This is a genomic window from Sulfurimonas lithotrophica (assembly GCF_009258225.1).
Lineage (GTDB): Bacteria > Campylobacterota > Campylobacteria > Campylobacterales > Sulfurimonadaceae > Sulfurimonas > Sulfurimonas lithotrophica.
Genome location: NZ_CP043617.1, coordinates 115,344 through 230,686 on the forward strand (window position 1 = coordinate 115,344; position 115,343 = coordinate 230,686).

114 protein-coding genes, 5 tRNA genes, 1 other RNA gene and 2 pseudogenes (2 of these 122 cut by a window edge) are annotated in these 115,343 nt (G+C 32.6%); 71 read left to right on the forward strand and 51 right to left on the reverse strand.

All coding sequences use genetic code 11. The features are described 5' to 3' along the window. The 12 genes in view from FJR48_RS00555 to FJR48_RS12135 are tightly spaced (at most 47 nt apart) and all read right to left on the reverse strand, a layout consistent with a single transcriptional unit that may run on beyond the window. Window positions 1-643 carry the 5' portion of a nicotinate-nucleotide--dimethylbenzimidazole phosphoribosyltransferase gene (locus FJR48_RS00555; protein ID WP_152306235.1) on the reverse strand. 416 nt of this gene lie to the left of the window's left edge, so only the first 643 of its 1,059 coding nucleotides appear in the window; its start codon is at window positions 641-643; the stop codon falls past the left edge of the window. Between the two features lies 1 nt (window position 644). Further along, window positions 645-2,027 carry a cobyric acid synthase gene (locus tag FJR48_RS00560; protein ID WP_152306236.1) on the reverse strand — a complete coding sequence of 461 codons (1,383 nt, stop codon included), beginning with the start codon at window positions 2,025-2,027 and terminating at the stop codon, window positions 645-647. Further along, the gene (locus FJR48_RS00565) at window positions 2,024-3,013 is read right to left on the reverse strand and encodes a virulence RhuM family protein (protein ID WP_152306237.1); all 990 of its coding nucleotides are present in this window, start codon (window positions 3,011-3,013) and stop codon (window positions 2,024-2,026) included. Before FJR48_RS00565 ends, FJR48_RS00560 begins: the two co-directional genes overlap by 4 nt. Further along, entirely contained in the window at window positions 3,010-3,864 is an 855-nt protein-coding gene (locus tag FJR48_RS00570; protein WP_152306238.1) for a hypothetical protein, read from the reverse strand. The genes FJR48_RS00565 and FJR48_RS00570 overlap by 4 nt, the downstream gene beginning before the upstream one ends. Then, window positions 3,857-5,347: an ATP-binding protein gene (locus tag FJR48_RS00575; RefSeq protein WP_152306239.1), complete on the reverse strand. Its 1,491-nt coding sequence runs from the start codon at window positions 5,345-5,347 to the stop codon at window positions 3,857-3,859. The genes FJR48_RS00570 and FJR48_RS00575 overlap by 8 nt, the downstream gene beginning before the upstream one ends. Window positions 5,348-5,358: 11 nt before the next feature. Beyond that, a complete protein-coding gene (locus tag FJR48_RS00580; protein WP_152306240.1) occupies window positions 5,359-6,207 on the reverse strand; it encodes a metallophosphoesterase family protein in 849 nt (282 codons plus the stop codon). A 9-nt stretch (window positions 6,208-6,216) separates the two neighbouring features. After that, window positions 6,217-6,666 (reverse strand): hypothetical protein, encoded by a 450-nt coding sequence (locus tag FJR48_RS00585; protein WP_152306241.1) that lies wholly within the window; start codon window positions 6,664-6,666, stop codon window positions 6,217-6,219. Beyond that, entirely contained in the window at window positions 6,663-7,628 is a 966-nt protein-coding gene (locus FJR48_RS00590; protein ID WP_152306242.1) for a FecCD family ABC transporter permease, read from the reverse strand. Before FJR48_RS00590 ends, FJR48_RS00585 begins: the two co-directional genes overlap by 4 nt. Further along, window positions 7,621-8,310, reverse strand: a complete 690-nt coding sequence (locus FJR48_RS00595; protein WP_152306243.1) for an ABC transporter ATP-binding protein — start codon at window positions 8,308-8,310, stop codon at window positions 7,621-7,623. Before FJR48_RS00595 ends, FJR48_RS00590 begins: the two co-directional genes overlap by 8 nt. Next, a complete protein-coding gene (locus FJR48_RS00600; RefSeq protein ID WP_152306244.1) occupies window positions 8,303-9,112 on the reverse strand; it encodes an ABC transporter substrate-binding protein in 810 nt (269 codons plus the stop codon). Before FJR48_RS00600 ends, FJR48_RS00595 begins: the two co-directional genes overlap by 8 nt. Before the next feature lie 13 nt (window positions 9,113-9,125). Then, window positions 9,126-10,982, reverse strand: a complete 1,857-nt coding sequence (locus tag FJR48_RS00605; protein ID WP_152306245.1) for a TonB-dependent receptor plug domain-containing protein — start codon at window positions 10,980-10,982, stop codon at window positions 9,126-9,128. A 47-nt stretch (window positions 10,983-11,029) separates the two neighbouring features. Next, the gene (locus FJR48_RS12135) at window positions 11,030-11,182 is read right to left on the reverse strand and encodes a hypothetical protein (protein ID WP_188108588.1); all 153 of its coding nucleotides are present in this window, start codon (window positions 11,180-11,182) and stop codon (window positions 11,030-11,032) included. Between the two features lie 176 nt (window positions 11,183-11,358). On the opposite strand from FJR48_RS12135, the gene FJR48_RS00610 reads away from it, so the two are divergent. Together FJR48_RS00610 and rimI are read left to right on the forward strand one after the other, a co-directional pair. After that, window positions 11,359-12,339 carry a DUF2156 domain-containing protein gene (locus FJR48_RS00610; RefSeq protein WP_152306246.1) on the forward strand — a complete coding sequence of 327 codons (981 nt, stop codon included), beginning with the start codon at window positions 11,359-11,361 and terminating at the stop codon, window positions 12,337-12,339. A gap of 26 nt (window positions 12,340-12,365) precedes the next feature. Then, on the forward strand, window positions 12,366-12,779 hold the full coding sequence (rimI, locus tag FJR48_RS00615) for a ribosomal protein S18-alanine N-acetyltransferase (RefSeq protein ID WP_188108589.1): 414 nt from the start codon (window positions 12,366-12,368) through the stop codon (window positions 12,777-12,779). A 36-nt stretch (window positions 12,780-12,815) separates the two neighbouring features. Here rimI and FJR48_RS00620 read toward each other — a convergent pair whose 3' ends face one another. Then, a complete protein-coding gene (locus tag FJR48_RS00620) occupies window positions 12,816-13,751 on the reverse strand; it encodes a glutaminase (RefSeq protein WP_152306248.1) in 936 nt (311 codons plus the stop codon). Window positions 13,752-13,941: 190 nt separating this feature from the next. Here FJR48_RS00620 and FJR48_RS00625 point away from each other — a divergent pair, with 190 nt between their 5' ends. The 8 genes from FJR48_RS00625 (at window position 13,942) to FJR48_RS00655 (ending at window position 20,047) form a co-directional block, all read left to right on the forward strand. Beyond that, on the forward strand, window positions 13,942-15,267 hold the full coding sequence (locus tag FJR48_RS00625; protein ID WP_152306249.1) for an NFACT family protein: 1,326 nt from the start codon (window positions 13,942-13,944) through the stop codon (window positions 15,265-15,267). 19 nt (window positions 15,268-15,286) lie between these two features. Next, complete coding sequence (locus FJR48_RS00630) at window positions 15,287-15,601, forward strand: hypothetical protein (protein ID WP_152306250.1); 315 nt, start codon at window positions 15,287-15,289, stop codon at window positions 15,599-15,601. 43 nt (window positions 15,602-15,644) lie between these two features. Then, a complete protein-coding gene (locus FJR48_RS00635; RefSeq protein ID WP_188108590.1) occupies window positions 15,645-16,397 on the forward strand; it encodes a phosphatidate cytidylyltransferase in 753 nt (250 codons plus the stop codon). A gap of 1 nt (window position 16,398) precedes the next feature. Further along, on the forward strand, window positions 16,399-17,463 hold the full coding sequence (gene dxr / locus FJR48_RS00640; protein ID WP_152308342.1) for a 1-deoxy-D-xylulose-5-phosphate reductoisomerase: 1,065 nt from the start codon (window positions 16,399-16,401) through the stop codon (window positions 17,461-17,463). Continuing rightward, entirely contained in the window at window positions 17,464-17,589 is a 126-nt protein-coding gene (locus FJR48_RS12405) for a hypothetical protein (protein WP_277872378.1), read from the forward strand. Window position 17,590: 1 nt separating this feature from the next. Further along, window positions 17,591-18,571 carry a tRNA (adenosine(37)-N6)-threonylcarbamoyltransferase complex transferase subunit TsaD gene (gene tsaD, locus FJR48_RS00645; protein ID WP_152306252.1) on the forward strand — a complete coding sequence of 327 codons (981 nt, stop codon included), beginning with the start codon at window positions 17,591-17,593 and terminating at the stop codon, window positions 18,569-18,571. Between the two features lie 110 nt (window positions 18,572-18,681). After that, window positions 18,682-19,185: a thiol peroxidase gene (tpx, locus tag FJR48_RS00650; protein ID WP_152306253.1), complete on the forward strand. Its 504-nt coding sequence runs from the start codon at window positions 18,682-18,684 to the stop codon at window positions 19,183-19,185. A 190-nt stretch (window positions 19,186-19,375) separates the two neighbouring features. Next, window positions 19,376-20,047 carry a TIGR04219 family outer membrane beta-barrel protein gene (locus tag FJR48_RS00655; RefSeq protein ID WP_152306254.1) on the forward strand — a complete coding sequence of 224 codons (672 nt, stop codon included), beginning with the start codon at window positions 19,376-19,378 and terminating at the stop codon, window positions 20,045-20,047. Between the two features lie 15 nt (window positions 20,048-20,062). Here FJR48_RS00655 and FJR48_RS00660 read toward each other — a convergent pair whose 3' ends face one another. Genes FJR48_RS00660 through FJR48_RS00670 form a run of 3 tightly spaced genes read right to left on the reverse strand, consistent with a single transcriptional unit; the run spans window position 20,063 to window position 21,996 of the window. Beyond that, window positions 20,063-20,863, reverse strand: coding sequence for a UDP-N-acetylmuramate dehydrogenase (locus tag FJR48_RS00660; protein ID WP_152306255.1), 801 nt, complete (start codon window positions 20,861-20,863; stop codon window positions 20,063-20,065). Beyond that, window positions 20,863-21,129 carry a flagellar biosynthesis protein FliQ gene (fliQ, locus tag FJR48_RS00665; RefSeq protein WP_152306256.1) on the reverse strand — a complete coding sequence of 89 codons (267 nt, stop codon included), beginning with the start codon at window positions 21,127-21,129 and terminating at the stop codon, window positions 20,863-20,865. The genes FJR48_RS00660 and fliQ overlap by 1 nt, the downstream gene beginning before the upstream one ends. Window positions 21,130-21,132: 3 nt before the next feature. Next, window positions 21,133-21,996: a menaquinone biosynthesis family protein gene (locus tag FJR48_RS00670; RefSeq protein ID WP_152306257.1), complete on the reverse strand. Its 864-nt coding sequence runs from the start codon at window positions 21,994-21,996 to the stop codon at window positions 21,133-21,135. A gap of 140 nt (window positions 21,997-22,136) precedes the next feature. On the opposite strand from FJR48_RS00670, the gene FJR48_RS00675 reads away from it, so the two are divergent. The 11 genes from FJR48_RS00675 (at window position 22,137) to FJR48_RS00725 (ending at window position 33,576) form a co-directional block, all read left to right on the forward strand. Then, a complete protein-coding gene (locus tag FJR48_RS00675) occupies window positions 22,137-24,437 on the forward strand; it encodes a sensor domain-containing protein (protein WP_152306258.1) in 2,301 nt (766 codons plus the stop codon). 20 nt (window positions 24,438-24,457) lie between these two features. Further along, a complete protein-coding gene (locus FJR48_RS00680) occupies window positions 24,458-24,730 on the forward strand; it encodes a hypothetical protein (protein ID WP_152306259.1) in 273 nt (90 codons plus the stop codon). 60 nt (window positions 24,731-24,790) lie between these two features. Continuing rightward, the gene (locus tag FJR48_RS00685) at window positions 24,791-26,053 is read left to right on the forward strand and encodes a hypothetical protein (protein WP_152306260.1); all 1,263 of its coding nucleotides are present in this window, start codon (window positions 24,791-24,793) and stop codon (window positions 26,051-26,053) included. Between the two features lie 12 nt (window positions 26,054-26,065). Next, the gene (locus FJR48_RS00690; RefSeq protein WP_152306261.1) at window positions 26,066-26,941 is read left to right on the forward strand and encodes a metal ABC transporter substrate-binding protein; all 876 of its coding nucleotides are present in this window, start codon (window positions 26,066-26,068) and stop codon (window positions 26,939-26,941) included. Next, complete coding sequence (locus FJR48_RS00695) at window positions 26,938-27,672, forward strand: metal ABC transporter permease (RefSeq protein WP_152306262.1); 735 nt, start codon at window positions 26,938-26,940, stop codon at window positions 27,670-27,672. The genes FJR48_RS00690 and FJR48_RS00695 overlap by 4 nt, the downstream gene beginning before the upstream one ends. A gap of 96 nt (window positions 27,673-27,768) precedes the next feature. Next, the gene (recA, locus tag FJR48_RS00700; protein WP_152306263.1) at window positions 27,769-28,806 is read left to right on the forward strand and encodes a recombinase RecA; all 1,038 of its coding nucleotides are present in this window, start codon (window positions 27,769-27,771) and stop codon (window positions 28,804-28,806) included. 73 nt (window positions 28,807-28,879) lie between these two features. After that, complete coding sequence (gene eno / locus FJR48_RS00705; RefSeq protein WP_152306264.1) at window positions 28,880-30,145, forward strand: phosphopyruvate hydratase; 1,266 nt, start codon at window positions 28,880-28,882, stop codon at window positions 30,143-30,145. An 8-nt stretch (window positions 30,146-30,153) separates the two neighbouring features. Further along, on the forward strand, window positions 30,154-30,450 hold the full coding sequence (locus tag FJR48_RS00710; protein WP_152306265.1) for a hypothetical protein: 297 nt from the start codon (window positions 30,154-30,156) through the stop codon (window positions 30,448-30,450). Window positions 30,451-30,471: 21 nt separating this feature from the next. Then, window positions 30,472-31,110 (forward strand): AMIN domain-containing protein, encoded by a 639-nt coding sequence (locus FJR48_RS00715; RefSeq protein ID WP_152306266.1) that lies wholly within the window; start codon window positions 30,472-30,474, stop codon window positions 31,108-31,110. Between the two features lie 74 nt (window positions 31,111-31,184). Next, window positions 31,185-32,513 carry a magnesium transporter gene (mgtE, locus tag FJR48_RS00720; RefSeq protein WP_152306267.1) on the forward strand — a complete coding sequence of 443 codons (1,329 nt, stop codon included), beginning with the start codon at window positions 31,185-31,187 and terminating at the stop codon, window positions 32,511-32,513. Window positions 32,514-32,535: 22 nt separating this feature from the next. Further along, window positions 32,536-33,576 carry a CNNM domain-containing protein gene (locus tag FJR48_RS00725; protein ID WP_152306268.1) on the forward strand — a complete coding sequence of 347 codons (1,041 nt, stop codon included), beginning with the start codon at window positions 32,536-32,538 and terminating at the stop codon, window positions 33,574-33,576. A 2-nt stretch (window positions 33,577-33,578) separates the two neighbouring features. Here the strand turns inward: FJR48_RS00725 and FJR48_RS12410 are convergent, their stop codons facing one another. The 3 genes from FJR48_RS12410 to FJR48_RS00740 form a co-directional block, all read right to left on the reverse strand. Then, window positions 33,579-34,901: a methyl-accepting chemotaxis protein gene (locus FJR48_RS12410; RefSeq protein WP_152306269.1), complete on the reverse strand. Its 1,323-nt coding sequence runs from the start codon at window positions 34,899-34,901 to the stop codon at window positions 33,579-33,581. Further along, window positions 34,898-35,446: a PAS domain-containing protein gene (locus FJR48_RS00735; RefSeq protein ID WP_188108591.1), complete on the reverse strand. Its 549-nt coding sequence runs from the start codon at window positions 35,444-35,446 to the stop codon at window positions 34,898-34,900. Before FJR48_RS00735 ends, FJR48_RS12410 begins: the two co-directional genes overlap by 4 nt. A 132-nt stretch (window positions 35,447-35,578) precedes the next feature. Next, window positions 35,579-36,763 carry an NAD(P)/FAD-dependent oxidoreductase gene (locus FJR48_RS00740; protein WP_152306270.1) on the reverse strand — a complete coding sequence of 395 codons (1,185 nt, stop codon included), beginning with the start codon at window positions 36,761-36,763 and terminating at the stop codon, window positions 35,579-35,581. 92 nt (window positions 36,764-36,855) lie between these two features. Here FJR48_RS00740 and FJR48_RS00745 point away from each other — a divergent pair, with 92 nt between their 5' ends. Further along, window positions 36,856-37,752: a class I SAM-dependent methyltransferase gene (locus tag FJR48_RS00745; RefSeq protein WP_152306271.1), complete on the forward strand. Its 897-nt coding sequence runs from the start codon at window positions 36,856-36,858 to the stop codon at window positions 37,750-37,752. On the opposite strand, the gene asnB is transcribed toward FJR48_RS00745, so the two are convergent. Genes asnB through topA form a run of 8 tightly spaced genes read right to left on the reverse strand, consistent with a single transcriptional unit; the run spans window position 37,733 to window position 45,654 of the window. Then, on the reverse strand, window positions 37,733-39,529 hold the full coding sequence (gene asnB / locus FJR48_RS00750; protein WP_152306272.1) for an asparagine synthase (glutamine-hydrolyzing): 1,797 nt from the start codon (window positions 39,527-39,529) through the stop codon (window positions 37,733-37,735). The two genes, FJR48_RS00745 and asnB, sit on opposite strands and share 20 nt — an antisense overlap. Next, entirely contained in the window at window positions 39,529-40,110 is a 582-nt protein-coding gene (locus FJR48_RS00755; RefSeq protein ID WP_152306273.1) for a class I SAM-dependent methyltransferase, read from the reverse strand. The genes asnB and FJR48_RS00755 overlap by 1 nt, the downstream gene beginning before the upstream one ends. 17 nt (window positions 40,111-40,127) lie before the next feature. After that, a complete protein-coding gene (locus FJR48_RS00760; protein ID WP_152306274.1) occupies window positions 40,128-40,496 on the reverse strand; it encodes a hypothetical protein in 369 nt (122 codons plus the stop codon). Beyond that, window positions 40,496-40,882: an AMMECR1 domain-containing protein gene (locus tag FJR48_RS00765; protein ID WP_152306275.1), complete on the reverse strand. Its 387-nt coding sequence runs from the start codon at window positions 40,880-40,882 to the stop codon at window positions 40,496-40,498. Before FJR48_RS00765 ends, FJR48_RS00760 begins: the two co-directional genes overlap by 1 nt. A 34-nt stretch (window positions 40,883-40,916) precedes the next feature. Continuing rightward, window positions 40,917-42,071 (reverse strand): cation:proton antiporter, encoded by a 1,155-nt coding sequence (locus tag FJR48_RS00770; RefSeq protein ID WP_152306276.1) that lies wholly within the window; start codon window positions 42,069-42,071, stop codon window positions 40,917-40,919. A 10-nt stretch (window positions 42,072-42,081) separates the two neighbouring features. Beyond that, a complete protein-coding gene (locus FJR48_RS00775; protein ID WP_152306277.1) occupies window positions 42,082-42,927 on the reverse strand; it encodes a biotin synthase in 846 nt (281 codons plus the stop codon). Then, entirely contained in the window at window positions 42,917-43,429 is a 513-nt protein-coding gene (locus FJR48_RS00780) for a metallophosphoesterase family protein (RefSeq protein ID WP_152306278.1), read from the reverse strand. Before FJR48_RS00780 ends, FJR48_RS00775 begins: the two co-directional genes overlap by 11 nt. Further along, complete coding sequence (gene topA / locus FJR48_RS00785; RefSeq protein ID WP_152306279.1) at window positions 43,429-45,654, reverse strand: type I DNA topoisomerase; 2,226 nt, start codon at window positions 45,652-45,654, stop codon at window positions 43,429-43,431. The genes FJR48_RS00780 and topA overlap by 1 nt, the downstream gene beginning before the upstream one ends. Before the next feature lie 199 nt (window positions 45,655-45,853). On the opposite strand from topA, the gene FJR48_RS00790 reads away from it, so the two are divergent. The 4 genes and pseudogenes from FJR48_RS00790 to FJR48_RS12535 all read left to right on the forward strand — a co-directional run. Further along, a complete protein-coding gene (locus tag FJR48_RS00790; RefSeq protein WP_152306280.1) occupies window positions 45,854-47,017 on the forward strand; it encodes a flagellin N-terminal helical domain-containing protein in 1,164 nt (387 codons plus the stop codon). A 282-nt stretch (window positions 47,018-47,299) separates the two neighbouring features. Then, a complete protein-coding gene (locus FJR48_RS12525; protein WP_152306281.1) occupies window positions 47,300-48,475 on the forward strand; it encodes a flagellin N-terminal helical domain-containing protein in 1,176 nt (391 codons plus the stop codon). 244 nt (window positions 48,476-48,719) lie between these two features. Then, window positions 48,720-49,049: pseudogene (locus tag FJR48_RS12530) on the forward strand (flagellin N-terminal helical domain-containing protein); the annotation flags it as partial. Window positions 49,050-49,568: 519 nt separating this feature from the next. Beyond that, a pseudogene (locus FJR48_RS12535) lies at window positions 49,569-49,862 on the forward strand (flagellin); the annotation flags it as partial. 44 nt (window positions 49,863-49,906) lie between these two features. On the opposite strand, the gene FJR48_RS00805 reads toward FJR48_RS12535, so the two are convergent. Genes FJR48_RS00805 through FJR48_RS00825 form a run of 5 tightly spaced genes read right to left on the reverse strand, consistent with a single transcriptional unit; the run spans window position 49,907 to window position 55,264 of the window. Next, window positions 49,907-51,868, reverse strand: coding sequence for a motility associated factor glycosyltransferase family protein (locus tag FJR48_RS00805; protein ID WP_152306283.1), 1,962 nt, complete (start codon window positions 51,866-51,868; stop codon window positions 49,907-49,909). Beyond that, window positions 51,861-52,547 carry an acylneuraminate cytidylyltransferase family protein gene (locus tag FJR48_RS00810; RefSeq protein WP_152306284.1) on the reverse strand — a complete coding sequence of 229 codons (687 nt, stop codon included), beginning with the start codon at window positions 52,545-52,547 and terminating at the stop codon, window positions 51,861-51,863. The genes FJR48_RS00805 and FJR48_RS00810 overlap by 8 nt, the downstream gene beginning before the upstream one ends. Continuing rightward, window positions 52,544-53,674: a UDP-N-acetylglucosamine 2-epimerase gene (gene neuC, locus FJR48_RS00815; protein ID WP_152306285.1), complete on the reverse strand. Its 1,131-nt coding sequence runs from the start codon at window positions 53,672-53,674 to the stop codon at window positions 52,544-52,546. Before neuC ends, FJR48_RS00810 begins: the two co-directional genes overlap by 4 nt. After that, complete coding sequence (locus tag FJR48_RS00820) at window positions 53,667-54,707, reverse strand: N-acetylneuraminate synthase family protein (protein WP_152306286.1); 1,041 nt, start codon at window positions 54,705-54,707, stop codon at window positions 53,667-53,669. The genes neuC and FJR48_RS00820 overlap by 8 nt, the downstream gene beginning before the upstream one ends. Continuing rightward, complete coding sequence (locus FJR48_RS00825) at window positions 54,704-55,264, reverse strand: SIS domain-containing protein (protein WP_152306287.1); 561 nt, start codon at window positions 55,262-55,264, stop codon at window positions 54,704-54,706. The genes FJR48_RS00820 and FJR48_RS00825 overlap by 4 nt, the downstream gene beginning before the upstream one ends. A 63-nt stretch (window positions 55,265-55,327) precedes the next feature. On the opposite strand from FJR48_RS00825, the gene FJR48_RS00830 reads away from it, so the two are divergent. The 9 genes from FJR48_RS00830 (at window position 55,328) to FJR48_RS00870 (ending at window position 67,480) form a co-directional block, all read left to right on the forward strand. Continuing rightward, window positions 55,328-56,743, forward strand: a complete 1,416-nt coding sequence (locus tag FJR48_RS00830) for a CgeB family protein (protein ID WP_152306288.1) — start codon at window positions 55,328-55,330, stop codon at window positions 56,741-56,743. A gap of 76 nt (window positions 56,744-56,819) precedes the next feature. Beyond that, a complete protein-coding gene (locus FJR48_RS00835; protein WP_152306289.1) occupies window positions 56,820-58,199 on the forward strand; it encodes a CgeB family protein in 1,380 nt (459 codons plus the stop codon). Next, window positions 58,186-59,454, forward strand: coding sequence for a sulfotransferase domain-containing protein (locus FJR48_RS00840; protein WP_152306290.1), 1,269 nt, complete (start codon window positions 58,186-58,188; stop codon window positions 59,452-59,454). Before FJR48_RS00835 ends, FJR48_RS00840 begins: the two co-directional genes overlap by 14 nt. A gap of 76 nt (window positions 59,455-59,530) precedes the next feature. Further along, entirely contained in the window at window positions 59,531-60,922 is a 1,392-nt protein-coding gene (locus tag FJR48_RS00845; RefSeq protein WP_152306291.1) for a hypothetical protein, read from the forward strand. Further along, window positions 60,912-62,054, forward strand: a complete 1,143-nt coding sequence (locus FJR48_RS00850) for a glycosyltransferase family protein (protein ID WP_152306292.1) — start codon at window positions 60,912-60,914, stop codon at window positions 62,052-62,054. Before FJR48_RS00845 ends, FJR48_RS00850 begins: the two co-directional genes overlap by 11 nt. Further along, complete coding sequence (locus tag FJR48_RS00855) at window positions 62,041-63,069, forward strand: methyltransferase domain-containing protein (protein WP_152306293.1); 1,029 nt, start codon at window positions 62,041-62,043, stop codon at window positions 63,067-63,069. Before FJR48_RS00850 ends, FJR48_RS00855 begins: the two co-directional genes overlap by 14 nt. Beyond that, window positions 63,069-64,754 (forward strand): carbamoyltransferase C-terminal domain-containing protein, encoded by a 1,686-nt coding sequence (locus tag FJR48_RS00860; RefSeq protein ID WP_152306294.1) that lies wholly within the window; start codon window positions 63,069-63,071, stop codon window positions 64,752-64,754. Before FJR48_RS00855 ends, FJR48_RS00860 begins: the two co-directional genes overlap by 1 nt. Before the next feature lie 9 nt (window positions 64,755-64,763). Beyond that, window positions 64,764-65,867 (forward strand): SPASM domain-containing protein, encoded by a 1,104-nt coding sequence (locus FJR48_RS00865; protein WP_152306295.1) that lies wholly within the window; start codon window positions 64,764-64,766, stop codon window positions 65,865-65,867. Window positions 65,868-65,905: 38 nt separating this feature from the next. Beyond that, entirely contained in the window at window positions 65,906-67,480 is a 1,575-nt protein-coding gene (locus FJR48_RS00870) for a B12-binding domain-containing radical SAM protein (protein WP_152306296.1), read from the forward strand. On the opposite strand, the gene FJR48_RS00875 is transcribed toward FJR48_RS00870, so the two are convergent. Continuing rightward, a complete protein-coding gene (locus FJR48_RS00875) occupies window positions 67,467-68,378 on the reverse strand; it encodes an NAD-dependent epimerase/dehydratase family protein (protein ID WP_152306297.1) in 912 nt (303 codons plus the stop codon). The genes FJR48_RS00870 and FJR48_RS00875 overlap by 14 nt on opposite strands. Continuing rightward, on the reverse strand, window positions 68,365-69,477 hold the full coding sequence (locus FJR48_RS00880; RefSeq protein WP_152306298.1) for a DegT/DnrJ/EryC1/StrS family aminotransferase: 1,113 nt from the start codon (window positions 69,475-69,477) through the stop codon (window positions 68,365-68,367). Before FJR48_RS00880 ends, FJR48_RS00875 begins: the two co-directional genes overlap by 14 nt. Window positions 69,478-69,615: 138 nt before the next feature. On the opposite strand from FJR48_RS00880, the gene FJR48_RS00885 reads away from it, so the two are divergent. The 7 genes from FJR48_RS00885 to FJR48_RS00915 are packed head-to-tail and all read left to right on the forward strand — an operon-like array spanning window position 69,616 to window position 76,221. Next, on the forward strand, window positions 69,616-70,710 hold the full coding sequence (locus tag FJR48_RS00885) for a radical SAM protein (protein WP_152306299.1): 1,095 nt from the start codon (window positions 69,616-69,618) through the stop codon (window positions 70,708-70,710). A 9-nt stretch (window positions 70,711-70,719) separates the two neighbouring features. Continuing rightward, a complete protein-coding gene (locus FJR48_RS00890; RefSeq protein ID WP_152306300.1) occupies window positions 70,720-71,703 on the forward strand; it encodes an SDR family oxidoreductase in 984 nt (327 codons plus the stop codon). After that, window positions 71,691-72,488 carry a 1-deoxy-D-xylulose-5-phosphate synthase N-terminal domain-containing protein gene (locus tag FJR48_RS00895; protein WP_152306301.1) on the forward strand — a complete coding sequence of 266 codons (798 nt, stop codon included), beginning with the start codon at window positions 71,691-71,693 and terminating at the stop codon, window positions 72,486-72,488. Before FJR48_RS00890 ends, FJR48_RS00895 begins: the two co-directional genes overlap by 13 nt. Next, window positions 72,481-72,969, forward strand: coding sequence for a transketolase family protein (locus tag FJR48_RS00900; RefSeq protein ID WP_152306302.1), 489 nt, complete (start codon window positions 72,481-72,483; stop codon window positions 72,967-72,969). The genes FJR48_RS00895 and FJR48_RS00900 overlap by 8 nt, the downstream gene beginning before the upstream one ends. Window positions 72,970-72,979: 10 nt before the next feature. Next, complete coding sequence (locus FJR48_RS00905; protein ID WP_152306303.1) at window positions 72,980-74,089, forward strand: radical SAM/SPASM domain-containing protein; 1,110 nt, start codon at window positions 72,980-72,982, stop codon at window positions 74,087-74,089. 8 nt (window positions 74,090-74,097) lie between these two features. Beyond that, a complete protein-coding gene (locus tag FJR48_RS00910) occupies window positions 74,098-75,510 on the forward strand; it encodes a PfkB family carbohydrate kinase (RefSeq protein WP_152306304.1) in 1,413 nt (470 codons plus the stop codon). Beyond that, the gene (locus FJR48_RS00915) at window positions 75,511-76,221 is read left to right on the forward strand and encodes a nucleotidyltransferase family protein (protein ID WP_152306305.1); all 711 of its coding nucleotides are present in this window, start codon (window positions 75,511-75,513) and stop codon (window positions 76,219-76,221) included. It begins immediately after the preceding gene. Here the strand turns inward: FJR48_RS00915 and fliD are convergent. Continuing rightward, on the reverse strand, window positions 76,218-77,588 hold the full coding sequence (gene fliD / locus FJR48_RS00920; RefSeq protein WP_152306306.1) for a flagellar filament capping protein FliD: 1,371 nt from the start codon (window positions 77,586-77,588) through the stop codon (window positions 76,218-76,220). The genes FJR48_RS00915 and fliD overlap by 4 nt on opposite strands. Window positions 77,589-77,799: 211 nt before the next feature. On the opposite strand from fliD, the gene fliS reads away from it, so the two are divergent. Both fliS and FJR48_RS00930 read left to right on the forward strand, forming a co-directional pair. Continuing rightward, window positions 77,800-78,171, forward strand: a complete 372-nt coding sequence (gene fliS / locus FJR48_RS00925; protein WP_152308344.1) for a flagellar export chaperone FliS — start codon at window positions 77,800-77,802, stop codon at window positions 78,169-78,171. Continuing rightward, complete coding sequence (locus FJR48_RS00930; protein WP_152306307.1) at window positions 78,161-78,415, forward strand: hypothetical protein; 255 nt, start codon at window positions 78,161-78,163, stop codon at window positions 78,413-78,415. The genes fliS and FJR48_RS00930 overlap by 11 nt, the downstream gene beginning before the upstream one ends. A 1-nt stretch (window position 78,416) precedes the next feature. Here FJR48_RS00930 and FJR48_RS00935 read toward each other — a convergent pair whose 3' ends face one another. Together FJR48_RS00935 and FJR48_RS00940 are read right to left on the reverse strand one after the other, a co-directional pair. After that, window positions 78,417-79,106: an SDR family NAD(P)-dependent oxidoreductase gene (locus FJR48_RS00935; protein WP_152306308.1), complete on the reverse strand. Its 690-nt coding sequence runs from the start codon at window positions 79,104-79,106 to the stop codon at window positions 78,417-78,419. Next, entirely contained in the window at window positions 79,103-79,561 is a 459-nt protein-coding gene (locus FJR48_RS00940) for a hypothetical protein (RefSeq protein ID WP_152306309.1), read from the reverse strand. Before FJR48_RS00940 ends, FJR48_RS00935 begins: the two co-directional genes overlap by 4 nt. Before the next feature lie 59 nt (window positions 79,562-79,620). Here FJR48_RS00940 and FJR48_RS00945 point away from each other — a divergent pair, with 59 nt between their 5' ends. The 17 genes from FJR48_RS00945 (at window position 79,621) to FJR48_RS01025 (ending at window position 96,249) form a co-directional block, all read left to right on the forward strand. Beyond that, complete coding sequence (locus FJR48_RS00945; RefSeq protein WP_152306310.1) at window positions 79,621-79,956, forward strand: Hpt domain-containing protein; 336 nt, start codon at window positions 79,621-79,623, stop codon at window positions 79,954-79,956. A 39-nt stretch (window positions 79,957-79,995) separates the two neighbouring features. Further along, window positions 79,996-80,093: signal recognition particle sRNA small type (gene ffs / locus FJR48_RS00950), an RNA gene on the forward strand. Window positions 80,094-80,285: 192 nt separating this feature from the next. Beyond that, on the forward strand, window positions 80,286-82,040 hold the full coding sequence (locus FJR48_RS00955; RefSeq protein ID WP_152306311.1) for a carboxypeptidase-like regulatory domain-containing protein: 1,755 nt from the start codon (window positions 80,286-80,288) through the stop codon (window positions 82,038-82,040). A gap of 92 nt (window positions 82,041-82,132) precedes the next feature. Then, window positions 82,133-82,567, forward strand: a complete 435-nt coding sequence (gspG, locus tag FJR48_RS00960; protein ID WP_152306312.1) for a type II secretion system major pseudopilin GspG — start codon at window positions 82,133-82,135, stop codon at window positions 82,565-82,567. Between the two features lie 5 nt (window positions 82,568-82,572). Next, window positions 82,573-83,103, forward strand: coding sequence for a prepilin-type N-terminal cleavage/methylation domain-containing protein (locus FJR48_RS00965; RefSeq protein ID WP_152306313.1), 531 nt, complete (start codon window positions 82,573-82,575; stop codon window positions 83,101-83,103). Beyond that, window positions 83,100-84,314, forward strand: a complete 1,215-nt coding sequence (locus FJR48_RS00970; RefSeq protein ID WP_152306314.1) for a type II secretion system F family protein — start codon at window positions 83,100-83,102, stop codon at window positions 84,312-84,314. The genes FJR48_RS00965 and FJR48_RS00970 overlap by 4 nt, the downstream gene beginning before the upstream one ends. Beyond that, on the forward strand, window positions 84,314-85,237 hold the full coding sequence (locus FJR48_RS00975) for a hypothetical protein (protein ID WP_152306315.1): 924 nt from the start codon (window positions 84,314-84,316) through the stop codon (window positions 85,235-85,237). The genes FJR48_RS00970 and FJR48_RS00975 overlap by 1 nt, the downstream gene beginning before the upstream one ends. After that, on the forward strand, window positions 85,227-86,039 hold the full coding sequence (locus FJR48_RS00980; RefSeq protein WP_152306316.1) for a hypothetical protein: 813 nt from the start codon (window positions 85,227-85,229) through the stop codon (window positions 86,037-86,039). Before FJR48_RS00975 ends, FJR48_RS00980 begins: the two co-directional genes overlap by 11 nt. Continuing rightward, a complete protein-coding gene (locus FJR48_RS00985) occupies window positions 86,036-86,443 on the forward strand; it encodes a hypothetical protein (protein WP_152306317.1) in 408 nt (135 codons plus the stop codon). The genes FJR48_RS00980 and FJR48_RS00985 overlap by 4 nt, the downstream gene beginning before the upstream one ends. After that, window positions 86,437-86,967, forward strand: a complete 531-nt coding sequence (locus FJR48_RS00990; protein ID WP_152306318.1) for a hypothetical protein — start codon at window positions 86,437-86,439, stop codon at window positions 86,965-86,967. The genes FJR48_RS00985 and FJR48_RS00990 overlap by 7 nt, the downstream gene beginning before the upstream one ends. Continuing rightward, window positions 86,951-87,766, forward strand: coding sequence for a hypothetical protein (locus FJR48_RS00995; RefSeq protein ID WP_152306319.1), 816 nt, complete (start codon window positions 86,951-86,953; stop codon window positions 87,764-87,766). Before FJR48_RS00990 ends, FJR48_RS00995 begins: the two co-directional genes overlap by 17 nt. Next, on the forward strand, window positions 87,753-89,654 hold the full coding sequence (locus tag FJR48_RS01000; RefSeq protein ID WP_152306320.1) for a secretin N-terminal domain-containing protein: 1,902 nt from the start codon (window positions 87,753-87,755) through the stop codon (window positions 89,652-89,654). Before FJR48_RS00995 ends, FJR48_RS01000 begins: the two co-directional genes overlap by 14 nt. Further along, window positions 89,654-91,174 carry a GspE/PulE family protein gene (locus FJR48_RS01005; protein ID WP_241856079.1) on the forward strand — a complete coding sequence of 507 codons (1,521 nt, stop codon included), beginning with the start codon at window positions 89,654-89,656 and terminating at the stop codon, window positions 91,172-91,174. The genes FJR48_RS01000 and FJR48_RS01005 overlap by 1 nt, the downstream gene beginning before the upstream one ends. 32 nt (window positions 91,175-91,206) lie before the next feature. Further along, window positions 91,207-91,659, forward strand: coding sequence for a type IV pilus modification PilV family protein (locus tag FJR48_RS01010; protein WP_188108592.1), 453 nt, complete (start codon window positions 91,207-91,209; stop codon window positions 91,657-91,659). Further along, a complete protein-coding gene (locus tag FJR48_RS01015; RefSeq protein WP_188108593.1) occupies window positions 91,659-92,177 on the forward strand; it encodes a PulJ/GspJ family protein in 519 nt (172 codons plus the stop codon). Before FJR48_RS01010 ends, FJR48_RS01015 begins: the two co-directional genes overlap by 1 nt. Window positions 92,178-92,189: 12 nt before the next feature. Continuing rightward, window positions 92,190-94,595, forward strand: coding sequence for a hydrogenase small subunit (locus FJR48_RS01020; protein WP_152306323.1), 2,406 nt, complete (start codon window positions 92,190-92,192; stop codon window positions 94,593-94,595). Next, complete coding sequence (locus FJR48_RS01025) at window positions 94,582-96,249, forward strand: nickel-dependent hydrogenase large subunit (RefSeq protein ID WP_152306324.1); 1,668 nt, start codon at window positions 94,582-94,584, stop codon at window positions 96,247-96,249. Before FJR48_RS01020 ends, FJR48_RS01025 begins: the two co-directional genes overlap by 14 nt. On the opposite strand, the gene FJR48_RS01030 is transcribed toward FJR48_RS01025, so the two are convergent. After that, window positions 96,246-96,473, reverse strand: a complete 228-nt coding sequence (locus FJR48_RS01030; RefSeq protein ID WP_152306325.1) for a hypothetical protein — start codon at window positions 96,471-96,473, stop codon at window positions 96,246-96,248. The two genes, FJR48_RS01025 and FJR48_RS01030, sit on opposite strands and share 4 nt — an antisense overlap. Before the next feature lie 199 nt (window positions 96,474-96,672). On the opposite strand from FJR48_RS01030, the gene rpmI reads away from it, so the two are divergent. Then, window positions 96,673-96,864, forward strand: coding sequence for a 50S ribosomal protein L35 (gene rpmI / locus FJR48_RS01035; RefSeq protein WP_152306326.1), 192 nt, complete (start codon window positions 96,673-96,675; stop codon window positions 96,862-96,864). 97 nt (window positions 96,865-96,961) lie between these two features. Further along, window positions 96,962-97,321, forward strand: a complete 360-nt coding sequence (rplT, locus tag FJR48_RS01040) for a 50S ribosomal protein L20 (protein WP_152306327.1) — start codon at window positions 96,962-96,964, stop codon at window positions 97,319-97,321. A 23-nt stretch (window positions 97,322-97,344) separates the two neighbouring features. On the opposite strand, the gene FJR48_RS01045 is transcribed toward rplT, so the two are convergent. The 6 genes from FJR48_RS01045 to FJR48_RS01070 form a co-directional block, all read right to left on the reverse strand. After that, a complete protein-coding gene (locus tag FJR48_RS01045) occupies window positions 97,345-99,054 on the reverse strand; it encodes a response regulator (protein ID WP_152306328.1) in 1,710 nt (569 codons plus the stop codon). A 9-nt stretch (window positions 99,055-99,063) separates the two neighbouring features. Then, a complete protein-coding gene (locus FJR48_RS01050; RefSeq protein ID WP_152306329.1) occupies window positions 99,064-99,351 on the reverse strand; it encodes a hypothetical protein in 288 nt (95 codons plus the stop codon). Window positions 99,352-99,381: 30 nt separating this feature from the next. Continuing rightward, window positions 99,382-101,358 carry a methyl-accepting chemotaxis protein gene (locus FJR48_RS01055; protein WP_152306330.1) on the reverse strand — a complete coding sequence of 659 codons (1,977 nt, stop codon included), beginning with the start codon at window positions 101,356-101,358 and terminating at the stop codon, window positions 99,382-99,384. An 89-nt stretch (window positions 101,359-101,447) separates the two neighbouring features. Then, window positions 101,448-102,623, reverse strand: a complete 1,176-nt coding sequence (locus tag FJR48_RS01060; protein ID WP_152306331.1) for a replication-associated recombination protein A — start codon at window positions 102,621-102,623, stop codon at window positions 101,448-101,450. Next, a complete protein-coding gene (locus FJR48_RS01065; RefSeq protein WP_152306332.1) occupies window positions 102,607-103,401 on the reverse strand; it encodes a pseudouridine synthase in 795 nt (264 codons plus the stop codon). Before FJR48_RS01065 ends, FJR48_RS01060 begins: the two co-directional genes overlap by 17 nt. Beyond that, window positions 103,395-104,357, reverse strand: coding sequence for a KpsF/GutQ family sugar-phosphate isomerase (locus FJR48_RS01070; protein ID WP_152306333.1), 963 nt, complete (start codon window positions 104,355-104,357; stop codon window positions 103,395-103,397). The genes FJR48_RS01065 and FJR48_RS01070 overlap by 7 nt, the downstream gene beginning before the upstream one ends. Window positions 104,358-104,412: 55 nt before the next feature. Between FJR48_RS01070 and FJR48_RS01075 the strand changes: the two genes are divergently transcribed. From FJR48_RS01075 to FJR48_RS01085, 3 genes are read left to right on the forward strand one after another with little or no spacing between them, the layout of a single operon-like run. Beyond that, window positions 104,413-105,150 carry an ATP-binding protein gene (locus FJR48_RS01075; RefSeq protein WP_152306334.1) on the forward strand — a complete coding sequence of 246 codons (738 nt, stop codon included), beginning with the start codon at window positions 104,413-104,415 and terminating at the stop codon, window positions 105,148-105,150. A 1-nt stretch (window position 105,151) separates the two neighbouring features. Then, a complete protein-coding gene (locus FJR48_RS01080) occupies window positions 105,152-106,516 on the forward strand; it encodes an NAD(P)H-hydrate dehydratase (RefSeq protein ID WP_152306335.1) in 1,365 nt (454 codons plus the stop codon). A 48-nt stretch (window positions 106,517-106,564) separates the two neighbouring features. After that, window positions 106,565-107,344 carry a thiazole synthase gene (locus FJR48_RS01085; protein ID WP_152306336.1) on the forward strand — a complete coding sequence of 260 codons (780 nt, stop codon included), beginning with the start codon at window positions 106,565-106,567 and terminating at the stop codon, window positions 107,342-107,344. Window positions 107,345-107,352: 8 nt separating this feature from the next. Here the strand turns inward: FJR48_RS01085 and FJR48_RS01090 are convergent, their stop codons facing one another. The 3 genes from FJR48_RS01090 to FJR48_RS01100 are packed head-to-tail and all read right to left on the reverse strand — an operon-like array spanning window position 107,353 to window position 110,585. Next, window positions 107,353-108,966 (reverse strand): diguanylate cyclase, encoded by a 1,614-nt coding sequence (locus FJR48_RS01090; RefSeq protein WP_152306337.1) that lies wholly within the window; start codon window positions 108,964-108,966, stop codon window positions 107,353-107,355. Between the two features lie 3 nt (window positions 108,967-108,969). Further along, complete coding sequence (locus FJR48_RS01095) at window positions 108,970-109,245, reverse strand: hypothetical protein (RefSeq protein ID WP_152306338.1); 276 nt, start codon at window positions 109,243-109,245, stop codon at window positions 108,970-108,972. A gap of 2 nt (window positions 109,246-109,247) precedes the next feature. Then, on the reverse strand, window positions 109,248-110,585 hold the full coding sequence (locus FJR48_RS01100; RefSeq protein ID WP_152306339.1) for a sodium-dependent transporter: 1,338 nt from the start codon (window positions 110,583-110,585) through the stop codon (window positions 109,248-109,250). A gap of 143 nt (window positions 110,586-110,728) precedes the next feature. On the opposite strand from FJR48_RS01100, the gene FJR48_RS01105 reads away from it, so the two are divergent. The 5 genes from FJR48_RS01105 (at window position 110,729) to FJR48_RS01125 (ending at window position 111,243) form a co-directional block, all read left to right on the forward strand. Continuing rightward, window positions 110,729-110,806: transfer RNA gene (locus FJR48_RS01105), tRNA-Pro, on the forward strand. Between the two features lie 29 nt (window positions 110,807-110,835). Further along, window positions 110,836-110,912: transfer RNA gene (locus tag FJR48_RS01110), tRNA-His, on the forward strand. A 48-nt stretch (window positions 110,913-110,960) separates the two neighbouring features. After that, a tRNA-Arg gene (locus tag FJR48_RS01115) sits at window positions 110,961-111,037 on the forward strand. Window positions 111,038-111,052: 15 nt separating this feature from the next. Continuing rightward, window positions 111,053-111,129: transfer RNA gene (locus FJR48_RS01120), tRNA-Arg, on the forward strand. A gap of 29 nt (window positions 111,130-111,158) precedes the next feature. Further along, window positions 111,159-111,243, forward strand: a tRNA-Leu gene (locus FJR48_RS01125). A gap of 183 nt (window positions 111,244-111,426) precedes the next feature. On the opposite strand, the gene FJR48_RS01130 is transcribed toward FJR48_RS01125, so the two are convergent. The 4 genes in view from FJR48_RS01130 to FJR48_RS01145 are tightly spaced (each overlapping or abutting the next) and all read right to left on the reverse strand, a layout consistent with a single transcriptional unit that may run on beyond the window. Next, on the reverse strand, window positions 111,427-112,656 hold the full coding sequence (locus FJR48_RS01130; protein ID WP_152306340.1) for an adenine nucleotide alpha hydrolase family protein: 1,230 nt from the start codon (window positions 112,654-112,656) through the stop codon (window positions 111,427-111,429). Further along, window positions 112,653-113,480 (reverse strand): hypothetical protein, encoded by an 828-nt coding sequence (locus tag FJR48_RS01135; RefSeq protein ID WP_152306341.1) that lies wholly within the window; start codon window positions 113,478-113,480, stop codon window positions 112,653-112,655. The genes FJR48_RS01130 and FJR48_RS01135 overlap by 4 nt, the downstream gene beginning before the upstream one ends. Continuing rightward, on the reverse strand, window positions 113,473-114,309 hold the full coding sequence (locus tag FJR48_RS01140) for a hypothetical protein (protein ID WP_152306342.1): 837 nt from the start codon (window positions 114,307-114,309) through the stop codon (window positions 113,473-113,475). Before FJR48_RS01140 ends, FJR48_RS01135 begins: the two co-directional genes overlap by 8 nt. Continuing rightward, window positions 114,306-115,343, reverse strand: the 3' portion of a protein-coding gene (locus tag FJR48_RS01145) for a hypothetical protein (RefSeq protein ID WP_152306343.1). It continues 822 nt past the right edge of the window; 1,038 of the gene's 1,860 nt are visible here — the last part of the coding sequence; the start codon falls outside the window, past its right edge; it ends in the stop codon at window positions 114,306-114,308. The genes FJR48_RS01140 and FJR48_RS01145 overlap by 4 nt, the downstream gene beginning before the upstream one ends.

The following is a 115,343-nucleotide window of genomic DNA, read 5'->3' on the forward strand; positions in this document are numbered from 1 at the left end:
CACTTACAATTCCAAGCTTTTCAAAGTTGGGCATATCTGCATCTACAAGTGATAAAGCCTCATCTATGGTCTTTTGTCTTATGTCCTTTGGTACATCTTTAAAGCTTGATGAGAAACAGCCCTTTGCATCGTAGCCTAAAGCAAGCACGGATGCCGCGGCGGTCGTAGTTCCGCTTGGTGTGCTCTCACCCAAAATAAGGTAGTTTCCTTTTAACTCATAACTTTTTCCATAAGCCATACCCTTGGCAAATACCTCTTTTGCATCTATATTTGCACCTTTGTTTATAGCATCTGAGGGCTCAATGCCAAACTGATGCAAGATGGTGTTTTGAGGTTTGATATCAAGTCCCAAGTCAAGTATCTCAATAGTCTCATATGCATCCAAATTATGAGCCGCACGAGTTATGAGTGCAGGTGTAGGCACACCGCTAGGTGTCTCTGCGATTTCTGGCATAGAGTATAGTTTTTCATTTACTATAAACTCTGCATCGAGTGTAGGGGTATATGGGATTTTTCCTGGAATTCCAGCTTGTGTGATGCCTTCTATCTCGCAGGTTTTTGTAACTGATGCTGCAAGTAAGAAGTCGGCTTTTCCTCTTGGGAGTGAATCTAATTTATCTGTTAAAATATTTTTTGTTTGCAATTTAATGTAGCCTTTCTAAAATGTAATTTATATCTATATGTTTATCTATATGCGAAGTAAAATCTTCTATGCTTTTTCTCTTGTATCTTTTAAAATTGTACCCTTTATATTTTGGGTTGATTTTGTTAAAAATCTTGTACCTTATCTCGTCATTGTCAAAAAGACCATGGATAAATGTACCGTAACAGCTTTTCTTTTGTTTGTATATATCTTTGCATACACCGTTGTGTATCTCGTAACCCTTTATTTTTATATCAAAAATTTTATACTTTGATTTTTTAACGATTTTTTTCTTTTTAAACTCTACCGAGCCTTTAAAAATTCCAAGCCCTTTTGTCATAACTTTGTTTGTTTCAACAGCTTCATAATCAAATATATACTGGGACATCATCTCGTATCCGCCGCAGATGCCGATAACGGTCGTTTTAGTGTTTTTGATGTACTTGGCAAAGCCTTTTTTTCTAAGATAAATCAAGTCATCTACAACTCTTTTGCTTCCGGGTAAAATGATGGCATCGCAAGATGGAAGTTCGTTCACGTTTTGGATAAACACTAGTTCTATCTCTGCATCTGCCACAAGCGGCTCAAAATCGGTAAAGTTGGAGATATGCGGAAGTTTTATAACTCCCACTTTTAGTTTGGCTTTTTTGGTATCTTGCACATAACCCATTATGGACTGGCTGTCTTCAAAACCGAGATTAAAACTTTTGTACGGGACTACTCCCAATACTTTTAGTCCAAAATCTTTTTCTATGATTTTTATACCTTCATCGAAAAGTGAGGCATCTCCTCGAAACTTGTTGATAATAACGCCTATGACATTTTTACGAAGCTTCTTTGGCAGAAGATTATACACGCCCCAGATAGATGCAAATACTCCGCCGCGTTCAATATCCGCCACTAAAATAATTTTAGTGTTAAATTCGTCTGCAATGTAGATGTTTGATAAATCTTTTTCCATAAGGTTCAGTTCCACCGGACTCCCCGCACCCTCGGCTACGATGCACTCATACTTTTGGCTCAAGTTCTCAAAAGCTTTTTTTGCAACTGGTTTTAGGGTGTTAATATCTTTGTAGTAAGAGAGTACGTCTTTTTCTCCGACACTCTTACCGTTGATAATCAGATGCGCAGAGTTGTATGAGCCAGACTTTAAAAGTATGGGATTTATGTCGGGCGTGGTTTTTATGCCAATGGCTTCAGCTGCAAAATACTGAGGGATGGCAACTTCACCGCCTGCATCCGTAACCTGAGAGTTGTTTGAGACGTTTTGTGCTTTAAATGGTGCAACTGAGATGCCACGCTCATGGAGCAGGTATGTTATGGCAAAAGATAGAGTTGATTTGCCAGCGTCCGAGCTTGTTCCAAATATGCTTAGGTGGTTCATTTTTTCTTTAACTTCTTTGCTGTACTTTCAATAGTTTTTATAAAGTCTGTTTCAACTTTTGATAGTTCATTTTTGGTTTTTTCTCTATATTTTTCATACTCTAAACCAGCTTTATCTAATGCTTGTTTATGAGAGATATTTCCTTTGTCTTTTAGGATTTTAAAATCTGATAACTGTAGAAAATCATCAAGCTTTTTAATCCAGTCCTGCATATACATCTGTTTTCTATTTTTTGCTTGAAGTTCCGCAAATTCTAAATACATATTCACAATTCTGTTAAGTATCTCCAGCTCTTCTTTATTTAAATAATTTTTAGCAATGCTAGCTTCATTTTTTGTCGGTTTGCCTCCGCTAAATGAGGTCATACCCATATGAGATTTATTAGCATCTGCTCTTTTATAGATAATTTCAGCTGCAGTATTTCCATGAGCTGCCCAGTGCATTTTGTTTTGTATAGTTTGAAAGAAAAGTATCGAAGTTTCTGACTTTGGGTCATAGTCGATACTTGTAGCATAAATATCTAAAACTTTTCTCCAAAAAACTTTTTCACTGCTTCTTATATCTCGGATGCGGGCTAAAAGTTCGTCAAAATAGTCGTTTTGTGCTTGTTTTAGTCTCTCATCGTCCATCACAAAACCTTTGATGATGTATTCTTTTAATCTTGCAGTAGCCCATTGGCGAAACTTTGTTCCTTGAGGCGATTTTACTCTGTATCCTACTGAGATGATTACATCGAGGTTATAAAAATTTGTGTCATAATTTTTTCCATCACTTGCAGTTGTTCGGTAATTCCGAACAACTTGATTTTCTACAAGTTCCCCATCTTCAAATATATTTTTAATATGTTCACTTATAGTAGATTTTGATTTTTGAAACAGTTCGCAAAGTTGAGCTTGGGTCAGCCAAACTGTTTCATCTTCTAAGCGGGTTTGAATTTTGGTTTGTCCGTCTTCACTTTGGTATATAAGTATGTTTGAGTTTGTCATATTAGTTTTAACTCCTCTGAGATGTCTTTTATTAGTTTACTTAACGGGCGTTTGTTTATATCTTCATCTGTAATATATCCGCAAGTGATAAGACGAAGTAAATCTTCTTTGTTTTTAAATAAAGTTCCTTCATAGCGGTTGAAAAGTTCATCTATATAGCTTTCGTTATAAATAGCTGATTTTTGTATAAGTTCGACTACCATATCACGATGATGTTCATAAAATTCATCAAGTTTAAATGTTTTTTTGGAGTTAAGTGCTTTTTTGTCTGTTGTAAATAATCTTATCTTTATGCTTTCATGGTTATGTAAAAAATCAGCATTTAAAGGTTTAAAACAAAATTTTGTTTTTTGGTGGAAAGATTCAAGGTAAGGATGGATATGTGAATTGATTGAAAACTCTTCTCTTCCTTTAAGTGTTGAATTGCAAATATGACATGATGGAATAAGGTTATAGAATGATAATGCTAAGATAGGATATTTCTCTTTTGAATAAAAATGATCGAACTCAGGACGTGATATTTCTTTATCATTAATGACTGTAAATGTATAGTTCCTATTACAGTATGGGCATACATTGATATTTAATTTTTTTGCCAATATATATCCATGATATTCTATTTTATCTTTTGTTATAAAATTACTATATTCAGTTTTAATGTAATTAAACTCTTCTTTTTTTGTACTAGATAATGTATCAAACCATTTAGCAATCTCATGAAGTTTTTCTGGAGAAGCTTCAAGTATCTCTTTTATAGTATATTTTGATATAGATGGCAGAGGCTCTATTTTTTTTGTTAACTCTTTTACATGTTTATTTAGTGCTTTTGTATTTAAAGGTAGCTTAGTCATTTTGTTTTTTCTCTAGTTCTTCTATACGTTGTTTTAATAAATCTATTTCATCTATTTTTGAAAGTCGTTTGCTATCTAATATTTTTTGAAGCTGTCGTTTTAGTATTGGCTCACCAATAATATTAATATATTTTTGAGCATCTTCATTAGATTTAATTTTTTCACTTTCTACACCATCATTTAGAAAGTTAATTACATCATTAATTTTACTTTTTGCAAACTCCCCCATAAGACCGTCTTGCATAAAAAAACCATGAGATAAAAGGGTATGTATATTTGCTCCAAAAGTTTCTATATCAATATCAACTTGTTTGCCTTCTTTTAAAAAGATTACATTTTCTTTTGGTAAATCTGATAGTATAAATGGTGAGTGAGTTGATAAAATTAAACTTGTTTGAATATTTGAAAGTGCTAATTGAATCATGGTAATCAATTCATTGAGTAGTTTTCTTTGAAATAAAGGATGAAAGGCAGTTTCTATTTCATCTACAAAAATATTAAAGTTTTTTTCTGAATTTTTATAATAATGACGCATGATAATACCAAAGTATGAAATAAGTAGTTTTTGACCTGTACTTAGTTTTCCAAAACTTATATCTTTAGTTTCATCAAAAATTTCTATTTCGATATAAATTGTTAATGGATCTAAAATAATTAAATCATCTTCAAGTATTGATTCTATTTGATATGTATTTCCTATTAAGTTTTCAGATAAGATATCTTTTAATTCATTATAATCTTGTGCACTAAGTTGAATATTTTTAAAGCTTTGGTTTTGCAAGTTCTGCAAATTGTCATTTTGAACCTTTTCACCCATTGACCGATATCTTAAGATTGTGAAATGATTGAATTTTGGTAATTTTAATTTATCAATAATGGCTTGTCCATTTGGTAATTTGGATAAATAATAATAAAAAAATAAAGTGTTTAATTTCATATTAGCGTCAAAAGATACAGGTTCTATTTTACCAAATGCTCCCGGACCACTACTTTCATAATTTCTGGAAGGTTCAAGTGCAAAATATTGATGATATTCTCCTTTAACATTCCATATGTCTCGTTGTCCTGGTGCAAAATCAATTACTAAGTTAAATGTCTCTATATTATTATGTTCATCTTCAAAAACTTCTACATCAGTAATAATATTGAACTTTAAGTTAGATTCTAAATACAGTTTTTCATTGTCATGATAAATATAAATAAATTTTGATTTATCGAATTCTTTATATGTGTTTTTTAAAATAAAATCAATTACACTACTTTTTCCTGCTCCATTCTCTCCAACAATAGTAGTTATATTTATACTTTCTGGAAATATACTTACATAATTATCATTCTCTTCTATTTCTAGTTCACAGTTGTCTTTTAATTTATTTGCATCATCATATTCATCATGAAAAGTACACTTAAATCTAGGCGAAAAATTAAACCCTTGTTGGTGTATATTTTTATAGTCCTCAACCCACAGATAAACCAGCTCCATATTTTCCCTTATTATGATGTGTAGATTATCTTCTCGTTGATGTTGCTGCCAAGTATCTCAACATATCTCATAGGGTACATATTTATATCTAGTGGACGCTCAAATGCACGGGTTACTATAACTTTTGTTTGGTTGATTCTTGTAACTGAGTCTATGTGTTTGTGACCTGATAGAGTCAAGATAAGGTTAGGGTATTTAAAAAGTCTTTTTTGAACTTCCTCAGTATTTCCAAGTACATGTTTTTTAATATCTTCCTTATCCGTGCCTTTCCAGTAGTTTGTATATGGGTGGTGGTTTAATATAATTGTAGGTTTGCCGCTTTTTAGCGTTTTTTCTGCAAACTCAAGAGTTTCTTTAGTATAAAGACCGTTATAGTGATGTTCCACCGAACTGTCAAGTCCCAAAATTTGATACCCCTTGGTTTTTACAAGCCAATCCCTGCCATTTTTATAAAGTTTTTCATTTTGCAAAAAGATATTATCAAAGTCTTTTGATAGTACGCTTTTTAGGCTTGAAGTAGGTGATGATTCTTTATTTCCGCGTACAATGTAGTAAGGACAGTGAAGTTTCTCAACTATAAACTTGAACATGACTGCATCTTTGTTGTCTTTTATGTTATTGTTGTAGTTATCACCTCCGAACAAAACAAAATCCAAATCTTTGTATTCACGGTTTATAAATTCAACCATCAACTCCATAGCTTCAATGGAGCTAATATCCATAAAATCCATATGTGTGTCGGTAGCATGTATAAATTTTAGAGTATTGACATCTTGTGCTTTAAGCCCGGTTGGAATAATCGCAGATGCACCAAGAGCCAAAGAGCCTTGTATAAAACTTCTTCTTGATATATTTGACATTTTAAACCTTTATTTTTTTGTTTTAATTATACCCATAAGGTTGCAATCTTTCATAATCTTTTTCCAATCAACATCAAACTTGTCTTCTATATACTTTTTGATGTGTGGTACGTCACAGCCTGAGCAGTTTTGATGCATAGCATCTCCATAGGTACTAAGCTCGCCTTTTTTAGAATCTATTGAGCAGTAACTGTACTTTGTTTTATTCTCTATCTTTTCAATCCCCTTATCGTCAAAACGAAAATTCGGGCAGGCACAAAGGTAGCAGTTTAGTTCTTCTATGTCGTGGCATTTTTTATTTTCGGCATAAAGAGGACAGAAGTCTTTTTCCATCTCTACCATATTTTCAAACTCAAAGTACTCTATTATCTGCTCTTTGCTAAAGCCTTTAGAGAGTAGTTTATCCACTATCTTTTTATGTTTTTGTGCATGTTCTTCAAACCAAGATGCATAACTCATTTTGAACTCCTGCTGATGATGAGGTAGATGAAAAACGGTCCGCCTATAAGTGCCGTGACTATTCCTATTGGCAGTTCGCTTTGTGTCTGGATGACCCTTGTGATGGTATCACACATCACTAAAAAAAGTCCGCCAAAAACAGCCGTTTTAATGATGCGTTTTTTTATCGTAGTAGGGTAGAGTTTTGTAACTATGTGCGGTACTACAAGTCCTATAAAACCGATAGGTCCGCTGATGCTTACCAAAAATCCAATACTAAAAGACGATACTACAAGAAGTAAAAGCGTGATTTTTTTAGTATCAAGCCCTTTTAGTTGAGAACTCTCATCACTTACGTTTAAAAGTTCCAACTCATATCTGTAGATATAGATGCACCCAACAAGCACAAAAGATATAAATGCAAAAAGCATGGGATTCTGCCAGCCTATTATGGAGAGACTCCCCATGGTAAAGCGAAGTAGCATATCATTTTGTATAGTGTCGCCCAGATAAAACACTATCATCAAAGATGAAGTGTAAAAAAGTGAGAGTGCAATCCCTAGCAGTAAAAGGCTCTCTTGATGGCTGTTTTTTAAAAATCGCGAGAGATAAAGCAGTAAAAACACAGTAAATATTGCCCCCGCAAAACCAAATATACTAATACTGCTTATACCAAAAACAATCCCTATCAAACCGAGTTTTATAGCTATTCCCGCACCCAAAACCGCACCGCTTGAGATGCCCAGAGTATATGGTGTCATAAGCGGGTTTCTAAAAAGTGTTTGAAACAAAAGTCCGCTAAGGCTCAAGATGACACCTGCAAAAAATGCAAAAAACAATCTCGGCAAACGAAGGTTGTAAAATATGTCGCTGTGTAGAGTAGAGCCTTTAAAAACCTCGTTTATATCAAGTGTTACAGCACCGAAAAACGGAGATAGTAAAAATATAGAGACTAAAATAGTCCATAATATAAATCTAGTCATATTCATTTACCATCTCTTTAAAGTCTATCTCTTTGTTATGGAGTTTGACAGATGCATTCTTTATAAAAGCCACATCGATGCCAAGGGAAGATGCAAACTCCAAATCGTGTGTGATGACCAAGATATTATGCGAATTTTTTAGCTCCCTTATATGTGAAGCTATAAGCATAGTGTTTCTTGGGTCAAGATTGGCTGTCGGCTCGTCAAATATTATGGTTTTGCTTTGTTGGGTAAGAGCCTGAGCTATTTGTATAAGTTGCTGTTCACCCGAACTTAGTGACTTTACGGAGTGTTTTTTCAGATGTGAAAGCTTTAAAAATTCTAGATTTTTTTCTACAAGCAATCTGTCCTCTTTTGTATAGTCAAAAAAGCTTCTCTTATGTGCAAAACGACCAAGTAGTACAAACTCTTCTACACTTATGAACTCATCTGCAATTTCGAGTTTTGTCGGTATATAGACAACTTTTTTTGCAAGCTCTTTTTGCTCGTAAGTTTCGGTATTTTTTCCATCGAGCAAGATGTTTCCCTCATACTTTACAAGTTTGCAGACTGATTTTACAAGAGTGCTTTTACCGCTTCCGTTTGAGCCTAAAATAACAAGGTGGTCTTTTATTTTTAGGTTTATGTTTTTTAAAATCTCTCTGTTGTTAAAAGAACATGAAAAGTTGGAAAACTCAATCATTCATAACTCCGCAAAGTCTTTTAATAGTGAGTGCGACCCTGTGTGAGGGTATATGCAGATAATTGTCGTTTACTATATGTATATCGTTGTTTTTTGAAGCGGTAGTCGGGATTTTTTTCCAAGCAGAGAGTGCTTTTTTTACATCTACATTTCCTTCGGTTGCTAGTGAATGTAAAATGATAATCTGATCCGGATTTACGGCTATGATGTTCTCATAAGAGAGAACGGGCTGAGAGAGGTAAGTCTCTTTATATGCGTTTGTATTTCCGCACTCATTTATGATGTCTTCAAAGAAAATATCGTGCCCTGCTATGTAGTTCCCGCTTCTTAAATCCTCACGTAACCCGTAAACTATCATCACACTGTGAGGTTTTTTTGCTTTTGGAGCGTTTTTTAGTGCATCGTCTATGTTTTTTACAAGTTTTTTTGACTCTTTAGCATCTAAAGCCTTACCCAAAATATCTATGGACTCTTTGATTCTCTCTAGTCTTTTAAGATTTAGTTTTAATGTTTTTATATTAAAGATTTTTAGTTTGTCTAAGATGCCCTCGTTGTAATTTTGCCCCACTACAAGTGTAGGTTTAAGCTCCAAAATTTTTTCTATGTTTGGATTCTCATAACTTCCTACAACGGGGAGTTTTTGAGCCTCTTTAGGGTAGAGTGAATATGCACTCACACCTACGAGTTCGTTACCTTTTCCAAGTGCATATAAAATCTCGGTAATAGAAGGGCTAAGAGAGATTATTCTCTCATTTGCCCACAGGTTTAGTATGAAAAAAAATGTCAAAATCAAGATTTTCATACTGTTTTATCCTTTAGTATTTTGCATTTAATCCGCAGTAATAACTGCGTCCCGCAGTCGCATAGCCGTCAGCTTCTTGGTAATATCTGTCACTAATATTATCAACTTTTAGATAAAAGTCTAGATATTTGCTAAGAGTGTATCCAGCAGTAAAATTTGCCAGAGTGTATTTACCTGTTTGTTTACCCTGCTCATTTGCCTGGTCGTATCTCTCACCTACATAGTTAGCATAAAGTCCTAGATGCAGACTCTCATACGGGTAGTAATCTAAAGAAGCATTTGCAGTGTATTTAGGGCGTCTGATAAGTCTTTGTCCGTCTTTATTTTTTGCATTTAGGTATGTAGCGTTTGAGTTAAAAATAAGATTCTCTCCAAGGTTTTGCTTGTATGCTAACTCAAGCCCTTTAAAGGTACTTTCTCCGTCCAGGTTTTTGTAAATCGCAGGATTTCCACCCCAGCCGTCTGGGTCATACCACTCTATTAAGTCTTTTATTTTTTGGTAAAAGTAAGTAAGCTCAAGACCTTTGTATCCAAGTGAAATATCAAAAGTTTTAGAGTTTTCAGGATTTAAGTCAGGGTTAACCATACCCCACGGGTTAAGTTCTTGGACAATGTTAGGGGTGTTATAACCAGTTCCAAAGTTTGAACTTAGATAAACATCTTTTTTGAAGTTGTACTTTAGTCCTAGTTTTCCCGTAGCTTTGTTGTCAAAGTTGTTGTATCTGTCGTATCTTATGCTTTGAGAAAGTATAAGACTCTCAAACTTGTTTGAGTTTGTAAGGTAGATGTAGTTGTTTTTGTTTTCTTTTTGCGTTTTAGAGTTGTCTGTCATAATATAATCAACATCATCACTACTTGCACCAAGCCCAAAAAGTAAAAAACTATCTTTCATATATTTGTAGTTATCACTCAGTTCAATGTTTTGAATCTCGCCGTTAAATACTTTTACGTATTCAGTCCCCCACATTGCTACCGTACCTATCTCGTCTCTCTCAAACTTTGAGTTTTCATATTTGAGTTCTAGGTTGTGGTTGTCAATTTTTTGAAAATACGAAGCAGAGTAAAGCAGGTTTTTAATATCACTTCTTAGGGTATTGTCGTTTGGGTCACCGAAACTGTCATAATCTTTTAGTGCATCTACGCTTGTTACATTTAATTTAATAGCTGCATCGTTTGTTATGTTGTACTTTGCATTGAAGTTGATAGTTGTGTTTTCATATGGGTCGTCTTCATAGTTATCTACATTTTCACCGTTTGGAGCTTGTACGCTGAATGAATCGCTTGTAATTCTGTTTGCACTTAGTTTTAACTCTAAGTCATCGTTTTTATACGAAGCGGTAGCACCGTACTTTTTAGTTTTAAAACTGCCGTATTCGATGTTTGCTCTTAAGTGTGTGCCTTTTTGTGCAGATTTTGTTATGATGTTTATAACACCCGCACTTGCATCAGCGCCCCAGATGCCGCTTTGCGCACCTTTTATAATCTCTATTCTTTCAATATCGCTTGCCATAAGGTGAGACAAGCTAGCACCTGACGTGCTTGAAGGGTCTTGATATCTTACGCCGTCTATTAAAACAAGTGTTCTGCTATTGCTCATCCCTCTAAGCTGAACGGATGTGGTACTTCCCAGACCACCGCTGTTTACAATGTTGATGCCGGAGATGTTACTAAGTATCTCCACTACGCTAAGAGAATGCTTTTCTTCTAACTCTTCAGAAGAGATTAGAGTTACGTTTGAAGTTACGTCTTGTATAGACTGTTCGCTTTTTGTAGCACCCGTTACTACTACATCTTTAAGCTCTACTTCACCTGCAAAAAGTGAAGTGTACATAGATGCACACACTAATGATAGTTTTATTGTTTTTGTCATGTATTATCCTAATAAATATTAATTTTTTGTTTGTGTTTGAAAAAAAGTTATTTAGAAGGAGGGGAAGTTATTTTGATAGTTAGCGGTTTACCGCTAAGAGTAGATACGGAAGTACTGAGTGCTGCGACTTTTTGCAATGACACGTATGCTTGAATGGCGATAAGTGAAAAGTAATTGCGACCAAAGCCTCTTACATGCACGAGTACATCCTCTTATTTTTTTGCAATTATAACAAAAAAGATTTGAATTGAAATATTTCTTATTTTCTAACAGTATATTCAGTTTTTCAATACTATTTGAATAGTTTAAAAAAAAAACTGAAAAATCAAAAAAAAGGAGTACAATTTCGCTCAAATTTTTACTAGGAAAATACCAAATGGCAAACCTAACTATAGGTAAAAAAACTCTCAAACCATTCACAATGGATGTCAAACCAATTCTTGAAAAATATCTTACAAAAATTAATGTAGATATTAGTGATTATACTTTTGCCGCTAACTATATTTGGCTGGCAAACAGTAGCGGTTTTTATACAATATCAAATAAATGTTTTTGCTTGTTTGTAATGAATGGTGGTGAACTTACAATGTTACTTCCACCTATTGGAAAACAAAAAAATGTTATTCATGCGATGGAATTATGTTTTAAAATTATGAATAAAAACAATAGCTCAAAATATTATGCCCGAATTGATTATGTTTATGGTTCAATTATTGAGCAATTTGTGCAATCAGTAGATGAAGCAGAAACAATGTTTCAGATGCTGGAAAACTATGTTGTAGAAAAGAAACTTGTAGATTATGTATATAAAGCTGATTCGTTGATTGAGTTGCGTGGAAACAGTTACCATACAAAACGTACAGAGATAAATAAATTTATAAAATCATACCCGAATTATCGTATAGAGACACTTGAACATGTAAAACATTTTGATGATATTATTGCACTTTTTAATAAATGGGTATCTGACCGTGTTAAATATATGCCTCACGAAGAAGCCGAAGTTTTTTTAGAAGGGATACATCAAGAACGCCATGCCATCAAAAAGATGCTAAAACATTATCAAGAGCTTGATTTAATCGGTCTTGTAATTTATATAGATAATCAGTTAAAAGGATTTACTGCTGGAGAGAGAATCAATGGTGATACAGCATGTGTAATTATTGAAAAAACTGACTTTGAAGTGCTTGGATGTGCTCAGTTTATTTTTAGAGAGTTTTCAAAACTATTGCAAACACACTACGGTGTAATGTACATTAATGTTGGTGATGATATGGGCTTTGAGAACCTAAAAAAAGTTAAAATGTCATATAGACCGTTTAAACTTATTCCAAAATATACAATTTATCAAAAATGATTATAAAAAAGGCTCAAAAAACTGATGTGAAAGCATTAGTGAAATTGGAAAACGAAACTTTTAGCGATGCTAACTTTCCATTATCTAGGGAGTCGTTTTATTATCATATTAAAAGAAACTTGTTGTTAGTTGTTTATGATGACAAGTTTGAACTTTTAGGTTATGCACTTGCTTTGATACATAGAAAAAAAGCTAAACTTTATTCCTTATGTATTCAAAAATCATATAGAGGCAGCGGAATAGCTAAGAAGTTAATGGAACAGTTATTTTATAGTCTTAATCAATTAAATTTTAAGATAATAATTCTGGAAGTTCGTCAAGACAACTATGGAGCAATCAATTTTTATAAAAAACTTGGTTTTAAACAACTTGCCATTAGCTTATCGTTTTATAAAGATGGTTCTAATGCATTAATTATGGAAAGAAAGATTGTCAACTAGATACAATATTAGTCTTTTAAATTTTATGATGTGAACCTAAAAGATAGACAAACCTGTTTTTTTAGCAAATATTTCCAAAGCTTTAGTACCGCAAAGAGAATTACCCCAGCTATTAAGTCTAGGGCTAAAGACAGCTATTGACATAACTTTTGGCACTATTGCTACAATTCCTCCGCCAACACCGCTTTTCCCAGGTAATCCTACATAAAATGCAAACTCCCCACTTGCATCGTAATGCCCACATGTTAACATCAATGCATTTATTCTTTTTGCTTGTTCATGTGTGACATACTCTTTACCATTTATAGGATCAATCCCATGATTTGCAAGGAATAACATCGATCTTGACAACTCTTTTGTTGACATCTCTATCGAACAGTGTTTAAAGTAGGTTTTAACCACATCTTCAACTAAATTGTCTATATTATTATAACTCTTCATTAAATTTGCAAGTGCCAGATTTCTATGCCCGTGTTGATACTCTGAAAACCAAACATTTCTATCAAAACCTATGGTCTCGTTATCGGATGTTTCTTGAATAAAAGATAATGTGTCATTAAAACATTTATCTATGTTTTTAAAATAGCTTAATAATGCATCAGTGACTACAATTGCACCAGCGTTAATAAAAGGATTTCTTGGAATTCCTTTTTCATATTCTAGTTGCACCAAAGAGTTAAATGGATTTCCAGACGGTTCTTTTCCAACCCTTTTATAAAGTTTTGTTCCAAATAGTTGCAATGCTTTTGTAAAAGTATATACCTTAGATATACTTTGAATAGAAAACTTTTCATCGCAAACACCGACATGATACTGCTTACCATTAAAAAGTGTTATACTCATTGCAAACTGTTCCGGATTTACTTTTGCTAGAGCCGGGATATAGTCTGCAACCTTTCCATCTTGGAAATAAGGTATTGTTTCATCATAAACTTCATTAAGTATCTGTTGATAATTAAACTCGTTCAACATTTAATTAAACCCTTTTTTTATTAATTATACTTTTAAATATATTGATATGTTTTTGCAATATTCTTAGTATAAAATTATATCAGGTTTAATTGAAAACATCATCGATAAATAGATGAAAAATAGTTAAGAATTCTTAACTATTTTTAAACCCATTGTGTAATTAGAAGTTTGAGTTAGATATAATCTCTTTATGAAACTATCGCACTTAAAACAAATAAAAGACTATCTTAACAATTTTAAAAAAATATCGGCTATCTATAGAGTAAGCGACACAATCATAAAAGTGGTGTTTGATAAAGACGATGAGGTGTATTTTAATATGCAACGCTCAAATTCCTCAATATTCAGATGCCCATCTTACGCAAGAAGCAAGGTATATAATGCACCTTTTGACGTTGTACTTGCAAAAAGATTTATAAGAGCGAACATTCAAGATATAGAACTTATAAACAATGACAAAATCATCCGTTTTAAAACTACGATCGCATCTGCATATAAAGAGGAAGTTACATATCTGCAGTTTGAATTTACCGGAAAATATACAAACGTAATCATCCTAGATGCAGATATGGTAGTCATAGAGGCACTTCGTCATATAGATTTGTACAGTTCATTTCGTGAAGTTAGAGTAGGGCAAAAGCTTTTAGACGTGCCTCAGGCTCCTTTTGAAGCAAAAGAGTATCCGCTTGATGATGTCGAGGCTTTTTTATATGAGGTGTATGAAAAAGAGCAGTCTCATAAATTATCAAGTCTGAAAAAACAGAAAGTCTCACTTTTAGAGAAAAAGTTGAAAAAACTCAAAAAATTGTACAGAAACCTTGATGATGAAGAAAGCCTAAAAGAAGAAGTCAAAAAGTTTAATCATTATGGAAATTTGGTGCTTTCAAATATGCATAGTATTAAACCGTATGCTAAAACTTTGGAGCTTCAAGATTATGACGGCTCAGTTATAAATGTAGATTTAGACAAAGAGTTTCCAAGTGCATCTAAGATAAGTGATTATTTTTTTACAAAGAGTAAAAAAGCAAAACAAAAAGCTTCAAATCTACACATACAAAAAGCATCACTAGAGTCAAAAATAAAACATACCGAACTTTTTATACATACTGTAAATGAAGCAAAAGAGAGCTCAAAGATTGAACTGCTTTTTCCAAAACAACTTAAAACAAAAAAAATAAAAGAGGATGATTCTATAGAAACCTTTTATATTGAGGGTTATAAAATCCAACTAGGCAAGAATGAGAGAGGCAATATTACCTTGCTAGGAAAGGCAAGAGCGAGGGATATTTGGCTGCATCTAAGAGATGCACCATCAACTCATGTTATAGTAACAACCGATAAGCAAAATGTTCCTATGGGCATCATTGAGAGTGCCGCGAGGTTGTGTGTTGATTTTACCACTACTTCAAAAGATCGCTATTTGGTCGATTATACTCCTAGACGAGAAGTTACCATACAGAGTGGTGCCAATGTTTTGTACAACAAATACAAGACAATAGAGGTAGATACTAGGTAAAGTTAAGGAGGCTACTACCATGGCTATTGGACCGATAGGAAATGCAATCTTTGTTAACCAACAAACTGCAGCTGCATCTAATGTTCAAAATGCACATAACAATCGTGTAGAATTCCAAAACATGGTAGCTCAAACTTTAGCTAACGAAAAAGAAAAAGAAGTTGTAGAGGTTCGTCCGACAGAAGAAAATCACGAGGTAGATCCAGACCGTGAACATCAACGTCAAGAGGCTGATGAAGAGACAAAAAGAAGTGAGCATCAGGAAAAAGATGAGGACGAAGAAAAAAAATCTGAGAAAGAATTTCCGATACATAAGCTAGATATTAAAGTCTAACTTGCTATACTTGCATCTAGTTTTATAATTTATAGGATTTTTAATGGCTATTTTTAGCGATAGAGAAAGAGTAGTAACGGGTTTAGCACTCTTAGCTGCCGTAATCATAATAGGTCTAATAGATAATTTTTTCGTAATGTGGGCTGTTTTTGGAGCGATTTATCTACTAGCTTTTAGTGAAGCTCAAAAACTATACGGCGCTGTAGATAATAGCGTGTTCAAGTTTGCGATGGGGTTATGGCTTTTAGCTTTGATTTATCCTTACGGTGACGATCTTTTTGTATTAGCCGGTATTTTTTATGCATCTGCCGTTGCTTACAACCCTAAGCTTGAGTGGAAAAACTTCTTACCTTTTATATATCCGACAGCCGGTATGCTTTTTATATTTACAATGTATCAAGAGTATGGAATGATGAGTATGGCATGGCTTTTAATAGTCGTAGCTATGACTGATGTGGGAGCTTACGGAGTGGGTAAAAGCATCGGTAAAACAAAGTTTTGCCAAACAAGCCCGAATAAAACCATAGAAGGAGTTGCAGGAGGTATAGCCGTTGCAACTTTAAGTGGTATGTTTGTGGGTCTTTATGTTGTCGATATGTTTACCGCTTTTGTAATCTCTATAGCTGTTTCAGCTGCATCTATATTTGGTGATTTATATGAAAGCTCACTTAAACGTGAAGCGGGTGTTAAAGACAGCGGAGATATTTTACCGGGTCATGGCGGTATATTAGACAGGATAGACGGTTATCTTTTTGGTGCGGTAATTATGCTTGTTCTTTTAAGAGGTCTTGTGTAGTTTGGTCGTACTAGGTTGCACAGGTTCAATAGGGGTAAACACCCTCGCAATAGCTAAAAAATTTGCTTTAGACGTTGAGGTTTTGGTTTGTGGAAAAAACATAAAACTTCTAAACGAACAATTAAAAGAGTTTAATCCAAAAGTTGTTGTTATCTCAGATGCAGATGATATCCCAAGCGTAAATCATTCAAATGTTTTTGCAGGTGAAGAAAATATACTAAAAGCTATAGAAGACTCAAAAAGCGAGCTAGTCGTAAATGCACTGGTTGGTTTTATGGGACTTCGCCCGACTCTTAAAGCAATACAGAGTGATAAAAAAATAGCACTTGCAAATAAAGAAAGTTTGGTAGCTTGCGGTAACTTCATAGACAGTTCAAAAATTCAACCAATAGATTCCGAGCATTTTGGGCTTTGGTATCTTTTGCAGGACAGACCCGTAAAGAAAATGATTATCACGGCAAGCGGAGGGGCTTTTCGTGACTGGGATATAGAAAAACTTCACGGTGCAACTTTAGCAGATACGCAAAAGCATCCGAACTGGTCTATGGGACAAAAGATAACTATAGATTCTGCTACTATGGTTAATAAAATGTTTGAGCTTTTAGAAGCCAGATGGCTTTTTGGTGAGGGCAAATATGACGCCATTATAGAAACAAAGTCACTTATTCACGCACTTATAGACTTTAAAGACGGCTCAACTACGGCACATTTTGCTCATGCAAATATGCAGCTTCCTATATCTTACGCTATAGATGCAAAGATGGATGCAAGTATATTAAAACATATTGATTTGCTTGAAGTTGCCTCCTTAGAATTTCGTAAAATCGAGCAGGAGCGTTATCCTGTTTGGCAAATAAAAAATGAACTCTTAAACAATCCAAATCGCGGTGTAGTTATAAATGCTGCAAATGAAGTAGCCATTGAGAAGTTTATAAACAAAGAGATAGGTTTTATGGATATACATAAAACCATACTAGATGCATACGAAGCTTACGATATAGAGCCAAAAAATGTAGATGATGTATTTGCCATAGATGCAAAAATACGTAAAGAGTTGAGAAGATAGATGACGCAAGATATAGATAAAGTTACAAGCGGCGGTGACTTACTGACTTTTGGTGTTATGTTCGGACTTTTAGTTGTTGTAGCTATCGGTCTTGCGATTTGGGATAAAAAAAGTAGGCAAGAGTAGTATGATACTAAGTATTGAGAGTTCATGTGACGATTCTGCTATAGCTATAACAGAGATAAAGACAAAAAAGTTACTTTTTCATAAAAAGATTTCTCAAGAGTTGGAGCATTCTGTTTACGGTGGTGTAGTACCGGAACTCGCAGCAAGGCTTCATGCAGAAGCTCTACCAAAGATACTTGCAGAGTGTGAGCCTTATTTTAAAGATTTAAAAGCTGTAGCAGTTACATCAAGCCCGGGACTTGCCGTAACACTTGTAGAGGGTGTGACTATGGCTAAAGCTATATCCATATCATTAGGTATTCCGATTATAGGTGTAAACCATTTAGTAGGGCATATATATTCACTTTTTATTGAAAAAGAGACAAAATTTCCTTGTACTATTTTGTTGGTATCAGGTGGGCATACACAGGTTATGCAGGTGAATTCACTTGAAGATATACAAACGGTTGCTAAAAGTATGGATGACTCATTCGGTGAGAGCTTTGATAAAGTGGCAAAGATGATGGGGCTTGGTTATCCCGGAGGTCCGCTTATTCAAGAGTTGGCAAAGGACGGTGATAGAAAAAAGCATAACTTTACAATCCCTCTCTCACAATCTCCGCTTATAGCATTTAGCTATTCAGGTTTAAAAAATGCTGTTCGTTTGGCGGTTGAAAAAGCTAAAGATAACAGTGAATACAAAGATATAGCTGCATCGTTTGAGCATATTGCAACTGCACATTTGACGCAAAAGCTAAAAAAGTATTTTAAAACAAACCCTCCAAAAAGATTTGCCATAGTCGGAGGAGCTTCTGCAAACCTTTATCTACGCTCACAAATAGAAGAACTTTTAAAACCTCACAATGCAGAGCTTTTACTAAGTGAACTTAAATACTGTTCAGATAATGCTGCTATGATAGGGCGTGTAGCTATAGAGATGTATGAGAAAAATATGTTTAAGTCTTTAGACGATATAGATATTTCACCTAAGTCATCTTTATAACCTTAATTTAAACTTAGTTAAATTATCACAAAAAGATAATAAGACTATAATTATCCGATTTTATGTAAACTTCTAACATCAAAATAAAATGATTGAAAAAAGGAGCCAATATGGCAACTACAAAGTTTAAAGGTACTGAAGTAGAGTTATTAGGAAATGAAGTAAATGTAGGTGATAAAGCACCGGAAGTTACAGTTGTAAATTCTGATGGTTTAGGTGATGTTACAGTTGGCGGTGCTCAAGGGCACAAACAACTTATTATTGTTGTTCCTTCATTAGACACAGGTGTTTGTGCTACTGAAACTCGTAACTTTAATGCTAAAGCGGCAAGTTTAGACGGTGTTAAACCAACTATCGTTTCTTTAGATTTACCGTTTGCGGCGGGAAGATTCTGTTCAACTGAAGGTATAGATAAATTAACTGTAACTTCAGACTTCAGAAACAAAGATTTTGCTAATGCTTATGGTGTACTACTAGGCGGTTCAGTACTTGCAGGTGTTACTTGTCGTGCAATCTTTGCTGTAGATGAAAACGGTATCGTAACTTACAAAGAGATCGTTCCTGAAATTACTGAGGAACCAAACTATGACGCTGCAATAGCTGCAGTTAGCTAAGAATTTTTACACCCTCCTTAAAAGATAGATTTTTAAACTCACCTTCGGGTGAGTATATAAGGTTATTGTGTCCAGATAATCTTATTTTATTTCTCCTTCATTAGAGCAAATTTTTGCTCTAATATACTATTTAAGTCATCAACTTCCATTTATTAGATATAATTCAGCCATTAATATAATGGAGATAAATATGATAAAAAAACTGCTGTTATCTTTGTTGGTAGTTACCGGTTTTGCAACCGTTGTTTTTGCTGATTTTTCAAGAGTGGAAATAGGTATAGGTTCATGGAATCAAGAACCATCGCGTAAACTTTTGGGAGCAACAACTACATATACTAAAGAAAATGATGTTTATGTTTGGGCATATCTTAAGCATCCGACACCTGTAGTACCGAATATAAGAATAGAACACGCAAGTGTTTTAGCTACTCTAACACCCACTTCATCTTATGAATTTAGTCAAATAGATGTAATACCTTATTATAATATTTTAGATAATACAGCGTGGATTACGATTGATTTAGGTTTAGATTTTAAATCTATATCTGCTACGTCCACGAATACAAATATAGAAACTACAGATGATATTATTTTACCGATGGCTTATTTAAGAACAAGATTTGAGCTTCCGTTATCAGGATTAGGTGCGGAAGCAGATATAAAATATGTTGAATACTCAGATAATAAACTCTATGATGCCAGAGTGAAGCTAGATTATACTTTTGATATTACGCCTATTATTAAGCCCGGTATAGAAGTAGGATATAGAATTCAGAAAATTAAAACGGATGAGTTATTTTATTCAACAAAACTAGATTACGAATTTTCAGGTATCTATGCAGGTTTAATACTTCGTTTCTAAAACAATTAAAAGATACTAGAGAGTGATAAATTCCTCATCTAGTATTTGAATCTCTAACTCTAACTTTATCCCAAATTTTTCTTTTACCAGTCTTTGAGCTTCTTTTATAAGATGCAAGGCATCCGTATATTTTCCACCTCCATGATTTACTAAAAAGTTTGCATGTTCAGTGCTAAATTCCATATCGCCGACTCTTACACCTTTTAGACCGACTGCCTCTATAAGTCTGCCCGCATAATCACCTTCAGGGTTTTTAAAACAACTCCCCGCACTTGGAGTACTAGGTTGGTTTGAACGCATTTTTTTAAACATATCGACTTTTGCTTCATCAAAGCCACTATTGAATTTAAATGAGACTTCGAGTATGGGATTGTCTATATCTGTATATCTGTATCCGTACTCTATCTCACTTTTTGAAAACTCTCCGCGACAAGTTATGATTGATATCAGATTATTAAAAATTTCATACTCTTTTAGCCCTGCGTTCATATATACAAGTCCGCCGAGAGTCCCGGGCAGATGCGATACAAATTCAAAATCGGCTATATCGTTTTTTTTACAAAAAGAGGCTATTTTCCCGCTAGGTGTTGCACCTCCGATTTTTAATAAATCATCTTCTATTTTTATATAGTCGTATTTTTTTGATAGTTTCATCAGTGGCGGCGGATTGTCGCCTACGAGTATATTATTGCAAGAGCCTATTAGGTAAGCTTCTTTCATATTCATGGTTTCACATGCATCTAGTATATAAACGTCAATCTCAGGACCTATCTTTATGGATGAGAATTTTGAAAAGTCTATTTTTTTGTAACTCATTACTCTACGAAATTTGGAATCATATTAAATATATTTAGAGAAAAGTCCGTCATGGCATTTAGCATCCACGGCATCGTTAAAACTATAACTATCACAACACCGATAATTTTTGGAATAAAAGATAAAGTCATCTCGTTTATTTGGGTTGTTGCTTGAAATATTGAAACACCAAGACCTAAAAGCATACCTGTAAGTAAACCCGGTAGTGCTAACATAAGTGCTATTTTAAATGTCTCAACTCCAAGTGATACAAGTTTTGCTTCCATTACCTAACCTTTACGCAACTCTTCATATTCAGTCGGTATCATATAGTCTTTGACACGTACTAGTGTATCATAAAAACCGTGTTTATAACCCAGTTCATAAAGTTTATCTATTGCCTGCATCTGAATATTACTTAGGGTGATTGATTCATCGTTTGCATATAGTTCTAGGTATTTATCAAGTGTAGGTGCGTCTATACGTACCAAGTTTCTCTCCAGTAGCATCTGGCTTAGTTTCTCTTTGTGCTTGCGAGCAATATCTACGGCTTTAGTCAGTGTTTTTTCATACTCTATTGCTTTATTTAGAGGAATTGAGCGGCTGATTGCCATTCCGCCAAGCGGAAGCGGCAGTTCATTTCCGGCAAGTTCTTGCCAGATATCCCACATCTCAGCTTCTACTTCTAAAGCATCATCGTAAGTTAAGATGCTCTCATGTATAAGTACACCTGCATCTACATCGCCGTTTAATACAGCTTGTTCAATATCTAAAAAGTTCATATAAGTTATTCTTGCATCAGGATATTTAATGCGAAAAAGCATAGCATTAGTCGTATGCTCACCGCTAAGGGCTACTTTAAAATTTCTTTTTAGTTTTGTGCCTTTTTTCTTTATAATTTTAGGTCCGTAACCCTCTCCAAAACTAACAGCAGTACGAAGCGGTGCATAGTCATCTCTTATATGCGGATAAAGTGCGAAACTTATAGCTACTATTTCATACTCGCCACGAAGTGCTTTTTCGTTTAGTGTTTGAATATCTTCTGCGATATTATCAAAAAAAGTATCTTTCATATCTACCCAGCCAAATTTTATGGCATAGTACATAAAGATATCGTCGGCATCAGGTGAGTGTGCAATTAGTGTTTTTTTCATGGTTTGGATTATATCTACTTTTGATTTAAATAAAGATATATCAGTAAAAAAAACCAGTTTGTAAAATTAAGTTTTCTTATACCATAAATGTTGTAGTATGTTAGATAGTGCTTTGTTTAGTTTTATGAGAGGGGTAAACGATGCGGACAAAAAACGCCAGTTTTTTAGTTTTGTTTCTCAAAGTTATGATTCCCGTTTGTATTGTCATTTTTTCATTTAGTTTTTTTCTTTTACAAAAGGCTACGGCAGAAAAAAAAGAGACTATATATGAGAGTACCTTAATGCTTTCACATATGATCTCAAACGTTGCTAAATTTGATAGAGAGTTTTCGTTAGAAGATGCATTTGAGAGAGATGCACAACAAGCTACTCTTTATCAGATTAAACAGACTTTTGAAAAATTTAACAACATTCAAAAATCTCAATTTGAGTACTACATAGCCGAAAAATCAGATAAAAAAATTAAGTTTATCGCTTGTTCAACGGACAATAAACCAAATGAGATAATACTAAATAAATATAATGTTAAAACCCCTATTATAGAAGTGTTTTCCGGAAAAAACAGTGTAGATATTTTATATAACCATGAGCACAAGAAAGTTTTTGCCGCATATATAAAGATACCGGAGAGCAACTGGGCTTTGGTTGTTGAAGAGTCTTACTCAGAACATATAAAGCCATTTAAAGAAAGTGCCGTATATATGAGCGTAATTATATTATTTATATTATCGATAATATATTTTATATTGAAGTACTACGAACAAAAAAATATGCAGCTGATAAATGAAACCGAGCATAGATACAAAAATCTTTTAGAGAGTACCCATAACTGGATATGGGAAGTTGATACTGAAGGTAAATATACATATGTTTCTAAACAGGTAGAAGAAATTCTAGGTTATAAAGCCCAAGAGATTATCGGTAAATCTCCGTTTGACTTGATGCCAAAAGACGAAGCCCTACGAATCAAAAGAGCTTTTAAAAAAATAATAGAAAATGAACAAGAGATAATCAATATTGAAAATATAAATATACATAAAAACGGGCATGAAGTGGTATTGCTTACAAACGGTACGCCGTTCTTTAACGCAACTGGTCAACTTTTGGGTTATAGGGGAGTTGATAGAGATATAACAGATGAAAAAAACAAGCAAAAAGAGATTGAACATTTAGCATATTATGATCTTTTAACCGGTTTGGCAAACAGAAAAACAATCTCTATCAGAATAGATGAAGAGATAAGTTATACCCAAAGAAATGAAATAGTATCGGCACTAATATATATGGATTTGGACGGTTTTAAATTTATAAATGATTCTTTAGGGCATAATCACGGAGATAAAGTTTTGCAAATAGTAGCTCAGAGACTTAAAGAGTGTATAAGAAAGTTTGATGTAGCCAGTAGAGTCGGAGGCGATGAATTTATTGTATTGGTGCGTGGAAAAGATAAAGATTACAAAAAATGTCAAATTGTTTTAAAAGGGTTGATTCATAGAATTATCAATGCTGTAAATATGCCTATAGATATTGAAAACGGAGTAAACCATATAGGTGTTAGTATCGGAGTCGCTTTTATTCCAAAAGACGGTGATAATGCGAACGATATTATTAAAAGAGCCGACAGTGCAATGTATAAAGCTAAACAGATGGGTAAAAATCGTGCCGTTTTTTACGATAAGTATTTGCAAGAGGAAGCAGATAAACATATTGAGATAAAAAACGAACTGGTGAACGCATTTAATAATGATGAGTTTGTAATATATTATCAAAGTCAACATGATGTTGATACGGCCGAAGTTAGAGGATATGAAGCCTTAATAAGGTGGAAGCATAATACAAAGGGTATTTTGATGCCTTACGAGTTTATGCCTTATGTAGAAAAATTTGGTCTTAGTCTTGAATTAGATAAATATGTATGTGAAAAGATATATGAGCACTTTTATAAGTTAAGACAAGACGACTCAATAAATATATCTATAAATATATCGGCTACGAGTTTTGAAGACCCTGAATTTATAGCATATGTTGAGGAAAAAGTAAAAAACAATGATGTAAGGACTAATCAAGTCACTTTAGAGATTACCGAGGATACTCTAATAAAGAATTTAGATGCTTCTTTTATAAACAGAATAAGAGCACTCGGATTTAGAGTTTCCATCGATGATTTTGGAACAGGTTATTCATCTTTATCTTATTTGACCAAGATAGATTTTGATGAGATAAAGCTTGATATGACTTTTATACATGCTATACAAAACTCAAAAAAAGATGAAGAAATATGTAAACTTATACTCCATATGTGTAACGAACTCGGTGCAAATGTTGTAGCAGAAGGTATAGAAACAAGGGAACAACTTGAGTTTGTTAAAAAAGAGGGGGCTACGATTATTCAAGGTTATTTTTACTCAAAACCTCTACCTTATGAGGAGATATTTAGTTAGTTTATGATAAAATTCGATTTATGAAACTAAGAGTGTTGATATCTTTTCTTTTTGTTGTCGCTACAACTTTCGCGGCTGTACATGAGCTGGAGCATATAGATGTAGAACATCACAGTAGCTCAACGTGTATGGTATGTATAGTTGACCATAATTTAGTATCTGCAGACAACTCTTCAAATATGTTTTTTATAGAGCTGCTATATACAAAAGAGATATCGTCAAATCTAAACAACTTTAGTTTTCATATTAAAAAATACGATAACCATTCTAACGCTCCGCCTTTTATATTCTAAAACACAATAAAAAAACTTTACAAATAACACAAATAAAATATATATATAGGATTATAGAATATGAAAAAAATAATATTATCTACTGCATGTGCAGTTTTAGCATTTGGTATGGATACGATTCCTGCTGAAAAAAGAGAGTTTAGTGCATCTAAATTTGTCCCGGATATATCTTTAATAATAGATGCAGGATATGTTCAAAGAAGTAAAAAAGATGATGAGGTAGCTCATTTAGAACTTGACGGTGTAGCTCATGGTTTACTTGGCTCACACTCTCACGGTGAACATGAACATTCAACTTATAATGCAAGTAACGGATTTAACCTTAATTATGCGGAGTTGGTTTTATCAAGCTCGGTTGATCCGTTCTTTGAGATGAACGGTGTTTTTCATTATTCAGAAGGCGGTGTCGAGATTGAAGAGGCATATATAACTTCAACTGCATTAGATTACGGAGTTCGTGCAAGAGTCGGTAAGTTTAATTCAAATTTTGGATACTTGAATGAACAGCATCATCACTACTGGGATTTTAACGATATGCCGCTTGTATATGAAAGCTTTTTGGGTATGCACGGTATAAATGAAAAAGGTCTTCAGCTTCAATACACAGCTCCAACAGACTTATATTTTATGATTGGTATTGAAGCATTACAGGGTGAAAATGAGCAAATGTTTGGAAACTCTACGATAGGTAATGTTGAAGACCCTATAGCTAAAGGCAGAGACGGTGCTACATTATATGTTGCATATGCCAAAACAGCTTTTGATATTGGTAATACTGCTTTTTTAACAGGTCTCTCTTATGCAGATGGTATCTCAAGAATAGACCATAGTGCAGATGAAGAGCCTCATGTATTCGTTGGTGATTCTACACTATACGGTTTTGATTTTACGGCAAAACATAATTTTGATTCATACAGTTTTTTTAAACTTCAAACAGAAGTGCTTTATAGAGATATGGATGGTGATTTAATTAAATTAGACCAGAATCTAGCCGTTGTAGCTAGACCAAAACTTACAAAAGAACAGGCAGGAGCTTATATTCAAGCTATTTATGCTCCAAACAGGTCTTGGGCAGCCGGTGTAAGATATGATACAATCTTTAAAAACGACGTAGTTGCTAACGGTATTAACAGCAATAAAAAAGAGGGCTTGGATAAATATTCGGTAATGGCTGAGTATAAAACAAGTGAATTTGCAAGATTTCGTTTGCAGTACAACCATAATAATGCTCTTGTTAATGAAGACGGAAAAAGAGTTAACTTGGACAGTCTGATTTTTTCGGCTAATATAGCAATCGGTGCTCACGGAGCGCACGCATTTTAATAAAGGATATTTATGTATAGACTTTTAGTTTTACTACTACTTCCTTTAAGTATGTTTGCTGAACTGAAAATAGCAGTAACATATCCGTATATAGGAGCTTTAGTTAAAGAGATAGCTAAAGATAATGCAAATACTTATGTATTGGCAAAGGGTAATTGGGATCCGCATTTTGTGGTTCCTCGCCCATCTTTAATAGCTAAAGTAAGACGTGCTGAGGGACTTATTATAAACGGTGGTGAGCTTGAGATAGGTTGGCTTCCTCCTTTAATAAGGCGTGCATCTAACTCTAGGATTGCCAAAGGAACTTCCGGGTACCTTGATTTGTCGGTTTATATAGAATTTTTAGAAAAACCGACCAGACTTGATCGTGCCGATGGTGATGTGCATCCGCAAGGGAATCCACATTATCACTTGGATCCAAATAACATACTCATACTTGCAAATGTTATCAGAGAGTTTTTAATCAGTCTAGATGCAGAGAATAAAACGGCTTATGATAAAAACTTTCAAACTTTTAAAAATATGTGGAGTTTGAAAATAAAAGAGTGGGATGAGAAGATGAAAGATAAAAAAGGTATGAAAGTAGTTCAATACCATAATAACCTTGCATATTTTAATAAAGCGTATTCATTAAACAATATTGGTACTATTGAGCCTTTACCCGGTATTCCTCCTAGTTCTCGCCATACCTTAGAACTGATTAATACAATGAAAACTCAGAAGCCTTCGGCTATCTTACACGATGTATATCACTCTACAAAAACAGCTCAGTTTATATCTTCCAAAACAGGAGTTCCTATAGTTATTATGCCCCATGATATAGAATCTTTAGATGAGATTGAAGATTTAGTATCTTTATTTGATTACCTAACGAGTGCGATAAAATGATAGATATTTTACTCACACCTATTGCCTTGTTGATAATCCTCGTGATGCTTCATGCCTATTTTGGGCGTGGCATCTTAGAACGCGGAATTATATTTACAGATTTGGCAATTGCACAGTTTGCTGCACTCGGTTCCTCTATAAGTTTAGGGTATTTTCATGAAGAATATTTTTATATTTTAACACTTTCTTTTGCATTGCTTAGTGCTTTTTTAATAGCATTTGCATCTGTTAGAAAATTAAACTTAGAAGCCTTTATAGGACTTTTATACGTACTTGGTGCAAGTGGTATTATGATGGTACTCGCACACTCTGCCGAAGGGATGGAACACTTTAAATCACTTCTGGCTAGTGATATTTTATTTACAGCCCCAAGCGAACTTTTAAAAAGTAGTATAATATACGCTTTAATAGCTTTGATATTATATAAAGTATATCCTAAAACTAGCGGTTTCCTAAGAGAGCTATTGTTCTTTACACTTTTGGCGGTTACGGTTACTTCATCAGTATCATTAGCAGGGGTACTAGTTGTTTTTGTACTTTTGATAGCACCTGCACTTGTTGCAAAAACATTAAATAAAACTATGTTTTTCTCTTTTGTATTTGGTTGGTTTTTTAGTATAGTCTCCATTCTGATATCTTATTATTATGATTTGCCGACAGGTTATACTATTGTATTTTTAGGTGCTTTAACAAGCTCAATTGTTGTCTTGTTTGTATCAAAGACAAAATAAAATTTTAAAAAAATATGTCAATTTGACATATTTTTACTAAATAACTTTTTTTTCGTATATAATTTTGCCAATATAAATCACAACTCAGGATTCGTTATGGATGAGAATAAACAAAAATCACTAGACTTAGCTATAAAACAGATTGATAAAGCATTTGGAAAAGGTGCACTTATGCGCCTTGGAGATAAAGAGATTGAGCCAATTAAAGCTATAAGCACAGGTTCTATAGGTCTTGATTTAGCTCTAGGTATAGGTGGTATCCCAGAGGGTCGTGTAGTTGAGATATATGGACCGGAGAGTTCAGGTAAAACGACTTTGGCACTTCAAGTAACGGCGGAATGTCAAAAACAAGGCGGGGTATGCGCCTTTATAGATGCAGAACACGCTTTAGATGTAGTATATGCAAAAAATCTCGGTGTAGATATTGACAATCTTTTAGTATCACAACCTGATTATGGTGAGCAAGCTTTAGATATTGTTGAGACCGTGGCAAGAAGCGGTGCAGTTGATTTAATTGTTGTTGATTCGGTTGCAGCACTTACTCCAAAGGTTGAACTTGAAGGTGAGATGAATGACCAACAAGTAGGTGTACAAGCCCGTTTAATGTCAAAAGCTCTTCGTAAACTAACGGGTGTATTAAATAAAATGAACTGTACCGTTATATTTATAAATCAAATTCGTATGAAAATCGGTATGATGGGTTATGGTTCACCGGAAACAACTACAGGTGGAAATGCTTTAAAATTTTATGCATCCGTACGTATAGACGTTCGCCGTATTGCTTCGTTAAAACAAGGTGAGAGTCAAATAGGTAACCGTGTAAAAGCAAAAGTGATTAAAAACAAAGTAGCACCTCCATTTCGTCAAGCAGAATTTGATATTATGTTTGGAGAAGGAATTTCCAAAGAGGGTGAACTTGTTGATTACGGTGTTAAGTTGGACATTATAGACAAATCAGGTGCTTGGTTTAGCTACGGTGCAGATAAACTCGGTCAAGGTCGTGAAAACGTTAAGCAAAAATTTAAAGATGAACCGGAATTGGCAAGAGAGATAGAGGAAAAAATAAAAGAAGCTATGGGAATGAGTTCTTTAATGACAATGGATACATCTGAAATTGCCGAGGCGGATGTATAAAATTTACTCTAAACCAATTTTTAACAACATTTAGGTAAAATTGCGCATTTAAAATGTAAAAAAAGGCAGATATATGTTTATAGATAACATCAGTGCAATTGAAGTTATGGATTCTCGTGGAAATCCGACAGTAAAAGCTACGGTAGAGTTAAGTGATGGTACTCGCGAGAGTGCAGTAGTACCATCTGGAGCAAGTACTGGTAAACGTGAAGCTTTAGAATTACGTGACGGTGGTAATCGTTACATGGGCAAGGGTGTTTTACAGGCAGTTGATAATGTGAACGGTCCTATAGCCGATGCTTTAATCGGTTATTCACCTTTTAACCAGGCAATCGTAGATGCTACGATGAAAGAACTTGACGGAACTGACAACTATGGAAATTTAGGTGCTAACGCAGTTCTTGGTGTATCTATGGCTGTAGCTCGTGCAGCTGCAAAAAGTTTAGGTATTCCACTATATCGCTACTTAGGCGGTGCAAATGCTATGGTTATGCCTACTCCGATGCTAAATATTATTAACGGTGGTTCACACGCGGATAACTCGGTTGATTTTCAAGAATATATGATTATGCCTGTAGGTTTTGAGGATTTTAGCGAAGGTCTTCGTGCATCTGCTGAAGTATATCATAACTTAAAAGCTATTTTAAAAGCTAAAAAGCATAATACTGCACTTGGTGACGAGGGTGGTTTTGCACCTGATTTATCTTCAAACGAAGAGCCGATTCAGATAATTATGGAAGCTATTGAAAAAGCAGGTTATAAAGCTGGTGAACAGATGGCTATTGCTTTAGATGTTGCGGCTAGTGAATTAGTAGTTGATGGTGGTTATAGACTAGAGAGTGAAAACCGTACGGTTTCAAGTGAAGAGTTAGCCGAGTATTATGTAGATTTATGTTCTAAATATCCAATTGTGTCTATTGAAGACGGATTAAGTGAAGATGACTGGGACGGTTGGAAAATTTTAACTGAAAAACTTGGGAATAAAGTTCAACTAGTCGGAGATGATTTATTTGTTACAAACGTTAATATTCTAAATGAAGGAATTAACAAAGGTATTGCAAACTCTATTTTAATCAAACCAAACCAAATCGGCTCGGTTTCTGAAACAATGCTAACTGTTCGTTTAGCGCAAAGAAACGGATACACGACTGTTATGAGTCACCGCTCGGGTGAGAGCGAGGATGCATTTATAGCAGACTTTGCCGTAGCACTTAACTGCGGTCAAATAAAAACAGGTTCTACTGCACGTGGTGAGCGTACGGCAAAATATAATCGTTTACTTGAGATAGAAACTGAAGTAGTGTACGGTGAATATTTGGGTTCAAAAATATTTAACTAAGAAATATTATGCAAAATCAAGAGCTTTTTGAGCAGATAGACAATACTCAAAGTATTACCGAGAAATATCTTGGATTATCTCTTAAAAAGTTTCTTTTTTTACTTTTCATCGTTTTAGTCTTAGGTGTATATATCGGTATACTTTTTTACGGAACTAACTCTTTAGAGGTTTTGTTTGAACTTCAAGACTATGAAAATTTTTTAGAAAACGAAATAGTAAGGTTAAAAACCGAAAATGCTTCTTTGCAAAAGGAGTATTTTGAACTAAAAGAGATTTCTGCTCCGATTAGTGTTAAAGCAAAATAATTTTTTGCTATAATAATTCTCATGATAAAATATATTATATTAACAACCTTATTATTGATTGACTTAAGTGCACGAGAAAACCCTTTTTTCCCTGTAAAAGGTGAAAAAGGTATGCCTACAACTTCGAATATAGATTTATCTGCTCCAACTTTAAAAAGAGCAGCACTTTCTCTACCTTCAAGTGCAAGAAAGATAACAAAGGTTACAGTCAGCTACCAAAACTTAGACGGTTCCATAGCAAACGAATCTATAGATTTAGATAACTCTATAGACTGGCACTTACCCATATTTGTATCTCAAAGTATGGGTGATATAAAAAATGTTAAGCAAGTAAAAGCTTCTAAAGCAAAAAAAGAGAAATACACGCATCTATACAAATCAAAAAATATTCAATTTTTCAAAAAAAACAAAGAGTTAAAGATTGTAACAAAAGATGAAATGATTAGAAGTTTTTTGCTAACAAATCCACATAAAATAGTTTTCGATTTTAAAAAAGACGTCAATTTAAAAAGTGAAACTAAAATATTAAAATCTTCTGTATTCAAAGAGATAAATATAGGTACTCATAGTGGCTATTATAGGGCTGTTATAACTTTAGACGGGCAATATAAATTCAACAAATCCAAAAAAGCTTACGGCTACAGTATATATCTACAATAATAATAGATTATTTGTCTAAAAAATCACACAATATTGTAGTAAATATAAGATTATAATCTGCTATAATTCCACTAATGGAAAAATTGCAAGAGTATTTAAAATCTCACAATGAAAGTGAGATGCACCCATCGGATATAGCACAAATATTAAGACAGCTTAATGATAGTCAATTTGCACAAAGTGTAAAGCTAATACCAAAGAATTTAGTAGGTGATGTAGCCTTAGCATTGCCGGATAGACTTTTTGATGACGTAGTTGAAAACTTGAGTGTAGATGAACTCTCACACGCAGTAACCGAGCTTGAGTCTGATGATCAACTGGAGTTTATGCAAGAACTTGAAGAGGTTAATCAAAATGTAGCCAGCGAAGTTTTTGATACTTTGGATGAAGATGATAAACAAGAAATTACAAAACTCCAGACATACGATGACGGTGAAGCCGGTGCATATATGCAACTTGAGGTGTTTACCGCAACAAAAGATGAGATTGTACATGACGTTATAAAGAGATTTGCAGATTTACGTAAAGCCAATGAGTTGGAAAACGTTCAAAACCTTTTTATAACAAATGAAGAAAATAAGCTTAGATATACAATCGGTTTAGATGATTTGTTGATATTTAATTTTTCCAAAACATTGCGGGACAATATAGAAAATAGCGGTGAAAAATTTGAACCAAAAGTTGCTCGCGATAGAGAAGACATTAAAGATGTTGTACACTATTTTGAGGAATATGACCTTTCCGTAATGCCTGTCGTCAATGATTACGGTGTACTTGTAGGACGTATAACAAGTGATGATATTTACGATATTATAAACGAGCATGCGACTGAACAGATGTATAATCTTGCCGGTGTAGATGATGATGCAGAAGAAAATGAAGAAGTTTTAAGAGCAGGGAAAAAAAGAGCATCTTGGCTTGGCTTAAACTTAATAACTGCTATTTTGGCTTCAGTTGTAATTGGTATGTTTTCTGATACACTTCAGAGTATGGTGGCTTTAGCTATTTTAATGCCTATAGTTGCTTCAATGGGCGGGAATGCCGGAACTCAAACATTAACGGTCGTGGTAAGGCAGTTGGCTCTTGGCGATATATCTCAAAAAGATGCATTTAGAATTATAAAAAAAGAGATTTTAATCTCACTGTTAAATGGTATGATTTTTGCAATTGTAATGGGTATAATAGCTTATATATGGTTTGGCATGTCTAACTTAGGTACGGTAATAGCGCTTAGTATGATTATTAATTTATTTGTGGCAGGTTTATTTGGAGCTGCAGTTCCGCTTTTTTTGAAAAAAATGAGTATAGACCCGGCCATAGGAAGTGCGGTTATATTAACAACCGTTACAGATGTTGTAGGCTTCTTTAGTTTTTTAGGACTTGCAACTTTAATTTTATTATAAATATAAGGATTTTTAAACTTTAATGGATTTACTATTAATATATTTTACTCTAGCAGTAGGCATATCTTTTGTATGTTCGGTTCTTGAAGCTGTATTGTTATCTGTAAATATGTCATATATCTCAGTTTTGGAAAAAGAAAACCCAAAGGTTGGAATGCTCCTTCGTCTGCATAAAACAAATATAAATAAATCAATAGCATCTATTCTTATTTTAAATACAATAGCACATACTATTGGAGCAGCTGCAGTCGGTGCACAAGCTGCAAACCTTTTTGGTAACGATGCGGTTGTAGTAATCTCTGTTATTATGACATTTGCAATATTGTTTTTATCGGAAATTATCCCTAAAACTATCGGAGCTATTTATTGGAAAGAATTAGCTCCGGTATCCGCATACATTATAAGAATTTTTATTTGGATAACTTACCCTATAATAATAAGTACATTATTTATTACCGATAAAATATCAAAAGGTAATGATAGTGCGCATACTATAACGAAAGATGAACTTTTAGAGAGTATGCTTTTAAGTGAAGACGATGGTGTTATAGATGAAAAAGAAAGTGATTTTATAGAGAATATTTTAAAGCTTAACGAAGTTAAAGTAGGCGATATATTAACACCCAGAAGCGTTGTTTTTGCACTTGATGAGACTATGAGTATTAAAGAAGTAATGAAATCGCAACCTGCAATTTTCAAATTCTCACGTATCCCTATTTACAATCAATCTATAGAAGATGTTACAGGTATAGTGTTGACTAAAAAGATTTTTAAACAAGCTCAAATAGATGATAGTGTTACACTAGAGAGTATTAAAAAAGATATATTTTCAATAAATGAGAATATTCCTGTTGCAAAAGCACTTGATATGTTTATTGCTAAAAAAGATCATATGTTTTTGGTTATGGATAATTACGATCAAACAGAAGGTATTGTTACTTTAGAGGATTGTGTTGAGACAATTTTAGGTGTCGAGATTATGGATGAGAGTGATACGACCGAAGATATGCGTCAGCTTGCAAAACTTAAAATGAAGCAAAAAAGAAAAGAAAGAGGTATATAGTTTTATACTATATCCTTCATCTTAACGTTCTGTCCTTTATCTTCAGCTAGTTTATCCAGTAAATCAAAAAATTTATTAGAGTGTTCCTCTGCTTGTCTAAAATTTTCTATGGTTTTATCTATATTATCGGTATTTGACATACATTCGCCATTTAGAATACAATCTAAATTTTTATTGATGAGTTCGTGATACTTTTTATGGTGGATATCCAAATCGTTAAAGTATTTAAAATCAGAAAAATGCTCCTTGCCTATTGAGGAGAACCAGATACCAAAACCGCAAGTGGTATGATCTTTTTTAAGTTCTTGACTTACATTTCCGTTAACAACGGCAGAATATGCATTTGATTTAAATAAAATATGTTGTAATTTGAATGTTGATAAATAAAGTGCAAAATTACTTTTGTTTGACTGATTGCTAGTCGAAGTAAGGTTTTTAGTAAAGTTATCCATCGTGTTTGAGAAGTTTTGCATTGTATCGCTTGTAGAAGCTGCAATTTCACTCATTGAAGTTGCATTTTCACTGATTGAGCCTGATTGTTGTTGTAAATTTTGTATAGTGATACTTATCTCACCTGTAGCTTTTTGAGTGCGTTCGGCAAGTTTTCTAACTTCATCTGCGACAACTGCAAATCCACGACCGTGTTCACCTGCTCTGGCAGCTTCTATGGCAGCGTTTAAAGCTAAGAGGTTTGTTTGTTCCGCTATATCTTTTATAAGCCCAACTACGGTACTGATTTCTACTACATTAGAATCCATCGTATTTATAGCTTCCGTAGTGTCGTTTACCAGTTCACTTAAGGATGATATCTGCTCATTTGTTTTAGATACTGCATCGTATGTCTCAAGTGCGTCATCCGAAGCTTCCGATGTTTTTGTAGTAATATCTGAAAAATCATTTTGTGTTTTGAAAATATCTTTGGTTATCGTGTCCAAATTACCCATCATACCGCCGTTTAAGTTGTTAAACTGAGTAGATAGCTGTCCCATTACTTTATATTTTTCATTTGCCTTCATGGAATTTACGGCTTTTTGTATAGATAAAGCGGTGTCTTTAAATTCACCTTGAAGACCTTCGGGCAGCATACTTCTGTACATATCACCGTTACCTATAGCGGAGATTGTATTTCTTGCTTCTCTGAGTATTATCTCCATTTGATCAAGGGAGTTGTTTATATCCCAGGCAATTTTTTCCATAGGAGTTTCATTTTTGTGAATAACTATACGTGATGATAGTTTCCCGTTTTTAACATCATCAAGAACTTGCGAAATTTTGTTGATTAAATCTGAATTTTCATTATCCTTTCCAAAAGTAAAAAAACTCATATAACAGCTCCCTTTTGAAGATTTATAACCAGCTCTTCGTAGGAAGTGTTTTTTTCATCTAAAAACTTATTCAATAAGTCTTGGGAAGCTTCTATCCCGCCTGTAAGCTCGGCATCTGTTAGAAGTTTATAAATAGGTACAATTGTGTTTATAGCAGATTTAGGAGGTTTTCTTCTAACCGACGTATAACTGAGAATATTACCTTTGCTGTCCGTATCGGCAGTTATATATGTAAATACCCAGTAAAAACTGCCATCAGCACATAAATTTTTTACATAACCGAAAAACTCTTTGTTTTGTTTAATCAAACTCCAAGCTATTTTAAATGCAATACGAGGCATATCCGGATGCCTGATTAGGTTGTGATTAGCACCTATAAGCTGACTAGGCGGATAGCCTGCCATTTTACTAAATATCTCGTTACAATAGACGATTATTCCGGATTTATCCGTTTTAGAAACGATAAAATCATTATCACCTAAATATTTTTCTTGATTGTTTATATCTTTTGGAGCATCTTTTTTAGTTAAAATTCTAGCAGACATGATACACCTTTTATAGGTAGCTTTTTTAAGTATATTATTTACTTATATTAGCTTAAATCGGAGTATAACATAAAAAATTAAAGTTTGTTTTTATACAGTGATTAAAAAATACTCATAAAATGTGTCACAAAGTTACATAAATGGTAAACGCGGAATTTTATTTTTCTTGGATAATTTATAGTAAAGTCCCCATCCTTTTTTAAGCCAGTGACCAACTATAGGCATAGGTAACATCATTGACTTTTTTGAATCTCTGTAAACAAATGCAGCCCCGTCACCCGTATCCATAACACAGAGTATATTTATATGTTCTTGGTAACCCTCGAGATTATTTTGATTATTTTCTATTTGCATAATATTATGAGCGGTATTTCTTGCCATTACTTCTGCTATATGACCTTGTTTTGCACGCCAATCATAGCCTTCCAATGCTGCAACATCCCCGATGGCAAATATATTATCGCTTAGTTCGCCGTTATCTAATTTGGCACGGCAAAAGTTATCTATATTAACAAAACCCGCGTCACTTAATGAAAGTCCCGAATTTTCTAAGAGTGTATTTCCCATACCGGCTGCAATGAACATAGTTAAATCTGAATTTAGTTTGCTGTCATCTTCAAAAATTATACTCTCTGATTCAAAAGATTTTATTTTTTTACCGAAATGTTTGTTTATGTTTAATCTTTTAAAAAACATATCCATCATTTTTAATGATTTTTCACCCATCTTTTTTCCTGGTTCTGACATCGGAGCAAAAAAGGTAAGTTTAAAATTTTCTCTTAACCCTTTTTTCTTTAAATGGTTATGCACATTAAAAATCAACTCAAAAGCAGGACCGCCGCGAACGGCAGACATATCTTTTGGATTCCCGCCAAATCCAAAACATAACTCTCCGCTACCTTTTTCTATAAGTGCATCCAGTCTATCTTTTAAAGCTAGGCTTTGTTTCGGCTCGGCACAGATGGAGAGAGTATTTTCTATCCCGTTTGCAGGAGTTTTAGATGCACCAAGGGCTACTACAAGGTAGTCATAATCACTTTTAGTACCCTCTCTCTCAAGTGTATAGCTGTTTTGTTTTGCATCTACCGCCGTAACTTTATCGACAAGAAGATTAAAACCGTGTATATCCGAGAGTTCTTTTAGATTTAACTTATTATCCTCAAAACTCGCTTCACCGGTCGGTATCCAAATAGAAGTCGGGTATATATAAAGAAAATCCCTATCTGAGATTAATGTTACGTCAAAAGAATACTTTTTTAAATATATAGCAGCCTCTAAACCTGCAAATCCACCGCCTAAAATAGTTACTTTTTTCATCTAATCTCACTTATAAGTTTTAATATTAATTTTTATTCAAATAGATTATAATATTTTTTCTCTGAAATATAAATTATAATATAATACTACTTATGATAAGAAAAAAACTAAATAGATGCACAAACTATGAAATATTGGACTTATTCCAAGGTAAAGAACTTGCAAATACTACAGAATTTGAACTAGAATTTAATAAAGATATTTTTAATACTCTAGGTATAAAAACACTCCTAGACTTAGCACAGATATTTTTTTTAAAGATTGAAAATATATATAACGAAAATGAATCGGTAATCATCTATATGAGAAGATTAGATGCTAAAAACAGTTTTCACAATCAACAAGATTCATCTGAAAAGTACGGTGTTAAAAGTGAATTTTTTAATATAGACAAAACAAAAGAGTTCTCTTTTTTATATTATTATTTAGAGGCTTTAAAGTTTGTAGATATATATAATAAACAAAACATTTTAAACATAGGTGTAAATAAAGGGGATGAGTTTAGTGCTATTAGGGAGTTATTAAGAAAAGATGATTTTTGTAAGAAAAACTTTTTAGGAATTGACTATTCAAAAAGTGCAATAGGGTATGCAAAAAAGCACTTTAGTGATGATAAAAACGTAGAGTTTATATGTGCCGATATCAACAAGTTAGATAATATTAAACTTAGCAGATATGATTTGCTTATATCTATAGGTACACTGCAAAGTTCAAATATAAATTTTAATGCAAAGTTTATGAAGCTTTATCAAAACCATCTGCAAAAAGATGGTGCTGTCGTACTTGGTTTTCCAAACTGTCGATGGATTGACGGTGAAATGGTCTATGGTGCAAAAGCACCTAACTATAGTTTTAATGAGATGGGTCTGGTTTTAAAAGATATCCATTTTTGTAAAAAGTATCTTCAGCAAAAAGGCTACAGAGTAGTTATTACGGGAAAAGATTATCTGTTTTTAAGTGCGAGAAAAATTAAAGCAGATGCTTCTTAATCCAGACGCTCAATACATACAGTCCCCATATATGATGCTTGAATGATTTAGTGTTTGAGCCTTTGATGAACTCTTTAAGTTCACGTTCTTTAAAAAGCTGAGTCTTTTTGTTTACCTCTTGAATAAGCGATATTTTTTTAGACTCTATCAGATACTCCATATATGGATTTGAAAAACCTTTCTTTTTGCGATTAAGTATCTCTTTTGGCAGATGCTTTTTCATTATTTGTTTAAGAAGTGATTTTGTAGTAGTGTCTTGGTATTTTAGCTTTGCATCTATACTAAATACTAAAGATGTAAATTCATGATCTAAAAACGGTGTACGCGACTCTATAGAGTGAGCCATACTGACTCGGTCTAGTTTAGTCAAAAAATGCTCAGCTTGAAAAAGCTGCAGGTCAATATAGCTATACCACTCTGCTTCATCTTTATGCTCGGATGCATTAAATATATCTCTATATGGTTTTATATATTTTAAAGACTGATTATCCTCTATGTTTTGGCGAAGCAGGTTGTTTTTTTGAGTATCGGTAAATTTTTCACCCGATGTACGAAATAAAACACTACCTTCTAAGACTCTTTTATACCACTCCCACTCTCTGTTTTGGTCATAATTGGATTTAAAATATCTTTTTAGCCAGTTTTTGTTTTTAAGATTTTTCATCTGTTCTATATCAAGATAGTTAAAATAGTGTCTGTAACCTAAAAAAAGCTCATCACTTCCCTCTCCGCTTAAAACAACTTTGTACCCGTCTTTTTTTATCTCACGAAACAATAGATGCAAAGGTATTGCTGCTGGGTCGTTTAGAGGCTCATCAAGTGAGTCTAAAATCTCATCGGAGTTGTTTGAATAATCATCTATGGATATCTCAACCCTTTTATTTTTAAGACCTAAAAAATCGGCACTCTCTTTTGCATCTATACCCTCATCATATTTCTCATACTCTTTATATCCTAAAGTATATGTTTGCAAATCATGTTGGTTATGTAAAGCAAAATGGTTTATAGTCGCACTGTCTATCCCGCCTGATAATAAAGATGCCATAGGTGCATCGGAGTGCAGACGGATATTTATGGATTCTTTTAGTTTTGATTCAAGCAGATGCAGGGCTTCATCTTTGTTTGTTATAAGATTTGGTTTTGCATCTAAGATATTAAAATATTTTTTTATAGTAACTTTGTTATCTTTGTATTCTAAACATTCTCCGGCTGCAAGTTTTTTAATACCTTTAAAAAATGTATATGGTGGAGTCGGGGCTGAAAATGAAAGGTAGGAGAGAAAGGCATCGATATCCATCTCGGTTTTACTTAGGTATGGAACGAGTGCTTTTATCTCAGATGCAAAAATAAAACTTTTGTCTTGTAAATAAAATAATGGTTTTTTACCTAAGCGGTCGCGAAAAAGGTATAGAGTGTCTTTATCTTTGATAGCTATTGCAAACATACCTCGAAGTTTATTTACAAAATCAACACCCCAATGTTTATATGCATCCGCTAATACTTCTATTTCGTCTTGAGGTTTAAAACCATAATTATTCAGTTCATTTTGCAATTCTTTATGGTTGTATATCTCGCCGTTAAAAGAGATTAATATCTCGTTTTTGCTTAGCGGTTGTTTTGTTTTATTGTTTTGAATATTTAGCAGTTGATGTGCGAAAAAAAACTCTTCTTTTTCTATGATATTTGTAGCATCAGGTCCGCGATGAGTTAATTTTGAAAGAGATTTTTTTGCTTTATTTGTATCATAAGAGCCTATAATTCCAAATATGGCACACATTATTTATCAAACCTTACGGTTATGTCTGCATCGAGATAACCTTCTAAAAAAGTAACTTTTTTTACATCCAACTCTTTTGCAAAAAGTTCTATCTGTTTTTTTGTTATATAGTTATAAGTTTCACTCTCTTTATCCCCGTGTAATATATTAAACACAAAAGATAACTCGGATGCCAAAAAGCAATTTTTTATAAATAAAAATGTTTCATATTTATTAAGCACGTTCATAGCACCGCTACATATTACAAAATCTGTTCTTGGTAAATCATCTTTTGTAATATCTAAATTTAATATCTTGCATCCAGTATTGTTTGATGCAATTGATACCATATCATTATGACAATCTATACCTATATAGTTTTTTGGAAGAGTTTTATTTTTTTTAAGGTAAAAATAAAAGTCGCCAAACCCGCAACCCGCATCTATAATATTATATTTGTACAACTCTTTGGGAAGAAGTTTAACAATGGTACTAAAGCGAATTTTTTGCGTTGAGGCATTAGCCCAGTTAACACCCTTTGCATTTATGCCGTGTTTTTCAATAGCGGAGGAGTAAAACTTTTCATTATCAATTTTTGGCATTTTAGTTAACTATATGTTTAGTAGTTTTTCATTATACAAGGTATATCTGATTCACCTTTGATCTCTTCAAATTTATTCATCTCTTCATTCATAACACTCTCAAAGTTCTCAATACTTTGATTAAGTTTCTCTTGAGCTTCATCTACAAGCTTTTGTTGTTTTGCTTCTGTTTCTTTAAATTGGTTAAAAATTTCTAAAAAATATTTTTTGTCTTTGGTTAATAAAACAACATCTTCTCTTTTAACCCATTTTCTCTCTGTTTTTCCGTTTTTTTCAAATTCAAAGATAACATTTTCACTGTTTATGGAAGTTATAAACTTATTAACCGCAAAACCTATAAAGTGTTGCAGCGGGACAGAGTGTTGCCTTTTAATTACATAATACATTAATCTTTAAGTTCCTTTTGGATTGAATAGTTGCTTGTTTCTAATATAGCAGGGTCTCTTTCGTTTATGATGCCATCGGGAGTATTTAGCTCTATCTCAATTTCACAAGATAGATACTCTGAAGTTGTGATGGGAGAAAAGTTCGTATCTTCAAAAGCTGCTTTTTTTGCATTTAGAATTATACTCTCTATTAAAGAGATATTTTCACCTTCTATTTGAGCTTTACCTCTGAGTTTATTTTCTAAAAAAATTTTTACGGATGCATCAACAGTTTCTTTTAAGAGGGGAAATTCACTTATCAGTGAACCTTTATCTATTTTTCTTTTTGCTTCTAAAACTTCTTCTATTGAATCACGTGCAAGTTGTAGTAAAACTGAACGAGCCATCAAAATCCTTAAGTATTTTAGATATCTACAAACATTATAGCGTATTTTTTTCTTTATAGTTATTTATAAATTTTATAATAACCATAACACTTATGACTTGAAATAACGATGCCAATATAAAAGCATAATAATGAAGTTTATCTATGGAGTTTGCATGGTATGCCAGTGTAGCCATAGCAATAAGAAGGGTTAAAGGCATAGAATGTGATAGACCCATAAGTATTGAATCAATTGCACCCAACTCTCTTGTAAAAACAAACGAAGCAATTACACGCATCACAATCATAACTACCGCTATAATAAGTGCTTTTGATATTAAACCCTCTATTGTCAAGGCATCTAGGTTAAATGTCGTGCCGATATAGATAAAAAATATAGGTACTAAAAATCCAAAACCAAACGCTTCAAGTTTATGTGGCAGATCTTCTTTATGGGGAAAAAATGTCGGTATAAAGATACCAGCCAAAAATGCCCCAAAGGCTAGCTCAAGTTCCAAGTAAAGCATAGATGCAACAAGTAAAAAGAATATCCCCATTGAGAGGCGGATATCTTGTTCGGCTTTGTCCTCATGAGGCATTAATATTGTTGATATGCTAGGGAACCACCAAGTAAGGATTGCAAAAACCCTAAATAAAACAAACATAAAAAGTAAAAATAGAGTAAGTGCCAAAATAGTTTTAAATAAACCGATACCGATGCCAGACTGCAACCCTGCAGAAGTTATGGTTAAAACGGCAATACTTACAACTTCTCCTATACCACCGCTTGTCATAGATAAATCAAGCCACGGAGTTTTACCATACTCTTTTGAGAGAGTAGCTACAAGTCCTACGGATATAAGTGGTAATAAAACCATAAATATTTTTCCCAGATTTAGATACAAAGATAAAAAAATCGAAAATGCATAGAGTATGATTATGTATATAATAACTTTTTTTACAATATGACTCGGTGTTTTAAAAACATTTGTCAGGTTAATTTCTGTACCTGCAATAAACATAAGGTACAAAAATCCAAACTCTGCTACAAGTTCAAATATATGTTCATCGTGAAGCAGTCCCAGATACGCTAGAAGTGAACCGAAAATAATCTCAATGGGTGTAGTCGGAAGATTAAGTTTTTTAGCAAAAAAAGGGGAGAAAATAATAATTAGCGATATGGTTGTAATAAGTACAATAGTATCACTCATTTTATTTCCTTTATTTTACGTTTTTTGCTACTTCAAGACCTAGTGAATTTAGCATATCCAAATCTTTACTCATTATTCTACCTGAAGTTGTTAAGTAATTACCTATAACTATAGAGTTTGCACCGTATTTAAATATCTCGTTTTGTCTCTTGCCAAACATAAGTTCACGTCCGCCTGCAACCATAATGCGTTCAGCATCAGGTAACATATTACGTGTTAGTTTTATAAGCTCAAACGCTTCATCTATTTTTATAGTACTCGGATTTAATTTTAGTGCTTCATTGTGCATATAAAAATTTATAGGTACACTTGTAGGATTTAAAGACTTTAGAGATTCAAGCATACTTACCCTGTCTTCCCCAGTTTCGCCAAGTCCGAATATACCGCCGCTTATAAGTACAAGTCCTGCTTTGTTTACGTTTTGACAAGTCTCATACCTCTCATCCCATGAGTGTGTTGTACATATCTTAGGATAAAATTCACGAGACGTCTCAAGGTTATGGTTATAAGCTTTTATCCCTGCTTCTTTTAAAATGAGCAATTGTTCGAGAGTAGCCGTTCCGTTACATGCTATTAGCCTAAGTTCTGGAACTTCTTTGGTTAAAATTTTAGCCGTATTGCATACAAATTCCAAGGTTTTATCGTTTAGCCCTTTATCGGCAGTAACAAGACAAAAGCCAAGTGCTCCATTTTCACGTGCTGTTTTTGCTTCTTTTAAAATATCATCTATAGGTTTTTGCTTATAGCGTTCAATATCTGCTTTATATCTTACGCTTTGAGAACAAAATTTACAGTCTTCTTTACATGTACCGCTATTTATATTACAGATTGAACAAAGAAAAATTTTATCTTGCATAGTTTATCACTTTTGGTATAAATTCTTCAGTTTTACTCTCACGTGTGAAGTGAGTAACTATTAAGTTGTGCTCTTTAACATCAAGCATCGCACACTCTGAGATTGGTTTGCTTCTTGCACATACCTCTCCGGGATTTAAAAAAAGCGTATCCCCTTTGTACTCAGAGTGAAAAGTATGTGTATGACCTGATATTACTACGTCTGCATCCGGTGTCATGTAAAACGGCAGATGCATAAGTTTAAATTTTAAATTTGAGAGTTTAAAGTAGTTGGGTTCTTGAACAAGATTGTATTTATTATGATACTCGGCTAAATGTGCATCGTTATTTCCATATACGGCTACATATTTTTTACCACTTTGTTCAAGCAGGTCTAAAACTTCTACTTCAACTATATCACCTGCATGTATAAAAAATTCAGCACCCTCTCTTAGTAAGAATTCTATAACTTTCTTAGCTTTACCCACTTTTGAGTGAGTATCAGAGATAACGCCGATCTTCATTATTTATCTATCTCTTCTTTAGGTGTGCGGGCTTTACACTTTACACATTCATAAACATCTTTATTTCTATATGTTCTCTGGGCTAATACACCCTCACAACCATCTTCGCGACATTTGATTGTAGTTGGCTCAAACTTGGATATAAATTTACATTTAGGGTAGTTCTCACATCCCCAAAAAGGTCCGCGACGGGAGTTTTTAAGACTTAGTTTGCCGCCACAATCCGGACAAGGTGTATCACTAACTTTTTCATCGACTTGGATGCTTTTTGTATTTTTACATTCAGGGTATCCGCTACAAGCTAAAAATTGACCGTTACGACCTGTCTTGATTATCATCTCTTTGCCGCATTTATCGCAGATTTCATCAGAAACTTCCTCTTTTTTCTCTTGCTTATTTCCTTCTTCATCTACTTGTTCGGTATATTTACATTTTGGAAAACCGCTACATGCTATAAAGTTTCCAAATCGTCCACTTCTAAGAAGTAGTTCCTCTCCACATTTAGGACATGAACGTCCAAGTGGTTTTGCAAGCTTTAATGAAACTATATTTTGTTTACCTTCTTCAATCTGTTTCATAAACCTTTTGTAAAAGTCACTTAATAGTTGTTCCCAATCTTCACCGTTTTCAGCTACTTCATCTAGCTTTTCTTCCATACGTGCCGTAAAATTAATATCTACGATATTTGCAAAGTTTTTCTCTAAAGTTTCCGTTACGGTAAATGCCATCTCTGTAGGGATAATCTGCTTTTTCTCGATAGATACATATGTACGCCCGCTAAGTGTAGCGATAGTCGGTGCATAAGTTGAGGGACGACCAACTCCTTCAGATTCTAGCTTTTTAATAAGTGCAGCTTCTGAATAACGTGCAGGAGGTTCGGTAAAGTGTTGAGTGGGTTTTATACTCTGAACTTCGGCATTTTCTCCCTCTTTTAACTGTGGAAGTAGTTTGTCCTTATCTTCAGCACCCGTTAGTGCATAAAAACCATCAAACGTAAGCTTACGTCCGGATGCACGAAACTCCGAATGTTCTCCACTAAATGTGATGCTTTGTTGTTCAAACTCTGCATCATTCATTTGACATGCCATAAAACGCTCATATATCAAACGGTATAGTTTAATCTCATCAGGTTTTAAAAACTTTTGAGCTACTTCGGGTGTAAAGCTTAGTATAGTAGGGCGAATAGCTTCGTGGGCTTCTTGTGCACCTTTTGCTTTTTTAGTATAAACTTTTGGCTCTTTTGGCAGGTATTTATCCCCGAATCTGTTTTTAATAACACCGCGGACCATGCTTACGGCTTCGTGTGCCAAGTTAAGTGAATCTGTACGCATATATGTAATAACACCGCTTGTACCATCAGGTGTTTTAACACCCTCATAAAGCGCCTGAGCTATCATCATGGTTTTTTTAGGGGTAAATCCAAGCTTACTAGATGCACTCTGTTGAAGAGTCGATGTCATAAAAGGCGGAGGAGTTTTAGATTTTCTGTGTTTAGTTTCTATCTTTGATATTTCAAAATTATCCGCTTTTACGCTTTTTTCTATTTTAGAAGCTTCATCTTTATTGGCAATGCTCAGTTTCTCGATTTTATTACCTTCAAAACTCACAAGGTTTGCCTCTATATCTTTTTTAAATATAGTATCCATAGACCAATACTCTTGAGGTACAAAAGCTTTAATCTCGCGTTCACGATCTACCACGAGTTTTAGTGTTGAGCTTTGCACACGTCCGGCAGATAAACCTTTTTGAATTTTTGAAGCTAATAGAGGGGAGAGTTTATAACCGACTATTCTATCTAAAAGACGACGAGTCTGTTGGGCATTTACCATATTCATATCTATATGTCTTGCATTCTCTAACGCCGCTTTTATAGCAGACTTTGTAATCTCATGAAATACTATGCGCGGTAGTTCTGCCGGATCTTTTTTTATAGCATGTGCAATATGCCATCCAATTGCTTCACCTTCACGATCCTCATCGGTTGCGATATATATGTTGTCGGCTTTTTTTGCTAAGTCTTTTATCTCTTTTACCGTTGGAGCATTCTCTTTTGCAACTGAGTACTTTGGAGTTATCTCTCCCGTCTCTTCATCTACGGTGATTCCAAAACGACTTTTTGGTAAATCTCTAATATGACCCTTAGAAGCAATAACTTTATAGTCCTTGCCAAGGAAATTTGTAATAGTCCTAGCTTTAGCAGGAGATTCGACAATAATTAAGTTCAAATGGTATTCCTATATATATAGTATATTGGTTTTTAATGTCGGAAGTTTAACACAAAAAGTTTAAAAAGTATAAATTTGAAAATTTTTGAAAATTTTTTAAAGTTATTTTTTTGGCTACCGATATACTTATTATCAAGGCAAGGATGCCAAGATAAAATTTAACTTAGAGCGAAAGGCTCTAACCCGAAAAGGATTTATTATGGGTTTTAGAATTAACACGAACATCGGTGCGATGAATGCGCACAGAAACGCTACAATGACAAATATTGGACTTGATAAAAGTCTTAACTCACTATCATCAGGTTTACGTATTAACAAAGCTGCAGATGATGCTTCAGGTATGGCAATTGCCGATACACTTCGCCAACAAGCTAACGGTCTTGGTCAAGCTATTATGAATGCAAATGATGCAATCGGTGTTACTCAAACTGCGGACGGTGCACTTGAAGAGTATACTAAAATTATTGATACAATCAGAACGAAAGCTATTCAAGCTGCTTCTGATGGTCAAAACTTAGGTACGCGTCAAAAAATCCAAGAAGATATTGACAGATTGATGCAAGAAGCGCAAAATATTGCTACTACTACTTCGTTTAACGGTCAGACACTATTAAACGGTGCATTCCAAAATAAATCTTTCCATATCGGTGCATATGCAGGTGAGACTATAAAACTTTCAATTGATGACACTCAAACAGATAATGTAGCTCAATTTGCACTTAGTGAAGGTACTACAGCGATTGCTACAGGTGCAGCCGGTACAGTAACCGATCAACTAACTATTACAGATGCAGCCGGTATTCAAGTTGATACTGGTTCTATTACATTTGCTTCAAACTCTACGTCTTTAGAGAATGCTCAGATTTTAGTTGATGCATTTAATGCAGATTCACAAACAGAAGGGGCTGATTTAAGAGCAAGTGTATATGAGCTTGACAGTTCAACTGCAACTACTCCTGCATATGGTATCCGTATAGATTCGTCAGATGATTTTACAGTTGATGCTGCAGGTAATACTGGTGTAGCTGCAGGTACAAAAGGTACAACAAATACTTTTGATACAATAGATGTTACGACAAGAGAGAGTGCAGAGAAAGCGATTATTATTTCTGACTACGCTCTAAAAGATATAGATAAAACACGTTCAGATATCGGTTCTGTTCAAAATCAATTAGAATCTACTATACGTAATATTTCTGTAACTCAGGTAAATGTTAAAGCAGCTGAATCTCAAATCCGTGATGTTGACTTTGCAGCAGAATCTGCTAACTTTGCTAAAATGAATATCTTAGCTCAATCTGGTTCATATGCAATGAGTCAAGCTAATGCTGTTCAACAAAACGTGCTTCGTCTATTACAATAGATGAGTAAAGAGCTTTAGCTCTTTGCATGTTTCTTTGAAAATGTTTTAAGACTATTACAATAGTCTAAAACATTTATTTAGAAAACATTTAGTTTTCTACTTTCTTCGAGTCAAAGAGTTTATCTCTTTGGCTTTTTTTATTTTCCGCGAACATTATTATTTAATTTAGAAAAAATTTATTAAAGTTATTTTTTTGGCTACCGATATACTTATTATCAAGGCAAGGATGCCAAGATAAAATTTAACTTAGAGCGAAAGGCTCTAACCCGAAAAGGATTTATTATGGGTTTTAGAATTAACACGAACATCGGTGCGATGAATGCGCACAGAAACGCTACAATGACAAATATTGGACTTGATAAAAGTCTTAACTCACTATCATCAGGTTTACGTATTAACAAAGCTGCAGATGATGCTTCAGGTATGGCAATTGCCGATACACTTCGCCAACAAGCTAACGGTCTTGGTCAAGCTATTATGAATGCAAATGATGCAATCGGTGTTACTCAAACTGCGGACGGTGCACTTGAAGAGTATACTAAAATTATTGATACAATCAGAACGAAAGCTATTCAAGCTGCTTCTGATGGTCAAAACTTAGGTACGCGTCAAAAAATCCAAGAAGATATTGACAGATTGATGCAAGAAGCGCAAAATATTGCTACTACTACTTCGTTTAACGGTCAGACACTATTAAACGGTGCATTCCAAAATAAATCTTTCCATATCGGTGCATATGCAGGTGAGACTATAAAACTTTCAATTGATGACACTCAAACAGATAACGTAGCTCAATTTGCACTTAGTGAAGGTACTACTGCAGTTTCTACTGGTGCAGCCGGTACAGTTGTTGGACAAATTGCAGTAACTGATGCAGCTGGTATTTCTGTTGATACAGGTGCTATTACATTTGCTTCAAACTCTACGTCTTTAGAGAATGCTCAGATTTTAGTTGATGCATTTAATGCAGATGCACAAACTGAAGGTGCTGATTTAAGAGCTAGTGTATTTGAACTTGACAGTTCAACTGCAGCTGTACCTGCATACAGTATCCGTATAGATTCGTCAGATGATTTTACAGTTGATACAGATGATAGTGGTACTGGTACTACCGGTATAGCTACTAGTACAAAAGGTACAACAAATACTTTTGATACAATAGATGTTACGACAAGAGAGAGTGCAGAGAAAGCAATTATTATTTCTGACTACGCTCTAAAAGATATAGATAAAACACGTTCAGATATCGGTTCTGTTCAAAATCAATTAGAATCTACTGTACGTAATATTTCCGTAACTCAGGTAAATGTTAAAGCAGCTGAATCTCAAATCCGTGATGTTGACTTTGCAGCAGAATCTGCTAACTTTGCTAAAATGAATATCTTAGCTCAATCTGGTTCATATGCAATGAGTCAAGCTAATGCTGTTCAACAAAACGTGCTTCGTCTATTACAATAGATGAGTAAAGAGCTTTAGCTCTTTGCATGTTTCTTTGAAAATGTTTTAAGACTATTACAATAGTCTAAAACATTTATTTAGAAAACATTTAGTTTTCTACTTTCTTCGAGTCAAAGAGTTTATCTCTTTGGCTTTTCTTATTCCTAAGCACTTTTTTATTTTGGAACAAGTTTTGCTAAAACCTTTTTAATATTTAATAAAAGGATTTGTTATGGGTTTTAGAATAAACACAAATATCGGTGCAATGAATGCGCACAGAAACGCTACTCAAACTAACATCGGACTTGATAAAAGTCTTAACTCACTATCATCAGGTTTACGTATTAACAAAGCTGCAGATGATGCTTCAGGTATGGCAATTGCCGATACACTTCGCCAACAGGCTAGTGGCCTTGGTCAAGCTATTATGAATGCAAATGATGCAATCGGTGTTACTCAAACTGCAGATGGGGCTTTAGATGAATACACTAAAATTATTGATATTATCAGAACGAAAGCTATTCAAGCTGCATCTGATGGTCAAAACTTAGATACACGTTCAAAAATTCAAGCGGATATCGACAGATTGATGCAAGAAGCGCAAAATATTGCTACTACTACTTCGTTTAACGGTCAGACACTATTAAACGGTGCATTCCAAAATAAATCTTTCCATATCGGTGCATATGCAGGTGAGACAGTAAAACTATCCATCCAAGATACTCAAACAGATGCTGTATCTGAATTTGCACTTAGTGAAGGTACTACTGCAGTTTCTACTGGTGCAGCCGGTACAGTCGTTGGACAAATTGCGGTAACTGATTATGCTGGTATTTCTGTTGATACAGGTGCTATTACATTTGCTTCAAACTCTACGTCTTTAGAGAATGCTCAGATTTTAGTTGATGCATTTAATGCAGATGCACAAACTGAAGGTGCAAAACTAAGAGCTAGTGTATTTGAACTTGACAGTTCAACTGCAGCTGTACCTGCATACAGTATCCGTATAGATTCTCCTGAGGACTTTACAGTTGATACAGATGATAGTGGTACTGGTACTACCGGTATAGCTACTACTGCAAAAGGTTTAACAAATAACTTTGGTACAATCGATGTTACGACTAGAGAAAGTGCAGAGAAAGCGATTATTATTGCCGATTATGCTTTAATAGATATAGATAAAACACGTTCAGATATCGGTTCTGTTCAGAATCAATTAGAATCTACTATACGTAATATTTCTGTAACTCAGGTAAATGTTAAAGCAGCTGAATCTCAAATCCGTGATGTTGACTTTGCAGCAGAATCTGCTAACTTTGCTAAAATGAATATCTTAGCTCAATCTGGTTCATATGCAATGAGTCAAGCTAATGCCGTTCAACAAAATGTTTTAAAATTACTACAATAAAAGTTAGTTAAAAAGTGTATTGAAGCTATATATAGCTTCAATGACTACTGCACTATCTCATCTATCATTGAGTCGTAAAAATTTACAATTTCTTTCATATTTTTGTAAATCATTTTTTTCATGTTTTTAATATGTTTCTTCTGATTTTTGAGTTCTCTCGTATTAAAAAAATCTACAATATATGTAGAAGTATTTAAAATGTATATACTTAAAATTTCTTGTAATTCATTTCTTTGAGAGTTAAATATAATGCTTAACATTTCGGTATAATTTCTGATAAAAGTAATATCATCACTGCTGGCAGATTCGTAAAATTTTTCAATTGCTTGTTTATAAGTTAATATTTTAGATTTTCTGTCAGCTTGTGTAAGTTTATGACTTGAAATGGATTTTAAATAATCCAATATATTTTTTTTATTTATTGGTGTTGTTAGTGAAGTAGAAACATAGGCATCTGTTTTAAAAGGTATCACGTTTTCAAAATATGCACCATCGTTAAGATTAAAAACTTTTTGAGAGTCTTTTTTTAATACAGACGTATAAAAATTAATGTAAGGTATAGACATGGCAAAAAGTGGTGTAGTTAAAACTTTTTCTCTAAAATTTCCTTTTACATGAAAAGTACTTTTGTCTAGTGATATATTTTGATTTAGTTTTTCACTACTAGATATATCAAGCTTTTTATTTAGTTGGTGATTATCAGTGTGCGTACTCCCATCATCACTTATCGCTAAATCCAAACCAAGAAAATATATATTTTTGGCATTTAAGTACAAAGAAATAGCATACATATATTCACCTATACTTGCAGCTTCTATTTTTTGGTGTTCAGAAAAATAGTTAGTTCTGTCTTCTGTTAAAAATATATTTTTAGAAGGAAAAAGTTTAAATAAAGTATCCGGTACTGATGCACTAAATATACATATAGCATCTTTTAAAATCGACACATCTCCAATCTTATCTAGTAGTTTCGTTGTCGCTAAAACTTTTTCATCTATTTGTAGAACAAAATCAGGTGTAATTGATTGTTTCTTTAGTGTTGGAATTGAAGCTAAAGCAGCAAATATTATAAATTCATCTGCATATTTACTCAGCCATTTTAGATTTTTATCTAGTGAAGGCCCAGCCCCGATTATCAATGCAGGTTTATCAGCAAAAATATTTAATGATGGATCAGACTTTAAATTTAAAAAATTATATTTTTCATTAATCCTTTTTAAAACTTGCTTATTTTTATGCAATAAAAATTCATGTGGATAAGTTTTTTCTGTTCTACTTATTATAAGTTCTTGTATCATTTGAATTTTTTGTTCATAAGCATCTGAAAAAAGTGAAAATTTAATGAAATGATTTCTTACAAAAGAATCTAGATAAAAGCTATAAAAAATATTTTTGAACTCTTCTTTAGTATGAGCTATGGAAAAAAATGCAATTTTACCATCAAGTATTTGTTTATAATTATTCACAAATAAGGATAATCTAAAAAGTTCAATATCATCTTCTATTATTAAGATAGAGTTTGAATTAGTTGTGTTCAAAACACTATTCAAATGAAGACCAAGTCCCAATCCTATAAATATAATTTTATTAATAGATTTTAAAGAATCGGTTTTATGAATATTATTGTTATAATACTGAATTATTTCGGCAGAATTTGAATACATAGACATTGCATCGTTTGTTTTAGATTTATCCAGAGCTTTATCTGAAAAATCATAGTTATAAAATGTCTCAAAAACTTGTTCATTCTTCTTAAAAGATATTTGTTTAGCCAATTTATCCGAATATATATTTGAATCTTGGTTGTATAAAAAATTTTTGCTTGATAAATCTATGACATCAAAGTACCCGTTTCTATATTCCAAATCATATTTTTGAGGTAGTTCTCCCTCTTCCATAAGAATTTCAAGAGCTTTAACTTTAGTAAAAACTGCTTCATAATTTTTCTCAAGATAACTCATGTTTTCATTGTAGTTGTTTATAACTTGTTGTTCAATACTATTCATAAACACTCCATTTATTTAAAATTGCTTCGCAAATCTCCAAGTCATTTTGTCCGTCAATATCTATACTTTTTTCATCACTCATAATATATGATATACATCTATTTGAAATAAGTTTTTCATGTTTTAAAAATTCACTTGTGGAAATTATGTATATTGCACCGTTTGGCATATATACTTTTGGAAGAGATTGTCTAGGCATAAATGGATATTCATTATTTGAAATTGGTTCTAAATAGCCGTTTTCATCTATTTTAAATGATTTTAAAATTTTATTGTCAATCTCTTTAACACTTATCAACGAACTTGCTTTTTCACGAATAAGTAAATCAATAGAATTATCGATATCAAAAGAATCTCTGAGTGGAGATGTCGGTTGTAAAAGAACAATAAAGTCAAACTCTTCATCTAAAGAATTCAATAGATGTTTTATAACCGGTTCAGATGGTGTATTATCAAGTGCCAAAGTCGATGGACGTAGTATTACCTCTGAACCAAAAGCTTTTGAAATATCCAATATTTTTTTGGAATCACTACTAACTATTGTTTTTGAGATATATTTTGATTTTAAGCTTGCTTGTATTGTCCACGCTATTAACGGTTTGTTAGAAAGAGTAGCTATATTTTTATCTTTTAATCCTTTTGAACCTTCTCTAGCAGGTATAATAGAGAGAAATTTCAAATTAAATCCTTGAATTGTTTTTGATTAGAAGTTTCCCAAAAGTTATCATTTTTTATAAGTTCTAAAAATTTTTTGTCACTGTTCCCATTTCCAAAATCTACATCAGTTGTATTTATATTTATTTTTTTATACTCTTGAATTGCATCTAGAATATCAGACTTTTTAAAACCTATATTTTTGATACTATTAGATTTAACTCTGTTGTTCTGTCTATTTCCTAAATTTATAGTGTTGATATTATAGTAAGGTGCTTCTCTTACACCTGCACTTGAATTCCCTATAATAAACTGTGCGTTTTTTAGTAATACTAAAAAATATTCAAATCTTAAAGAGGGATATACCTTTATTTTTGGATTATTATTAAATCTGTTATATTCATTGATAATAATATCTGATCCTAGATCATTATTTGGAAAAATTACTATATAGTTCAAACCGCTTTGTATAATAGATGACACTAAAGTATCTATTTGGCTTTTTAAGTTAGATACCTCTGTAGTAACAGGATGAAACATCAATATTGCGTATTCTTGAAAATCTATCTGGTAATATTCTTTTACAAAGTTTATATTAGGTAGGTTTTTTGAAGCCATGATATCTAAATCAGGGCTACCGATAGTAAATACAGAGTTTTCATCTTCTCCCATCTGAATCAATCTTTTTTTAGCTTCTTCATTTGATGCAAGGTGTATATGAGAGAGCTTGCTTACGCTATGACGTATAAGTTCATCAATAGTCCCGGATATTTCACCACCTTCTATATGAGCGACTAAAATATTGTTTAGACTACCTACAATTGCACCGGCAAGCGCCTCTACCCTATCTCCGTGAACTACTATTAAATCAGGTTTCAATTCAGCTGTATAGGAAGAAAAACCATCTATTGTTTTTGCAAGATTTCTATCCATATGATCTATATCGTTATGGTTTATAAAAGGGTATATATTTTTAAAGCCGGATTTTTCAATCTCTATGATTGTTTTGCCATACTTGGCAATCATATGCATACCAGTTACAAAGAGGTGCACATCAAATAGTTCGCATTCTTGTGATATTTTTATTAATGATTTTAGTTTGCCAAAGTCTGCCCTAGTACCGGTTAAAAAGACAATTTTTCTTTTATTCATTTATATCAGTCCAGTCGATATGAATATCATTTTCTATATCTTTTATTGCTGTTTTTCCTATTATCGATTCATAGTGTTCAGCTTTTATAGCGCCTGTTCCCGGTCTTTTTACCCATATATTGTCTTTTGAAAATTTATCGCCTTTTTTTATAGGTTTTATACTAACAACGGTTGCAAAAGCAAAGTCTATAGTCACTTGTTCCTCTTTAAGGGCTTCTTTTTTTCCGCCTCTCATTAATGCAATGTTTTTAGAACCTTCAATTAATTCTTTTAGTGCATCAGGATTCATAGAATTTACAATATCAGGACCGTTTCTATCCATACTATCTGTAAAATGTCTTTCTAAAATAGAGGCTCCTAAAGCCGTAGCTGCATAACAGGCATGGTTAGAAGTTGTATGGTCGGACAAACCAACTATAGCATTTGGAAATTCATTTATTAGCTCAGTCATGGCTCCAAGTCTAACTAAATTTGGTGGAGTCGGATATAAGTTAGTTGTGTGAAGAAGGGCATACGGAACTTGATGTTTTTCTAAAATGGAAACAGTTTTTTTTACGCTTTGAATATCGTTCATACCTGTACTGATTATCATAGGTTTTTTAAAAGAAGCTATATGCTCAATTAGTGGATAGTTATTGCATTCACCTGAACCTATTTTATATGCACAAATATCCATCTTTTCTAGTCTATCTGCTGCTGCTCTTGAAAAGGGTGTAGATATAAATATCATTCCTAGTGATTCTACATATTCTTTTAATTTTAATTCATCTATTTCATCCAGTGCGGCATTTTTCATAATTTCATATATTGAAATATTTGCATTTCCTGGAATAACGTCTTTGGCTTTTGAACTCATTTCATCGTCTATAACATGTGTCTGATGTTTTATAACTTCAGCACCAGCTTTGTAAGCAGCATCAACCATTTCTTTAGCAATTGAAAGTGAGCCGTTATGATTAATACCTATTTCTGCAATTACTAAGGGGGCATAGTCTAAACCGACTTTTCTATTACAAATTTCTATGAAATTCAAGAGTTTCCTTTAGATATGTAATAAGAATATATTATATGGTCTAGAATCATATGTGCATCTTCTACAAGTCCATACTCATCTTTTTTTGTCGGTATATGAAAGTTAATATCAGATAATTGTTTTAATTTACCACCATCAAATCCGGTAATACCAATGATTGAAGTGTTCTGTTCTTTTGCGTATTTTACAGCTTTGATAATATTTTCAGAGTTTCCACTGCAAGATATTGCAATGATTAAATCTTCTTTTTTTAGAATGTCTTTTAGTTGCATATAAAAAACATTTTCATAACCAATATCATTTGAAATTGCACTACATACAGGTGTGTTGTCACTAAGACTCATTACATCAAATTTTTTTATATTTCTTCTCTTTAGACCGACACCTAAATCATTTACCATATGAGAAGCTGTAGCAGCACTTCCTCCATTGCCTAATATATATATCCTACCTTTTGTCGCATCAAGTTTTTTTACTATTTTCGAGACTGTATTAACATCTATATTTTTTAAAATATCAATTAGGTTTTCAATATAGCTTTTAGCAAATTCTTGCATTTAAATACCTTGTAAGTTATATTCAGATATCTTACCTTAATTAAAATAAAGGTTAAATGAAACATGTTTGAGGATACTTATTTTTTTAATTCACAAGAAGCTTTGAGAGTAGCAAGACTGCAAAATAAGCCATCAAGATATGTACTTCAAATTTGTTATTACCATGGAGATAAAATAGACCATGAAGGTTTAGAAAATTTAGTTCATTTACCGGTGGATAATATAGTTAATGATTTAGCTTTAGGTGTATATAGGATTCCAACTAAGGTTGATTTTACAGGTTTAGATATATCACAAGATGTACAGAATGATATTTTACAATCACTAAAAGAGTCCATTACACAAGCAACAGCAATTAGAAATGAACTAAACAAACATTATTTTGAAAGTTTACAAAATGCTAAACTTAACTTTAATGAAAATCTTAGGTTTTATCTTATAGCCTCTTCTAATACGCAAGTTATGCAGCATATCTCTGCAAATATTGCTAGAACTCTTGAAAAACTAGGATATGAAGTTTTGTTTAATTTAGATGTCGGTGTAAAAGATATGAACTGCTTAAAAGAGTTAAAAGAGTTTAACCCGCACGTAACAATAAATATAAATCATTTGAATAATAGAATGTTAAGTGACGATGTTTTTAATTTTGTTTGGATTCAGGATTTATTTGCAATAGAGCAGTTTAAGCATACGAAAGTAAGAGAAAGAGATTTTATTTTTCATTTAGTAAAATCTTTAAAAGATCATTTGAGTAAGTTGAGTATAAGTTCAAAATATCAAGGTTTTTGTATTGATACTAATTTATATAAAGAAGATGATTCAATTGAGAGGCAAAATAAAGTAGTGATGATAGGCTCAAGCTATAAACAAGTTTTTGAAGAAGTAAAACACGAAAAAAAAGAAGAAATAGCTAAAGATTTAATGGATTTTTATACTTCTAGTGAAATAATAACATATGATACTAATAATAAATATTATGAATTCTTAATGGAAAAATATGATATTAAGCAAAGTCAGGTGTTAGGACAAATTAATAACTATGTATTAAGAGATGGTTTTTTAGAGTATATCACAAATATAAATCTTGATTGTAATATAGAATTGTATGGTTGGGGTTGGGAGAATCATCCGCGATTAAATCAGTTTTTTAAAGGGGTGTTAACATATGGAGAAGAAATATCTAAAATTTATAATAGTGCAAAATATTCATTAGTTTTAGGTGGGTATATATTACAACAAAGAACATTGGAGTCAGCAGCTAGTGGCTGTATTCCTTTAGTGTTTGATAGTAGATACAACAATGCTGGCGATGAAGATGAAAAATGTTTTGAAGATAGCTTGTTGTTTTTTAAGAGACCTTATGACTTGAAAATATTGTTGTCACAAGAACATAATAAAGATTTAGACTGTATTGTAAATGAAAATAGTTTTGAACAATTTGTTGATAAAATGATCAGTTTAGTTAATAAACACATATAAAATGAAGACATATTTAGACACGTATTTTTTAGATTCCAAAACAGCTTTAGATACAGCTTTAAAAAAGAACTTGGTCATGGCTAAAAATGGAATAGTCAGCGGTTTACAAATATGTTATTATGATGGTGAAAGAATAGAAAATGAACCAGAAAATTGCATACATGTTCCTTTTAATTCAATTGTAGATTATTTTATAAAAACAAAAAATAGATTCCCAAGTTTAATTAACAGTGACAATACAAACTTATCAACTACAGAGCTTTCAGAATTACAAGATGAATTTAAAAAAAGTATGAATAAAGTGCAAAATATTTTAGATAATAAAATAATAAATATAAAAAAGGAAATTCAAAAGTTAAAACCAAATTTTAACGATGAGAAGCTGAGAATTTTTGCATATGGGTGTAGAGAGACAGTATTAATAAAACATTTAGTAAAAAATATTTTAATAGCTGCTGATGAGTTGGGATATGAAACATATTTACATACTCAGGACAATGATATGGAGTCATGTAATGAAGTTTTTTATTTAAAGGCTCTAAGAGATTTTAATCCACATATAACAATAAATGTAAATCATTTAAATAACGATTTTATAAGTGATGAAGTATTTAATTTTATTTGGTTTCAGGATTATATGCCTTTATTACGCAAAGAATCTCCACCAATTCACTTAAGAGATAGAGACATTGTTTATTTTCTTACTGAGCATTTAGGTAAGCTTTTAAGAGAAAAAGATATACCTTCTAAATATCAATCATTTTGTATAGATACAAATATTTATAAAAAAAGAAGTAATATTGAAAGAATTAAAAAGATAGTATTTATAGGATCTTCTTATTTAGAGCGTTATGAAAGTGTAATTACACCAGATAAAGAAATAGCTTGTAAGGAGTTGTTTGAACTGAATATAAAATACGGGTATGAAGCTATAGGAATAAATAAATCAGAATATTTAGCAGAAAAGTATAATATAAGTGAGAAAGATATAAGTTCTTTACGGGGATATATTCAACGAGACTTATTGCTAAAATATATTATAAATTTGAATTTAGATTACGAGATAGAGGTTTATGGGTATGGTTGGGAATATGATAAAGATATATTTAAACATTACAAAGGTCATTTAGCATATGGCGAAGATATTTCAAAAGTATACAACAGCGCTGTATATGGGTTAGTAGTAGGCGGATATGTAATGCAACAAAGAACACTTGAATCAGCAGCTTCTGGGGCTATTCCACTAGTTTTTGATGCTAGAGAAAGTGGTGCAGATCTAAATCATAAGTGTTTTGAAGATAGCTTATTGTTTTTTAAGAGACCTGATGATTTAAGAATATTACTGTCGCAAGTACATAATAAAGATCTAGATTGTATTGTTAATGAAAATAGTTATAAACAATTTGTTGAAAAAATGGTTGGTTTAGTTAAAAAGGAATTGAATGAGCAGTTATAAAAAAAATGTAATAATATCTTCATTTGTAAAATCAGGTACTGTACTTTCAGATGCTATTATAACAAGATTGACTAATCTGAAAAAATATAATGTTATAGATAATGAGAGCTTAGATAAAAAAGTTTCAAATTATATTGGTGAAGCTTCTAGCTTTAGTTTTGGTGGATTAAATAATATTACATTTAATTCAATAGATATAGCAACAAATTTTCATGATAAAAACAATAGCATTTATAAACATATGTTGTTGGATATAACAGATATTATTGACTTGAAAAATTATACATTATATACAGGACATATGAACCCTTTAGGAATAATCGAAAATAGAATTACAAATGAAATAGAAAAAAAAATATATGTATATAGGTATGGTTTAGATGTTCTTAATTCTAAAATGAAGTTTATAGAAAATTTACCATGGGTATATGACGTTATGACTACTTTTGATGGTAATCAAAAAAAGTTTCAAGCATTAAGATATACATCAATTGATAAAATAGTTGATTTTATTAATAGTTGGATGGAACATATCAAAGGGTACTTAAAATATGAAAATGAATTTTATGGATTAAATTACGAATTACTTCTGTCAAGTCCCAAAAAAGAAATAAAAAGATTAGCCAACTATTTGGAAGTTAGTATAAGTGAAGAAAAAATTGAAGAGCTAATTCAAGAAGTATTTTACAAGGAACTGTCGAGTGGCACAAGTCGTAACATGTATTATAAACATTATAATGATGAAGAAAAAAGTAATCAATGGAAAGAATATTTACCATATCAGTTTTATAGTGACTTTAATATGAAGTTCAAACAAGAATTGAATAAGCTTGGGTTGATAGATAGAACTAATATAAAACCTTATAAAAATAATGATTTTCACAAAAATTTTATCAGAAAATATCAGTTGTTTAAAGAAAGAGAAAAATATGATATATATAATAAAGGAGTTAATAGTTTTATTGAAACTTTAGTAACTTTTTTGGAAAATAAAAAAATTATTGTTTTTGGAAGTAACGCATATACTAATATAGTATTAAGTAAATTAAAACCAAGTACGGAAATTGTTATGGTAATAAAAGATGATAGATGTAGAACTAATTATAAAATATTACTAGAGAATATTTTATATTATGATTATATTTTAGTTGGTATTAAACCGGAAGCATTTACAGAAACAAAGGATATTTTAAGAGATATTTTAAAAGAACAAGGAACTATAGAAGTTATTAATTGTTATGATAAACATATATAAAATGAAGACATATTTAGACACGTATTTTTTAGATTCCAAAACAGCTTTAGATACAGCTTTAAAAAAGAACTTGGTCATGGCTAAAAATGGAATAGTCAGCGGTTTACAAATATGTTATTATGATGGTGAAAGAATAGAAAATGAACCAGAAAATTGCATACATGTTCCTTTTAATTCAATTGTAGATTATTTTATAAAAACAAAAAATAGATTCCCAAGTTTAATTAACAGTGACAATACAAACTTATCAACTACAGAGCTTTCAGAATTACAAGATGAATTTAAAAAAAGTATGAATAAAGTGCAAAATATTTTAGATAATAAAATAATAAATATAAAAAAGGAAATTCAAAAGTTAAAACCAAATTTTAACGATGAGAAGCTGAGAATTTTTGCATATGGGTGTAGAGAGACAGTATTAATAAAACATTTAGTAAAAAATATTTTAATAGCTGCTGATGAGTTGGGATATGAAACATATTTACATACTCAGGACAATGATATGGAGTCATGTAATGAAGTTTTTTATTTAAAGGCTCTAAGAGATTTTAATCCACATATAACAATAAATGTAAATCATTTAAATAACGATTTTATAAGTGATGAAGTATTTAATTTTATTTGGTTTCAGGATTATATGCCTTTATTACGCAAAGAATCTCCACCAATTCACTTAAGAGATAGAGATTTAATATACCATTTGACAAATGACCTTAAAGAAATTATCTTCAATAAAGGTATTTATTCAGAATTTCAATCTTTTTGTATGAACGAAAAAATATATAAACCAAGACCAGAAATATTAAAAGAGAAAAAAATAGTTTTTATAGGTTCTTCATATAAAGATAGAATTAATGATATAAAGTTAGATCCTGATTTTCAATTAGTTTTTAATGAAGCAAAAGATATTTTTGAAAAAAAAAGTTGTTTGACGAATTTAACACATCCTAAAAGTGATTTATTATTTTTAATGCAAAAATATTCTAAATCATTGGATTATGTAAATGGTATAAATGCTTATCTAATCAGAGATTATTGTGTTGAAAAATTATGTAGCATTAATACAAACTATGAAATAGAAATATATGGATGGGGATGGAATGAAAATAAAAAAATTCAACCATACTATAAGGGAATAGTTGAAAACGGAGAAAGTATATCAAAAATTTATAATAGTGCAACTTATGGTTTTTGTCCTGGATCATACATCTTAATGCAAAGAACACTTGAATGTGCTTTTAGTGAAACAGTACCATTAGTTTTAGATGTGAGAGAAGATAAACAAGAAGAATATAATAATAAAATAGAAGAATCTTTAGAATTTTTTCATATAGGAGACCTAGAAAATATATTGAATAGTGATTCTGAAGTGAAGAAAACTTTTGCCTATATTAAAGAACAGTATAGTTACAAAAAGATAATAAATAATTTCATGGCTAGTGTGAATAGGGTAATTAATGAAAAATAATACTATAGCTTTATTTATGCCATCAAAAACGTCATTTTATGATGGTTTATTTAATTCTCTTAAAAAGGCATTTGAACACCATGGATATGAAGTTACAGGAGGATGTGGGTTTTTATCTGGAATAAAATTAGATTTATTTATTAATAAATATAATCCCAAAGTATTTTTCGAAATGAATCGTTGCAAAAGTGAAATTAATAATTTTCCTAAAAATATTTTACATATATGTTGGTTAGTTGATTTGTTGGGAAGAAAACTTGAAAATATTACCGGTAGTGAAATAGTATATTTCTTTAGTACGGAATGGATGAAAGATTTTAAGCACTCAGAAAATTGTAAAATTGGATGGTTACCACCAGCTTCAGATCCAGAAGAATATTATCCAATTAAAGACCATAAAAAGATATTTAATAGTGTTTTTTTAGGACATATTCCAAACCCATGGAGTAATGATTTATTAAATAGAATTGTATGTGAAGATTCGAATAAAAAGATTATATTTTCTGATGTATTAAATCAATTTGAAAATATATGGGGAAGTCAAGATTCCATAGTAAATAATGATATTTATATTAATGAGGTAATTGATTGGTTAAGAAAAAATAATTTTGTAAGTATTGATATCACAGATAAAACCCTAAGATATGATATAGGTTGTAGAATTATAAGAAAAGCAAGACGATTGTTTTTCTTGGATTGGTTGTTAGAGAATATTGATATTGAGCCTATGGGAATTTTTGGCGGATCAAATTGGAAAAATTGGTCTAAATATAAAAATATGTATCAAAAAGAACTTTTAACTACTAAAGAAATGAATAATGTTTATAATAAAACTAAATTATTAATACATGAAGGAGTTGGATTCCATTTTAGAGTATTTGATGCAATGCTTGCAGGTACTCCCGTAATCATTAGAAAGTCAAAACAAGATAATGATTTTGGTGGTATAGCAACCATGTTTGATGAGAATATAGAATATATATCAATAGATATAAACAAATTTCATAAGTTTCAGTTTGATGACGATATATTGAATGATATTTCAGACCGAGCAAGAGAAAAAGTGTTATTAAATCACACTTGGTTTCATAGGCTCTCACAAGTTGTTAAGGATATTAATGATGTCATTTGATAAAGATTTTTTTTCTGATAGTGTTCATAAATATATTGCATATAAAGATATTGATAAAACATTAGAAAAATATGAAAAACGTATATTAAATGAATTGAAACTAAGAGGTTATGGACCAGAGTTTTTAAAAGATAAAATAATAATTGATATTGGAACTGGTTTTCAGGCAATTATTGCTTGTTTAATGGGGGCAAAATTTATTTACCATCTTGATATTAGTACTAAACAAGTGTCATGGATGAAAGACTATTGTACATTAAATAATATTGAAAATATAAAATCTATAGAATGTGATATTACAAAAAAAATAGATGTCGCAGAAAAGGTAGATATAGTATTTGTTTTTGGAATTTTGAATCATTTGGAAAAGCCAAGTAGATTTATGAATAATTTAATCCCTGTTTTAAATTTAAATAAGTCTCATATATTATTTAGAATCTATCGTTCAGGAAGCTGGAGTCGTTGGTTGGTTTCATATTTAAGAGAAATTTCTAATAAAATTGACCATGATATAATTGAAAACAGATTTAAGATTATGTATCAAAATGATCAATATAATCAATATTATGGAGATCTTATGGATGATTTATATGCTCCTATATGGAAAGTTTTTCATCCTAGACAATTCGATATAAATAATATAACGAAAATGATTGATAAAGAAGATTGGGATTATAACTTTAGTAGTCGTGATGAAAATTTTAGGGTAGATATTAATGTAAATAAAAAAAATATACAACATTTAAGAAACTTTAAATTTCCAGATGTAGGTATAGAACAAAACAGGCTAAGCGTAGGAAATAATAATGCAAAGCTTTTAAAGATTCATAATCTATTTGAAAAATGGAATTTAATGGATGAGCTACCTTTAGATAATGCAGATCGATTGTTAAAGATATATGAACTTGTTAGAAAAAAATCTGTTAATGATATTGAAAGTAAATTCAATTTAGATAAAGAAGAAAGAATAGACCTATTATTAAATATTTTAGAGTCATTTGTAGAGGATATTTAATGTATATTTTGGGAATAAGTTGTGGTGGTGAGAGCGGTGTTGCATTGTTTAAAGATAGTGAGCTTATTTGTGCATCAAATGAAGAGAGGTTTAGTAGAATAAAGTTAGATATGTCATTTCCAAAAAAAGCATTAGAATGGTGTCTTAACTATGCAAATATTGAATCAGATCAAGTTGACCTTATAACATATGGTTTTTCAGCCGGCTGTGAAACATTGAGTCAAAAGCTTAATTGGCTTGATACTTTAATGTCAATTGATACGTCTAAAGATGATGCAAAAATTATTAAAGATAGGGTTATAACTGAAACAGAAATTGATGCGCAAAAATATAAAGAGTTTTTGCTTGAAGTAAAATCTTTTTTTAAGAGAGATATTTTAATAGAACGAATTAATCATCATATTTCGCATGTAGCAACAGCATATATCGCTTCTGGAATGGATAAAGCATTAGTAATAACTGCAGATGGAAGGGGCGATTATAGATCAGTTACTATATGTATTGCTACAAAAGATGGTTTTGAAGAGTTATACATTTCTCCTAGTTGGAATAGTTTAGGATATTTTTATGGTAGAATGACAAAGCTTTGTGGTTTTACAGCTAATAGGCATGAAGGAAAAGTGACTGGTTTAGCAGCATCTGGAGATTATAAAAAAGCATTAAGTTTTGTTAAAAAAATGATTTACGTCAAAAATGGAAAAGTTATATCCAATATAGGGGATTATTATAGACCATTTTTTAGTAATTATTCGCAAAAACTTTTAGATGAAGCTAGTAACTTCGATAAAAAGGATTTGGCTGCAGCTACTCAATATTATTTTGAAGAGATGATAGTAGAACTCATAAAATATTATGTTGATGAAACAAAGTTAACAAATATTGCTTTAGCAGGTGGTGTGTTTTCTAATATTAGTTTAAATCAAGCCATATATGAAATTAATAAAGATATTGATATCTTTGTATATCCAAATATGGGGGATGCAGGTATATGTGTAGGTAGTTGTTATGCATGGTTATGGGAGAAAAATAAAATTTTACCAAGCAGGATTGAATCAGTATATTTAGGTTATGAGATAAATTCTAAACTACTGTATAATAAGTTGAAACAAACAGGTAGATATACAATTTTAAATCCAAATAATATCTATGATGAAATTGTACAGATGCTTATAGATGGAAAAACAATTGGTCTTGCAACATCAAATGCTGAATTTGGACCTAGGGCACTTGGTAATCGTTCTATTATTGCTTCTCCAAAAGATTTGAATGTAATAAAAAAAATAAATAATCAATTAGGAAGAGATATATTTATGCCACTTGCTCCAATTATTCCTGTTGAATTAGCAGATAAGTTTATTTTATTAAAAAATGAAAAAAGTATTAATAAAGGTTATTTTATGACTATGACGTATGACTCAAAACCAATACTAAAAGATGTAGCTGAAGCTATAGTTCATTTGGATGGTACAGTTCGCCCACAATTTGTTACTAAAGAAAAAAATGAATTTTTACACGGGTTATTAATGTATTGGTATGATAAAACAGGATCACCAGCTTTAATAAATACTTCATTTAATGCTCATGAAGAGCCAATTGTAAATGATGAAAAAGATGTAATTAATGCTTTGAATAATAATGTAGTTGATGCTTTGTTATTTCCACCATATATAGCTATTAATAGTTAGGTGTATGAGATGTCATATAGTTCATTAATAAAGAATATACAAGTTCCAAATAAGCCATGTATACACCCTTGGTTTTATTTATGGATTAATGCAGCTGGTGATGCTACTATATGCCCGCAAAATAATATTCGTTTAGGTTCCTTAAATGATAGTTCATTAGAAGATATTTGGAATAATAAAAAGGTGCAAGATATTAGGAGTAATTTTTTAAAAGGTCAGTATGAAAAGGCAGGTTGTGAACGAGAATGCCCTTACTTAAGAGGAGAATATAAACATGCTACTAAAAATATTCCTGTTGAAGAGTTGATATTTCCAGATATAAATATTGAAAATTTAAAAACAAATACTAAGCCTTATGTAAATATTTTAAAAGCAATTGATAGTTATAACTTGGGTTTACCAGAGACAACAAATAAACCTGTTGTTCTAGACTGTCAAAATATACTCACATGTAATGCAAGTTGTATTATGTGTGGACAACCACATTCTAGTAAATTGAAACACTCTATAATTGTAAAAGATAAGATAGCTGAGTCTAGTAAATATCTGTGTGCTTTAAGATGGCAAGGAGGAGAAGTTTTTTTAGATCCTGAGTTTATTTCAAACATTTCACGAATATCAGAGATAGGTAATGATGATTTATTACAGATTATAATAACCAATGGATCGCTTTTGAATTTAGAAAATATTCACAATATAATTAATCACACAGGGAAGGTAAAGTTTATAGTCTCTATGGATGGTGCAACAAAAAAAACTGTTGATAAAATAAGATATAAATTAAAGTATGAAAAAATACTAGAAAGCTTAAGGATTTTATCAGAAAAACAACAAGAAATCGGTATGTCAGATTTGGTGTTGTGGAACTACACGGTGATGAAGTCAAATATCGCTGAAGTAAGTAGTGCAATTAGATTAGCAAATAGCATAAAAATTAATATCAATATTGCTGCAATTCAAGGTAGCTATCCAGATGAAAATTTTTTTGAATTTGATTTAATAAATAAAGCAGAATGGTTGAACTATATAGATGAATGGAAGCAAATAATTGATAATCTACAGATAAAAGTAAGTGGAGTAGATGGTTTAATAGAAAGATATTCTCTTTCATAAATAGCAAAATTATTTATGACTATGATAAAAGGTATTTAATGAATATTTTACTAATGACTGGAATAGCGAATGATCCAAAAGATACTGATTTGGCAGATCATATGCCAATCGGTTTAGGATACATAGCGGCAAATATTAAAAAGTTGACAGATTATAATATAGATATAATTGATGTAGAACATAAAGGTTATTCAATAAATGATTTAATTGAAATAATTAGAAATAGTTCTATAGATATTATCGGAATAAGTGCTTTTATTTCAAATTATTTATTTTGTATAGAATTCACTAAAAAAATAAAAGATTGTTTTCCAAATATCAAAATTGTAATTGGTGGGCCTTTACCAACTAGTACACCAGAGCTAGTATTAGATAATTGTCAAGTAGATGTTATTGTTAAAGGTGCTGGTGAAATGGCATTTATTGATATTGTAAATAATATTAAGTTGGATTCATATTATTATAATTCCAATAATAACGTAGTTATTGGATATTTTCCAGAAAATATGGATGATCTTCCATCTCCTGATTGGGAATTGATGGACTATAAATCTTATCACTATTTACCACCATGGTCTGATTTTCCTATTTTATCTAGTAGAGGATGCCCATACAAATGTAATTATTGCTATAAAATAAACGGAGATGTATTTAAAGAAAGATCTATAGATAATTTATTTGAAGAATTATTATTTGTAATCAATAAACTTGAGCGTAAAACCTTTATGATGCAAGATGATTTATTTTTTGTAAAACCTAAAAGAGTTATTAATTTTTGTAATAAAATAATAGAAAACAAATTAGATATTAAGTGGTCTGCAATTAGTAGAATAGATTTGCTAAACGAAGAAGTTGCTAAGTTACTATCCAAAGCAGGCTGTAAATCTGTTGGAATAGGTATTGAATCAGGCAGTAAAGATATGCTAAAAGCAATGAATAAAAAATTATCCCTGGAGAAAACGGCAAAAAATCTTGCAATATTGAGAAAGTATAATATAAAAGCAATGCCTTATGTTATTATTGGTTATCCAGGAGAAACGTTAGAAACATTAAAAGAAACAGAAAGGTTTTTAATAGATAATAAAATTTACTCAGGTATGACATATGCATTTCCATTTCCTGCTACTGAATTATGGAATATTGCTAAAGAAAGAAATATGTTACCGGATTTAAAAGATTATGCTGGCAGAAAGAGTTTTGATGTTTCAAAATTCCAATGGAATTTTACATCGATAGAAAGTAATATTTTACATAAATATGTAGAATCAATGAAAAATCGTGTTTTATCAGCATTTATTGATAATTATTTGAATGATAATAATCATAAATTAGATAAAGCTGATAATATTTTTATTTATGGTGTTGGTTTTCTCGGAAGAGGATTATATGATAAATTGAAAAATAGTAAGTTTTCAGATAAGGTAGAAGCATTTATAGATGATGATCCATCACGTAATAATAAAGATTGTATGGGGCTTAGAGTATATAGTTTAAAAGAAGCAAATATTAAATCAAACGACTTATGTATTATAGCAAATAGCTATTTTCCAGAAATTATGGAAGAAAAAGTTAAAAACATAAATAACAATATAAGTACAATTACTTTAGCTTAGACTTTTTTAAATTTATAATGTTCAGTTTGTTCATATTTTCTAATACTTTCATATGGTTTGGTTTTATCTTATTTTTAACACTGTAGTTAATAGTCATTCCATCTTTTGTTAATATTTTTGATTGGCTATAAGGATTTAATTCAAGGCTTATATATGCAAGTTCTAATAAAGTTATATAATAATTATCATCCCATAGTTGTATAATCTCAAAGTTGTTTATTTCTATGTCATCTTCTATTTTCTTTACATATTTAAATATTGTGGAAGATATTTCAGTAACCTCAGTTAAAAACAGTTTTATATTTGTATTGTTGACTTCAATAATATCATTTTGTATAGCTTTATTAAGAAATATTTGTATAACTTTTGATTTATGGTCACCAATACCAAATATATCAGATAACCTCAAAATTTTCAATGGGATATTCCAATATTCGCTATATGATTCAATTATTAATTCTGATGTAAGTTTAAGGGTTGAGTAGATTTTTTGTTTACCAAATAATGATTCTTTATTGTCTAAAAGAATATCTACTTCTCTTGTACTTGTAAGCATCATCCATGTAGGTGGAGTAGTCTGATTTAAGAGTTCAAGTAGCTTAACAAGAGCACTTACAGTGTTTTGTGATGACTCAATTGGATATGTAGCAGCTATTCCATTTCTTGAAACACCTCCTGTATATATAACTCCATATGAATTTAATTTGTTTAAAAATGAAATATCATTAATAGATAGATCAAATATATTTTTTTGCACAAAATGAGTGTATTTAACATTATTAGTAGGCTGGATATCCAAACCAATAATGTTATAATTATGCTCTATTAGTAATCTAACTAGGTTTTTCCCTAAAAAGCCTTCAGAGCCTACGAGGAGTATTGTTTCAACTTTTTTCATAGAACTCTATAATCTTTTCTATTACAAAATCTATTTGTTCTATAGTCAAAAATGGATGAATAGGTAATGACAAAATATTTTTTGAATATTCTTCTGTTTTGTTAAGAGTAAAATGATCTAAGTCTAAACGTTTTTGTTTATGATTAGGTGTATTCCAGTGAACAGCTACTTCTATACTTTTATCAAGAAGATACTTTTGCAACTCATCTCTTTTTTCTGCTTGTATAACAAAGCTAGAAAATATATCACGTCTATTCTGTGTATCAAATGATGGTAGTTTTATTTCTGTAATTTTCGATAATTTATTTATATAAGTTTTTGCTACATTTATTCTTTTATTTAATTCATTTTCAAGTACATCTAGTCTATATAATAAAAATGCTGCTTGAAGATTATCAAGCCTACTATTATAACCATATAATACTAAGTCTGATTTTGTTTTTTGACCATGATTCCTCAGTAAAAGTAGTTTATTATAAATGTATTCATCATTTGTTGTAATTAAACCTCCATCACCCATACAGCCAAATACTTTCATTGGATGAAAACTAAAAGCCCCACATATACCAAAGTTACCAGCAAATTTATTTTTATAAGATGCACCAAAAGATTGTGCAGCATCTTCAATAAGCAATAAATTATGTTCATTAATTATATTTAAAATTTCATCCATGTCACATACTCTTCCATTCATATGTACAATCACGATTGCTTTTGTTTTGTCTGTAATTGCTTGTTTAATTAATGAAGGATTTATATTCCCATCATCTTGAATATCAACTAAAACAGGAGAAGCACCAGTATGTACAATTGTAGATATTGTTGCAATAAATGTATGAGAAACAGTGATAACTTCGTCACCTTTTTTTATCCCATTTGCTATTAAACTTAAAAATAGTGCATCAGTACCACTGTTTACACCAACAGCATATTTTACATTGAGAAATTCAGAGATTTTTTTCTCTAATTTAGAAACTTCTTCTCGTAAAATAAACTGACCTGATTTAGCTGTATTATGAAAAATTTCTTTTAAATCATCTTCATAAAATTTGTATTGTTTAGGTAAATCAATATATGGAACTTTAAATTTATTAATCATTTCTTGAATGCCCTTTTAAATATTTCCTTATAATATCGAATTTAAGCTAGGAAACTAATGAAGTTAGATATATTTATGCCAATAATAGAAGCATAAGTGTATAAAATAAATATTTATACATTTGTAAATTAGGTTGTAATGCAAGATAAATACAATATAGATTCCCATAAGCTTAGTCTACATCCAGTAAGAGTTGCTAAGTGGTATGAAGCTAAAGATGATTGGGAAAAACTAAAAAAAATCTATCCCATATATGTAGAAATTTCTCCATATGGAGGATGTAACCATAGATGTACTTTTTGTGCGCTTGATTATATGGGCTATGAAAATATAGGTTTAGATTTTGATGTCCTTAAAAATACAATTTCAAATATGGCAAAAAACGGTGTAAAAAGTATAATGTTCGCAGGGGAAGGTGAACCTTTACTTTTTAAAAATTTAGATCTTATTGTAGAACATTCTTCCAAAGTAGGAATAGATACATCACTAACTACCAACTTTGTACCACTCAATAAAAAAAACATACAAAGGTGTATTGAGAACTGTTCATGGATCAAAGTAAGTTTAAATGCGGGAACCGCACAAAGTTATGCTGATATCCATCAAACAAAAGAAGAGGATTTTGATAGAGTCTTAAGTAATCTAAAATATGCCCTTGAATATAGAAAAGAAAACAACTTGAAATGTACGGTTGGTGTACAAATGCTGTTACTTCCGGAAAACAAAGATGAGGTTAAGAACCTAGCTGAGATTTGTAGAGAAATAGGTGTTGATTATTTAGTAGTAAAACCGTATTCACAACATCTATCTAGCAAAACAACTAAGTATAAAGATATAGATTATTCTCAAATGCTTCATATCGAAGATGAGCTAAATAGTATTTCAGATGATAATTTTAATATTGTATTTCGTGCAAATACTATGAAAAAATATGTACAAAAGAAACAATCTTATGACAAATGTCATTCTACACCATTTTTTTGGGGATATATTGCGGCAGACGGTAAAGTATTCGGTTGTAGTGCATATCTCGGTAAAGATGAGTTCTGTTACGGAAATATTTATGATAACAGTTTTGAAGAGATTTGGGAGAGTGAAAAAAGAAAAAAATCTTATGAGTATGTACAAAATGAACTGGATATAAAAAACTGCAGAGTAAATTGTAGAATGGACGAAGTAAACAGATATCTTTATAGACTCAAAAAGCCTCAAGAACATGATAATTTTATTTAAGGGATATAGATGAAAGCAGTTGTAACAGGTGGAGCAGGCTTTATAGGTTCACATATGGTTGACTTGTTGGTCTCTAAAGATTATGAAGTTATAGTTATAGATAATCTCGCTAACGGAAGATTGGATAATATTGAGCATCATAAGGGAAAAGTCAAGTTTGTTCAAGCTGATATAGGTGATTATGACATCTCTTTAGATGAGTATTTTTCTGATGTTGACTATGTCTTTCATTATGCTGCTCTTGCTGATATCGTGCCATCTATAAACAACCCTGTAAAATATCACAAAGCAAATGTAGATGGAACTATAAACGTTTTAGAAGCTGCAAAAAAATCTAAAAATCTAAAGAAGTTTGTATATGCAGCATCTAGTTCTTGTTATGGTATCCCTGATATTTATCCTACCCCCGAGACAAGCCCGATAGCTCCTGAATATCCTTATGCTCATACAAAAACAGTAGGTGAGCAGTATGTTATGCATTGGGGGCAGCTTTACAATATGCCGGTAGTGTCAATGAGGTTTTTTAATGTATATGGTATTAGACATCGTACAAGCGGTACGTACGGTGCAGTATTTGGAGTATTTTTAGCTCAACTTTTAAACAACAAACCACTTACAATTGTTGGTGATGGCGAACAGACAAGGGATTTCACTTATGTTACAGATGTAGTAGATGCTTGTTATATTGCAGCACAGAGTAATGTAACTAATGAGATATTTAACGTTGGAAGCGATAACACTTATAGTATTAATTATTTGGTAGAACTACTTGGTGGTGAGAAAAAGTTCATACCAAAAAGACCTGGTGAACCGGATTGTACATATGCAGATATTACAAAGATTAAAAAGGTTCTCGGCTGGACTCCAAAGGTCAGTTTTGAAGACGGTGTAAAAATTATGCTTGAAAATATTGAACAGTGGCGTGAAGCACCGGTATGGGATGAAGATTCTATCAAAGATGCAACTAAAGAGTGGTTTGAATGTTTAAGTTAAACTCACAAGATATTCGTAAAAAAACGATAGCCCTCTCATGCAATAGCGGTGCAGGACATTTAGCACCTTCTCTATCGTGTGTAGAGATATTAACTACGCTCTTTCGTGATTTTTTGAACTATAATCAAGCAGATTCAAAAGATGAAAGTAGAGATAGGCTCATATTTTCCAAGGGTCATGGTGCTTATGCGTATTATGTGATTTTAAACGAGCTTGGTTTTCTTCCAAAAGATGAGTTGGATAACTTCTACAACGGTGCAAGTATAAAAGGGTGTTTGACTCAGAATTTGGATTATATGATTGAAGCATCTACGGGCTCTTTGGGACATGGTCTGCCAATATCTGTAGGTATAGCACAGGCATTAAAGATGCAAAACAAAAAACAAAAAGTCGTGTGTATAGTGGGTGATGGAGAGATGCAAGAGGGGAGTAACTTTGAAGCACTAAATCTTGCATATAGATTTAAACTAGATAACTTGCTTTTAATTGTAGATGCTAATAATCTTCAAGCGATGGATAAAGTTTCAGATGTTGGATTAGATAATGATAGACTTTCTAAAGTTCTAAGTGTATATACCGATAATTTTTCAAGAATAAACGGGCACGATGAAGTTGAGCTGAAAAAAGAGATGGGTAAATTTTTTAATGAAAAAAATAATAGTCTGTCTATCATGCTTTGTGATACTCTAAAGGGTAAGGGCGTAGATGTATGTGAGAACTCTATAGCCCATCATTTTAGATGTCCGACACAAGATGGATATGTATTAGGTTGTGATGATGAATAGTCTAGTTTCAAAACAGATGGTAATGAAAGAAATATACAAATATTTTAAAGCTGATGAAACTATGGCATTACTTGTAGGAGACATGGGTTTTGCAGTCTTAGATGAGTTTTTTCAAAATCATAAAGGTAGAACGTTTAATACTGGAATTTGTGAACAGGCTACAATAAGCATGAGTGCAGGAATGTATCTTGCTGGATTAAAACCAATAGTATATTCACAAGTACCGTTTTTGGTTATGAGAGCTTACGAACAGATACGATATGATCTGAATGAGCATAAGATGAATGTTAAATTAATCGGTGTCGGTGCCGATAATTATTTTAGTTCTCTAGGCAGAAGTCATTGTATGGATGATGATGATGTTGATATGATGAATATATTTAAAAATTTTAAAATATTTTCACCGACTCAAGATAGTTTAGAAAAAGATATAAAAAATATGTTTGAGTATGATGGACCGACATATTTAAGATGTTTGTAAAGAGGTTAGCATGTCAGAATTAATACTTGATGGATCAAAAATACTGTGGCATCAAGAGAGATTAGAGCAATGGAAACGTGGGGAGAGAATAGCTCCAATAACTATAGATATGGCTCTAACACAGGCTTGTCAGTATAACTGTGTATTTTGTTATGCAAATATGCAAAGAAACAAACCTCATAAGATTACGATGCCTATTATGAAGAATTTTTTAGATGACTGTGCTGAGGTAGGTGTAAAGGCTATAAGTCTTGTAAGTGATGGTGAAAGTACGGCTAATCCTATATATGAAGATGTAATAGTTTATGGAAAAAGTGTAGGTCTAGACATGGCTATGGCTACACATGGAAATACTTTAACAGAAGATGTTTTGAGAAAAATATTACCGGGTCTTACATATTTGAGATTTAACTTTAGTGCAGGAACACCTGAGAGATACAGTGAAATTATGGGCGTAGCTGTAGAAAAGTTTTACGAAACATGTGAAAATATCAAAACGGCTATGAGGATAAAAAAAGAACTTAATCTTGATGTAACAATCGGTATGCAGATGGTACTGATGCCAAAAGACGGTGATCAAATAATACCGCTAGCAAAACTTGGAAAAGAGTTAAGACCTGATTACCTAGTTATAAAACATTGTAGTGATGACGAAGAAGGAACTCTTGGTGTTGACTATAATAAATATGAAGAATTATATGATTTGCTTCATGAAGCCGAGAGTTACAGTGATGATGAGTATCTTGTAAAGGCAAAATGGTCAAAGATAACTTCAAAAGGAATAAGACGTTACAATAGATGTTACGGTACACCTTTTCATTTACAGATGTCAGGGACTGGGCTTGTAGCACCGTGTGGAAGTTTTTTCAATGAAAAATATAAGCAGTATCATATAGCTAATATTACAGATGAGGGTGTTAGGTTTAAAGATATAATCAAAAGTGACAGGTATTGGGAAGTTATGGATTTCTTGGCATCTGACAAGTTTGATGCATGTTCAATGTGTGAGACTTTATGTTTGCAAGATAAAACAAATGAAGTATTAGATGCATATAAAAAAGGTAAGCATGATTTGAAAGCTCCGGATGGCGACTTACCACAGCATCTAAACTTCATTTAGGAAAGTTTGTGAAAAAAGTATTTGTAAGCGGCGATTTTAACATTTTACATCCTGGGCATCTTAGACTTTTAAAGTTTGCAAAAGGCAGCGGTGATTATTTGATTGTAGGCTTAAACTCTGATGAAATCAATCAAAAGGGTGTTACACAGGATATTAGGTTAGAGTCCATAAAAGCCACAAGTTATGTTGATGAAGCTTTTATACTACCTACAAATGCATTAGATTATATTCATGAACAAAAACCGGACATAGTAGTTAAGGGTAAGGAATATGAATATTTGGACAACCCTGAGTTAGAGATATTAGCTTCTTATGGTGGAAAACTTCTATTTAGTTCAGGAGAGATAGCTTTTTCATCTATGGATTTACTTCAAAAAGAGTTTTTAGAATTTGACTCTAAACCAAAACATTCTTTCGAATATATATCAAGACATAAGTTAGAGTTTTCAGAGTTAAAAGATATAGTTGAAAAATTTTCTAAACTAAATATATTGGTAATTGGTGATACTATAGTTGATGAGTATATCACTTGTGAGCCTTTGGGAATGAGTCAAGAGGATCCAACAATTGTTGTAAGTCCACTTGCCAGAAATAAGTTTATAGGTGGTGCAGCTATAGTAGCATCTCATGCTAGAACTTTAGGTGCGAATGTTAAGTTTATATCTGTTGTCGGAGATGATGAGAATCATAATTATGTAAAATCCGGACTAGATGACTTGGGAATTGAAACAAAACTTTTTTGTGATAGTACACGCCCAACAACTCTTAAGCAAAGATTTCGTGCTAACGGTAAAACTCTATTGCGTGTAAACCATCTAAAACAGCATAGCATCTCGAAAGATATACAAAACAATATATTAGAATATGTTAAAGACTCTATAGATGGTATTAATCTGATTTTATTCTCAGATTTTTCTTATGGGATACTTACAAATAATGTAATAAATCACATCTCTAATCTTGGACTTGAAAAAAATATTTTTATGTCAGCCGATTCACAAAGTTCATCGCAGGTCGGAGATATATCAAAGTTTAAAAACATGACATTAGTGACACCGACTGAAAGGGAGATAAGACTCTCTTTAAATGATTTTGAATCTGGTCTTGTAGTATTATCTGACAAGCTATCTAAAAAAACATCTTCTAATTATATTTTTACAACTTTAGGTGCAGAGGGTATTATGATATATAATAATCCTAATGAAAAACTTTTAACGGATAATATCAGAGCACTTGGATCTAATGTAAAAGATGTAAGTGGTGCGGGGGATTCATTACTTACTTGTAGTTCTATGGCTTTGGCTGTAGGTTCAAATATTTGGCAGAGTGCATATCTTGGTTCATTGGCAGCTGCAATTCAAGTAAGCCGTGTCGGAAACATTCCTATAAAAAAAGATGAAATTTTAAGAGAACTTGAGTAAATGAAGGCATTGTTATTAGCTGCCGGATTAGGTACAAGATTAAGACCTGTTACCGATAAAATTCCAAAGTGTTTGGTTCCGATTAACGGGAAGCCTTTATTGGAATACTGGCTTGATAGTTTATCAAAATCCGGTGTAACTCAATTTTTGATAAACACTTCATATTTACATGAACAAGTTGAAGAGTTTATAAGCAATAGTAAATACAAAAACATAGTTACTTTGGTTTACGAGAAAACACTTCTAAATACGGGGGGTACTCTTTTAGAAAATAGAGATTTCTTTGACGATGAAGCATTTTTTTTGGTTCATGCCGATAATTTATCTTTTTGTGACTTTAAAGGTTTTATTAATACCCATAAAAATCGTCCAAATAATACACATATTACTATGATGCTTTTTCATACGGATAACCCAAGTAGTTGCGGGATAGTTGAGTTAGATGAGCAAGGTGTTGTTCAAAAATTTCATGAAAAAGTAGAAAATCCTCCATCAAACTTAGCAAATGGAGCTGTATATATTTGTGAGCCTGATATTTTTAAGTATTTAAAATCATTAAATAAAAAAAATATCGACTTCAGTAATGATGTGTTACCAAATTATCTTGGAAAGATAAACACTTTCTTAAATGATGCATATCACAGAGATATCGGCACTATAGAAAGTTATGCTATAGCACAGATTGAATCTGCAGAGTTTGTAAAATCCTAGCTATCAGAATTAACCTCTGCTGAAATCATCATCTGAAGAGATGAGAACTGAGCATTGATTTTACTAATCATTGCATCATATGCCGTAAATCTTTTAGTCATGATTTCATATCTGTTCTCAAGCATCTCTTTTGCACGAGTATAACTTTCATTAAGGTTTGTAGCATCTGACTTTAAACCGGTTTCAAAATTACTTAATAATTTTCCATATCCTGTATAGGAATTTATTTTATCATCTATAGTTTCAAAAATACCTGTTCTGTCATTTCCGTTACTGTCTGTTCCACCTGAAAAGAAAAGTTTAACAGCGTCGGGATCATCTGCCATTTTTTCTTCAAGTACACTCTGATCAAAACTCATAATCCCACTTCTGTCAAGATCAAGTCCGTACTGCATTAAAGACTCTCCGTTACTCATAGATGTAATAACACTGTTTAAGTCACTTCTGATATTTCTAACAAAACTTTCATCGTTAAACACACCTTTTGCTCCGCTATCTTCATCATAAACAGTCATATCATCTAAATTTTGCATAAGTGAATTATATGAATCTACAAATAATTGCATTTCACCTATTAAAGGTTCAGTATCTTGTTCGATAGTTACATTAGAAAAATCACCCTCTTCTTTTAATGTTATATTTACACCGAGAATTAAGTCGCTAACTTCGTTTGTACTTCTTGTAGTCGTAATGCCGTTATACTTAAACTCCGCATCTGAAGCAGTCTGGATTTTTTGGTAACCGTCAGGATTTGTTACGGCATCATATGCAGTCATAAGAGCCGGTTCCAATAAGCCTGTATCATCAGTGATAGTAAGAGCTTGATCGGCTCCGGTTTGGTTTGAAGATACGACTAGTGAATATGCACCGTCACCTGTTTGAAGTATTGAAGCTTCTATATCACCGTTTGATTTGTCCGTAATTGCTTGAGCCAAATCTGATAAAGTAGTAGTAGCATCATAATCAACAGTGTATGCACCTATAGTTAAGGTACCTGTACCGCTAGCTACGTTAGTTTCTTTTGAAGCCAATGCACCAAATTTTGTAATATCTTTTTTTGCTAAAGTTACAGTCTCAAGTGTAAAAGATTCTATATTTGCACCTGATTCTACAGTAACTTCTGCATTTCCGCTTACATCTACTGTTTTGTTGTCAAATATAGTGTCATAACTAAGTGCAGAAGCACTACTTTTGAGAGTTTTCATTAAAGATGATAAAAGTGTATAAGCATCCTGCTTTTGATTGTTAAGAGTTACTTTGTTTTCTATCGGAGTTAGGATTTGTGCTTCGTCTGCTTCTTTTAACTGATCAATTACGTCAGCAGTCAAAACACCCGAACCTACACCTAGTGAACTTATACCAGCCATGATAAATCCTTTTATCTTATATATTTATATATTCTATGTGACTAAAATCGACAGTTTTGTAAAAAACTTTAATAATATTAAGCACGGATTATTCCAGTAAAAAATTATGAAATTTAGGTCTAAAATCTCTAAAGAAAAGAATATTGCTGTCGATATACTTAGCATGAACGATTCGAAAAATATGAATAATTTAACAACTAAAGGATCTAAAATGTATGGAACTGCCGCTCATAATACTTATGCTCAAAATAATGTAGGAATAGAATCACCGACAAGACTTATAGAGATGTTATATGAAGGGGTTCTTCGTTTTAATGCCCAAGCAAAAAAATCTATAAAAGACGGGGATATTGAAAAAAAAGTTTATTGGATTAACCGTTCTATTGCAATCATAACTGAACTTTTAATTACACTTGATAAAACACAAGGTGATATATCTTTATATCTTGAGGGACTGTACAATTATGAGATCACTTTATTGACAAATGCAAGTGTCGATGGAGATGTTGCAAAAATAGACGAAGTTAGTAATGTATTTAAAGGTTTACTTGAAGCTTGGAGAGAGAGTACAAATGTGGCTTAATAAGCTTCAGATTGCCATCGTTGAAAAAGATACGGATAAACTAGACGAACTTTTAAATACCCTTCCTGAATTTAAAAACAAAGAGGAAATGCAAAAAGCATCGTATCTTTTAAAAGAGGCTATGGTTTTACTTCTTAAGTTAAAAAGTGAGACCTCTGCATCCATGAAACAAATCAAAAAAAATTTAGAGTTTTTAAACTCTACTCAAAGTAATCCGACAAATAAACTAGATATTAAATCTTAAATTACTTTTTTTTAATTCCAAAATTTAAACTTCTAACAGTATATTCACTAACAACAGCACCTTTTCGCATATTTAGTATATGCTCGAGAGCATCGGCAATATCCGAAGTTAAAAGTTTTTCGTTGTCTTTATCGCTTACGTCAAAACGCAAAGACTCATAAAAGTTACTTTGGGTCATATCCGGATTTATGTTAGTAATACTTAAATTGCTTTTTCTGCTTTCTTCAAACAATGAATCGCTAAAAGATTTTAGACCTGCCTTAGTGGCTGAATAAACACAGGCAAATTTAGAAGCACGAAGTGCTTCTATTGAACTTATGTTAATTAGATATCCATCATTCTTCTTTAAACTTCTTAAAGTGGCATTAGTTAAAAGCATAGGTGTAGTTAGGTTTAAAAAACTCATTTGAGTAATTGTTTTTAAGCTTAATTCCTCATGTGGTTCAAACACTCCTATGCCCGCACAGTTAACTAGAATAAAGATATTTTGCTTTTTTAAATTCTCACAAAGCGAGAGTGTCTGTTTTTCATCTGAGAGGTCACACTTTATATGTGTAAAGTTTTTATCTCTTATCAAATCACTAGGAATATTTCTGCTTATACCTATAACTTTATATCCAAGTTTTAGCAATCTTAGAGAGATGCCATGACCAATTCCGCTACTACTTCCTGTTACAAGTGCCTGTTTCATGATATTTTCTCCATTATCTCATCTATATTTTCAAATATAAGTTTTTTAGCCATATCTTTTGTAACCTTTTGAGGTTCAAAATAATCGCTTACTATTTTAAATATAAAGCTATTCTTTACATCTTTAGTAGCTTTTATAAAACCTTTGCTCTCCATATCTACAACATCGTACTTATCGTAATTAACTTCATGTTCAACGCAAGTTAATTTGATATCCTTTGCATCCAACAGTTGACCAATTTTATATTTTTTACTTGCTCCGCATATTCCTACATTAACTATTGTGTCAGTTTGGTTCATTTTTTTTACGATTTCGGATGCAGCTTCAAACATTTTTTTTGAACCGATTCCGCTAATAACTATACTCACGATATCATTTTGCTTATCTTTACCAAGTTGAAATTTATCGACAAAAGCTTGAGCTTCGCTTTTTAGAGCTAATATTATATATATCATTTATACCACATTATTTTTTTTTGATATAATTTTATCAAAATAATATAAGGACTTTTATTATGCCGATAGTTCATGCAGATTACTCAAACTTAGACCATGAAGAGATGGCTGCAAGTATAGGTTTAAGTGCCAAACACGTACCTATCTTAATAGCTAGCTATCTTGAAGAAGCAGATGGAGGTTTGGCTAAATTAGAAGAATCGATTAATAAAAGAGATTATGCTGCTATTAAAGCAGACGCACACTTTATCAAAGGGAGTTCTGGTAATTTAAAATTTAATGAACTTTATGAAATGTCCAAGGAAATGGAATTCGCAGGAGCAGAAGCCGATGAAAGTTTTGATTACGAAGGCTACCTCAAGGCAATAAAAGAAGCAATCTCTACTATAAAATAATCTTTGTTTAAATATATTTAGCTACAATTTCATCGCTTCTCTTTAGACCTGTGCAATGGTGATTTAAGGCATCGTGTCAGGGTAGGAATACAGCAGCACACCTTGTTTTGCTATGTGCCGCAGGTATCTGGGGGGAGGCACCCTTTCTTATCTTTTAAATCCATCAATAATTAACACATAGTTTTAAACACATTATAAATTTTTTGCATTTAATTATTGTATATCTTTTTCCATAATAACAAAAATGTTTGTAAATGTTATTTTGCATTAATAATTCTTTAATTGTTAGTAGAGTAAAATAAATTTAATTTTAAAAGAAGGAAATATTAATGTTTAGTAAAAAAGTAGTTTTAACTATAATAACCGCTATATTAATATTAGGTGGATGCGGGAATTCTAATTCAGGTGGATTTGCAGTAAGCCAAATAAGTGGTACAGTAGCTACGGGTGAAGCTGCATCAGCTACGGTAACGATAGTAGGATCAAATGGCGAAACTGTTGTTACAAATGCGGATTCTCAAGGAAATTATTCGGCAGATACTACATATTTATTTTCACCCATGATGATAAAGGCTGTACTTGATAGAGACGGATCAACGCTATATTCTTTTACGGCTACACCGAATAAAAATGTAAATGTAACTCCATTGACATCTTATATTGTAAATCACGCTGCCGTAGCATTGGAGACCTCAGGGGGAGCAAGTTATATGTTTAATCAGTTTCAAAGTGCAAATTCTCCTTCAAACATAGATGAAAACGTGCAAAATTCTATTACTACGTTAAATAATTATATATCTACAACTATGTCAGCAAACGATGTTGATGGTTTTGACCATTTTAGCGATGAATTTTCAGCGAACCATGAAGGCTATGATGCTCTTTTAGATGCACTAGATATTGACATATATGAAGATGATGTTATCATTCGCATCAACAGTAATATATTAAATACATTAAATTACAACATTGATGTAAATGAGATAAATGCTTCAGGAATAATTTATGATATTACTACAGATAATCCTATAGCTAATGCAAATATCACTGCTACGGATAGAATGGGAAATAGTGTAAGCACTACAACAGATATTAACGGTAGTTTTACATTGGCAGTTGAGACAGTTCGGGTATATGACTTTACAATAACAGCTACCGGGTATGAAGATCAATTAGTACCAAATATTCCGTCATTTGTTTTTACTGAAACATCTGTAGGAGATGTCCCTATGTTACCAACAGGAGCTTCAGGGACAACAGCACTTTCGGGTAGGATAATAGATGCTAGAACAGCTGATACGGGTATATCAGATGCTACACTTATTATAAGAAGCGGTTTTGGTGAAAGGTTGGCAACACCTGTAGCTACTACTTCTACAGATAGCAACGGTACATTTAGTATTAATTTACCTTATGGTTTTTATACGGTTGAGATGCAGCACGATTTATATTATAAAGTTTTTAAAAATATAAATATATACGGAGGTTCTACCGAATATGATTTTAGTATGTTAGCGGATTTAACAGCAATTAATGCTTCAACAAATTTTTTCGCAACAATCACTTTAAATTGGGATGCCGATCCATCAGATTTAGATTCTCATTTAACAGGACCAGATTCAGTTTCAGGACGTTACCATCTAAATTTTGCCAATAGGACTATAAGAAGCAGTAACTATTATTCTAGCAACGATGCTTGTTCTCTTGGAATATTAGCTTCACTAGATCGTGATAGAACATCTTCTACTAACGGTTTACTACCTGAAACAACTACTATATGTAAGGTTGAAAGTGGTGGGATGTATAAATATTATGTGCATCATTACTCAGGAACAGGTACAATGAGTCAAGGAAATGCAGAGGTTATAGTAAATACAAAAAATGGTACGGCACGTACATTTACCGCTCCTAGTACAAATAGTGTCGGATATCATGATATATGGCATGTATTTAATATGGATTCATATGGAAATATTTATCCTGTAAATGAGATGATAGGTAATGATGTTTACGACAGTACAATATTTGCAAGTTCTAGTAGAAGCTCAGAGATAGGTATATTTGAAAATTTACCTTCAAAATAAAATATACTTAATTTTGTTTTAACGCTAAATCAGTAACAAATTAGTAACAATAGGATAGTATAATAACCATTATCAAAAATAAGGTTACATATATGCAAAACAAAAATTCACGTGCGGGTTTCTCTTTAATTGAGTTAATGATAGTTATCGTTATTTTGGGTCTTTTAGCAGCTATGGTGATGCCAAGCCTCACAGGGAAAGGCGAAGAAGCTAAAAGAGATTTGGTGTGTGTTCAGATGAAATCTCTTTATAACGGTGCACTAGATATGTTTAAACTAAATAACTCTCTGTATCCATCAACTGAAGAGGGCTTAGAAGCGTTAACAAAAAACCCTGATGAAGAAAAATATCCAAACTATTCTAAAAGCGGATATTTAAAAGATAACAAACTTCCAAAGGATTCTTGGGGTAACGACTTTGTATATATAAATGATGACGGTATTGTAGAGCTTATCTCTTTAGGTGCCGATAGAAAAGAGGGTGGTAAAAATGAAGCTGCCGATATTAAGATGAGTGAGTGTAAGTAGGTTTAGTGAAACGCTCCGCATTTTCCCTAATTGAACTTCTTATAGTCGTCGTTATAGTAGGGGTTGTATATACTTTTGCTATATCGAACTTTGAAAATGTAAAGCAAAACAAAGTAAAACCGACACTATTAAATCTAAAATCTTTGCTAAATAAAATAAGTAAAAATAACTATGCAGAACTCATATGTTTAGACAAGTGCAAAAGTTGTAATCTTTATGTTGACGGTGTCTTAGATGCAAATGCATCTGCAGAGTTTGAAGATTTTTTAGATGAAGATGTTAAAGTTTATAGATACGACGTAAACTATGGCTTGGTAAGTTTACAAAATAAAGTGTTTTTTAATTATGAAAATACACAAGAAGAGATATGTTTCTCTTTAAGTGTAGATACAAATGGGGTAAGTGAACAGTTGATAGTCGAATATAAAGATAAGTTTTATGATTTTTCTCCATATTTTACAAATACAAAAGTTTATTTGAGCGCATCTGACATAAGTGATGTTAGAGAAGATTTATATCAAGAGGTACTTAGATGATATTTAAGTACAAGGGTGTAAGTAACGAAGGGAAAAAACTTTCACTTAAAGTAGAGGCTTCAAGTCTTAATGAAGCAAAGTCAAAACTAAAAGCAAACGGTATAATCCTCCAAAGTATAGAAGAAGACAGCCCGTCTATTTTTGAAAGTATCTCTGTTTTAGGAAAATATAAAATTCCCTCAAAAGAACTCTCAGCTCTCTCACGGGAACTCTCCATGTATATCCGTTCAGGTATATCTATAGTCTCAGCTATAAAAATAGTGCAAACACATTATGAAAAAAACAAAAAGATGAAACTCTTTTTAAGCACTGTAAGTACGCATCTGGATGAGGGAAAAAACTTCTATACGGCTTTAAGCACTCAAGAAGTTGCCCAGCTTCCGAGTTTTTATATAGAGAGTATAAAGGTAAGTGAAAACGGTGGTATTTTAGATGAGGTTTTGATGGAACTTAGCCGCTTTTTAAAAGAGCAAGATGCTATAAATAAAGAGATAAAAGGTGCATTTGCATATCCTAGTTTTATGATAATCATCTCTTTAGTTATGATATCTTTTATGCTCGCTTTCGTAGTACCTGAAATTACAGGAATATTTGAATCAATGGATCAAGAACTTCCTACTCCTACAAAGTTTGTTATAGCGATGGGGGATTTTTTTAATAATAACTTTACGACACTTTTGGGCTTTTTGTTTGCATTTGTCGTTATATTTTTAATATTGATGAAAAAGAGTAAATCTTTTGCATATATGATACATAAACTTCTTCTAAAACTGCCGCTTTTTGGAGAGATAGTTCAAAAAAGCGAGCTGGCACGTTTTTCATACATTGCATCTTTGCTTACACGCTCAGGAGTCCCTTTTGTCCAGACAATAAACTTAAGTGCGAACATCTTAAATAATCTGGTACTAAAAGATATGTTTGTACTTGCCAGCAAAAAAGTAGTTGAGGGGAAACTGCTATCTTCTGCTTTAAACAACTCAAATGTAAAAATCGACAATGCTTTTATTCAGTCTATTGCTTTGGGTGAAGAGACAAGTCAACTTCAAAATGTACTGACAAATACGAGTGAGCTTTATTTTGAAGAAAACCGCGATAAAATAGGAATGCTTTTAACTCTGCTTGAACCTGCACTTATGTTGTTTGTAGGTGCAAGTATCGGGTTTATCGTAGCTGCTATGTTACTTCCTATTTTTTCAATGAGCATCAGCTAATGAAAAAAGGTATAGCACTTTTAATAACTCTGTTTTTTATAATGGCGATAACTATAAGTATAGGTATCGGTTTTAAGTATGTTAATGAAGCTAAAGCAACCATAAAAGATGAAAATTTTTTGCTTCAGACAAATATAATTATTGATGATGTTTTAACTTTTTTAAAAAATTCACAGGAATTAAAACTTATTAAAGACGATGATTCTGGCGAAGCATTTGATATTTTTTTGGCACAGAGTGAATTTATCCCTTTTGAAATCGAAGATATAAAAGTTGTAATCTCTATAAAAAGTGCCAGAAGAAAAGTAAATTTAAATGATTTGCTAGAGTTAGAAGTAGTTGATAATCAGGAAGAACCAAAGCAACTACAACAGTTTAAAAGTTTTTTGAGCGGATACAATGTGAATCTAAGCTATGTGGATATGTTAAGGGATTCGGTTTCAAAATATGATATTAACTATGCTCCTTCAACAGGTATTTTAGAAGCAAAACCGGATATTTTTCGTGATTATATAGCATCATACGAACATCTTGATGAGATAAACGAATATTATAAAAATACTTATTATGAAAACTATTTATCTGCCATAAATTTTAAAGATATTTTTTATGTCGGTAAAACAGGCTCAAAGGATAACAACACGACACAAAGTGATTATTGTATAGATAATTTATATATGACAGCGTGGACCAGACATATGCTTGAGGGCATAACACTTGAAGCTGCACAAGAGTATATACCCGAAGATGCAAATGATTCAAATCTTAGTGAGATACAAGGGTTTAAATTGTGTGATTCAACTGAATCCAGAATGTTTTTAGATGTAGGGTTAGAAATTATTCAAGGGAAAAAAACAGCGAACATCAGCTTTGAATATGATATAAAACAGACAAAAGGGTATAATTTTTCTTATGAAATTTAATGTGAAAAAAAATAGAATAGTCTTTTTAGACCCACACTCATCTATAACTGTAACAAGTGATGAAAAAATAGATTTGATATTGTCACCATCGCTTTACTGGGTTCAAAAGGTGAAATTACCGGTTAAATATGTCAGAGAAGTAAAAAAATTATTGCCTAGCTTATTTGAAGATATTTTACCTGAGGGTAATTACAGCTATAGTGTTTATAAAGATGAGAGTTTAGACGGAAGCTATTTTATTTTTGCATATGAAGATAAGCGTATTATAGATTTGGCATCTAGTTTTGGAATAAGCTCTTCAAATATAGCTAGTGTACGTTTTGCGCAATCTGTTTTACATGATTTGCAAGGTGCGGTTAAAATAAATGAAACTCAAAGCATCTACGTAAAAGACGGTGTTGTTACATTAGTACCTTGTTGCTGGATAGAAGAGAGCGGGAATATAAACTTAGATTCTATAAAATTATCACGTCATACTATAACTTTAGCTCAGTTTGGACATATTGTCGATAATTCAAGTTTATACAAAATAGCTGCTGTTTTAGTTGTTTTTTCTTTACTTTTCTTTGCAGAATATTTTATAACAAAACAAAAGATAGCTTCACTGCAAGAGCAAAAAAGTGAGCTTTTTACAAAGTATGACTTAAAACCTACAATGTTTCAAAATAAAGCACTTTTGAAAAAATATAAAGATATTCATAAAAACCAAACAAAGCTAAGACAAGAGCTTGCAAAAAAACTAAAACAAAAAAATATAAAACTTATAACTTATAAAAACAATACCTTAAAGGTTGAATCATGAATCGTATCAACCCATTATATATAGGTGCATTGCTTATAATGGTTTTAGCTTTGTCCATATATTCACTCGGTTCTGCAAAAAAATCTTTAAATGAAGAGAAAGAGAGTTTTAAAGAGATTCAAAAAATAGCGAATGAACTTAGCTCTCTTAAAAAAGCATATTCAAATAAAAAAATGAACGAGAGGGCTATAAGAAGACTTTTGGCACACTCTTATTTAAAATCGGCAGCTATAGATGCAGAGTATCAAAAAAATACTTTAAAACTTAAAAGTAAAAGTATGGATAAAAAAGCACTTGATTTTTTAATGGGCAAACTGCTTAATTCTACCTACAATATTACAAAAATGACAGTTAAAAGATTAAGTGAACAAAAAGCTAGCTTAGAGTTGGAGATAAAATGGTAAAGCTGGCTAAAGTGTTCGGATACTCGCTATTTTTTGTTTTAGCACTTATGTATTTTACTCCAAAAGTTGCACTCTATTATTTTGCAGAGATGCAATTAAAACCATATGGTGTTATTGTAACTGATGAGAATGTAGTCGATAATGGTTTTACCTTAGGTGTAAAAGATGCCTTAGTTACTTTTAAAGAGATAGAGAGTGCCAAAATAAAAGATGTAAACATTGCCCTGTTTGGTATATATAACAAAGTAAGTTTAAGTGATATAACGCTTGCATCTACGGCAGCTTCTTTTGTTCCGACAGACGTAAAAACGATAGATATTACATACACTATATTAAATCCCCTAAATATAGTCGCAGTATCAAGCGGTGGATTCGGCGAAGTAAAAGCAGAGGTAAATTTACTAGAGAAAAAAATGCTTTTGAAACTTGAACCCTCAAAGATAATGAGTCAAAAATATACAAACACCTTGAGAAATTTACAAAAATCAAAAGATGGAGGATATGAATATGCAAAAACTTTCTAATTCCCCAATCTTAAAAATCATAAGTATGTTGTTGATGTTGTTGGTAGCTGCAAAAGTTATATCTCTTATAGTTTTATACCTTCTTCCTAGTGACGGGATTGAACTAAGTATAGAGGAATCATACCAGCCAAAATATCAAAGGGTAGATTTTAAAAATATGTTAAACACTGCACAAACTGCACAATCATCTAAAAAAGAGTTTGTGCAAAGCGGTATAAGTATGACAAATATGATTTTAAAAGGTCTTTACGGTACTCAAAACAGCGGTTTTATAATAGTAGCTTTAAAATCAAAACCTAAAGATACTCAAATAGTTGAAGTAGGGGAAGTTTATAAGGGTTATAAACTTGTAGGTATTGAGAAAAAATCTGCAACATTTACAAAAAACTCAACAAAATATACTTTAAATTTAGAGGCTTTAAAAATCAATACACAAAATGTTAAATCTAAAGTTAGAGATGCAAACGGCGATGAGCAGATAAGTCAAAAAATAGTTAGCAAGAACGATATCGAGCATTACGCAAAAAACCCTAAAGATATTTGGAAAGAGATATCTATAATGGAAGTTAAAGATGGTAAAGCGATAAAAGGTTTTAAAGTTACAAGAATAAAACCAAATTCAAAAATTGCAACTTTGGGACTTAAAAAAGACGATATTATCATTAAGGCAAACAATGTAGTACTAAAATCTTACAGGGATGCACTTAATATTTACTCAAAAATTAAAGATATAGACGTCGTACAGATTGTAGTAATCCGTAACGGAATTGAAAAGGAGATAGTATATGAAATTAATTAAATCATTATTTATAGGCTTGCTTTTGGTTGTAAGTCTGCAAGCAAGACAAGAGGTAAATATAAACCTTTCAAATTTAGAAATTAAAGATTTTATCAAACTTGTTTCAAAAATTACAAATAAAAATATATTAATAAATCACAATATAAACGGTACGGTAGATTTAATAAGCACTGCACCTATTTATGATGACGAACTTATGGATGTTTTGGTATCCGTACTGGAATCAAAGGGTTATACCATAATCGCAAAAGGTTCTATTTTAGAACTTGTTCGCTCTGTAGATGCAGCAAAGTACAATGCTAAAGTTATTAAAAAAGGTAAGCGTGCAGACGGTGCGTTTATGGTTACTCAAAGCATCAAGGTTAATGGTGAAAACGTAGATATTGTAGCTGCAAAAATCCGTTATCTTATTTCAAAAACGGCTAAACTGATGACTATGAAAGAGTCAAACACAATCTTGGTAACGGATTATCCAAGAAATATTGAAACTATAAAAAAAGTTGTTAAAGATATAATTGAAAACTCCGCTATGAATGTTCAAGTGCAAAGTATAAAAAATACCGAAGCCAAGACTATAAAAAATAAACTTGACTCTATTACAAAGTCACTCTTTAATGAAAAAATCGTATCTCAAAATGTTCAAATAGTCGTAGATGAAAATACAAACTCTTTAATACTTGTAGGTATAAAAGAAAACATAAAAAAAGTACAAGATTTAATATCTAAACTAGATGTTGAATCTAACTCAGCAAACAACGGTGTACAGATATATTCGCTTAAAAATTCGGATGCAACGTCTGTTTTAAAAAGTTTAACCGAGATAATATCAAAACAGACATATAAAGACCCTAGCATGAAACCAAACGTAAGTGCATCTGATGAAATAAATGCCATAATCGCTATGGGTGATCCTATAATTTTAAAAGGTATCAAGCAGATTATAGATGAGCTTGATAAGGAAAAATACCAAGTTTACGTTCAGGCAAGAATTATAGAGATTAGTAAAAACGATGCTGAGAATCTAGGAATAAAGTATGGTTTTGACGGGGCATCTTTAACATCTAGCGGACTTTACTCTTTTTCCGGAAACTTTGGCGGAAGTGCAGTTGCAGGTAGTGTTGGAGCTGCACTAGTAGATAGTATTACAAATGGTGCAATCGGTGATATTGCAGTTGGTTTTGATGCACTTGCCCTTGGTGCTGCTATAGAGTTTTTAGAAAAAAACGGAGCAAGTAAGTCTATATCCAATCCGTCTATACTTTGTGTAAACAACCAAGAATCATCAATATATGTCGGTAAAACGGTATATGTAAAATCAGGTACTACAAACAATTCAGTTAGTGGTATTACCGATAACTTTAAACCTGATGAGATAGGTTTGACACTAAAGTTAAAACCTCGTGTATCATCAAACGATAAAGTTACTTTAAATGCAGAAGCTGTTTTGGAAAATATAATAGGTGAGAGTGAAAGCGGACATCCTATAACGACTAAACAAGAAGTTAAAACACAAGCAATCTTACGTCACGGTGAGAGCATAATAGTTGGAGGTCTTGTAAAGAGTTATGATAAAAATGAGGTCTCTAAAGTTCCTTTACTCGGTGATATTCCATGGCTTGGAGAGTTGTTGTTTGCTCATAACTCGGTTGAAACCCAACAAGATAATCTAATAGTTATTTTAACACCGTATGTTGTAAGCAACAGTGAAAAATTATCACAACTGCAAAAAGATTTGGGAATGCTTGAAAATCTTCAACAAAAGTACAATTTAGAAGTTTTTCAAAACATAGAAAAACAAGGTTTTAATACAGATGCAAAAGAAGAAGATAAAAATAATTCAGATAAAGTAAAAGCTATGAATCAAGCACAAATGCAGGAGATAGAGTAGTGATAAAACTTGAACCTCTCCACGATTTAAAACTGGAAGTTTATGAACTAGAAGAGCTGGAGACTGAACTTCTAAGAAAAAACTATCTTCTTTTTTCTCTTGTAGAGGATGAGGTGACTGCATTAACGTGTGAGCGTTATATGGTAGAGGCTACAAACTTTTACTCAAAACTATCTGTAAAGTATCCATTTAAACTTTTAGATGAAGATTCATTTGATCAATTATACAACCGCTTCTTGGAACTCCGCACTGATAAAGCTATAGAGACTATGCAAGAAGACGGTACAAAAAGTGAGGATGAAGATGAGGATATCTCACTTACCGATTTTTTACGCACATCCAGCGATATCTTAACAAGTGAAGAATCAGCACCTATCATCAAGTTTGTAAATGCACTTTTTTATCAAGCCGTTAAGAAAAAAGTATCGGATATACATATAGAAGTAGGCGAGAGTAAAGGTGAAGTTCGTTTCAGAATTGACGGAATGCTTACAAAAAATGCGGACTTGGAAAAAAAGGTCGTAAGTCTGATAGTTAGTCGTATAAAAGTTATCTCAAACTTGGATATTTCCGAAAAACGTATCCCGCAAGACGGTCGTACTCAAATCAAAATAGCAGGTGAGACTTTAGATATACGTGTATCTATTTTACCGACCTTTTACGGGGAACGCGTAGTTATGAGGCTTCTTATGCAAAGTAGCCAAATACCTCAAATAACTGAACTTGGATTTGATGATTCTATTATAGGGGATGTTAAAAAACTTCTCCGCTCATCTCACGGTATTATCCTTGTAACTGGTCCAACAGGAAGCGGTAAAACAACTTCTCTTCACTCGTTTTTGCGTGAAGTAGAGACTCCCGAGAAAAATCTCATAACGGTTGAGGATCCTGTTGAATATAAAAGCGATAATATCTCGCAAATCCAGGTAAATGAAAAAGTCGGACTTACTTTTGCATCTGCACTTCGCTCAATTTTGCGTCAAGACCCCGATGTGATTATGATAGGTGAGATTCGTGATGAAGAAACGGCAAATATTGCAGTTCGTGCCGCACTTACGGGACACCTTGTGTTCTCGACTCTGCATACAAACTCGGCAGCAGCTACAATTTCACGTTTAGCCGATATGGGAGTTGAACCGTTTTTAATCTCATCTTCTCTTCTTGGAATTTTAGCTCAAAGACTTGTACGTGTACTTTGTGAAGACTGTAAAGAAGAAGATGTTTTGGCTGAGAATTTTGCAGAGGATTATAACCTGCCTCGCGATGCAAAAATTTATAAAGCCTGCGGATGCAGGAGTTGTGGATATAGCGGTTATATAGGTAGAAAATCTATAGGCGAACTTTTAGTTATGCAAGACAGTGTAAAAGATTTGCTAAAAACTACGACAGATGAGCATACGATAAAAACAGCGTTGGAAAAAGAAGGTCTAAAAACTATAGCCAACCAACTCTCAAAAATGCTTTTAGAGGGTAAGACATCTTTAGATGAGGCTATAAGAATTGGTTTGGGACATTCCTAATGTATTGCTCGAAGAGTACGTGCGGATCTATTTTGAGCTCCCGTAAACATTTTTTTAACAAAAATGTTTCATACGCTCAATCCGCACGCAATGGATTTACTTTAATTGAGGTTATGATTGCCGTTATGATAATCTCCGTAGTTATCGGTGCTATACTTCAGATGCGAGGGAATTCGAGTTTTATCTATGAAAAAATAGATCAAAATGCAAAAATAAATCAATATCTTTCTTTTTTTATAGCTAATAATGATTTTGGTTTAGAGAGAAAAAGTACCACTATGAAAAACTTGTGCGATGAGTTTGAACTAGACAGTGAGCTTAGACGGGAATTTTCATCTATTAAACTAAATATAGATTATAAAAAATTAGATATATTGGATATGAGTGAATTTGATGAGGGTGCAGATTTAGTTATTGAAACCGGTAAGAGTATTATCCATACAAAAAACTTGTCTGCATCTCTTATAAGGGTTAGGATACCATAGTGCGTAGCGCCTTTACCCTAATTGAACTCCTAATATCCATAACGATACTCTCTATTTTGATGCTAGCACTATATAAAGCTTACGATGCACTAAATATATCAAATGAGATATATAAAGAAAAATCACAAGCAATAAAATCTATAGAGTTAAAAAAAAGAACTATTTATCTCGATTTTGCATTATCTGTAAAAAAAGATGATAAAGATAGAGTCACATACCTTGAGAAAGATACAGAAGAAGATATAGTTACATTTGCCGGCTCAAACTCCATTCATAAAAGATACAACCCATATATAACTTATCTTGTAAAAAATAAAATACTCTACAGAGTAGAATCTCTGCAAGAGATAAAAGAGTACCCCTTTGCTGCAGATATTAGAGCCGATATAGATGTAATGGGTGAAGTAAAAAAATTTAAAGTTTTCAAATCAAAAAATAATGACTCATATCTTATAGATGCAAGATTTAAAGATGAAAATAATATACTATTAAAAGTAAAAGCTTTAAACGAGATATGATGAGGTATTTTTATGAGGGTTTTAATAATTGGCGGTGGTATAGCTGCAGTTTATATAGCAAACAATCTTAAAAAACAAGATTCTTCAGTAGATATTACAATTTTAAGCGATGAAAAATATCCGCCTTATGACAGGATACATCTTTGCCGTTTAGTTGATGGAAGCTCAGATATAAACGACATAAAACTCCATTTAGACCCAACCGTAAACTTAGAACTAGAACAAAAAATAAATTCTATAGATAAAGAAAAAAAGCGCATCTATTCGGATGACTCTATGTTTTCTTACGATAAACTAATCATAGCAACGGGATCAGAGCCTTTAAATCTTTTAGATGAAAATATAAAAAATGTAAGTGTTTTTAGAAGTTCAAATGATTGTTTGGATATTAAACATAATCTAAACGATAGAGAGTTGGTTGTTGTAGGAAGCGGACCTATAGGATTAGAACTCTTAGAGACTCTAAATGATATGGATGAGGTTAAAAATATAACACTTCTTATCCGCTCCAAACATCTTTATGATAAGAACCTGTCTTTAGAGAGTATAGAGCTTATTAAAAACTGCTATATAAAAGATAGAAAAATTAAAATATCTTTTGAAGATGAAATAGTTGATACCCTTATAAAAGATAATGAGATAAAAACCCTTAAAACTAAAAAGCTAGAAATTCAAAATCCATATATAATCTTTGGTGTAGGAATAAAACCAAATATAGAGCCATTTAAAAAATCACTCAGATGCAACAAGGGGATACTTACAAACAGATATATGCAAACCGAGGATGATATATATGCAGTAGGTGAGTGTGCAGAGGTTGAAGAACTTGGTTTTATAGCCGGACATGTAAAAGAGTGTACGGCACAAGCTGATGCGGCAATATCGCATATACTTCAAAATGATGTTAAAGAGTTTGAACTTGATGTAAGTATAGATATGCTTAAAGTCGGCGAATTTGATTTGGTCGAAGTATCATCTGCTAAGTTTAGAGACGGGTTTGAGAAAGTCGTAATAAGCTCAAAAGAGTTTAACAGAATCGATGAGTATTTTTTAAACGATAATAAACTAACCCGTTTTATAGGTATAAACTCAAATGTAGATGTGGGATATATAGAGTCGCTTATAAAAGAGGGCAATGAAGTAGATATAAACTACCTTTATGAAAACCGTGTAGTGGGTGAACGAGGTCGTCTTGTATGTTCGTGTGAGCATCTTTATCATAAAGATTTAGTTGATATTGTAACCCAAGCAGGTGTACGTGATTTTTCCGAGTTAGCCGAATTTTCGAATGCGGGACGGGTTTGTGGTCGTTGTAAAATGATGGTAAGTGATATTATAAAAGATTCTCAAAGTTTGATTGACCCAAATATGCCTAGAAAAAGTGTAGAGGATATTAAACGTGAGCATGAAATAGCCGAGGTTAAAAGACGTATAGATAAGTTTAACGCCCTGCATCCAAGAAATGAGTTAACACAGGAAAATCTTGAAAATGCCATGGAGTCTTTGGATATTGGAAAACATGAGGTAAATTCGTGGATATCAATGGTAACGGCGACAATGAAGTTACATCCAAATTTTGAACAGGTAATAGAAGGTGCGGTATGTGCTCTAAATAGAGTCCCTATAATTTGGCTGGAACTTAGTGATTGCAGCGGAAACAGTGAAGCATTTATAAAGTCAACCAATCCTGCCATAGAGGATTTGATTTTTGATTATATCTCGCTTGATTATCATGAACTCATTATGGCGGCATCTGGTAATGAAAGTGAGACCATTTTAGAAGATATTATTAAAACCCAAAAGGGTGAATATATTTTAATAGTAGAGGGTGCAGTACCCTTAGGGCTTGATGGTAAATTTTTGCGTCTTGGTCCAAAAGGTGAGACGGGGTATGAACTGCTAAAACGTTGTGCAAAAGATGCAACTTTGATTTTGGCCGTGGGTTCATGTGCGTATGACGGAGGGGTTGTGGCAGCTTATCCAAACCCTACAGGTGCAGTCGGTGTAGCTGAAGCACTTGGTAGGGATGATGTCATAAACCTATCCGGATGTCCTACAAATCCGACAAACATAGTAGGTACTTTACTTTCATACCTCATGTTTGAAGAGTTGCCCGAACTTGATAAATTTAACCGTCCGCTTTGGGCATATGAGGGGCGTGTGCATGATAACTGCGAGCGTCGCGGACATTATGAACTTGGAGAGTTCGTAAAAGAGTGGGGAGATGCAGGGGCTAAAAAAGGGTGGTGTCTTTTTGAGATGGGTTGTAAAGGTCCTTATGCAAATGTAAATTGTCCGACTATGAAGTTTAATTCTGCTACTAGCTGGCCTGTTCAAGCGGGACATGGATGCATGGCTTGTACCGAACATAACTTTTTTGATAAATTTGCAAATGAGAGAAAATATGAAGAAGAGTAAAATAGTTATAGACCCGATTACTAGAATAGAAGGTCATTTAAGAGCCGAAGTTGAGGTAGATGATAAGGGTATAGTTAAAGAAGCTTGGGTTAGCGGACAGCTTTTTCGCGGAATTGAGACTATTTTAAAAGGGCGTGATCCAAGAGATGCAGGACTTTTGGCAGGACGTATTTGCGGAGTTTGTACAAACTCGCACTTTCGAGGTGCTATTACAAGTGTTGAAGATGCATACTCTATTGAGATTCCAAAAAATGCTGATATAATCCGTGACTTAATGGCTATGGCACTTTTTATACAAGACCATGTTGTACATTTTTATCATCTTCATCTTCTTGATTTTGCAGACGTTACATCCGCTTTAGAAGCAGATGCCAAAAGCGCTACCAAAGAAGCACCTAAATATACAAAAAAACCTTATAGAAATTCTGTGTCTCATTATGAAAATGTTTTAGAAAAACTAAATAAATTTGTAAAATCAGGAAGACTAGGACCGTTTGCAAACGCTTATTGGGGTCATAGCGAGTATAAGTTAAGCCCTGAACAAAATCTTATAGTCCTCTCTCATTATTTGGATGCACTAAGATTTCAAACACAAATATCTAAAGCGGTTGCAATATTCGGCGGTAAGACACCGCATCCTCAAAGTCTGGTAGTAGGCGGTGTGACAAGCGTCGCAGATATGTTAAATCCTCAGAGGCTGAATGATTATCTTTTTATTATGAAAGAGGCAAAAGAGTTTGTTGAACGTGCATACTTGGCGGATATGAAACTGATATCTATGGTTTACAGAGATGAGATAAAACAAGGTGTCGGAAGAGCTAACGGAAACTTTATGTGTGTAGGCGGTTATGAGTTCGAAGGTGAGAAAAAACTTTTTTGCAGCGGTGTTATATACGGACATGACTTTAAAAATATTGAGGAGTTTGACGAGTCAAAAATAACAGAAGAGGTTGATCGCGCTTGGTATGATGAAAATGATGAGATATGTTATACGGACCTAAACGAAGACGGTACTTTAAAAACAGAAAAAAAAGATGATAAATACTCTTGGATAAAAGCTCCAAGGTATGATGGTAAGACTATGGAGACTGGACCGCTTGCACGTGTACTGGTTTCTTACCATAGGGATAATGAGCTTATCAAGTCTTTTGTGGATGAGTTTTTGGATGAGACAAACTTAGAGATGATGGATTTATCGACAACCATAGGTAGAAACGCTGCAAGAGCTATAGAGAGTAATTATGTATGTGAATATGTTTTTAAACTTGTTTCACGCCTTATTCAAAATATCAAGTATTACGACACCGATACCTGGAGCAAGTATGAGTTTGAAAAGAAGCCAAAAAATACTAAAGGCAGAGCATTTTTAGAAGTACCTCGGGGTGTGTTAGCACACTTGATAGATATTGAAGATGCAAAGATAAAAAACTACTCGGTAATTGCACCTACGACCTGGAATGCCACGCCTAAAAACATAGATGGTTTTCGCGGTGCATATGAAGAGGCACTTATAGGTATAAAAGTGCAAGACACTTCCAAACCTTTAGAAGTTTTACGTGTTCTACACTCATTTGACCCATGTTTGGCTTGTGCCGTGCACATCATAGATACAAAAGGTAAAGAGTTAAGCCGCTATAAAATTAAAACTCTCTAGTCGTTTCTATATTTTGATATTCCACAAGGTTGATTTGGCTTTGGAGGATTATTTTTTAGATATGTCAAATCTTCTAGTGTTTGTGTTAAAACCTTTTTTTGTTGGAGAATCGGTAACATTAGGTTATCTTTTTCATTTAAAGGGATATCCCAGTTTGCAAGTATAGTCTGTACCTCTGCATCTAGTTCGTCAAGGGCATTTTGTATATGTTTAATAGAATTCATTTTAATATTATAGCGAACTTTAAAAAAAATTTGGGTATAATCCCATCCTCAATTTATACTAATTTTTCTGGCTCATAAGAGACAAGCTTTTCTAAAGAAAGCAAAGCTTTTGTGCCCGAGCGGCTAGCGATTTATTTGCGGACTTGTTCGTAAATAAAATTAAATTAGTGTATGAGAATTTTACGCGAAAGGACAATCGATGCCTAAAATGAAATCGGTAAAAGGCGCTGTAAAGCGTTTTAAAGTTAAGAAAAACGGTTCTGTTAAGCGCGGTACTGCTTATAGAAGTCACATTTTAACTAAACAAGATGCAAACACTCGTCGCAAGCAAAACACTCCAAAAGTGATAGCTAAAGTTGATGAGAAAAGTATTAAGGAAATGATTAACTAAGACAGTTAATTTAAAATCTCCAGTTAAATAACTGGGCAAGTCCATAAGGGACACCTCGCTTGCATAAGAGCAACTGGGTAAAGTATAAAGGAAAAAAATGCCAAGAGTAAAAACAGGTGTTGTTCGTAGAAGAAGACACAAAAGATTATTAAAACTAGCAAAAGGTTTCTATAGTGGTCGTCGTAAACACTTTAGAAAAGCTAAAGAACAATTAGAGCGTTCATTAGTATATGCACACAGAGATCGTAAACAAAAGAAACGTGATTTCCGTAAACTATGGATTATCCGTATCAATGCAGCGACTCGTTTAAACGGTATGAACTATTCTACATTTATGAATGGTATTAAAAAAGCCGGTATCGAACTAGACCGTAAAATTCTAGCTGATATGGCTATGAACGATGCAGCAGCATTTAGTGCAGTTGTTGAAGCTTCTAAAAAAGCTCTATCTAAATAGCAAAAATTAGCTAAATAAAACTTCTAAGCCTCTTTTATGAGGCTTGATTCCTCAATCTTATTTAAATACAAAACAGAATTTCCTTTAGAAGTATAGTAAATACCAAAAGAATTTTTTCTCGAAACAAATACACCGCGTCCGTGAAACTTCTGTGAATTTCTAAATATCTTACTTAATATTTGAGTATCAAAACCATTACCTTCATCGGTAATTTTTGTAATAATATAATAAACAGAACCGTGTTTTATTTTATCTATCTTTATATCTACATATTTATCAACTTCTTTCTCTTTTTTTTCTAAAGTTTCAAAATATATATCATTTTCCATTAAGTAGTTTTTATAATTTGCATCTATAGCCAAATTTCCGTGTTCATGGGCATTCATATATAATTCCGTAAAGACCATGCCTGCTTGATACAAGGTCTTTGTATCGGTGCATAGATTATTCCAAAGTGCTTCGTACCATTCATTGGCTATATCTATATTAGCAAGGGTCGATTTAAACTTTTTATGGGCTATATTTTTTGAGTTTTGCGTTATTCTATTCATAAATATAAGTGTAACGTCGTCCTCTTGTTTGTCTATTTTTTCCATAAACTTATTTTTCATGTCTTCACGGGTAAACGACTCTATAAAATCTTGTTCTATAAATTCTGAATACGGTCTATTATTGAATTTTGTTTCATTTTCAACTATACCGTCGGAATACATAATAAATTTCGTTACACCGCTTATATCATATTTGTCTATATTAAAAGTTTGGGAGTATTTAGACATGGGAGGGTTATTGGATTTTATTTTAACTAATCCACTGTTTTGCATTAAAAGAGGCGGCATTGCAAATTTTGAATAATAAAGTTGTTCATCTTTATTGTTTACCAATACATAATCTAGCGATAAAGATTCTTCGTCTAAAAGTATAGGTTTGATATACTCCATGGTTTCGCTAATGAGAATACTTAAACTAAAATCATCTAAAAAAAGCATTTTATCAATCAAATGGTTAGCAAAAGATATAAATATCATAGCAGTTAAAGAAGCTGAGAGACCTTTACCCATGCCGTCAACTACAATGTATAAAATTGTATCTTCATCTATTCTTCTTGCACTATAGGCATCACCACTCATAACATCAAGGGGATGATACAAAAAATCTATAAGCGTGACATTATGATTGTAATCCGTCATTTGGTAATAAAAATCATTTCTTAAGATATTTAATTCTTTCTCAAAAGCTAAATCTTCCTGATATGTTTTATATTTATCTTTTTCTTGCAGTTCACGTAATTGTTCATTTTTTTGTCTTTGTAAATATTTATTTGCTACAAAAACTTTTGCCATTTTTTCGATGGAGAGTAGAAGTTCGTTTTGATTTATAGGTTTTCTTATAAATGCACTTATGTCTAAATTTAGCGCTCTTATAAATACTTCTAAATCTTCTATCGCAGATACGAGAATTATCGGGACTTCCGTGTCTTTTTCTCTTATTTTTTCTACCATGTCAAGACCGTTGGATTTTGGCATGGCATAGTCGGTTATTATCAAATCAACTTCATTATCAAGAAATTTTTGATATCCTTCTTCCCCGTCATTTGCATAAATAATCTTATTAACAAGTTTACTTACAATAGACTCAAACAAGAGTCTGGTAACTTTAGTATCTTCGACATATAAAATATTTAACGATTTTATATGAGAGTAAATTACCTCATTGTCATTAGGATTACTCATAAAATATCATTATTTTTTTCTTACATTAAATACACTAGACAAATTCAAATCATTTAGTAATGAGATAAGATCATCATTTCCCACAGACATGGTAAGTTTAATCCCGTCTTTTAATATAAGCTTATTTAAATAACCGATTACAGAAGAGGTAATAGAGATAGAATCTTCTATAATAAGATTAATACTTGAGTTATTGACAACTACACTGTCTAATGTAGATTTAATAGTTTGAAAATCACTTACGCTTTTAATATTGCCGGTTATTTTTACTTCTGAACCACTTGTTGAAATATCCATAATTTTATCCTTTTATTTTATTATAGTTAACTAAATTTTAAACTTAGCTAACTCGCCCTTCATTTTATGAGCGTCTTGCGTCAATGTCTCAACAGCCGCTTCTACACTAACCCTGTGTTCTGAGTTTTCATGAGAAATCTCTATAACTTCATCCATAGTAGATATCAGTTTTTTAGTTTGAGTAGCTATATACGTACTTTGATGCATCACGTCTTTTGATTTGTCGGTTGTCTCTAAGAGGTTTGTTTTTGTCTCTTCCGAAGCATCTATCAACTCTTGCGCCGAGCCTGCAATATTATTCATATTTTGTGATGTTTCATCCGTTTCGCTCGCAATCTCAACTACACTTTGTGTTATTAGATTTACATTTGCACTTATCTCACTTAGAGATTTTTGAGTACGCTCGGCAAGTTTTCTAACTTCATCCGCAACTACGGCAAAACCACGACCGTGTTCACCTGCACGTGCAGCTTCAATAGCCGCATTTAAAGCGAGCAGATTTGTTTGGTCTGCTATATCTGAAATAATCGCTAAAACATCTTTAATATTTTTTGCCTGTTCGGTTAATGATGATACTTTTACGGCAAGTTCTTCTTGTTGATGCGTACCTTTATCAATTGATTCTACGACTTCATTTAGTTTTGCTACGAAACCATCAAGAACTTTAAACGTCTTATCTAAATCTTCCGTTACCACAACTGCATCTTCTTCAACTTGGTCTAGTCTTGTACCGACCTCTGAAACAAGCTCATTTATATCAGATATTTTTGTTTCGGATTCTTTAGAATTTATAGTAAGTTTATCTACTACGTCATTTAGTTTGTCACTCTGAGAAAGAGTTGCATCCGAGACATCTTGAGCATTGTGGACACTTCCTTTAAATGCTACTATCATGGTATGAATTGCTTGAGATATCTGAGATATTTCGTCTTTTCCTTCTACGACAACATTACAAGTTAAATCAAGGTCACTCGATACACATTTGATTTTAGTAAGGCTTTCTTTAACGCTTCTGTTTATACCCCTGCTTATTATGATCATAATAATAATAATCGCAGAAGCAAAGATAATATTTCCTATAATTGAAGTAAATGCTTTTGTTTTAGATTCAGAAGTGAGTTTTTGTAAAAGTTGTGTATTTTGTCTGGCTATCTCGTCATCAACTTTTTTCAAAAGATTTATTTTTTTGGTAATAGTTTTAAACCAGTGTACGCTATCAACCTCAAAACCACCTTCGTAAGCTTTTTCTTTAGCTATATTTCTCATATTGTTTACTTCATCAACCACAGGAGAATTCATAGTTGATTTATAAAAATCTTTAGATTCATCCGTAGCTATACTTTTATAAGCATCTAAAAAAGCATTTTGTTCGGCAATAAGAGTAATCATTTTCGCAAACATCCCGTCTGCAAACTTGTCAGCCGCAAAAGTATTACTTAAAACTGCTCTTTCTACCCCTGCGCGCTCTTTAGATTTTAAAAAGTTTGTATAAGCGTTAAGCGATTTTACAAGTTCGGGAGATTTCGCAAGTTTTGCCGTTAGTGATACTATATTGAGTATTTTAGCATTCATATCGGTATAGTATGCTACTTCATCTTTTACGCTTATGCTCAGAGAACTTACCCTGTCTCTTATAGAATCTATTTTTGCCATATCTGATTTAAACGCAGAAATTTCGTTTTGTAATTCATTTGAATACTCTGAAAAATCCAGAGTATTCATATATGTATTTAACTCTTCGTTTCTTTGAGTTGTTAGTTTTCTTTGTTTTGGAAGAATTTCAACAAATTTTTTCCCCTCAGAACCTAAAAAACCTGCACTAGCCCCTCTTTCTTTTTGCGTCTCGTGAATCAATAACGATAGTTTTTGAGACAATATGTTTAACTCGCTAACTTGTAGTATGGTATTTCGCTCGTCTATAGCTTTTGTTGAACTAAGAGCGATGATTATCAGTGAGAATAAAACGACTATAACCGCGATCAGGTTTAACTTGTACTTAATACTCATGTCGGTTCCTTGGATAAATTGTATTTTATGATTGTAATAAATAAGTTATTAATTTAACCAAAAAGGGGAGTTTTTTTATTTGACTTTAGTCAATCTATGCTGTTTTTAGGGCTTTTTTTTAATTTTTGTAACCAATCTTTCATCTTTGCTTCAAAGCCTATACTTTTAAGCTCCACTAAGTTTAGCTTTTTTGAAAGGTACTCTTGTTCTACGTATCCGCCAAAATCGTGTGGATAGAGATAACCTTCGTTTCGCTGGGTTATATTTTTTGGAATATCAAGCATCACACCGTTGTTTATCATCTGCTGAGCTTTATTTATAGCCATATATGCAGAGTTTGACTTTGGAGATGCACACAGGTATATAACAGCTTGAGCCAAAGGGATCCTAGCTTCCGGATAACCTATGTTTTTTACGGTCGTTAGAGTAGATGTACAAAGAGTTAAGGCCTGAGGATTTGCATTTCCTACATCTTCGCTTGCCAGTATTACAAGGCGTCTTGCTATAAAATCTGCACTCTCGCCACCGTCAATCAAACGTGCAAGGTAGTATATAGCTGCATCGGCATCGCTTCCTCTGATTGATTTTATCATAGCAGATGCCAAATCATAATGCACTCCCGCTTCGCTACTTCCGGCACTCAGTGCATTTGGTCTTAGGGATTTTAGGTTTTGAAGTGTTATATGTTTATCAAGGTTAGATGCAAACTCTAAAAGTTTAAGCATAGCCCTTGCATCTCCGCCGCTACTTGCAACCAGATACTCTTTTGCATCTGCATCTATAGTTAAATCTTTTAAAAATCTCTCTAAAAGTTTATTTAACGAATCGTTATTTATGGGATAAAGTTCAAAAAGCATACTTCGTGAACGAATAGCCGAAGTTAAAGAAAAAAACGGATTCTCGGTTGATGCACCTATTAAAAGTATGGAATTATTTTCCATAACAGGTAGTAGTACCTCTTGTTGGTTTTTTGCCAAGCGATGAACTTCATCTATAAAAATAAGTGGTTTTTGAAGTGCGTTTTTATATTGCTCAAATATTTTTCTGAGTTGGTCTATTTTTATGGAGGTAGCGTTAAACTCATAAAACGGCATATCGAGAGTTTTTGCTATTATGCGGGCGATGGAAGTTTTTCCACAGCCTGCGGGACCAAAGAAAAAACTATGCCCGAGTGCATTTTTTTCACACAGTACTCTTAAAGGAGCATCAGGCGAACTTAGATGCTCTTGTCCGACTAAGTCATCAAAACTATTTGGACGTAGCATCTTCTTTTTCTTTAGCTTTTTTTTCTTCTTTAAGAAATTTTGCAAGTGCTGAATATTCGCTTCTTGTTAAAAATCTACTTTTTCCGGTTGGTAGATTGTTTAGCTCGATTTCTGCAAAACTAAGACGTTTTAAGTCTGTAACTTCTGCCCCAAAATGTGCAAAAAAGCGTCTAAGTTCACGGTTTTTACCCTCGGATATAGCTACTTTTAAGATGGAATAGTTTGGAGTATTCTTTTGTATCTGATAACCGATGAATGGTTTAAACGTCATGTGAGTTATTTTTGAGTGGCTGTGAGCACCTGCGCTTGCATCTTCAAGCTCCATACCCTCAAGCATAGCATTTTCCATGTCTTGAGTTATCTCGCCTTTGATTTTTATCTTATAAGTTCTTTGAAGATCTGACTCCATCAAAGCCGTAGCGACTCTTGATGCGTCCGTTAAAAGAAGCACGCCCTCGCTCGCAAAGTCAAGTCTTCCCACAGGTATGTAGTGTCTGTATTTTTTCTCTAGTGTATCGTAGATGGTTTTGCGACCTTTTGGGTCTTTTTTTGTAACCAACTCACCTTTTGCTTTGTTGTAAACAATAACGGTATATTTATCTTTTGGAGCTACTTTTTTACCGCTTATCCAAACATCCGAGCCATGTTCTTCAACTTGTGTAGCAGGATTTGTTTCAACTTCACCGTTAACTTTTACGTAACCCTCTTGTATAGCACGATCGGCTTCACGGCGTGAGTAACTAGAATGATGTGCAATATATTTATTGAGTCTTATGATATACCCTTTTCAACAAGTGCATGTATATGAAGCACGCCTTTGATTTTGTTTTCTTTATCTGTTATAACAAGCAGTTGAATCTTTTTTTCTTCTATCAGTACAAGTGCATCGCTTGCCAGAAGTTCAGAATCCGTGCAAGTCATAGGGTTTTGTGTAGCATATTTCATCACATCGTCTTCAAGTGAAAAATTTTCGCTCATAAGTGCACGACGAATATCGCCGTCACTAAGAAGTGCTAGAAGTTTATTATCTTCATCTGCTACAAGTACATTACCTAAACGTCCCTCACTGATTTTTAAAATTGCATCTTTGAGCTTAGTGCTTGGTAAGACAATCGGTAAGTTTTGAGTTACCATCAAGTCACTTACCTTTACAAAAAGTTGTTTTCCAAGTGCACCGCCGGGATGAAAAGAAGCAAAATCGCTCTTTTTAAAATCTCTGGCTTTCATAAGACAAACTGCAAGTGCATCTCCCAAAGCTAATGTAAGTGTAGTTGAACTTGTAGGTGCTATATTTAGCGGACACGCTTCTTTTTCAACAACTACGTCTATAACCATATCGGAGTATTTTCCAAGTGTAGATTGTTTGTTTCTGGTCATACCTATAAGGGGTATGTTAAAACGTTTTATGTGGGGTAGTATTTGGCTAAGTTCTTCACTCTCTCCGCTGTATGAGATGGCAATTACTACATCACCCTCGCTAATCATTCCTAAATCGCCGTGAAGTGCTTCGGTCGGATGCAGGAAAAAACTAGGAGTCCCCGTAGATGCAAAGGTTGCCGCCATCTTTGCACCTATAAGCCCTGACTTGCCGACACCTGTAACAATAAGTTTTCCTTTTGAGTTTAAAATAAGCTCAACAGCCGCTTCAAAAACATCATCAATTTTTTTTGCCGCTTCTAAAAGTGTATTTGCTTCAATATTTAAAGTTTCTTGTGCTATTTGTTTAAAATTCATAAAGACATTATATCCTTATTTTGCTATAATTTAGGTAAAAAAGAGAGTGGAGATTATGAGAGATAATATTGGAAAATATAACGATGCATTAGGATCTTTGGAACTAAAAGAACGCCATTTATATTATAACACGCTTATACTGGGCGAACACGGAGCAGGAAAAACCAACTTGGCTTGCAGGATAAGAGATTATGTAATTGACAGTGACGTACCTACATTTTATATAGACTTTTCGGATTCAAACGAAGAAGATATAGAGATGAGATATAAAGATAATCATTTTAACTATATTAAGTATGAAGAAACAGAAGAGTTTGATGAAAAATTACAGGCTTTAATAGACGCTAAAAAACATATCTATATGTCTGCAAATCCATCTTATTTTGACACATCGAAAAGACATGTGAAAAGCAGACTTACAAAAACAATTCAAAAACAGGAACTATTAGATAGTTATTACTATTTTTTCCATGATATTGAAAACCTGAGCGGTTTTTATGTAAAATTCAGTGATTTTTTACTCTATATGTTAAGCTTTTCAAAGTTGGCAAAATACGGACTTACATTTTTGGCACAACCACATAAAATATTTGAAAATGCGCACCTTAAACTTATGTTTACATATCTGTTTATAGGCAGATGCTCAAATATTGATTATTTTAATACTGCCAGTCTTAAAAATTTGGTTAAAAACAGATTTTTGTACCAATACAGAACAGAATATCCTACACTTCTTTTTAACGAGATAAAAACACACAGTGTAGATATCAAAGAAAATATTATAGAAGAATAGTATGCAAAAACTTTACGATGAAGTCTCGTCTTTAGACAAAAGATGTTATGAAAATTTTGGATTAAGCGAAGATATACTCATGGAACATGCCGCAGACGGTATGGCAGACTTCATTAAAAGTAAATTTTCTAAGGGCTCATCGGTACTTATAGTTTGCGGTAGCGGAAATAACGGGGCTGACGGTATAGCACTTGCGAGACTTTTGCATCCGGACTACAATGTAAAAATACTGCATCTTAAAAAACCAAAATCCGATATGGCAAAATTGCAAAAAAAACGTCTGGATGCTATAGGTCTAAAAGAATGTTGCACTATTGAGAGTTGTGATGTTTTAGTAGATGCAATAGTGGGAACAGGATTTAGAGGAGAGTTTAATCCAGAAATATCATCCGTTATTGATGAAATGAACAACTCAGATGCATACAAAATAGCTTGTGATGTTCCAAGCGGATATAAATTCTTTGCAGATGCAACATTGACTATGGGTGCATTGAAAAAAGATATGTACCTAGATGCACATAAAGAATATGTAGGTGATATAAAAGTTATAGATTTGGGTGTAGGCAGAGATATTTATGAGTGTGAATCTAATTGGAACCTGCTTGATTTAGAAGACTTAAATCTTCCAAATAGAAATAAAAAAGATACCCATAAAGGCAGTTACGGACATCTTGCGTGTGTTGTGGGAGAGAAAATAGGTGCCGGTGTCTTATGTTCCAAATCAGCTCTTCGCTTTGGAGCAGGACTCGTAAGTGTTGTCGGATACAACACTACAAATATTCCACATTCAATTATGAGTAGCGAACTTTTGCCGAAAACTACATCTGCCATCGCCATAGGAATGGGTCTTGGAGATTCATACTCAGACATGGATTTAAAATCTTTTCTAAATAATGACTACCCGCTTATAGCAGATGCAGATATACTGCATATGGATATTTTACAAGAAATTTTAAAAAGAGAAAATGTAGTTTTAACACCACACGCAAAAGAGTTTATATCTGTCTTAAGATTATGTAAACTTGCAGATATATCTGTAGATGAGTTACAAAAAAACCGTTTTAAATATGTAGAATTATTTTGTAAAACGTATCCAAAAGTAACATTACTTTTAAAAGGTGCAAATGTTATTATTGCAAAAGATGATAAGTTCTTTATAAACCCTCACGGTTCTTCAAAACTTGCAAAAGGCGGCAGTGGAGATGTTTTGAGTGGTCTTATAGGCTCACTTTTAGCTCAAAGATATACACCTTTGGAAGCAACTTTTAATGCATCGCTTGCTCATGTAAGCCTTGCACTAAACTACACAGGTTCTGACTTTTCCCTTACACCTGATGATTTAATTTCGCAAATTGGGAAACTGTAAGAAAGCTTATGTTATAAACTTCGCAATAAAAAATATAGGGAATATATTATGGATAATAAATTAAAAATCGGAAAATATGAACTCGGAAGCCGCCTAATCGTGGGTAGCGGAAAATATGATTCGTTTGAGACTACAAAAGAGGCTACACTTGCAAGTGGAAGTGAGTTAATCACAGTTGCAGTTCGTCGTCTAAACATTACTGACCCTGACAAAGAAAATCTTCGTGATACGTTTGCTGGTACAAATGTAAAGTTCTTACCAAATTCTGCAGGATGTGTAACTGCTGAGGAAGCTATAACTACATTTCGTCTTACTCGTGAGGCTACAGGAATAGATTTAATCAAATTAGAGGTTATCGGAGATACTGCAAAAACACTTTATCCTGATGTTTTAGAAACTATAGAAGCTTGTAAAATATTAGCTAAAGACGGTTTTACTATTATGGCATATACTTCGGATGATCCGATTATGGCTAAACGTCTTGAAGATGCAGGTGCTCATGCTATTATGCCTCTAGCTGCACCAATCGGAAGTGGACTTGGTATTCAAAATCCTTACAATATAGCATTTATAAAAGATGCAGTTGATGTACCTGTTATTGTTGATGCAGGTATCGGTTGTGCAAGTGATGCTGCATATGCTATGGAACTTGGGGCTGAGGGAGTGCTTACAAATACTGCAATTGCTCAGGCACAGAATCCTATGATGATGGCAGTTGCCATGAAACATGCAGTTGCTGCAGGTCGTATGAGTTATTTAGCTGGAAGAATTCCAAAAAAACCATACGCTACTGCATCTAGCCCAATTGATGGATTAATCCAATTTTAATAAGGTTATTATTTCATAATAACCTTGTTTCTTCCGGTATTTTTAGCCTCATACAAAGCTTCATCGACTCTTTTTAAAAGTGCCTTATCCGACTCTGTGCTTATATATTGTGTAACTCCCAATGATATATTTACGTTTTTAACTTTGTCAAATTTATATTCAGAAACTTTTTTACGTAATTTTTCCGCTATTTTTACAGCTTGATTTACAGGTGTTGATTGCAAGAGAATTATAAACTCTTCACCGCCCCATCTTGATACCGAATCGCCCAAACGCATATTTTCTTTTAATATTTTAGATAAGGATACGAGGACTTTGTCGCCTACATCGTGACCATAGTCGTCATTTACTTTTTTAAAGAAGTCTATATCTAAAAATATAACGGATAAAGGCTGCATAGTAGAGTTTGCCAAAGCCATCTCTTGTATTAGTATCTCTTGAAACTTTCCTCTGTTAAAGAGTCTTGTAAGTGTGTCTTTTGCAGCTTCTTTTTTAAGTTTTTCTATCTGTCTTAACTCGTTTGTTATATCGTCAAAAATTACTATATGAAGTTTTTTATTGTCTATACTTACCTCTTTAGCCGAAGGTTTAAATATTTTTTGTACGTTATTACTTTTTAGCTTAACTTTTAAATTTTTATAAGCTTGCTCACGTTGAAGGTAGTGTATCCAGTGTTCACCGTTCATAAAATGTTGAAGATAGAAACCGGAATCATTTTTTTCAAACATATCGGATATATGTTCATGATCTTTTGAAAATTCCTCGACTGTTTTATATCCGAAAAAGTTTAGCATTGTTTTGTTTGCCATAACTATTTTTGTATCATCCAGAACAAACAAAAAACTTCTGTCCGCATCTAGTATGTGTTGTAAAATATTTTTCGTATTGTTTATTTCACGGGTACGATTTTGTACCTCTAAACCAAGATTGTAAGTTTGTTTTAATTGTTTATGGATTAGTAGTGTTAAAACTATGGCTAATGTTGTAAAAACAATTTTTGCATGAAATGTTTGGTCTTTTAGAGAATTTATAACTTTATTATATTCCTCGGTACTAAAGCTTATACTAATTCCTCCTCTTATATCTCCAACTTTATAACCTTGGGCTGCATGACAGTTTAAACACTCTTTTTTAGTTACCAAAGCCCCAACATATCTAAATTTTTCATTTTCAAACTCATAAAACTCCCTGTCGTTTGTGTTTTCAAAATATTTTAATGCTTTGGACTCAAAGGCATCACTTTTATTTATGGGGTTTATTGGTTTAAGACTTACGATTCTAAATTTAAAACTCTCAGAAGAAAGTAACTCTGAGAGTTGTCTGGTCATCCATGCAGGATTTATTTTGATAAGAGTCAGATTGTCATCTACTTTAAGTATATTGTCTTCTAAGTGGGGATTTGGTTTAAGATTATTGTGCGGTTTGACATAAATGCCTCCGTGACCTGCATTCCAACGCCTTGTGTTCATTTGTTCTTCATAATGAACTTGAGCTTGTTTTAATAAAATATTTTCTTGGTGCTTTTTACTTCTTTTAGCAAAATTATCTATGTTTTGATGTATATAAACTATAGTTCCTACAGAAAACATATAAAGGATTATAATTTTATATATTGTTTTCATAACTTACACTTTAAACTTCTCAGACAGGTGTGACATAAGTAGAAGTTGTCCCATACCTTCAAAAAATTTATCTATACCCATTTGACCTGCTTGAGTTGCCTTTTTAAGAGCTGTTACAAAAACCAGTTGTGATTCGTCGCTTGCACTCATATATGTGTCTATAATATACTCAACAGAAAGAGACTCTACCTCACCGTTTATGTCAAAATCTATTTGTGAAGCAGGATTTACCCCTTTTGATTTTAAAATGTCTAAACATTCTTGCTTGTTCTTATTCATCTTTATAATACCCCTACTAATGATAACATAACTATAAACATAGCTACGGGAGTAATATAGCGAAGAGAGAAATACCAGATTTCAAATGTGGCTCCAAGTTGAGGTTTTAAAATAGATTCTACCCTTTGTTTTTCAACTGCAAAACCTATAAAAAGAGCCATTAGTAATCCACCCATAGGCAACATTATCGCAGCCGTAATATAATCAACCCAGTCAAAAAAGTTCTTAGACCCAAAAGTCAATGCCTCTTTAAATCCGTCCACATTTGAGAGGAGGGCGATTATACCTATAAGATAAAAAAATAGACCCATTGACATAGAAGCTTTTAGTCTGCTCCATTTGAATCTGTCTATGAAGTACTGCACCATTGGCTCAACCAGTGATACCGAAGATGTAAGTCCTGCAAAAGCAAGTGCCAAAAAGAATAAAACCGCAAATATATTTCCTAAAATTCCCATCTCATAAAATGCAGCAGGTAAAGAAATAAATACAAGTCCAGGTCCTTTAGCGGGACCCGCACCGTACTGGTAAAGGAAAGTAAATAACATAAGCCCTGCTACTATAGCGATGGACGTATCTAAAAATACAACCCAAAAAGCGTTTTTAACAAGGTTTGAGTTTTTCTCCATTGAAGCAGAATAGGTCATAATAGCACCCATACCAAGACTAAGAGTAAAAAATGCATGACCTACGGCAGTTACAAATGCATTTGAATCTATTTTTGACCAATCTGCGGCGAACATAAAGTTTAGTGCTTGAGAGAATGCATCCAGACTTAAGGCATATATAAACATCCCTATAAGTATAATCATCAATGAGGGCATTAATATCATATTTATTTTTTCAATACCGCCTTTTATTCCCTTGGTTAAAACATAGGTAATCCAGGTAAACGAAACTGTATGATAAAAAAGTTGTGTCATGATATCGGTACGAAGCATGGTTGTAAATGTTTTTTCGGCTTCTTCAACAGTTGCAGGCAAGGATATGATAGATGTAACTATATAGTTGAAAATCCAGCCGATGACAACTGAATAAAATATCATTACGAACAAACCTGCCAGACCCTGAAAACCTGCAAATTTCCAAATATGTTTATGTTTGGGTGCAAGTTCTTCAAAAGAAGTTACCGTGTCTTTTCTTCCCATGTATCCTATCAGCATTTCCGCTATCATAATAGAGAATCCGATAAGCAAAACGGTAATCAAATATACAAGTACAAAAGCACCACCTCCAAACTCACCCGCTATATATGGAAATTTCCATATATTCCCCAGTCCAACGGCACTTCCCGCTGCCGCTAATATAAAGCCTATCCTACTAAACCTAGCTATTTTCATATGTAACAAATCCTTTGAATTAGGCTTATTATACAAAAAAAATAAAAGATATAAAAGAAATTCAAAAAACTATTGACATTTTAAGTATTTTTGTCTATAATTTCGCCTCATTAATCAGCATTACGTTGGTTTTTGTAACAGGTCGGGGTGTAGCTCAGTATGGTTAGAGTACTTGGTTTGGGACCAAGGGGCCGAAGGTTCGAGTCCTTTCACCCCGACCATCTTTTTTTTATGTTTAATAAGACTTATGGTGAGATTAGCTCAGCTGGTTAGAGCACTGGTTTGTGGTGCCGGGGGTCGCGGGTTCGAATCCCGTATCTCACCCCATAAATTAAATATAAAAAATAAATAATTGAAAATTAATAAATTTTTGTGGCGTCCGTGGCTCAACTGGATAGAGTTTCGGACTTCGGATCCGACGGTTATAGGTTCGAATCCTATCGGGCGCACCATTTATTTAAATGTATGCGTCCTTAGCTCAGCTGGATAGAGCAATGCCCTTCTAAGGCATCGGTCACACGTTCGAATCGTGTAGGGCGTACCACTTTATTTATGTTAAATTCTACGACGTGCGCGGATGTGGTGAAATTGGTAGACACGCCAGACTTAGGATCTGGTGCCGCAAGGTGTGGAGGTTCGAGTCCTCTCATCCGCACCATACATTCTATATATACTTCAAATCAACCAATATAACGATTAAATAGACAATTTAAGAAAACTACGAAATATTTTTTTCTAACCTATTTCTAACTTTATAATATAAAACTTTGAAAAAATACCTATCTGATGTTTCTATAGTTAGAGAGCAAAAACATCTCTAACTGCATCGCTGCACATGACTTTAATCTGTACAATTACATGGCAAACTATCATCATTCGCCTCTAAGCCACTACCCTCTTTAATAACACTGTAAGACAATTTTTTACCTACTCCAAAGAAGTTTATAAAAGGATTTTCTTCTGTAGAAATTTCTCTACCTTCTGCTTTTAAATCCCTTTGATACTTTTCTTCAATTCTTACCCACCAATCTATATTTTCGGGTGTTATATCATCATTATTAGACTGAATACTAGATAATTTTGTAGCACCTTTCATAAAACAATATACACAATTTCCAAGACTTCCATCATAAGGTAGACCTAAATCCCATTCTCTACTATCCCAAAAATCTTTTATATCTTTTTGTTCAACATTGTATTCTACTAATGGTGCATATACATGTTCATTTTTATCCCGTAAATATGCTACTGATATGTTTTCATTAGATTTGTCGTCAATTCTTTTTTTCATTTTTTCAAGCCTTAATGGCTCATCTGCCCTAAAACCAATTAGACTACAATATTCTACTATTCCTTTCTTTGTATATAGCGGTTTATTTTCAATTTGAACACTGGTATAGTCTCTAAAATTTTGTGTACTTCTAAATAAATGTCTGTTTAAAGCGTATTCTTTTTTTTCTAAGTAAATTTCTTTAGGAACACTTCCACCATGCCTCAGATGCTTTTCGTATAGTAAGTTTTTATCTATCCTACTGGACTCTCCAAAATGTCCTAATCTTACAACTGGAACATTAAATTCCTTAAATGCAAACCAATCATTTAAAAAGGCAACTGTAGTATCCATTTTCATATTCTTAGTACATGTTCTACCACTTAACAAACTTGGTAAGTACCCTTGCCATGAAATTAGCTCTTCAAAAATTTCTCCCTTTGAATGATAACCATTAGGGTTAGTCTCAGAATATGGTTTATTATTTACTAGTTTATAAGTAGAAAATCTATCATATGTACCATTTCTACAACTTTCATATGTCTGAAACTCAACTAAGAAAAAAGGAATGTTATATTTACTCTCACATCTTCTTTTACATTCCATCACAAAGTCATATGTCTTATGATGTTCGGCTGATGTATTATTAAAAACAATTACATCTCCCCTATCAGCATCTAACAAACCATTTTCTAATAATGAAAAAAGTAAAGCTCCACTCGACCTACCACCAGAAAACTTAACTACATGAGGAACTGATTTATGATATTCCTCTACATAATACGATTCAATTTTTATCATTCAATAAGGCTTTGTATAATTTTTTTATTTTCAATCGGACTCAAACTACCCATTCCTCTCCATGTCGACTCAATACCAATTTTTGCGATGATATCTTTAAACTTTTGTGTTTTTGTAATTGATTTCTCCATGATATATAAGAAGAAACCATCTCTAATACTCTTATCTGCTACAACTGTTAATTTTCCACTCATACTTTCTACTAATGCGTTGTAGTTGGATTTATTTTCACTTAAATAATTATATGTGACTTGTTCTTTTATACCTGTTTCTCTTTCAATTTCTTTAGCTAAATGCATTCTCCACCAAGCAACTGCAAACGGAACATCTTGCATTATTCCTTTAATCCCTCTATTTCCAATCCATCCAAACATATGCCGCAGAATAGCATTAGATACTTCAGTTAAACCACTGTTATCTCCATCAGATGAAAGTCTTAAAGCTTCTATAATATTATTTCTCCCATTTTTATTATTTTTAAAAAAAGCTAAAAAGTGTGGTTCAATAATATCATTTTCAATTAGTTGATATGTGATTGACAACCATTTTATAGGCTTGATAGCATCTATGGAAGTAAAGCTTTGTTTTTGTAATGTTTTCCACAGAATAGGACAATGGTATTTTACATGAATTTGCTGAAATTCATCTTCACTTAGTCTTTCTCTAAAAGCTGAAAAGTTTATTTCATTTAGTAAATCATCTTTGTGAAAATACTCATTTAAATAGGATAAAAACTCTTTTTTTGATAATGCAGATTTTAATAACTTTATAGATTCTTCTTTATTCTTAGTTATTTTTTTTAACTTTTTTAATGCGTCATTCATTATCTTCTCCTACTGGTAAAATATGAGGTAAAAAGTAACAAGCTACTTTATTTGGGTCAAACTCATCCTTATCTTTCCAAGTTTTTAAACCAACTTGTTCTAATTGAAATTCGATACCTTTAAAATTGGTATAACTATCAAAATCTCCACTTCTATATTGCTTTTCTAATTCCATAAAGCCTACACATAATATATGCGTTATTATGCTTCTCCTATGAGCATCTCTATTAGAAGCTCTTTGCATTGATTCAAATAATGTTGGTTCCATATTTGCGATAAACTTTCCACCTTCATCAGAATCTAAACTTACATCGAAACTATATTTAACATTTTCATTCTTTTGAATCGTCAATAAATCACTTGCTGTACTTTCTAATTCTCTCCAGCCATCTCTAGCAATTATAGAACCTTTTAAAAGTTGAATTGATACACCATCCCAAAATCCATCTAAACCCATTTTTTGCGATTCTAGAGTTATCTCTCTATCTTCTCCAATATAAACAATGCCACAAAAAAAACTTTGAGTTTCAAAGGTTGTTTGTAATGGTATTTTTTGCTTAACATGCAAAGGATTTCCATTAATCTTTTCCGCTTCATCTATGGTTTCTCTATACATTGAAGATTTCAAAACAACAGTTGTAATAAATTTTGCCTCTCCTGATTCAATCAATTGTGTAATTAAATTATTTCCACTTATCTTATGTTCTAAAACAATATAATTACTTCTTTCAACATCTAATTGGGATACTTCATACAAACAATCTTCATTGTAATCATATCTATCTGCTTCTAAAACTGGAAAAGAATAAGAATTCGTTAATGTATTCATTTGCTATCCTTTTTTAATGCACTATTCAAAAATTCATAATCAATAGAGTAATTACCTTTAATATTTGTTTCATAATCTATCACTAAATCTAAATATTCCCCTCTATCTACTTTACCTACATCAACCGTATCATTATTAATAACTTGACATTTCTTCCCATTACAATATGTATCTTTTATTATTAATCTTTCTGACATACTATAGGTATCACACGTTGGGTCAGTTCCATCATCTAACCTTAGAGACAATAGAAGGTTTGTAGCATTTTTATCCATAGTAAACTTCACATATGCCTGCTGTTTTTTTGGATTGTGGCGTGTTCCCATTTTCCCTACTCCATCAAATGGGTTTCCTACTCTTCTTTTTTCCTGACTCTTTTCCTTTACCCCCTTACCATCTTCTACTTTCCCTGAACCACCATCAACAGCTATTTTCTTTGCCTTAACTTTGGTAACCTTTGGAGCTTTTCTTTCATTCTTCCTTTTTGCTTTTGCGTCTCCAATCATAGGGATTGATAGTTCTGGAATACTTACATCAAAAGAATCACTATCGTTTTTATCTATTATCGACATTAAAAATGATTTAACTTCTTCTAATGCACTTTGAAGTCTTTTTCTTTTTTCTTTACCTGATTTATCATTAGGAAACCTATTTAGCTTTAAATCCATATGTAGATTTCCTTCTGCTCCTTTAATTAAAGCTGATAACTCAGTATCTCGTTGTGGTAGAATCAATGCACTAAATGGTTTATTTCCACTAAAAGAACCCACGTTCAATGGTGTTGGTATTGAATCATTAATCCACATACCATTTCGACAAAGTGCTAACTTTGTATTGGTGTCAGATTCTAAATAATAAACTTTTACATCCCCTTCTTTCGTTGCTATTAGCTGTTGATGTCCTTTATACAACAGTTTATAAAACCTTTCAGATGTTTGATATATAGGATTACTTTTTTCATTTTTAGTTTCGTGAAATATTCTTTCTAAACTATCCTCATTTATAGATACTAAATCATCATCCCATACTATATC

Bases quoted from the DNA above. Each gene is read 5' to 3' on its own strand.
- FJR48_RS00560 (WP_152306236.1), bottom strand. From the start codon at position 2,027: ATGAACCACCTAAGCATATTTGGAACAAGCTCGGACGCTGGCAAATCA.
- FJR48_RS00565 (WP_152306237.1), bottom strand. From the start codon at position 3,013: ATGACAAACTCAAACATACTTATATACCAAAGTGAAGACGGACAAACC.
- FJR48_RS00570 (WP_152306238.1), bottom strand. From the start codon at position 3,864: ATGACTAAGCTACCTTTAAATACAAAAGCACTAAATAAACATGTAAAA.
- FJR48_RS00575 (WP_152306239.1), bottom strand. From the start codon at position 5,347: ATGGAGCTGGTTTATCTGTGGGTTGAGGACTATAAAAATATACACCAA.
- FJR48_RS00580 (WP_152306240.1), bottom strand. From the start codon at position 6,207: ATGTCAAATATATCAAGAAGAAGTTTTATACAAGGCTCTTTGGCTCTT.
- FJR48_RS00585 (WP_152306241.1), bottom strand. From the start codon at position 6,666: ATGAGTTATGCATCTTGGTTTGAAGAACATGCACAAAAACATAAAAAG.
- FJR48_RS00590 (WP_152306242.1), bottom strand. From the start codon at position 7,628: ATGACTAGATTTATATTATGGACTATTTTAGTCTCTATATTTTTACTA.
- FJR48_RS00595 (WP_152306243.1), bottom strand. From the start codon at position 8,310: ATGATTGAGTTTTCCAACTTTTCATGTTCTTTTAACAACAGAGAGATT.
- FJR48_RS00600 (WP_152306244.1), bottom strand. From the start codon at position 9,112: ATGAAAATCTTGATTTTGACATTTTTTTTCATACTAAACCTGTGGGCA.
- FJR48_RS00605 (WP_152306245.1), bottom strand. From the start codon at position 10,982: ATGACAAAAACAATAAAACTATCATTAGTGTGTGCATCTATGTACACT.
- FJR48_RS00610 (WP_152306246.1), top strand. From the start codon at position 11,359: ATGGCAAACCTAACTATAGGTAAAAAAACTCTCAAACCATTCACAATG.
- FJR48_RS00620 (WP_152306248.1), bottom strand. From the start codon at position 13,751: ATGTTGAACGAGTTTAATTATCAACAGATACTTAATGAAGTTTATGAT.
- FJR48_RS00625 (WP_152306249.1), top strand. From the start codon at position 13,942: ATGAAACTATCGCACTTAAAACAAATAAAAGACTATCTTAACAATTTT.
- FJR48_RS00630 (WP_152306250.1), top strand. From the start codon at position 15,287: ATGGCTATTGGACCGATAGGAAATGCAATCTTTGTTAACCAACAAACT.
- FJR48_RS00635 (WP_188108590.1), top strand. From the start codon at position 15,645: ATGGCTATTTTTAGCGATAGAGAAAGAGTAGTAACGGGTTTAGCACTC.
- FJR48_RS12405 (WP_277872378.1), top strand. From the start codon at position 17,464: ATGACGCAAGATATAGATAAAGTTACAAGCGGCGGTGACTTACTGACT.
- tsaD (WP_152306252.1), top strand. From the start codon at position 17,591: ATGATACTAAGTATTGAGAGTTCATGTGACGATTCTGCTATAGCTATA.
- tpx (WP_152306253.1), top strand. From the start codon at position 18,682: ATGGCAACTACAAAGTTTAAAGGTACTGAAGTAGAGTTATTAGGAAAT.
- FJR48_RS00655 (WP_152306254.1), top strand. From the start codon at position 19,376: ATGATAAAAAAACTGCTGTTATCTTTGTTGGTAGTTACCGGTTTTGCA.
- FJR48_RS00660 (WP_152306255.1), bottom strand. From the start codon at position 20,863: ATGAGTTACAAAAAAATAGACTTTTCAAAATTCTCATCCATAAAGATA.
- fliQ (WP_152306256.1), bottom strand. From the start codon at position 21,129: ATGGAAGCAAAACTTGTATCACTTGGAGTTGAGACATTTAAAATAGCA.
- FJR48_RS00670 (WP_152306257.1), bottom strand. From the start codon at position 21,996: ATGAAAAAAACACTAATTGCACACTCACCTGATGCCGACGATATCTTT.
- FJR48_RS00675 (WP_152306258.1), top strand. From the start codon at position 22,137: ATGCGGACAAAAAACGCCAGTTTTTTAGTTTTGTTTCTCAAAGTTATG.
- FJR48_RS00680 (WP_152306259.1), top strand. From the start codon at position 24,458: ATGAAACTAAGAGTGTTGATATCTTTTCTTTTTGTTGTCGCTACAACT.
- FJR48_RS00685 (WP_152306260.1), top strand. From the start codon at position 24,791: ATGAAAAAAATAATATTATCTACTGCATGTGCAGTTTTAGCATTTGGT.
- FJR48_RS00690 (WP_152306261.1), top strand. From the start codon at position 26,066: ATGTATAGACTTTTAGTTTTACTACTACTTCCTTTAAGTATGTTTGCT.
- FJR48_RS00695 (WP_152306262.1), top strand. From the start codon at position 26,938: ATGATAGATATTTTACTCACACCTATTGCCTTGTTGATAATCCTCGTG.
- recA (WP_152306263.1), top strand. From the start codon at position 27,769: ATGGATGAGAATAAACAAAAATCACTAGACTTAGCTATAAAACAGATT.
- eno (WP_152306264.1), top strand. From the start codon at position 28,880: ATGTTTATAGATAACATCAGTGCAATTGAAGTTATGGATTCTCGTGGA.
- FJR48_RS00710 (WP_152306265.1), top strand. From the start codon at position 30,154: ATGCAAAATCAAGAGCTTTTTGAGCAGATAGACAATACTCAAAGTATT.
- FJR48_RS00715 (WP_152306266.1), top strand. From the start codon at position 30,472: ATGATAAAATATATTATATTAACAACCTTATTATTGATTGACTTAAGT.
- mgtE (WP_152306267.1), top strand. From the start codon at position 31,185: ATGGAAAAATTGCAAGAGTATTTAAAATCTCACAATGAAAGTGAGATG.
- FJR48_RS00725 (WP_152306268.1), top strand. From the start codon at position 32,536: ATGGATTTACTATTAATATATTTTACTCTAGCAGTAGGCATATCTTTT.
- FJR48_RS12410 (WP_152306269.1), bottom strand. From the start codon at position 34,901: ATGAGTTTTTTTACTTTTGGAAAGGATAATGAAAATTCAGATTTAATC.
- FJR48_RS00735 (WP_188108591.1), bottom strand. From the start codon at position 35,446: ATGTCTGCTAGAATTTTAACTAAAAAAGATGCTCCAAAAGATATAAAC.
- FJR48_RS00740 (WP_152306270.1), bottom strand. From the start codon at position 36,763: ATGAAAAAAGTAACTATTTTAGGCGGTGGATTTGCAGGTTTAGAGGCT.
- FJR48_RS00745 (WP_152306271.1), top strand. From the start codon at position 36,856: ATGATAAGAAAAAAACTAAATAGATGCACAAACTATGAAATATTGGAC.
- asnB (WP_152306272.1), bottom strand. From the start codon at position 39,529: ATGTGTGCCATATTTGGAATTATAGGCTCTTATGATACAAATAAAGCA.
- FJR48_RS00755 (WP_152306273.1), bottom strand. From the start codon at position 40,110: ATGCCAAAAATTGATAATGAAAAGTTTTACTCCTCCGCTATTGAAAAA.
- FJR48_RS00760 (WP_152306274.1), bottom strand. From the start codon at position 40,496: ATGTATTATGTAATTAAAAGGCAACACTCTGTCCCGCTGCAACACTTT.
- FJR48_RS00765 (WP_152306275.1), bottom strand. From the start codon at position 40,882: ATGGCTCGTTCAGTTTTACTACAACTTGCACGTGATTCAATAGAAGAA.
- FJR48_RS00770 (WP_152306276.1), bottom strand. From the start codon at position 42,071: ATGAGTGATACTATTGTACTTATTACAACCATATCGCTAATTATTATT.
- FJR48_RS00775 (WP_152306277.1), bottom strand. From the start codon at position 42,927: ATGCAAGATAAAATTTTTCTTTGTTCAATCTGTAATATAAATAGCGGT.
- FJR48_RS00780 (WP_152306278.1), bottom strand. From the start codon at position 43,429: ATGAAGATCGGCGTTATCTCTGATACTCACTCAAAAGTGGGTAAAGCT.
- FJR48_RS00790 (WP_152306280.1), top strand. From the start codon at position 45,854: ATGGGTTTTAGAATTAACACGAACATCGGTGCGATGAATGCGCACAGA.
- FJR48_RS12525 (WP_152306281.1), top strand. From the start codon at position 47,300: ATGGGTTTTAGAATTAACACGAACATCGGTGCGATGAATGCGCACAGA.
- FJR48_RS00805 (WP_152306283.1), bottom strand. From the start codon at position 51,868: ATGAATAGTATTGAACAACAAGTTATAAACAACTACAATGAAAACATG.
- neuC (WP_152306285.1), bottom strand. From the start codon at position 53,674: ATGAATAAAAGAAAAATTGTCTTTTTAACCGGTACTAGGGCAGACTTT.
- FJR48_RS00825 (WP_152306287.1), bottom strand. From the start codon at position 55,264: ATGCAAGAATTTGCTAAAAGCTATATTGAAAACCTAATTGATATTTTA.
- FJR48_RS00830 (WP_152306288.1), top strand. From the start codon at position 55,328: ATGTTTGAGGATACTTATTTTTTTAATTCACAAGAAGCTTTGAGAGTA.
- FJR48_RS00835 (WP_152306289.1), top strand. From the start codon at position 56,820: ATGGCTAAAAATGGAATAGTCAGCGGTTTACAAATATGTTATTATGAT.
- FJR48_RS00840 (WP_152306290.1), top strand. From the start codon at position 58,186: ATGAGCAGTTATAAAAAAAATGTAATAATATCTTCATTTGTAAAATCA.
- FJR48_RS00845 (WP_152306291.1), top strand. From the start codon at position 59,531: ATGGCTAAAAATGGAATAGTCAGCGGTTTACAAATATGTTATTATGAT.
- FJR48_RS00850 (WP_152306292.1), top strand. From the start codon at position 60,912: ATGAAAAATAATACTATAGCTTTATTTATGCCATCAAAAACGTCATTT.
- FJR48_RS00855 (WP_152306293.1), top strand. From the start codon at position 62,041: ATGATGTCATTTGATAAAGATTTTTTTTCTGATAGTGTTCATAAATAT.
- FJR48_RS00860 (WP_152306294.1), top strand. From the start codon at position 63,069: ATGTATATTTTGGGAATAAGTTGTGGTGGTGAGAGCGGTGTTGCATTG.
- FJR48_RS00865 (WP_152306295.1), top strand. From the start codon at position 64,764: ATGTCATATAGTTCATTAATAAAGAATATACAAGTTCCAAATAAGCCA.
- FJR48_RS00870 (WP_152306296.1), top strand. From the start codon at position 65,906: ATGAATATTTTACTAATGACTGGAATAGCGAATGATCCAAAAGATACT.
- FJR48_RS00875 (WP_152306297.1), bottom strand. From the start codon at position 68,378: ATGAAAAAAGTTGAAACAATACTCCTCGTAGGCTCTGAAGGCTTTTTA.
- FJR48_RS00880 (WP_152306298.1), bottom strand. From the start codon at position 69,477: ATGATTAATAAATTTAAAGTTCCATATATTGATTTACCTAAACAATAC.
- FJR48_RS00885 (WP_152306299.1), top strand. From the start codon at position 69,616: ATGCAAGATAAATACAATATAGATTCCCATAAGCTTAGTCTACATCCA.
- FJR48_RS00890 (WP_152306300.1), top strand. From the start codon at position 70,720: ATGAAAGCAGTTGTAACAGGTGGAGCAGGCTTTATAGGTTCACATATG.
- FJR48_RS00895 (WP_152306301.1), top strand. From the start codon at position 71,691: ATGTTTAAGTTAAACTCACAAGATATTCGTAAAAAAACGATAGCCCTC.
- FJR48_RS00900 (WP_152306302.1), top strand. From the start codon at position 72,481: ATGAATAGTCTAGTTTCAAAACAGATGGTAATGAAAGAAATATACAAA.
- FJR48_RS00905 (WP_152306303.1), top strand. From the start codon at position 72,980: ATGTCAGAATTAATACTTGATGGATCAAAAATACTGTGGCATCAAGAG.
- FJR48_RS00915 (WP_152306305.1), top strand. From the start codon at position 75,511: ATGAAGGCATTGTTATTAGCTGCCGGATTAGGTACAAGATTAAGACCT.
- fliD (WP_152306306.1), bottom strand. From the start codon at position 77,588: ATGGCTGGTATAAGTTCACTAGGTGTAGGTTCGGGTGTTTTGACTGCT.
- fliS (WP_152308344.1), top strand. From the start codon at position 77,800: ATGTATGGAACTGCCGCTCATAATACTTATGCTCAAAATAATGTAGGA.
- FJR48_RS00930 (WP_152306307.1), top strand. From the start codon at position 78,161: ATGTGGCTTAATAAGCTTCAGATTGCCATCGTTGAAAAAGATACGGAT.
- FJR48_RS00935 (WP_152306308.1), bottom strand. From the start codon at position 79,106: ATGAAACAGGCACTTGTAACAGGAAGTAGTAGCGGAATTGGTCATGGC.
- FJR48_RS00940 (WP_152306309.1), bottom strand. From the start codon at position 79,561: ATGATATATATAATATTAGCTCTAAAAAGCGAAGCTCAAGCTTTTGTC.
- FJR48_RS00945 (WP_152306310.1), top strand. From the start codon at position 79,621: ATGCCGATAGTTCATGCAGATTACTCAAACTTAGACCATGAAGAGATG.
- FJR48_RS00955 (WP_152306311.1), top strand. From the start codon at position 80,286: ATGTTTAGTAAAAAAGTAGTTTTAACTATAATAACCGCTATATTAATA.
- gspG (WP_152306312.1), top strand. From the start codon at position 82,133: ATGCAAAACAAAAATTCACGTGCGGGTTTCTCTTTAATTGAGTTAATG.
- FJR48_RS00970 (WP_152306314.1), top strand. From the start codon at position 83,100: ATGATATTTAAGTACAAGGGTGTAAGTAACGAAGGGAAAAAACTTTCA.
- FJR48_RS00975 (WP_152306315.1), top strand. From the start codon at position 84,314: ATGAAAAAAGGTATAGCACTTTTAATAACTCTGTTTTTTATAATGGCG.
- FJR48_RS00980 (WP_152306316.1), top strand. From the start codon at position 85,227: ATGAAATTTAATGTGAAAAAAAATAGAATAGTCTTTTTAGACCCACAC.
- FJR48_RS00985 (WP_152306317.1), top strand. From the start codon at position 86,036: ATGAATCGTATCAACCCATTATATATAGGTGCATTGCTTATAATGGTT.
- FJR48_RS00990 (WP_152306318.1), top strand. From the start codon at position 86,437: ATGGTAAAGCTGGCTAAAGTGTTCGGATACTCGCTATTTTTTGTTTTA.
- FJR48_RS00995 (WP_152306319.1), top strand. From the start codon at position 86,951: ATGCAAAAACTTTCTAATTCCCCAATCTTAAAAATCATAAGTATGTTG.
- FJR48_RS01000 (WP_152306320.1), top strand. From the start codon at position 87,753: ATGAAATTAATTAAATCATTATTTATAGGCTTGCTTTTGGTTGTAAGT.
- FJR48_RS01020 (WP_152306323.1), top strand. From the start codon at position 92,190: ATGAGGGTTTTAATAATTGGCGGTGGTATAGCTGCAGTTTATATAGCA.
- FJR48_RS01025 (WP_152306324.1), top strand. From the start codon at position 94,582: ATGAAGAAGAGTAAAATAGTTATAGACCCGATTACTAGAATAGAAGGT.
- FJR48_RS01030 (WP_152306325.1), bottom strand. From the start codon at position 96,473: ATGAATTCTATTAAACATATACAAAATGCCCTTGACGAACTAGATGCA.
- rpmI (WP_152306326.1), top strand. From the start codon at position 96,673: ATGCCTAAAATGAAATCGGTAAAAGGCGCTGTAAAGCGTTTTAAAGTT.
- rplT (WP_152306327.1), top strand. From the start codon at position 96,962: ATGCCAAGAGTAAAAACAGGTGTTGTTCGTAGAAGAAGACACAAAAGA.
- FJR48_RS01045 (WP_152306328.1), bottom strand. From the start codon at position 99,054: ATGAGTAATCCTAATGACAATGAGGTAATTTACTCTCATATAAAATCG.
- FJR48_RS01050 (WP_152306329.1), bottom strand. From the start codon at position 99,351: ATGGATATTTCAACAAGTGGTTCAGAAGTAAAAATAACCGGCAATATT.
- FJR48_RS01055 (WP_152306330.1), bottom strand. From the start codon at position 101,358: ATGAGTATTAAGTACAAGTTAAACCTGATCGCGGTTATAGTCGTTTTA.
- FJR48_RS01060 (WP_152306331.1), bottom strand. From the start codon at position 102,623: ATGCTACGTCCAAATAGTTTTGATGACTTAGTCGGACAAGAGCATCTA.
- FJR48_RS01070 (WP_152306333.1), bottom strand. From the start codon at position 104,357: ATGAATTTTAAACAAATAGCACAAGAAACTTTAAATATTGAAGCAAAT.
- FJR48_RS01075 (WP_152306334.1), top strand. From the start codon at position 104,413: ATGAGAGATAATATTGGAAAATATAACGATGCATTAGGATCTTTGGAA.
- FJR48_RS01080 (WP_152306335.1), top strand. From the start codon at position 105,152: ATGCAAAAACTTTACGATGAAGTCTCGTCTTTAGACAAAAGATGTTAT.
- FJR48_RS01085 (WP_152306336.1), top strand. From the start codon at position 106,565: ATGGATAATAAATTAAAAATCGGAAAATATGAACTCGGAAGCCGCCTA.
- FJR48_RS01090 (WP_152306337.1), bottom strand. From the start codon at position 108,966: ATGAAAACAATATATAAAATTATAATCCTTTATATGTTTTCTGTAGGA.
- FJR48_RS01095 (WP_152306338.1), bottom strand. From the start codon at position 109,245: ATGAATAAGAACAAGCAAGAATGTTTAGACATTTTAAAATCAAAAGGG.
- FJR48_RS01100 (WP_152306339.1), bottom strand. From the start codon at position 110,585: ATGAAAATAGCTAGGTTTAGTAGGATAGGCTTTATATTAGCGGCAGCG.
- FJR48_RS01130 (WP_152306340.1), bottom strand. From the start codon at position 112,656: ATGATAAAAATTGAATCGTATTATGTAGAGGAATATCATAAATCAGTT.
- FJR48_RS01135 (WP_152306341.1), bottom strand. From the start codon at position 113,480: ATGAATGACGCATTAAAAAAGTTAAAAAAAATAACTAAGAATAAAGAA.
- FJR48_RS01140 (WP_152306342.1), bottom strand. From the start codon at position 114,309: ATGAATACATTAACGAATTCTTATTCTTTTCCAGTTTTAGAAGCAGAT.